Source organism: Staphylococcus petrasii, assembly GCF_002902565.1.
In the GTDB taxonomy this organism is placed as follows: Bacteria; Bacillota; Bacilli; order Staphylococcales; family Staphylococcaceae; genus Staphylococcus; species Staphylococcus petrasii.
Genome location: NZ_PPRC01000016.1, coordinates 1 through 87,215, shown reverse-complemented (window position 1 = coordinate 87,215; position 87,215 = coordinate 1). Strand labels below are relative to the sequence as shown.

Genomic DNA, 87,215 nt, shown 5'->3' with positions numbered 1-87,215 from the left:
ATTTACTTAATAATCTTAAAATATAAATAAGACTTAATTAATAGTTTGAAACTATATAGAATTCAACAAATGACGATAAAAAAAGACTATCAACTAAGCTTTCCACTTAATTGATAGTCTAAAAATAATATTTCGATTATTATCTTTCAACTTCTACCATTTCAAAGGCTTCGATAATGTCGCCTTCTTTGATATCGTTGAATTTCTCAATTGTAATACCACATTCATAGCCTTGTGCTACTTCTTTAGCATCGTCTTTGAAGCGTTTTAATGTGTCTAATTCACCCTCAAATAATACGATACCATCTCTGATAACACGTACGCCTGCGTTACGAGTGATTTTACCTTCAGTTACGTAACTACCTGCGATTGTACCAACTTTAGATACTTTGAATGTTTGACGTACTTCAGCTTGGCCGATTACTTGTTCTTCAAATTCAGGGTCTAATAAACCTTTCATAGCTGATTCGATTTCTTCGATAACGTTGTAAATGACACGGTGAAGACGCATATCTACATTTTCAGCTTCAGCAGCACGTTTAGCACCAGCATCAGGACGAACGTTAAATCCGATAATGATACCATTTGAAGCATTAGCTAATGTTACGTCTGATTCGTTGATAGCACCTACTGCAGTGTGAATGATACGTACGTTTACGCCTTCAACATCAATCTTCATTAATGAAGCGGCTAAGGCTTCTACTGAACCTTGAACGTCACCTTTAATAATTACGTTAAGATCTTTCATTTCACCTTGTTTCATTTGTTCAAATAAGTTATCTAATGAAACGTTTTTACTTTCTTGACGTTGTTGAATCACGCTTGCTTCACGACGTGCTTCACCGATACGACGCGCTTGTTTCTCATCTTTGAAAATAACGAAACGGTCACCGGCTAAAGGTACGTCATTAATACCTGTGATTTCAACTGGAGTTGATGGACCTGCAGTTTTAATTCTTTGACCAAGGTCATTTACCATAGCACGAATACGTCCATACGTATTACCTACTACGATTGAATCACCAACATTTAATGTACCGTTTTGTACAAGTAATGACGCTGCTGGACCACGTGATTTATCTAATTCTGCTTCAATTACTGTACCAACAGCTTGTTTATCAGGATTAGCTTTTAATTCTTGAACTTCAGCTACTAAACCGATCATTTCTAATAAGTCATCGATACCATCGCCACTTAATGCTGATAATTGAACAAAGATTGTGTCGCCGCCCCAATCTTCAGGAATTAAACCATATTCAGTTAATTCTTGCATAACGCGGTCTGGATTAGCAGTTGGTTTATCGATTTTGTTAACTGCAACGATTGTAGGTACATTCGCTTCTTTAGCGTGGTTAATCGCTTCAATTGTTTGAGGCATTACACCATCATCTGCTGCTACTACTAAGATAGTGATGTCAGTAACTTGAGCACCACGTGCACGCATTGTAGTGAAAGCTGCGTGTCCTGGAGTATCTAAGAAAGTAATTTTCTTACCAGCATTTTCAATTTGGTATGCACCGATATGTTGCGTAATACCACCAGCTTCGCCAGCAGTTACTTTTGTATGACGAATTGAATCAAGTAATGTTGTTTTACCGTGGTCAACGTGACCCATGATAGTTACAACAGCTGGTCTTTCAATTGCATCTGGATCGTCTTCTTCGTTATCAAAGTAAGTTGAAAGATCTTCTTCATTAACTACTACTTCTTTTTCAATTTCTACGCCATAGTCATCAGCAATTAATTCTAACGTTTCTTCATCTAGAGATTGGTTAATGTTCGCTACAATACCTAATAAGAATAATTTTTTAATGATGCCTGATGATTCAATATTTAATTTGTCCGCTAATTCACCAACAGTAATGCCTTCTTCATAAGTGATTTTTGATGGCATTTCTTTAGGTTCAGCTGCTGGTTTATTTTTATTTCCTTTATTATTGTTCTTGTTGTTCTTATTATTTTTGTTGTTTTTATTTTTATTATTGTTTTTGTTATTTTTATTGTTTTTAGGATTAGCGTTTCCTTTGTTATTTTGTTTCTTGTTATTGTTGTTACTTTGTTGTTTTTGGTGATTATTTTGAGTAGTTTGTTTATCATTATTAGCACTTTGTTGTGGTTTAAATTTCTTATCAAGCACTTTGATTTGATCGTCTTCTAGCGCTTGCATGTGATTAGATACTTCCACGTCCATTTTCTTTAACTCATCGATAATCTCTTTACTTTTCACGTTTAATTCTTTCGCATATTCATAAATTCTTTTTTTACTCATATAATCACTCCTTACAATATTCATCAATCATAGACTTAAGCTTTTTAGCAAACCCTGAGTCAGTGACTCCAACATTTACACGTTCTGCTTTGCCTAAAGATTGGCCTAATTCTGCTCTCGTACCGAAAATTCTAAATGGAACATGATATGTTTCACATTTGTTTTGTATGTTTTTTATAGAGTTTTCAGAAGCATCAGAAGCTAAAATAACCAATTTAACATTTTGTTTTTTAATTTCTGTTAATAATACAGATTCTCCTGCTTTAACTTTTCTAGCTCTCATAGCTAACCCTAAAAAATTAAATATTTTTTCTTTGGTCATTTAGGAATCTCTTCTCTATAAATTAATCTGATAATTTCTTTGTAGACTGGGTCTAATTTTTCAGGATTTTCATTAAAATATCTCTCAAGTACGCCTTTTTTTTGAGCTTCTTCTACACTTTTAACATCTTTTGAAACATATGCGCCTCTTCCTTGCTGTTTCCCTGTACCATCAGCAAATATCTCGCCTTCTTTATTAATAACAACGCGAATCATTTCTTTTTTAGGACGCATTTCATTAGTAATAATACATTTGCGCATTGGAATTTTTTTCTTCTTCATTATTAATTACTCACCCCAATTTTGTGCTTAAACGTCTTTATTTTCTTTCTCGTCTTCTGTTTGTTCTACATCTTCAAATGTTTCTTCTGTTTCTTCATTTTCAGAAGCTTCTTCTTCAGAAGGCTCATCAATTTCAGCTGCTAATTCAGCAGTTGTTAAATTAGATTCTTCTAAATTAACATCATCGATTTCTACATCTTCGTCGCCTGTCATAACGATTTCATCAGCTTGTTCTTCTGATTCAATAACAGGATAAATGCCAGCTTCACGTGCATCAGTTTCTGATTTAATATCAATCTTCCAACCAGTTAATTTAGCCGCTAAACGTGCGTTTTGACCTCTTTTACCGATAGCAAGAGATAATTGATAATCAGGTACAACTACAACTGTAGATTGGTTATCTTCATTAACAATTACTTCAAGTACTTGTGATGGGCTCAATGCATTACGCACGAACACTTTAGGATCTTCATTCCATTGAACGATGTCAATTTTTTCTCCGCCAAGTTCTTCAACTACAGCTTCAACACGTGCACCTTTAGCACCTACGCATGCACCTACTGCATCAATGTCAGGATTTTCAGAGTACACACTAATCTTAGAACGGTCTCCCGCTTCACGTGCTACTGATTTAACGATAACAGTTCCATCATAGATTTCAGGTACTTCTTGCTCAAATAAACGTTTAAGTAAACCTGGGTGGCTTCTAGATACATAAATTTGAGGGCCTTTAGTTGTTTGTTCAACTTTATTTACGTACACTTTAATGCGTTCGTTTGGAATATAACTTTCATTTGGACTTCTTTCAGCTTCAGATAACACAGCTTCAATACGTCCTAAATTAACGTAAACATAACGGTGGTCAACACGGTCAATGACACCTGTTAAAATGTCTTCTTCTTTATCGATGAATTCTTTATAAAGAATTTCTCTTTCAGCGTCTCTTAAACGTTGCATTACAGCTTGTTTAGCCGCTTGTGCACCTACACGACCGAAGTCTTTAGGAGTAACGTCTTCTTCATAGATGTCGCCGATTTCATAAGCAGGGTTTTTAACTAATGCTGTGCTTAAATCCACTTCATCACGGTCGTCAAATACTTCTTCTACGACTTCTTTACGTGCTATAACTTTGAAAGTACCTTCATCCATGTTTAATTCTACACGAACGTTTCTAGCACTATCATAGTTTTTCTTATATGCTGTAATTAATGCTGCTTCAATGGCATCAATTAAAACTTCTCTTGGGATTTTCTTTTCTTTCTCTAAATATTCAGTTGCTAATAATAACTCATTACTTGCCACAATTATTCCTCCTCATCACGTTAAATCATTACTGCGTGACGTGCTTTTGCAATTTTATTTCTTGGGATTTCGATATTTTTAGTTCTAGCTTTTTCTTTAACTTCCATCGTAATTGCATCATCAGTTACCTCTTTCAAGATACCTAACCACTCTTTATCTCCTTCAATTGGAGCATATAATGATACAAATACTGGTTTGTCGATTGCATTTTGATATTCTTTTTCTTTTTTAATTGGACGCTCAGCACCTGGAGACGCAACATCTAAATAATACATTTCAGATATTGGGTCTTTCTCATCCATGACTTCGCTTATCTTTTCAGAAGCAAGCGTACAATCATTTAAATCGACGCCACCTTCTTTATCGATAGAAATTCTTAAGAAATGATCTTTTCCTTCTTTAGCATACTCGATATCTACTAATTCAAAATTTAATTCGTCTAAAACAGGAGAAATGATAGTTTCTACTTCTTCAGTTATTTTACTCATACAGGCCTCCTTTTTTGGCAAATAGAAAAGAGCGGGTATATGCCCACTCTTTCTGCCTGAGTCTAATTTTTACACAGTGCAATTATATCACAAGTTCATTTATTAAACAAATTAAGCTATTTAAACTAAGCCTTGCTACATACTAGTTTAGTAATTACTAGCTACTTAGCTACGTTGCACATTTTAGATATCAAAAATAGATAACTGTGCTTTATCTGGTAAATCTGGTAATGAGCCTAAATCATCTAAATACTCAATGATTTTTTGTGATAAACCTGCTTTTTTATTTAAGTCTTCTTTTGATAAGAACGGTCCATCTTCACGTGCTTCTACGATACGTTTGGCTACGTTCTCACCCAAACCAGGAACAGCGACAAATGGTGGTATTAATGTATCGCCTTCAATGATAAAATCAAACGCTTGGCTTTTCTCTAAACTAATAGGTTGCATACGGAAACCTCTATGTGCCATTTCATTCATAATCTCTAATACAGTCAATACGTCTTTCTCTTTCTTACCTAAATCCATATAGCGAGAATACATGTCTTTAACAGTATTTTTTATGCTTTCTTTATCTTTAATCATTGTAATTAAATCAAAGTCTGATGCACGGATAGTGAAATAAGCAGCATAATAATATAAAGGATGATGAACTTTGAAATACGCGATACGTACAGCCATTAATACGTAAGCTGCAGCATGGGCTTTAGGGAACATGTACTTAATTTTAAGACATGAATCTAAATACCAATCTGGCACATTGTTTTCTTTCATAGCTTCAATCATTTCATCCGTTAAACCTTTACCTTTACGTACTGACTCCATTGTTTTAAAGGCCATAGATGGTTCTAAACCTGCATACATTAAATAAACCATGATATCGTCACGACAACCAATTACGCTTGATAAGTCACATATACCAGAACGAATTAGTTCTTGTGCGTTACCTAACCATACGTCTGTACCATGAGATAACCCTGAAATTTGAACAAGCTCTGAGAATGTCGTCGGCTTCGTATCTTCTAACATCTGACGAACAAATCCTGTACCAAATTCAGGCACGCCGAATGTTCCTGTTTTACATAAAATTTCTTCTTCAGTCACACCTAGTGATTCAGGACTACTAAAAATTTGCATTGTTTCTTTATCGTCGACTGGAATCGTCTTAGGATCTATCCCTGATAAATCTTGTAACATACGAATCATGGTTGGGTCATCGTGTCCAAGAATATCAAGTTTTAACACGTTGTCATGGATAGAATGGAAGTCAAAGTGTGTTGTCATCCATGACGCACTTTGGTCATCGGCTGGGAATTGAATAGGCGTAAAATCATAAATATCCATATAATCAGGTACTACGATAATACCGCCAGGGTGTTGACCAGTCGTACGTTTAACACCTGTACATCCTTTAACTAGACGATCCACTTCAGCTCCACGTTTATGAATACCTTGATCATTTAAATAACCTTTTACATAACCAAAGGCAGTCTTTTCAGCAACCGTACCGATTGTTCCAGCACGGAATACTTTATCTTCACCGAATAATACTTTCGTATAGTTATGCGCGTTAGGTTGATATTCACCACTAAAGTTCAAGTCAATATCGGGTACTTTATCCCCTTTAAATCCTAGGAACGTTTCGAACGGAATATCTTGTCCTTCTTTAATTAAATCTGCACCACATGTACCACATTTCTTATCAGGTAAATCGAAACCAGATCCTACTGACCCATCATCGAAGAACTCACTTGTCTTACAGTTCGGACAAATGTAATGCGGTGGCAATGGGTTAACTTCTGTAATTTCAGTCATTGTCGCTACGAAACTTGAACCTACAGAACCACGAGACCCTACAAGATAGCCATCGTCTAGTGATTTTTTAACTAAACGTTGAGAGATTAAATAGATTACAGAGAAACCATTCCCGATAATACTCGCTAATTCTTTTTCTAAACGGTCAATAACAATTTGCGGCAAATCTTCCCCATAAAGTTTTCGCGCGTTGGCATAACTTAATTCTCGTATTTCTTCATTAGCGCCTTCCATACGTGGCGTGAACAATTTATCTTTAATCGGAATAACTTTATCTATACGGTCTGCTAATTCATTCGTATTTTTAACAACGATTTCATAGGCTTTTTCTTCTCCTAAGAAATGAAATTCATCTAACATTTCATCTGTCGTTCTAAAATGAGCCTCCGGTAACGTTGAACGATTTAATGGATTACCCGGTTGAGAAGCAATCAAAATTTTACGCGCAATAGCGTCATGTTCGTATAAATAATGCGCATTACCAGTTGCTAGGACTGGAATACCTGTGCTCTCACCAGCTTTTAAGATACGATCATAAATTTCATATAACGTTTCGGTATCTCTAATTAACTCACGATCAATTAAATCTTGATAAAGTTTTGGCGGTTGCACTTCGATGAAATCATAGTACTTCGCGATTTTTTCAACTTCTGCTTGATCTCGTTGCATTACCGCAGTGAACAGTTCGCCCTCATCACAAGCTGTACCCACTAATATGCCTTCGCGATATTCATTTAATAATGAACGCGGAATTCGTGGTGTGCGGTAATAATATTTAACTAACGATGCACTTACAATTTTGAAGAGATTTTTAAGCCCTTCTTGCGTTTGCACAATTAAAGTGACATGCGTAGGACGCGCACGTTTATAAGCATCTTCATTAGTTAATTTTTTATTGATATCTTTATGGTTTGTAACGCCCAACTCTTTCATTTGTTGTACCATTTTTATGAAAATGTAGGCCGTTGCCTCAGTATCATAAATGGCTCTGTGGTGTTGTGTAAGTTCTACGCCATATTTTTTAGCTAAGAAGTTCAAACCATGTTTACCATATTCAGTATTGATTGTACGAGATAATTCAAGTGTATCAATAACACCATTTGTAGAAGGACCGAAACCAAGTCTTTCATATCCCGTATCAATAAAGCCCATATCGAATGAAGCATTATGTGCTACAAATATAGCGTCGCCAACCCATTCTTTAAATTCTGTCAGAACTTCTTCAATTTCTGGAGCATCTGTTAACATATCGTCTGTGATATGCGTTAAGTTAATAATCGTTTCAGATAACTTTTCATGCGGATTACTAAAACGTTCAAATTTATCGATGATTTCGCCGTCTTTTACTTTTACAGCGGCAAGTTCAATAATTTGGTCATATTGGTTAGATAACCCTGTCGTCTCAACGTCAAAGACCACATAAGTTGCTTCTTTTAAGTCTCTATCTGTCGGCTTATAAGCAATTGGTACACCATCATCTACTAGCATACCTTCCATACCGTAAATCATTTTAATGCCATTTTTCTCAGCAGCACTATGCGCTTCTGGGAATGCTTGAACTACATTATGGTCGGTTACGGCAATAGCTTTATGACCCCAATTGGCTGCTTGCGCGACATAAGAGCTAATATTAGGAATGCCATCCATTTGACTCATAGATGTGTGTAAATGGAATTCAACACGTTTCTCTTCAGCTTTATCTTGTTTAGGTGTCTTTTTAATTTCTTCAATATCAGACATCATCATCACTAAGTCACGTACAAATGTATCTTCTTCGATACGTCCTTGTGCACGCACCCATTTACCTACGCTTAATGCTTTAAAGTGATCTAAGTCATCTTTATTTTTTCTAGTAAACATTTTTAAAACTAGTGAATCTGTGTAGTCTGTCACTTTCAATTCTACGATGTGACGGCCACTTTTAAGTTCTTTCAGATTAATATCAAAGATAACCCCTTCAATAGCTACTTTAAACTCTTCTTCAACAATTGATTCGATTGGTTTAATATTCTCAACTTGAATTGGTTTACCAATTTGACATTTATCAACGCTACTTTCGTTATTATCTTGTTGCTTCGCTTTTTCAGCTTTAATTTTTTCCATTTTTTCAGTTGCTTCTCTTGCGCTTTTTTCATCTTCTTCTTGAATATGCGCCTCTAATGAAGCTAAGTCTTCGTCTGTATTTGACTCATCCGTTTCAAAGACAACTTTATCTATATCAAATCCACATTTTTGAAAAGCTTTAACCAAACTGCCATTACATACTTTGTCAAAATGATTTCTTTCAATATCGTTTGAAGTCATAATTTTTAAAACATTACCAGACATGATTAAGCGTTTCTGCTTTAATTGCCCTTTCACTTTAGGAGACAAAGCAGTATGTTCGATACAGTGACCAAAGTATTTGATCGCATGTTCATCTTGGTTACTCGTATTTTGTATCGTGAAATGCCAATCTACTTTTGCGATTTCTTTAAATTCTTCGGTGATTGCATTGGTAAAGATTAAATAATCTTCATGTGAAAGAAAGTATGGCAATGTAATTTGAAATTCCCATGTTCTATTTTTATTTGATACATCAACGCGCGTTAATTCCCCATTTTCAAGAATTTCTTGATCAAGTTGATTTGAAATTTTGATTTGGTCAGCAAGCACTCTAAATTTTTCTTGATTTGTCATTGCCACGACAGATAACCACCTTATTTCTTACTTAAATTCATCACTGTTTATAGTGTTCCTAACTACCCTACATTTACAAACTTGATATCTATTATACTACTTCAATTATCATTTTTCATTCGTACAGATTATTTCTTTATTTTTTGAAAATTAATTCTACATACATAATTAAAACGGTAAAAATGCCACAAACATTTTTACCGCTTTTAATGATACTTTTAAATAATTTTATAAGTTTTCATAAATTTTAGCTACGTGTGCTTCTAAATCATCAATATGCACATCTTCGCTTTCGCCAGTGTGGCGTACTTTTACTTCAACGATTCCTTCAGAAGCATTTTTACCTACAACAACACGAACAGGTAAACCAATTAAATCAGCGTCATTGAATTTAACACCTGCGCGTTCTTGGCGGTCATCATATAACACATCGTACTTACCTTGGAACTGTGCATATAATTGGTTAGCTAATTCAAGTTGTTCTTCTTTTTTAGGGTTAATAGTAATTAAATGTAAATCAAATGGTGTCACTGATTTAGGCCAGATAATACCATTTTCATCATTATTTTGTTCTACAATCGCACTTAGTGTTCTAGAAACACCGATACCATAGCAACCCATGATTAACGGTTGTGCTTTACCTTGATTATCTAAGAATGTTGCATTCATCGCTTCTGAATATTTAGTACCAAGTTTAAATACTTGTCCTACTTCAATACCTTCAGCGAACTTAGCTTCACCTGAACCATCGCTTAGTTGTTCACCTTCTAGAATGAAGCGGAAGTCTCCATATTCATCAATCTTGAAATCACGGTCAACATTTGCATTTACATAATGGTAGCCATCTTCATTTGCGCCTACCACGATGTTATTTAAATCTTTTACATAATTATCAGCATAGATTTTAATTTCTCTATCATGAATAGGACCTAATGAACCTGGGTTAGCACCTAATAAGTTAACTATTTCATCTTGAGACGCCATTTCAACATTATCAGTACCAAAGAATGATTTTACTTTCACATCGTTTAATTCGTGATGACCTCTTACTAAGAACATAATAAATTCGCCATCTACTTTGAAGATCATTGTTTTAACAATTTCATCTACTGGACGATTTAAGAAGTCAGCTAATTCTTGGGCAGTTTTAACGTTTGGTGTTTCAATTTTGCTTAATTCAGCGACGTCTGTATGTTTTTCATTAGGATGATAAACCACTTCTGCTTTTTCGATATTGGCTGCATAATCACTCTTTTCACTATAAACGATTGTGTCTTCACCAATTTTACTTAACGCCATAAATTCGTGTGTGTGGTTACCACCGATAGCACCTGAATCCGCTACAACTGGACGTGCATTGATTCCTACACGCTTAAATATACGGCTATAAGCGTTATACATATCTTGGTATGTTTGATCTAATGATTCTTCATCTGCATGGAAAGAATAAGCATCTTTCATAATGAATTCTCTACCACGTAATAATCCAAAGCGTGGACGTTTCTCATCACGGAATTTAGATTGAATTTGGAATAAAGTAATTGGTAAACGTTTATAAGATTTAAGTTCATCACGTACGATTGAAGTTACAACTTCTTCGTGTGTTGGTCCTAATGCAAATTCTCTACCATTACGATCTTTTAAACGCATTAACTCAGGGCCATACGCTCCCCAACGACCTGACTCTTCCCACAACTCAGCTTGTTGAAGTGCAGGCATTAAGATTTCAACTGCATCGACACTTTCCATTTCTTCACGAATAATTTTAGAAATATTATTTAATACGCGTGTTGCTAATGGTAAATAACTATAAATACCACTTGTACTTTGTTTGATTAATCCTGCTTTTAATAATAATTGATGACTTAAAGCTTCTGCTTCTGCAGGAACTTCTCGCATCGTTGGTATGAATACTTTTGATTGTTTCATATCATTCTCCTCCTAAATTATAAGAAATAGCGTTGTATATCGTTCCAAGTAACCAGTACCATAATAATTACTACAAATATTGCCCCAACAGCTATGATAGCTGTTTCTGCTTTTTTATTCACTGGTCTTCTGAAAATAGCTTCATAAATAACAAATAAAATTCTACCGCCATCAAGCGCTGGAATTGGTAATAAGTTCATTATACCTAAGTTTACACTTAATAATGCAGTGTAGAACGTAAGTGCGATGACACCTTGTTTCACCACTGAATCGACATTATGATATATACCCACTGGTCCATTAAGCATGTCAAATGTGAATCCACCTGTGAAGATACTTGCTATCATTGTACCTACTGCTTTGAAAATGACTGTACTTGCATTAACAAAGTTTTCAATACCAGCTGGAATAGGTTTAAACAATGAGTGCTCATTTTTAGGTTGGAAACCTAGCACATATTTTGTAACTGAGTTCATTTTTGTTTGCTTAATTACTTGTTTTTTAGGTGTAATGTCTAACGTTTTAACCTTACCATCACGTTCAACTTTTAACGTTGTCTTATGGTCTTTAATTTGATCGGCAGCTTTTTCAATATCTTCAAAATTATCTACCTTATGACTGCCTAATTGTAAAATTTTATCGCCTGTTTTTAAACCAGCTTGTTGTGCTGGATAGTTATCCGCCAATTGATTAACCGTAGTTGTAGGCGTTCCTTGATAATAAGCTAAACCGATAAATAACACGATAGCTAAAAGGAAGTTAAATAATGGCCCTGCAAATAATGTTAAAAATTTGGGTAGCGGCTTTTTATGAGCAAATTGGCGATTTCTTGGCGCAATTTGAATTAGACTACCATTTTCAACAAAATAAGCTTTCTTAGCGATATTAAAGTGATGTCTTTCATTATCATAAGACGTAATACCTTCTATAAATAAGTCGTCTTTAAAATCACATTGCTTTACTTCAATAGCTTCAATTTTTTGAAACTTATGTTGATCATCTAAAATAATATGTGTAATTTCATCTTGGTCATTTAATTTTATTTTTACATTCATACCTGGCTCAACGGGCGGTTCTTCAAGACCATCTCCAGCCATTCTTACATAGCCACCCACAGGTAATAAACGGATAGTATAAAGTGTTTCGTCTTTGCGGAAACTAAAAATTTTCGGTCCCATACCAATCGCAAATTCTGGACACATAATCCCTGCACGTTTAGCAAAGAACATATGACCATATTCATGTACCGTTACAAGCACGCCAAATACGATAATAAATGAGACAATAGTGACTAAATAACTCACTCGCTACACCTCAATTAATTAAATTTATCTACGTCTATTCAAGTTATAAGAATGTTGTAGATTATGTATGATTTTGCAGAATTTTTCAAGTAATATTATTACCTTTGAGAAAAGGAGTTAAGAATTACGTGATTGAATGCTTCTAATCAACAGTAAATTCAATAACTCCTCAATTATACCATTATTCATTTTTTAAAAATAAATATTACGTTAAATTCTTACTATATTTGTATTAATAATATGTTGAGTAAAGGTAACACAAACATAAAACTATCAAAACGGTCTAGTATACCGCCGTGTCCAGGTAAAATTCTGCCTGAATCTTTTACACCGAAGTGACGTTTAAATCCTGATTCCACTAAATCACCGAGTTGGCCAAACATACTTAAGATTATCGTTACAAGTAACAATAACCAAATATTTAAGTGGAAATCAACGAAAAATAGCATAACTAGTGGCACAATTAAACTACAAATTAACCCACCAATAAAACCTTCAATTGTTTTATTCGGGCTAATGACAGGCCATAATTTATGTTTGCCCATTAAACGACCAAATATATATGCGCCTGTATCAGTTAACCATACAACTAAAAATGCATATAGTATATAGTGCAAGCCATCTTCACGTGTAGCATAAAAATACATGAAGCCAATGCCTACATAAGCAACTGACATTAAACAAAATGCTGCATCCATAAAACTAAATCTATTTTTAGAAAGTACAGTATAACTTAATAATATAAAGCTCATTGCGATTAAACTTTTTAGCTGAACATCATTTACCCATTGGCCAGCATCTTGCGGTAGCATAATTATAATTAACGCTAACGCACTAAATATCCCTGGAATAGACAACAATTTAATCATATTCATATTCAACAGTTCTTTTAAGGCGATTAAAGCTAGCAGATAAGCAAATAACATTAAAATAGTTCCACCTTTTAACAAGATAGGTAGAAATATAATTAAAGCTATAATCGCGGTTAAAGTTCTAACTTTCATACGCTACTCCTTACTTAATCCTCCAAATCGTCTTTGACGAGATTGGTATATTTTTAAACATTTTTTAAATTCCTCAGCATCAAAATCTGGCCATAACTTCTCATTAAATATAAATTCACTATAAGAAGATTGCCAAATTAAAAAGTTACTAATGCGTTGTTCACCAGAAGTGCGAATTAATAATTCAGGATCTGGGTAGGGATGCGTCATTAAATGTTTCGATATCATTGTTTCGTCGATGTCATTACTATCCTGACCATTATTTTGAAGCTCATCATAAATTGATTTCATACTTTGAACAATTTCAGCTCGTCCACCATAATTAATGGCAAATATTAATTTCAAACCTGTATTATCTTTTGTTTTCGCTTTTGCATGTTCAATAGCATCAATTGTTGATTGAGGCACTGCCTCTAAAAACCCAATTGTTTCAATTTGGACATTTTTTTCTATTAATTCTGGTAGAAAAGTTTTTAAAAAATTAACAGGTAAATTCATGATATAATTAACTTCATTTTCAGGTCTAGACCAATTTTCCGTTGAAAAAGCGTATAAAGTTAAGTATTTAATACCTAAGTTGCTTGCTTCACGCGTTACTTTTTTTATTGTTTGCATACCTTCATAATGACCTTTAATTCTAGGCATTTTACGCTTTTTAGCCCAACGTCCATTTCCGTCCATGATAATCGCTACATGTTCAGGTAAATTATGTAAATCTAAATCATCGTTATGAGTGATTTTAGTCTTATTTCTTTGTATTAGCTTTTTAAACATGGTCTTTCCTCCGAGCCTGATCATCTCTGTTATATTATATTAGTTATTAAAGAAATCATCTATCATTTTATCATACTCGATAATGGCATTGAATAAGCAAATTAAAAAACTGTACCAAAGTCTGAATTGGCACAGTTTAGACTAAAATGATTATTGTACTATCATAATTAATAATACGGTAAATTCACAAAATATATGAATAATTAAACGTTATTAATATTCTAAATTATACAGACATGATATCTTTTTCTTTATCTTCTACTAATTGATCAATTTCTTTAATAGAATTATCAGTCGCTTTTTGAACATCTTCAGTTTGACTTCTTAAGTCATCTTCAGTAATATCGCCATTTTTTTCGTCTTTTTTCAATTGATCGTTAATGTCACGGCGAATGTTACGAATTGAAACTTTAGCATCTTCACCGATTTTTTTCACGTTTTTAACTAATTCTTTACGACGCTCTTCTGTTAAAGCTGGAACAGTGATACGAATTACTTCACCATCACTAGTTGGGTTAACACCTAAGTTAGCAGCGATGATTGCTTTTTCAATATCACCAACAGATGTTTTATCGTAAGGAGAGATAACTAATAAACGTGCTTCAGGCACATTAATGCTTGCTAATTGTTGTACAGGAGTTGGCGCACCATAATAGTCAACAGTTACACCATTTAATAAGTTAGAGTTAGCTCTACCTGCACTGATATTAGCTAATTCACGTGATAAGTTATCGATAGATTTTTTCATTCTAGCTTTAGTATCTTGGATAATGTCACTCATGTTTAACACCTCAAATTATTTAGTAATTAAAGTACCGATTTTTTCTCCCATTACTGCACGTTTAATATTTCCTTCTTCCATAATTGAGAAGACATTTAATGGAATATTATTATCCATACAGAATGAAGAAGCAGTTGAATCCATAACTTGTAATCCTTCTTGTAACATTTGGATATGAGTTAAGTGATCATATTTCACTGCATTTTTATCAACTTTAGGGTCAGCTGAATATACGCCATCTACATTATTTTTACCCATTAAAATAACATCAGCTTCAACCTCTGCTGCACGTAATGCTGCAGTAGTATCTGTAGAGAAGTATGGGTTACCAATGCCAGCCGCAAAAATAACCACACGTTTTTTCTCTAAGTGTCTGATAGCACGACGACGGATGTAAGGTTCTGCAACTTGTTTCATTTCAATTGAAGTTAATACGCGAGTGTCACAGTCTAATTGTTCAAGGCTATCTTGTAAAGCAAGTGCATTCATTACAGTTGCTAACATGCCCATATAATCAGCTGTACCACGGTCCATACCTAAATCGCTACCAGTTTTACCTCTCCAGATATTGCCGCCGCCAACAATTACAGCAATTTCACAATCCATTTTAGCTACTTCAGCTACTTGTTCAGCTACGCTTTTAATAATCATTGGATTAATTCCAAAGCCTTTATCTCCTGCAAGTGCCTCACCGCTAAGTTTTAAGACTACACGTTTATATTTAGAAGTTTGCGCCATTGTTTTTTCCTCTCTATTGTAAAAATATGTAATATATACAAGTAAAGAAGACACGAACGCGTCTTCTAAGATAAAGTAGAGACTTTATCTAATAGAAAAACTCAAAGGTGCCTTCTTTCTTGTTTAGTAATGTTGAAAGATTATTTCATTTGTCCTTTTACTTCGTCAGCAAAGTTTTCTTCACGTTTTTCCATACCTTCGCCTACTTCATAACGTACGAAGTCTACAAGTTTACCACCTTTAGATTTTAAGAAAGCTTCAACTGTTTGGTCTGGATCTTTAACGAAGTTTTGATCAACTGCACAAATTTCTTGAAGATATTTACGTAAACGTCCTTCAACCATTTTTTCAACGATGTTTTCAGGTTTACCTTCATTTAATGCTTGTTGTTTTAATACTTCTCTTTCGTGGCTGATTTCTTCTTCACTTACTTGATCAGATGAAACATATTTAGGGTTGATTGCTGCGATGTGCATAGCAACGTCTTTAGCTGCTTCTTCATCAGTTGTACCTTCAACAACAGTTAACACACCAATACGTCCACCCATGTGTAAGTATGCACCGAATGCATCGTTGTCAGATTTAGTTCTGATAGCAAAACGACGGATGCTTAATTTTTCACCGATAGTTGAGATAGCTTCTTTCATTCTTTCATCAACTGTTTGACCACTTGATAATTTAGTTTCTAATAAAGCTTCAACTGTTTCAGCTTTGCTTTCAAGAACTTGGTTAGCAATTTCTTTTACTAATTCTTGGAAACCTTCATTACGAGCAACGAAGTCTGTTTCAGAGTTGATTTCAACGATTGCAGCTTCATTACCTCTTACTTCAACGTGCACTAAACCTTCTGCTGCGATACGGTCAGCTTTTTTAGCTGCTTTAGCGATACCTTTTTCACGTAAGTAATCAATCGCTTTATCGATGTCACCATCAGTTTCAGTTAGCGCTTTTTTACAATCCATCATACCAGCGCCAGTTCTTTCACGTAATTCTTTTACAAGTTTTGCTGAAATTGCCATTAATTATTCCTCCAATATGTCTAATTGTAATAATAGATGATAATTAAATATTACCATTAAAGGCACTCTAATTTCCAATACTCTATTATTATTTAATGAATATTTTTTAAGTTGTTAAATGTTTTATATTTGAAAAAAGGGCGATAAGCATTACATCTTATCACCCATTTAAACTATATCTTAGTTTGATTCAACAGTAGTATTTTCTTCAGTTGATTCTGCTTCTTGAGATTGTTCTTTTTCATCTAAATCGATGTTTTGTTCTGCAGCTACTTCATCGTTAGAAATACCTTGTTGACCTTCTAAGACAGCGTCTGCCATTTTACCAGTTAATAATTTAACGGCACGGATAGCATCATCGTTCGCTGGGATAACGTAATCGATTTCATCAGGATCACAGTTAGTGTCAACAATACCAACGATTGGGATATTTAATTTACGTGCTTCAGCAATCGCGTTGCGCTCTTTACGAGGGTCAACTACGAATAATGCTTGAGGCATTGATTTCATATCACGAATACCGCCTAAGAATTTGATTAAACGGTCGTATTCTTTTTTAAGTTCAACAACTTCTTTTTTAGGTAATACTTCGAATAAACCGTCTTCTTCCATTTTTTCGATTTCAGAAATACGTTTAATACGTTTAGAAATTGTTTTGTAGTTAGTTAAAATTCCGCCTAACCATCTTTGGTTAACGTAGAATTGTCCAGCACGTTCAGCTTCAGCTTTAACTGATTCTTGTGCTTGTTTTTTAGTACCTACGAATAAGACTTTACCGCCATCTTCTGATACTTGTTTTAAGAAATTGTAAGCTTCTTCAACTTTTTTCACTGTTTTTTGTAAGTCAATGATATAGATACCATTTCTTTCAGTGAAGATATATTTTTTCATTTTTGGGTTCCAACGGCGTGTTTGGTGACCGAAGTGAACACCGGCTTCTAGTAATTGTTTCATTGAAATTACTGCCATTTTAAATTCCTCCTATTGGTTATTTACCTCCATAATAAACTAATGTAAAGACAATTCTTAGAATTGCACCCTTTGCATATACGTTTATCATGTGTGTATTGGCTTTATAGCCGTCAATAATAATACCATAATTTTTTTGCTAGTGCAACGACTGATTTAATATCATTTATTTTTTCTTGAAAATAAAAACGAGCCTTCAAGTCAACTTATCAATAAGATTAACTCCGCTCGTTTCTATTAACTATTTAAATTAAAAATGATTCACATCAATTATTTGTTACGTTCTAATTCATCTAAGAATTTTTCTTTTTTGACTTTAATGAATGTACCTTTCATTCCTAACGATCGAGATTCGATCACACCAGCACTTTCAAGTTTACGTAACGCGTTTACGATTACAGAACGCGTAATACCTACTCTATCAGCAACTTTAGATGCGATTAATAATCCTTCATTACCGCCTAATTCTTCAAAAATGTGTTCGATTGCTTCTTTTTCAGAATAAGAAAGTGAATTAATTGCCATTGTGATAGCTGCTTTATCACGTGCTTCTTTTTCCACTTCGTTGTGTTTTTCACGAAGGATTTCCATACCAATTACTGTGGCTGCATATTCGCCTAAAACTAAATCATTTTCATTGAAGTCGTCTTCTACACGTCCTAAAACTAATGTACCTAGACGTTCTCCACCACCTAAAATTGGGAAAACAGTAGTACGACTGTTAATGAAAGTATCTTTATCTTCAGGAGGGAAAACAGTTAATTCATTGTCAATTTTAATGTTAGATTCTGTTTGTTTAACATCCATTAATAGTTCAGTATATTCGCTTGGAATGTGTTTGCTTTCTAACATTTCACTGATTCTTTCACTTTTTAAAAGTTCATTTAAACTTGAACCTAAGATTTTTCCTCTACGTGACACGATAAACACGTTTGTCACTGTTACGTTACTAATTGTTTGGGCAACATCTTTAAAGTCTACAGCTATACCTTTATGTTTTTGTAATAACGTATTTAATTCTCTAGTTTTAGATAATAAGCTCATAAAATTTCTCCTTTATTTATATTATAAAATAAATGCACTTAAATCTTTATTAGTTGAAATAGATTTCAATTTATCATCAACATATTGAGGTGTTATATCTACAACCGCATTCGGCATATTTGGTGCTTCATACGATAAATCTTCTAACATTTTTTCTAAAATTGTGTGCAAGCGGCGTGCACCAATGTTGTCCGTATCTTGGTTAACTTGATACGCCATCTCTGCTAAACGAGTAATCGCTTCCTCAGAGAAGTTCACAGTCACATCTTCAGTTTTTAGTAAAGCTTCATATTGTTTAATAAGTGATAATTTAGGTTCAGTTAAAATTCTGAAGAAGTCATTTACTGTTAAGCTTTCAAGTTCCACTCTAATTGGGAAACGACCTTGTAATTCAGGAATTAAATCACTAGGTTTTGAAACATGGAACGCTCCAGCCCCTATAAATAGCATATGTTCAGTGTTTACGGTACCATATTTCGTTTGAATCATGCTACCTTCAAGGATTGGTAAAATATCACGTTGTACACCTTGTCTTGACACATCTTGACCACTATTAGAATTATTTGTCGCAACTTTATCGATTTCATCTATGAAGATGATTCCCATTTGTTCGGCTAATTCTAACGCTTCTTGATTAGCTGTTTCTTGGTCGATTAATTCATCAGCAAAGTCATCTATTAAAATCTTACGTGCCGTTTTCACTGGAACAACACGTTCAACTTTACGTTTAGGCATAAGTTGATTCATCATGTCTTGCATTTGTTGATTTTGGTTTGTACCTAACATGCCTAATGCGCCTGGATCTTGCTCAACTTTGATTCTAACTTTCTCTTCTTCAAGTTTACCATCTAAAAGTTGTTTTTTGATTTCAGAACGTTTCGTTTTAATTTCTTCAGTTGGTGCTTCTTCTTCCTCATCATCATTATTACCAAAGTTTGGAAGTGTGCCGCCTAAAAGTGATTCAAGTGGATTATTATTTTGTGATGCTTTTTTCTTCATACTAGGAACTAAAAGTTTTACTAATTTTTCATTAGCTTTTTCAGTAGCTTCATCTTTAACTAAAGCTTTCTTTTGATCCTTCACTAATCGTACTGCGACATCTACTAAGTCTCTTACCATACTCTCAACATCGCGACCTACATAACCTACTTCAGTAAATTTAGTAGCTTCCACTTTAATAAATGGTGCGCCTACAATTTTAGCCATTCGACGTGCGATTTCAGTTTTACCTACACCTGTTGGACCAATCATTAAAATGTTTTTAGGTGCGATTTCTTGTTTAGTTTCATCGTCAAGAAGGCTTCTTCTATATCTGTTTCTTAAAGCGATTGCTACTTTACGTTTCGCATCATCTTGGCCAACAATATATTCATCTAATTTAGATACGATATCTTTAGGTGTTAATTTTATACCGTTTGCATCCATTAATTATTACCTCCAACTAAATGTATGTCCATATCTATTCATTCCCATTATTTATTAAACTATTATAAAGTTTCCACGATAATATTATCGTTTGTAAATACACATATATCAGAGGCTACTTTTAAACTTTCATAAGCCATTTCTTTAGCAGACATGTGTGTAGCGTGACGTTTCAATGCTCTACCAGCACTTAATGCATAGTTACCACCAGAACCAATGGCGATTAAATCATCATCTGGTGCAATAACTTCTCCTGTACCACTAACTACTAATATTGCATCTTTATCCATAACAATAAGCATGGCTTCAAGTTGACGTAATTGCTTATCTCCTCGCCATTCTTGAGCTAATTCAACAGCTGCACGTTCCAAGTTACCACTAAATTGTTGTAATTTAGTTTCAAACTTTTCAAATAAAGTAAATGCATCAGCTACGCTTCCTGCAAATCCTGCTAATACTTTACCTTCATATAAACGTCTAACTTTACGGGCAGTTTGTTTCATGATGACTTGTTCACCAAGTGTAACTTGGCCATCTCCTGCCATCGCTGCTTCTCCATTATGTCTGACTGCATAAATAGTTGTAGCATGTAATGATGTCTTGCTCATTTATTTACTCTCCTTTTTCGCTCGAGGATGTGCGTTTAAATATACTTTGCGTAATTGTTGATTTGATACATGTGTGTACTTTCCAGTTGTAGAAAGATTTACATGGCCCAACAAAGATTGAACTGTTCGCAAATCTGCTCCTTGATTTAATAAGTGAGTAGCAAACGTATGTCTTAGCTTATGGGGATGGATTTCAGTTACTCCTGCAGTACGTTTAACTACATCATTGAGTACATATCGAATTCCCCTAACCGTAATTGGATCGCCATTCATATTCACTATTAAGTAGGGATGTGTTTTGTGTTGAACGGGTTTAAATTCATTTAAATATTGTTCAATGCTTTGTCGACAAAATTCTCCAAATGGAACAAAGCGTTCTTTATTACCTTTTCCCAGAACTTTAACGCCTGGTAATGACATATCTATATCAGTAAGTTTAATATTTACTAATTCTGAAACACGTATGCCTGTTGCATATAATAATTCCAAAATAACTCGATCTCTTAATCCTTTTTTAGAATCTTTAGCTACTGTTTTAAACAATGCCTCCATCTCTTCTTCGTAAAAGAATTGAGGTAGATATTGTTCTTTTTTAGGGTGAACTAATTGTACGAAAGGATTAATGATTGAATCATCTTGAGTCATCCAAAATTCATAAAATGTTCTTAACGTTGATATTTTTCTAGATACAGTCGTTCTTTTTAAATTTTGAGAATATAAAAAACTTAAATAATTTCTAGCGTCTTTATATTCAAACGTATTTAATTGTAACATTTCTTGATTTAGAAAGCGGTTAAATTGCTCTAAATCATCATGATATGATTTTAAGGTATGGTCGGAGAAATTTCTTTCAACTTTTAGCATATTTAAAAATGTTTTTTGGATTTCTTCCACTTAAAAATCCCCTCCATCATATGCATTGTAGCATATATTATGGAAGGGACTAAAATAATTAGCTATAGAATTCAAAATCTTTTGAGAATTGTTCAAAATATCGAAATAATAATTCTCAATTTTAATTTATATATAAATTAAAACTTATAGTGTCTTCTTATAGTTCTCAAGATATTCTAAAGCTCTGTTTGCTTGTGCTTCGTAACGTTCTTTTTTATCTTTAATACGTTTCTCTAATGAAGGAAGCAAGCCGAAATTAGCATTCATAGGTTGGAAGTTCTTTTCATTCTTAGCATGAGAAATATAATATGCCATACTACCTATCATTGTTTCTCTAGGGAAAATAACTTCGCCTTTATTTTGAAGTTTATGTGCTAAATTAATTCCAGCTACAAGCCCACTTGCTGCACTTTCAACATAACCTTCAACACCAGTCATTTGACCAGCAAATTGAATTCTTTTCTCATTAATTAACTCATATTTTTCATTTAAAACATCTGGTGAATTAATGAACGTGTTTCTGTGCATTACACCGTATCTTACGATATCAACATTTTCTAAGCCTGGAATTAATCGGATAACTTCTTTTTGCGCGCCCCATTTTAAATGCGTTTGGAAACCAACAATATTATAAAGTGTACCAGCCGCATCGTCTTGACGTAATTGTACAACTGCATATGGGCGTTTACCTGTTTTAGGATCTTCAAGACCAACTGGTTTCATAGGTCCGAATAATAATGTTTTACGACCACGTTCAGCCATTACTTCAAAAGGCATACAACCTTCGAAATATTTTTCTTTTTCAAATTCATTTGTTGGCGCAACTTCCGCTTCAAGCACTGCATCATAAAAACGGTTAAACTCTTCTTCTGTCATTGGACAGTTTAAGTATGCCGCTTCACCTTTATCATAACGTGATTTTAGATACACTTTATCCATATCAATTGAATCTTTTTCAATAATAGGCGCTGCAGCATCATAGAAATATAATTGGTCTTTGCCAGTAATTTCTACGATTTCTTTAGCTAAGTTCTCAGTAGTTAATGGTCCAGTAGCAATGATTGTATAGCCTTCTGGGATGCTATGAATTTCTTCATTTAATACAGTCACATTTGGATGATTTCTTAATGTGTCAGTGATGTATCCTGAAAAGTCATGTCTATCAACAGCTAAAGCGCCTCCTGCTGGTACTCTAGCTTTATCAGCAGCTGCAATGATTAATGAGTCTAAGCGTCTCATTTCTTCTTTTAATACACCTACGCCGTTTGTTAATGCATTACCTCTCAATGAGTTAGAACATACTAATTCAGCAAATTTATCAGTATGGTGCGCTGGTGTTTGTTTCACTGGACGCATTTCAATTAGGTTAACTTTAATTCCTCGTTGTGCTAATTGGTAAGCAGCTTCTGAACCAGCTAAACCTGCACCAACTACGTTAACGGTTTGACTCATATTGATCCTCCTTAAAATTTCTATTTCTGAACTTCTTCTTTATAGTCACAATTTGAACAAATAACTTGAGAGCTACGTCCTTTCTTATGTTCCATAAGATAGTGATTACATTTTGGACAATCACGCCCTACTGGTTTATCCCATGAAATAAAGTCGCACTCTGGATAATTTGAACAGCCGTAGAATAATCTATTTTTCTTAGATTTTCTTTCTACTACATCGCCATCTTTACATTTAGGGCAAGTAACGCCAATTGTTTTAACAATAGCTTTAGTATTTCTACAATCAGGGAAATTAGAACAAGCCATAAATTTACCGTAACGGCCCATTTTAATAACCATTGGCGAACCACAGACTTCGCAATCTTCTCCAGCTGGCTCGTCTTTGATTTCAACTTTTTCCATTTCCTCTTCAGCACGTTCAACATCTAATTTGAAACTGCCATAGAAATTATCAATTACTTTTCTCCAGCCAATATCACCTTCAGCAATTTTATCTAAAAGTGTTTCCATATTAACTGTAAATTCTACATCTATGATTTCTGGGAAGTAATCTCTAACTTGTTCATACACAATTTCACCTAATTCAGTAGGTACAAATCGTTTACTTTCAAGTTTTACATAATTTCTTTTTTGAATTGTATCAATTGTCGGTGCATACGTTGATGGTCTACCGATTTTCAATTCTTCTAATGTTTTAACTAGACGTGCTTCTGTATAACGTGGAGGTGGTTGTGTAAAGTGTTGTGATGGTTCAATCTGTGTTGCAGTAACTTTATCGCCTTCACTTAATTTTGGTAATTTGTTTTCTTTTTCATTTTCTTTATCGTCTTTAGCTTCAACATATAAAGTCATAAAGCCTTTAAATTTAATAGTTTGTCCATTAGCTCTAAACTTAATGTCATTTTGAGTGACGTCTAAAGCTACAGTATCTAAAATAGCTGGTGCCATTTGACTCGCTACAAAACGTTCCCAAATTAATTTATATAAACGATGTTGATCACGAGTTAAATACGCTTTCATTTCATCAGGCGTACGTAATGTACTTGTAGGACGAATTGCCTCATGGGCATCTTGGTCCCCTTGTTTGCCTTTAGCTGTACGACGAGAAACATACTCTTTTCCGTATTTATCTTCAATATAATTTTTCGCTTCGTCTTTAGCTGATTGAGAAATACGTGTAGAGTCTGTACGCATGTAAGTAATTAAACCAACTGTCCCTTGTCTTTTTAAATCAATACCTTCATACAATTGTTGCGCAAGCATCATCGTTTTACGTGCTTTAAAGTTTAATTTACGCGCCGCTTCTTGTTGAAGTGTTGAAGTTGTAAAAGGATTAGCTGGATTTCTTGTTTTTTCTTTTTTGTTTACATTCGTAATTTCAAATTCATCGCCATTAAGTTCAGCTGTGATTTTTTCTACATCTTTCTTAGTCTTTAATTTAAATGGTTTATTTTTATAATGTAAAAATTTCGCATTAAATTTTGATTTTTTATATCTAAATTCGCCTTCAATTGTCCAATATTCTTCAGGTTTGAAATTGCGAATTTTATTTTCTCTATCAATCACTAATCTTAATGCTACTGATTGCACACGTCCTGCTGATAAACCTTTTTTTACTTTCTTCCATAATACTGGAGAAATGTTATAACCTACTAATCTATCTAAAATACGACGCGCTTGTTGAGCATCTACTAAATCCATTTGAATATCACGTGGATGCTTAAAACTTTCTTTAACCGCGTCTTTTGTAATTTCATTAAATACTACTCTGTTTTCTTTTGTATCATCAAGTTCTAAAATTTTTGATAAATGCCAAGCAATCGCTTCACCTTCACGGTCGGGGTCACTCGCTAGGAAAACTTTTTTCGCTTTCTTAGCATGTTTTTTCAAATCTTTAACGACGGGACCTTTACCGCGAATAGTAATATATTTTGGTTCATAATTATCTTCTACATCGACACCCATTTGACTTCTTGGTAAGTCACGAACATGTCCCATAGAAGCAATAACTTTATATTTTTTACCTAAATATTTTTCAATGGTTTTAGCTTTTGCAGGCGACTCAACTATGACTAAATTATCTGCCAAAGTGAATTCCCCCTTGCTTTTTCAATTACTAAAGATAAATGATAAACGGTCGATTTTGATTTTGTCAATATTTAACTTTAATTAAATTCGTTTTTGATCACCATTTAAATTAGTTTCTATTAACATATAATATCAACTTATTTCGCAATATAAATTATCATTTATAACAATTTTAGCAATTTTTTAAAAATTGACCATACTTAATAATCATTCAATATATCTTGTGCTTCTGAAACTATCATTGCTCCTTCTTGAGCTCTTAACAAGTTTCCTTTTGTTAATGGGTTAAACATAGAGCCTGGTAATACATATACATTTCTATTTTGTTCAATCGCACAATCTATCGTGATTTGGCTACCGCTTTTAATACCTGCTTCAGTAATTAGAACCCCTTTTGATAAACCACTAATTAGACGATTACGTTGTGGAAAGTGATACCTTGTAATATTAACAAATGGTGGATATTCACTAATAACTAATCCTTTTTCTTCAATTATATATCGTAGTTTTTCAGTTTCTTTAGGATAGTGTTTTAAATGACCATGACCTAAAACCGCAATAGTAGGTAAATTAAACTTTAACGCGTAATGATGTGCTAAACTATCTGCACCTTTAGCTAGTCCTGAAACAATAGTAAGAGGTATATGAGTGAAGTTTGAGAAGAGATATTGCATGGCGTGAGAGGAATATTGAGTAGCGACACGTGAGCCAACAACGCCTAATGTATTAGTAGAAGATAGTAAATTGATATTTCCTTTATAAAATAAAATCAATGGATAATCATAAATTTGCTTGAGTAGCGGAGAATAAGAAGCATTAAATGAAGAAATAAATTTCATATGATGACTTGATAAATGATCTATAATTTCGTTGATGTTAACTTTAATAAATCGGTCTACAAGTTCTTTTTTAGTATAAAGATTTTCCCAAGTTCTTAAAGTATCTACTTGATCTCTGAATGAAAAACTTAAATAATCAGGATACAAGTTTAATAATTGATGGATCTGTTGTGTTGAATACCCAGCCCATCTAAGTTTCAATAAAACTATTTCGTTGTCTGACATGATGTTTTCTCCTTTGTAACTATTATAGTACAAATTATTCGTAAAAAAATTTCATTTGTAAGACAATTCGCTTTAAAAATTAAATCAAAATTTAATGAGTAAAACCTCGCCATTCCTTATGTAAACTAATCCTACTTTTCTCCTTAATAAAAAAGAGTAGAGATTTCTATTTCTTTCTTCTCTACATCAATTTTCTTTATTTCTTATACAGTTTATATAAAAATTTGTTAACAGGTTTAATAAAATCGCCTACATACTCTTCAACAAATGCATTAAAACCTTTTTTAAATTGTTGAACACCGTAATCTTCTGCGTTTTCACCGAATTCTCAGTTTTTCCATAGAAATTATAGCGTGGTATTCCTTTCTCTTTTGCAAAGAGAATCATGTCCCACTGTAATCGGTAAGCACCCATAAATTCATTATACTTAGGATTAGAGCCACTAGATAAGTAATACATTTCATGGTTATTGTAAATAAATAATGCTGCTGCTAAATCGAGTAACGTTCCGTCTGTTATGATTAACTGTTCGGTTTTGGCTACTTTTTTACATACACTTTCTAATTGTTGTGTTAATTGCTGATATTTGGTTTTATTCTTTTTCGAATTAGAGTTAGTTTCCAATGTTTTTTTCAATTCATTAATAGTAGCTTCTAACTCTACTATTTTATTCTTTAACAATCTTAAATATTTATTTAAATCAATATAAGCTAACTTTATACACGCTCTATCTCCATAAATTTCTAACATTTGCTTGAAATAAGGCTCTTCTTGAAAATGGAAACCATGTTTCTCTTCAGCCATATGAAATAATCGATAAAATCTATTTGTTTCATTAATAGTTAAAGTTTTAACTTCAACATCCATTTCTAACGTTTTTAAAATATTTCTTCTAGTTTGGTATGACATATCTTTTAAAATTTGTTGTTCAGTTTTGTCCTTCAAATCTAAAATAGAATGCCAACGTATTTGACTCATATCTGAATAGCCAGTAGTAAAACCTTGATGTTGATAACCTAAACGCTTCATTACTTTAAACCACTGTTTATTATTAAATCGTTCTATAATTTCTCCATCTGCAGTTCTTAAATGTTCTAAAACATAAGGATCCACTAATATATAAATTCCTCTACGTCTACGAACATATCGAGTTAAATTTTTAAAGAAAAAGTTGACTAGTTCTAAATTAGAATAGTCCATTACTGGTCCACGGTGTGTATAAAAATATTTAAAAACTTTCAATGCACGAGCATCAGTTAATAAGCATGCAGCTATTACTTTTCCAGCTTCTTTAACGCCTACTAAATGAACGCCTTTATTATGTTTAATTCGATATTGGTATAAATCTGTTGATTGAGTATAATGAGAAAAATGTTGTTCAACGTAGTCTTTAAACTCATCAGGGGTAAGTGAAGTAAATTTCATAGGTGTTTAACTCTCTTTCAATTAAATTGCTAAATTGTAAATTTTAATTATCTTTTAATATGTTGGATAGTTTGCTGGCTAGCCACTACAAACAATACAATAAAAAAATTATAATATATAAAATATATGATTTAAAGCCTGATTCCAACGCAAAAAAGCCTAGACTCCACCAATTTGGAATCTAGGCTATCAAATTTGAGATGATATCAAATTATTTTACTGTTAATAATTCTTCATAAATGCCAGCTTCTTTAGCTGCTTCGATTAAAGTTGTACCAATTTCTGAAGGTGTATCTGCAGTTTTAACACCACAATCGTTTAATGTTTTAATTTTTTCATCTGCAGTACCTTTACCACCAGAAATGATCGCACCAGCGTGGCCCATACGTTTACCTGGAGGAGCAGTTTGCCCACCAATGAAACCTACTACTGGTTTCTTCATGTTAGCTTTAATCCATTCAGCTGCTTCTTCTTCAGCTGTACCACCGATTTCACCGATCATTACAACTGCTTTAGTTTCTTCATCTTCATTGAATGCTTTAAGAACATCGATGAAGTTTGTACCGTTAACTGGGTCGCCACCGATACCTACAGCTGTAGTTTGACCAATGCCTTCTTCAGTTAATTGATGTACAGCTTCATAAGTTAATGTACCAGAACGTGAAACTACGCCTACATGACCTTTTTTATGGATATATCCAGGCATGATACCGATTTTACATTCATCAGCAGTGATAACACCTGGGCAGTTTGGTCCTACTAAACGTGTTTTTCTACCTTCTAAGTATCGTTTAACTTTGATCATGTCGATAACTGGAATATGTTCAGTAATACAAATAACCATATCTAAATCTGCATCAGCCGCTTCTAAAATAGAATCTGCAGCAAATGGTGCTGGAACATAAACAACTGATACATTTGCCCCTGTTTCTTCTTTAGCTTCTGCTACTGTATTGTATACTGGCACGCCTTCAACGACTTGTCCGCCTTTACCTGGTGTTACACCAGCAACGATTTGTGTGCCATAATCAAGCATTTGTTTTGTATGGAAAAGGGCAGTAGACCCTGTAATACCTTGTACCATTACTTTAGTATTCTTATCTATAAATACACTCATCTTAGTGTTCCCATCCTTTCCTTACGCTTCTTTAACAAGTTTAACAATTTTTTGTGCGCCTTCAGCCATTGTAGCTGCTGGTTCGATTGCTAATCCTGAATCGTTTAAGATTTGTTTACCACGTTCAACGTTAGTACCTTCTAAACGTACAACTAAAGGTAAAGTTAAATCTACTTCTTTAACTGCTGCTACGATACCTTCAGCGATAACGTCACATTTCATGATTCCACCAAAGATATTTACAAAGATACCTTTAACATTGTCATCACCTAAGATGATCTTGAATGCTTCAGTAACTTTTTCTTTAGTAGCACCGCCCCCAACGTCTAGGAAGTTAGCTGGATTTCCACCAAAATGATTAATTGTATCCATTGTGGCCATAGCTAAACCAGCACCGTTAACCATACAACCGATATCTCCATCTAATGCGATGTATGATAAGTCATATTTAGATGCTTCAATTTCTTTTGGATCTTCTTCTTCTAAATCACGTAATTCTTGAATATCTTTATGTCTAAATAAAGCATTGTCATCAAAGTTAAGTTTCGCATCTAAAGCTAAAACGTCACCGTCACCAGTTGTTACTAATGGGTTAATTTCAACGATAGAGCAATCTTTTTCTACAAATACATTGTATAAAGAAAGTAAGAATTTCGCTGCTTTATTAACTGATTCTTTAGGAATGTTAATATTGAAAGCAATACGACGTGCTTGGTAAGGTGATAAACCTACAACTGGGTCGATTGTTTCTTTAAAGATTTTTTCTGGTGTTTTAGCAGCTACTTCTTCAATTTCAGTACCGCCTTCTTCAGAAGCCATTAAAGTAATACGATCAGTTGCGCGGTCAATAACGAAACCTACATAATATTCTTTTTGAATATCGCAACCTTGTTCGATGTATAAACGTTTTACTTCTTTACCTTCTGGACCAGTTTGGTGTGTAACTAATTGTTTCCCTAATAATTCATTAGCGTAAGTTTCAACTTCAGATAGTGATTTAGCAATTTTAACACCACCTGCTTTACCTCTACCCCCAGCGTGGATTTGTGCTTTTACCACATAAACATCTGAGTCTAATTCTTTCGCCTTTTCTACTGCTTCTTCAGCAGTGAATGCAACGCGTCCTTCTGGAACTGCTACGCCCATAGAACGAAATATTTCTTTACCTTGATACTCGTGGATATTCATCTTCCATCCTCCTGTTTCTTAGGTTAAGTTCATTTTCAATTATAAAAAATGAAAGCGCTATTGTAAACTGAAACTGTTTCATTTTTTGCAATAAATTTAAAATTCAAATAATTACAACATAGATTTCACTGGTTCAAAGCTCTTGCGATGATATGGCGTAACGCCTAATTTATTTAATCCTTCAAGATGGGCTTTCGTGCCATAGCCCACATTTTTATCGAAATCATAACCAGGATATGCTTCAGCAATTTCTTTCATTAATGTATCTCGATATTCTTTAGCCATAATACTTGCAGCCGCTATCGATACGCTTTTAGCATCCCCTTTAATAATTGAAGTTTGAGGGACGGAATTATCTAAGGTCATCGCATCAATTAACAAGTGATCAGGCTGGTATTTTAATTGCGCAATGGCACGTTCCATTGCTACTTTTGTCGCATTATAAATATTTAATTGGTCGATTTCTTCTGCACTCGCTATGCCATATGCATAATCTACTACACCTTCTTTGAGTTGTTGATTTAGCAACTCGCGTTTGACAGCTGAGACTTTTTTCGAATCATCTAACCCTAAATATTGATGACCGGGATTAAGTATGACAGCGCAAGCCACTACAGGTCCTGCTAATGGCCCACGCCCTACTTCATCTATCCCACAAATTAATGCTTCAGGATGTCTTTCAAGCAATTCATTCTCATATTTATTCATAACTTGATAATGCTGAATGATTTCTTGCTCTTTTAAAAGTTGTTTGCGACGTTGAGCGATACTTTGTTGCACGCCTTTACGACTATCAGCATTTAGTTCATGATTATCTAATTCTTCAACATCTGTGATTGTGGCTAATAATTCTTTGACTTCTTTAATTGTTTGCGCCATCGTTTAACTCACTTTTCATTTCAGCATATAAGTCAAAGCAATATGTGCCGATTTTAGCATTACGAACATCGTTAATAATTAATTCAATAACCGCTTCATAATCTACTTCATTACCACGTTGTAATAGACCTCGACGGCGACCAATAGCATCGAACCATTCTAACATTTCAGCATCTTCAGGCACATCAATTTTATAATGCTGTTTGAATCCTTCTAAATCGTGTTTAATCAAGAATTCTAAACCATAAATCGCTACTTCGTCTAAATGCACGATACTATCTTTAATCGCACCCGTTAAACTTAATTTCTTACCTACTAATTCATCTTCGAATTTAGGCCAAAGGATCCCTGGTGTATCTAATAATTGTAATGATTGACCCACTTTAATCCATTGTTGTTGCTTAGTAACGCCAGGTTTATTTCCTGTTTGAGCGATATTCTTTCTAGCTAATTTATTAATAAGCGTTGATTTACCTACATTCGGAATACCTACAATCATGGCGCGAATTGCACGTGGTTTTAATCCTTTTGCTTTTTCTCTTTCAAACTTTTCTTTCGTCGCTTCAATAGCTGCTGTTTCAACGTTTTTTAAATTTTTCCCGTGCTTAGCATCAACCGCTACAGGATAATAGCCTTTATCTACAAAGAAGCGCTCCCATTTTTGCATTTCATTTAAATTAGCCATATCTTTTTTATTTAGAATAACCACTCTTGGTTTTTGCTTAATGACATCGTCGATCATTGGATTTCGTGAACTATATGGAATACGTGCATCTACTAATTCAAAGACCACGTCCACTTTTTTTAATTGTTCCGTAACCTCTCTTTTGGCTTTTGCCATATGGCCTGGATACCATTGAATTGGCATATTCATTCACCTTTCTTTCATTAATTTTATGTCGATTTCAACTTTTTGATTATACTTGAAAATTAAAACCTTCACCACTAATCATGTATGTTCTCTATCATTTTATCATTCGTATTTAATATGAGTGAACTATTAGAGGTTATATTACTTTATCAGCATGCTCAAATTACTTTATTCCTATCCACGAATAGCCTACAATTTAATTATGAAAATGATTTAAAATACGTTAGAGGTTAAATATGAAGAAATTTCTAATACATATATGCTTATTCTTAGCACTTGCTTTAATTGGCCATAGCTACATTATTTACCGCTTCATTCACGACGGTATTTTATTCACTGGTCCGAATGACGGTATGGAACAAATGGTTCCTATTCAAATGTATTTATTTGAGAAGTGGAGTCATGGCAATCTATTTTATGCTACGGATTTTGGTTTAGGTGGAGACTTTTTCACTGACTTAAGTTATTACTTCTCTACTAATTTATTATTTATTTTAAACGTTATTATTATATTAATATTAAAAACTTTTATAAACTTACATACTCAAGATTTAATGTTTTGGATGATTGATGCACTCATTATATCAATTATCAAAGCAGCCATTGCGCTATATTGTACCTATTTATATAGTAAATGGATTTCTAAAAATACATGGCTAAGTTTAATCATGGCCTTTCTATTCGTCATGTCACCTCTATACTATCGTTTTACCGTTTATTGGCCATTTTTTAGTGATGTTTTTATTTGGATGCCACTTCTACTATTGTCAATTGAACGTGTATTACAGAAGCGAAAGTTTGGCTTATTCATAGTGACTGTCACACTACTATTAATTAATAATTTCTATTTCGCTTATTATTTATGCTTAATAGGTGCAGGTTACATATTAATACGTATTATCTTTAGACATCCTAAAGATACGATTTCACGTGGAAAAGCCCTGTTATTGTTAGTTACTAGTGCATTATTAGCGCTTGGTAACAGTTTATTTATTTTCTTTCATGGCGCACAAAGTTTTTTAAACAATCGACGTATTCCTTTTTCAGGTGACGTTCCTGCTTTTGAAAAATTAGACATTAATACTAATGTATTCTTTGATAACTATCTTATTGTCATATTGTTTATTACAATCCAAGCTTTATTGTCGTTTAACTTATATAAACACTATTACTATCGACTGTTTGCGATACTCACATTCATTTTTATTATATGTAGTTTTATTCCATTTGTGGACCAAGTGTTTAATGGCTTTTCTGCACCACAAAAACGTTGGCACTTTATACTAGCGTTCAATTCAGCAATATTGATTGGTCTATTTCTAAAATATTATCGTACGTTAAATCTTAAAACTTACATAATACCTAATCTTATAGCTGAAATAGTTATTTTTAGTAGTGCCATTGTATATCATAAGTTCGTAGCTTGGTTAATACTTGTCCCACTAGTGTCACTCATTGGTTTAATTATTTTATTAGTAAAAGATACGTCTAATCGTATAAAGTTGAATTATATATATGGAATATCCATTATCTTATTAAGCATTGTAGTATCTATTGTATTTATAAATAATCAAATTTATTTTAAAGATCATCGAGATCGTGCCAATACTTTCTATGTAAATTCAAGTTTATATAGTTCAGATTTACAACGCGCGCTTGTCAGAGAAATGGTGAACGATAAGCAAGAAGATGAGCGTATAGATTGGCGCGTAAATGAGCAAGATAATACGCCGATGTATCAACATTTCAAGGGCTTAAGTCTTTATTCAAGTATCTTCCATCATAATATTCTTGATTTTTATTACGATGCCTTGAAGATTAATTTAGCTGAAGAATCATTGAGTCGCTATCAATCTATCAATGGTCGTCAAAATCTCGCAAGTTTATTCTCTATTCGTTATATAATGTTAAAAGAATATCAAGGTAATTTGCCTGAGCATTTTCAAAAATTAAAAACAAGCGGACAATACACAATATATGAAAATAAACTTAATCTTCCGTCAGTAAAAGTGACAAACAATATTTATAATAGCAAGAGCTTAACTACAGCAATAGATAGAGAACATGCGATGCTAGATGGCGTCATTATGGAAAACAAAGGGACTAAGTACACCGCTAAAGCGCCTGACTTACTTAATAAAGTAGACATGCAATCTCATAACATCAAGAAGCTAGGCAAACATAAATATAAAGTTGTGGGTGGCAAAGGCGGTACCATCACTTTACATCTCCCTGCTTCATTACGGGAAAAGTATGATGATTTCTATCTTACAATGATGATTAAACGCGGCAATCCAGATAGTAATTATACGGTTGCGGTAAATAATTATGCGAACCATCGTCTATTCAATAATTCAACGTACCGAACTGGTGTAGATACGCAACTTTACCGCACGCAACCTGATAAAAACGGTAATATTACTATCATGTTATCTCCAGATGGCGAATTTAATATGAAGTTACTCGATTTAAATGGAGAAAATTATGATACGCTTAAACAGGCTTATCGACATAAAGATCATGGTAATTACAAAGATATTAAAAATGGTGTGGAAGTCCATCTAGATAAACATCATAAAGGAATGGCTTCAATCAATATACCTTATCGCGATGGCATGCGCGCCTATGTGGATGGAGAGCGCGTTAACCCAGTAAAAGTAAATTACATGATGACAGGTGTGCCTGTAAATGCATCTGCTAAAACGATTACCATTAAGTATCAACCACCTTATTGGAATACAATGATATTCATTTCTTTAATTAGTATGATGATTAGCTTCATATTTGTAAGACTTAACAATTCAAAAAAGAGAAAGATGAGGAAATAAATTGATTAAGAAAGTTTGGACTAAACCATTATGGACATTTGGATTCATTTTTATCGTTGCTAATTTGGTGTCGTTAGCAATTTATTATCCATTTATACGCGATTATATTAGAGAGGGATTTGTGTTTAGTGGTTCTGGCGATGGTTTCAGACAAATGATGCCTTTTCAGCTCTATTTATATGAGCATTTTACTCAATTCAAAGGTTTTTATGACCAATCATTTGGTTTAGGGGGCGACTATGTTAAAGGGCTTGCTTATTATTACTCCCTTTCCCCTATTATGTGGGTTAATTTCATCTTTATTTGGCTTGGAGAGACTTTATTTAATTGGAATCCCCATGAAATTGATTTTTGGCCACTTAACCAATTGATTGTTGCATACATCAGAACAATTATTACATTTATCTGTGCATTCTATTGTTTTAGATGGTTAAAATTAAAACCCGTACCATTATTAATAGCGACTATCTCATATGGCGCTTCAACGCTCATACTATACTACAACTTTACTTGGTCGTTTTATGGCGATTTATTGATTTTCTTACCATTATCAATATGGGGAATGGAACGTTTCTTCCAACAACGAAAAATTGGCTTATTTATATTTTCAGTGGCGTTAACTTTATTTTCTAATTTTTACTTTAGCTATTATCAAGCCATCGTATTAGGCATATATTTCTTATTACGCCTAATTTTTACATATCGCTACGATATCGTTTCGCGTTGGCAAAAGTTTTATCTACTAGCTTGTGGCGCAATTTTAGCGTTACTTTCTAGTATTTTAGGTTTCTACACTGGCGTCTCATCATTTTTAAATAATGATAGACAGCAAAATAATGAATTTAACATTTCGTTATTTACTGATTTAACTCAAAATAAATATTACATATTCTCAAACGGTTTTTATATCACAGTGTCAATTATTGCACTAGTCGCATTATTATCGTTTAAATTATACAAACATGACTATTATCGTATTTTTGCGATTATTACTTGGTTTTTATTAATTGGTTCCCTTTCACAATACTTTGATAGTGCATTTAACGGTTTTTCATTACCACAACGTCGCTGGGTTTATTTCTTATCCTTCTCGACAAGTGTGTTGATTGCTTTATTTATCCAACATTTATCAGAATTATCGTTGAAACATTATTTATTTGCTGCGGTACCGGTCTTCATTTTCGGCATACTTAAATTAATCTTTGCTGAGGGCTATGTTCATTGGATGGTCGTACCTTTAGCATTAATGATTATACTTGCTTTCTTAATTTGGAAGAAAAAGTGGTTACATCACCCTACCATACTGGTAGCAATCGTTCTTATCTTCGTCGTACAACAAGTTGTTTTAACGCATGATTCAAGAGAGCGTACGATTGATCCGTATGCCACTACAATGAAGACAATTCATGATCCTAGTTATCATAACAATGCGCTTGCTAACAAGATTAACCATATTAATGACGCGAGTAACGATCCGTTCCATCGCATTGATTACATGTCGATGTACGCTTTAAATTCACCGTTTATTTATCATTATAATGGCATATCCCTATATTCCAGCATTTTCGATGGAAGTATCCTAAACTATTATGATAAATTAATGCAAATCAATATGCCGGTGGATAAGAATAGTACCTATCGTTATTTAGGTAACCGTGCGAATTTAGAAGCAATGTGGGACGTTCAAGACCGCTTCCGTCACCCTGATGATTTGAACATGCCTTATGGTTTTGAAAAGGCAGAGACAATCACTGAGGACAAAGATACATTACTTCATTCTAAAAATAAGATAGATTATCCAGCTGCACATGTTACTGATAAGATTTACAATGCCAGTGACCTTAAATCGCCTTTAGATCGTGAACAAGCCATGTTACAAGGTGTCGTGCTAGATGGTAACGCTAAAAAAGCAAACACATCATTCAAACGTAATGACAACTTACTTGATGAAGCGGAAGAATCATTAAATAATGCCACTTGGCAAAATAAAAATCATCTTAAAGTAACGAAAGATGGTGGTGGCGTAACTTTATCATTACCACAATCTGTTGCAGATAAATATAAAGATATGTATGTAGAAATGGATGTAGAATTATTGGCGCCTGATAAAGCACATGATGTAGGTGTGAATGAATATGTTCAAAATCGTAATGCTTTAAGCTATAAATATCGTCGCTTTGTTACACCAGTTACTATGAGAGTGAAATCATCTGATAAGTTAAATATTCACCTTTCAAAAGGAAATTATCGCTTATCTGTAAAAGGTATTTATGGTGAAAATTACGATACCTTAAAACATGCTTCAAAAGAGTTAGAGCCTGTGAAAGTAAAAGATAATAGAAATGGTTATACTATTACAAAATCTAAAGGTGCTTCAGGTTATGTTGTTTTACCAACTGTATATGCAGATGGTATGAAAGCAAAGGTTAACGGTAGAGACGTTAACGTTGAAAAAGCAAATGGCATCATGACTGCAATTCCAGTCAATAAAAATGATACACACATTCGTTTAACGTATACACCACCTCACTTATTTACGTTAATAGTATTAAGTGTAATTGGAATCATAGGTAGCGTAATATTTAGCCTATGGGTAAAACGTAAAGGCCAACAATCTTCAAAACATCATTAACACAAAAAAAGACTTCCAACCTGGCATAAAGCCATGAGTTGGAAGTCTTTTTTATTGAGGTATACGTTGTGACTAACCCATACCTTTGTAATATCTTCAGTATGCTGATTAACGAATTTCTTGGATTCTAGCAGCTTTACCACGTAAACTACGTAAGTAGTATAATTTAGCACGACGTACTTTACCGCGACGTTTAACTTCGATTTTTTCGATTTTTGGAGTGTGTAATGGGAATGTACGTTCCACACCTACACCTGAAGAAATTTTACGAACTGTGAAAGTTTCTGAAATTCCTCCACCACGGCGTTTGATTACAACACCTTCGAATACTTGGATACGTTCACGTGAACCTTCCACGATACGTACGTGTACACGTAAAGTGTCACCAGTACGGAAAGCTGGTAAGTCTGTGCGTAATTGTGATTTAGTTACTGCTTCGATTAACTTATGATTACTCATTTTTATACTCTCCTTCAACCTATGTTCTTGCCTCGACATTCATATAGCAGCGGATCATAGTGATTTTTAGTGTCTTTTCACACTTGATATATATTAGCATACAACTAATCGTTTTTCAATTGCTTTTTATAGCTTTCTAAAATTTCTTTATCCTCATCAGTAAGTGGATACTGTTCTAATAAATCAGGACGCTTGTTATAAGTACGAATTAATTTTTGTTCATGACGCCACTTTTCAATATTAGCATGATTACCAGACAATAATACATCCGGCACCGTCATATTTTTAAATTCTCTTGGACGCGTATATTGCGGAAATTCCAACAAACCGTCTGAGAACGAATCATCTTGATGAGATTGCTCATTACCTAGCACACCAGGAATTAGACGCACAATCGCATCCGTCATCGTCATCGCAGGTAACTCGCCTCCAGTTAAGACGTAATCACCCATTGAAATTTCGTCTGTAACCAGATGCTCACGAATACGTTCGTCATAGCCTTCATAATGTCCACAGATAAAGACAATATGTTTAGCTTCGCTAAGTTCTTGTGCTATTTCTTGTGAAAATGGACGCCCTTGAGGACACATTAATATCACACGTGTATGCTCATCACGTTGAATATCTTCCATAGCATTAAATACAGGTTCCGGCTTTAACACCATGCCTTGACCGCCACCAAATGGATAATCATCTACTTGGTTATGTTTATTGACAGCATAATCTCTAAAATTAATAGTATTCATATTAATAATATTTTTATCTTGCGCTCGTTTTAAAATAGAATGATTAAGCACACCATCGAACATTTCTGGAAATAATGTTAAATAATCAATCTTCATTAGTCTAACAATCCTTCCATTGGCGTAATTCGAATTGATTTATTTTCAACATCAACTTCTTTAACTACATCGGCAATATAAGGGATAAGATATTCTTTGTCACCTTTCACTACCCATACATCATTCGCACCTGTTTCGAAAATGTTAATTACTCGACCGATTGGTGTATCTTCTTCATCAAACACTGTACATCCAATGATGTCTGAATAATAAAACTCATTCTCTTGTAATTCTATATCTTCATGATCACGTTCTTGATATAAATAGTCTCCCTTATACTGTTCAACATCATTAATGTTATTTATACCTTCAAATTTAAGCATGTGAAAGCCTTTATGTACACGGTAAGAAGTAACGGTTAACGGTATTTCATTATTATTGTGTTTAACTATTAATGTCTCTCCTGGCTGAAAACGTGTTTCTGTAAAATCTGAATTGGATTTCACTTTCACTTCGCCTTTAATTCCGTGTGTGTTAACAATCTGTCCCACTTCAACTTCCATATTGCGCCCCTCCTAATACATTAAGTTCATTTCTTACATAGTATCATGATTTTTTATTAAATAAAAAGACGCCACGAAGGGCGCCTTTGGTAAGTTTTAAAATGTTAAAACTTTCGCTAATTATTTAGCTTTCTTTTGTTCGTCAAAAGTTTTTAAAATACCTTGTTTAGATAAGATATTGTGAACTGTATCAGTTGGTTTAGCACCGTCTTTTAACCATTTTAAAGCTAATTCTTCGTCGATTTTAACTTCTGGTGCGTTAACGCTAGCTGGGTTGTAAGTACCGATTTGTTCGATAATACGACCGTCACGTGGAGCACGTGCGTCAGCTACAACGATACGATAGAATGGATTTCTTTTTGAACCTAAACGAGTTAAACGAATTTTAACTGCCATATATAAAACTCTCCTTTAAATCTTTTACTTTTTATTTTCTACAAGAAATAATATTAACAGTTCAATCAAACTTTGTAAAGACTTTTTTCTTTACCAAATCTAGATTTATGAAATAAATCGTAGATTTGGTTATGGGAGTGAGATAGAATTCTTCTGAATTCGTCCCCCAACTTGCTTTGTTGGTAAACTTTCTTAGGAAAGTTTTTGTGTTGGGGCCCCGTCACCCCCGTACAGTTGATTAGGCGCTTGAAATATTTTATTTCAAGTCCAATCAACCACTGCGAATGAGCTTTAGCTCAGGCGAACCTTTATTTAATTTTTTCAAAAATATACATTTGATTACGTACTAGCTTTAGCTAGGGTGTTCCACTATTAGATTTATGAAATAAACCATGCCTTTCAACACAAAATATCGAATTCCTACTCATAAGGAATTCGATATTTTCATTACTATTAAAATGGTAAGTTCATGCCTTTAAGCATATTTTCCATTTGGCTACGTTTACCTTTTTTGCCTTTACGTCCGCCACCAGTGAATTGTTTCATCATTTTCTTCATATCATTAAATTGTTTCATTAGTCGGTTTACTTCTTGTAAAGAACGACCTGAACCTTTAGCAATACGTTTTTTACGTGAAACATTTAAACTTGCTGGGTTTTCTCTTTCACTTGGTGTCATTGATTGGATAATCGCTTTAATATGGTCGATTTGTTTATCGCTCATATTTAATTTATCGATACCTTTCATTTTATTCATACCAGGTATCATTTTCATAATGTCATCAAGTGGACCTAGGTTTTTAACTTGATCTAGTTGTTCTAAGAAATCATCCAATGTGAATGATGATTCACGCATTTTCTTTTCTAAGTCTTTTGCTTTTTCTTGGTCGACGTCTTGTTGAGCCTTTTCAATAAGACTTAAAACATCCCCCATACCAAGAATACGAGAAGCCATACGTTCCGGATGGAACAGTTCTAAACCATCCATCTTCTCACTCATACCGACAAATTTAATTGGTTTCTGAGTAACAGAACGAATTGATAGCGCAGCACCACCACGAGTGTCACCATCTAATTTAGTTAAAGTGACACCTGTCACATCTAATTGGTCATCGAATGATTGTGCAACGTTAACGGCATCTTGACCTGTCATTGCATCGACAACTAACATAATTTCATTTGGTTTAGAAATTTCTTTAACTTCTTGAAGTTCGTTCATTAACGCTTCATCGATGTGTAAACGACCAGCTGTATCGATGATGACGAAATCAAGGTGTTCTTCTTTCGCATAACTTAAGGCATTCTCAACAATTTGTTGTGGCTTAACTTGATCCCCTTCGCTATATACAGGCACATCAAGTTGTTTACCTACTGTTTGTAATTGGTTAATCGCTGCTGGACGATAAATATCGGCAGCTACTAACATAGGCTTTTTGTTATATTTTTTACGCATTAATAATGCTAATTTACCAGCAGTTGTCGTTTTACCGGCACCTTGTAAACCTACCATCATTACAACTGTTGGTGGCTTATTAGCCATAGTAATAGATGTATTTTCTCCACCCATTAGTTGTGTTAATTCATCTTGTACAATTTTTATGACTTGTTGACCTGGTGTTAAAGATTGCATTACGTCTGAACCTAAAGCACGATCAGATACAGTCTTAACGAAGTCTTTAACTACTTTAAAGTTAACATCGGCTTCAAGTAATGCGAGACGTACTTCACGCATCATTGTTTTAATATCCGCTTCTGTGACTTTACCTTTACCACGGATTTTTTGCATCGTGGCTTGCAAGCGATCGGATAATCCTTCAAATGCCATGTTAATTGCCCTCCTTTTTTGAAAATTATTCCAATTCTTCTAATTGAGTAATATAATGTTTTAATTTATCTGGATCATTTAACGTTTGTTTCATTTCTTCATAGATAGTACGGCGTTGTTCGAATTTTTCATATAAGTTGAGTTTAGCTTCATAATCTTCTACTAAATCGCCAGTTCTTCTTATATTATCATAAACTGCCTGTCTACTCACATTAAATGTCTCTGCAATTTCACTTAAAGAATAGTCCTTTAGGTAAAATAATTCAAGATAATTTCTTTGTTTTTCAGTAAGTAATGATTGATAGAAATCAAACAAATAATTCATTCGTAAGGTTTTAACTAAATCATTTTTCCCCATTCGAATGTTCCTCATTATCAAAATCTAATTCAGCAACTTCATCAGGAATGTCTTCATTTTGTTCAATCATATCTGCAAATAAGCCATATACGTAACTTTCTGGGTTAAATGGTTGTAAGTCGTCTAATTTCTCACCAAGACCTACGTATTTAACTGGAATATGAAGTTCATTTCTGATAGCAAGCACGATACCACCTTTAGCAGTACCATCTAATTTAGTTAATACGATACCAGAGACGTTCGTTACTTCTTTGAATGAACGCGCTTGTGATAATGCGTTTTGACCAGTTGTAGCGTCTAAACATAATAACGCTTCATGTGGAGCGTCTGGTACAGCACGGCTAATGACACGTTTCATTTTATCTAATTCTTGCATTAAATTAGATTTGTTTTGTAAACGTCCAGCTGTATCACAAATTAAAATATCGACACCTTTATTTTTCGCAGCATTAATTGCGTCATATACAACCGCTGCTGGGTCTGAACCTTCACTTTGCTTAACAACTTCTACACCGACACGGTCGCCCCAAACTTGTAATTGTTCAATAGCTCCGGCTCTGAATGTATCGCCTGCAGCAAGCATAACTTTTTTACCTTCCATTTTATATCTGTGTGCTAATTTACCGATTGTAGTTGTTTTACCTACACCGTTCACACCTACCATTAAAATGACATTAAGGCGTCCATCTTCAAGGTTCATAGCTTCAGAATTATCGTCTTCTTGGTGATAAATTTCTACAATTTTCTCAACGATAACTTCACGTAAATCTTCAGTTTCTTTAATGTTACGACGTTGAGCTTCTGTACGTAATTCGTCAGTTAATTGCATTACAGTGTTAAATCCAACGTCTGCAGTAATCAACATTTCTTCTAATGCTTCGAAGAAATCTTCGTCTACTGTTCTATAACGTGCGATTAAATTATTAAGTTGTTCTTGGAAGTTTTGACGTGATTTTTCAAGACCAGCTTTGAATTTCGCACCCATTTTTTGTGCTTCAATTTCTTCAAAGTCTTCAATTGAAATTAAGCCATCTTCATCAAAGTCTGCTTCACTTAACTTACGAGGTTTCTTCTTAGGGGCAGGCTCTGCCATGTCATCTTGTTGTGATGATGACTCACCCTCTACCTCTTCGCTTTCAGATAATTCTTGTTCAATATCCTCAGTAGATTTAGATGAAAACTTATCTTTTAATCGTTTAAAAAAACTCATCCTTGCTCCTCCTTCATGACCTCATCTATAGTATTTAAATTGACGCTTACTAATTTTGAAACCCCTGATTCTTGCATTGTGACACCGTATAAACGATCCGAATATTCCATTGTGCCTTTACGATGTGTAATAACAATAAATTGAGTTTGTACTGATAATTCTTTTAAAAATTGAGCATAACGAATGACGTTTGCTTCATCAAGTGCAGCCTCTACTTCATCTAGTATAACAAATGGCGCAGAACGAACTTTTAATATGGCGAATAATAACGCAATAGCACTTAGGGCACGTTCACCACCACTTAATAATGAGAGATGTTGTAGTTTTTTACCTGGAGGCTGAACAATAATATCTACCCCAGCTGATAAATAATCATCATCTGTCAACTCTAATTTAGCATGTCCGCCACCAAATAACGACTGAAACACTGTCGTAAAGTGCGATTGAACTTGTACGAATGTTTCTTTAAAACGACCTTTTACTTCTTGGTCCATTTCTTCAATAATTTGTTCAAGCGTTTGTTTTGCTTCTCTCAAATCATTACGTTGATCGTTTAAGAACGTATAGCGTTCATTAATTTCTTCATATTGTTCTATCGCATTAATGTTAACAGGACCTAATTCATCGATAGACATTTTAGTCAATTTAACTTTCTTACGTAATGTTTCAATAGGTGTATCATCTTGATATTCTTCTCTAGCACGTTCAACTGTTAATTGATATTTCTCATTTAAATGATCAATGGCGTGATTGATTAACACGTCTAATTTAGATTGTTGTGCTTTAATATCTTGATAAAAGCTTTCAATTGATAATAAGTCTTGATGACATTCTTGTAATTGATATTCATGAATTTCTACGTCTTCATTGACTGACAAACGTTGTTGTTTCAATTCTTCTAATTGTTGAGTTACTGATTCACGTAACGCTTGTTTTTCTTGAATATTGTTTTGTAATTTATCAAAAGCTTGTTGCCCCATCATTTCATCTGAATTAAACAATTCAATCTTTTCATTAACGTTTGTTAATTGTTGTTGAATATTGCTAATTTGTTTTTCAGCACGATCTAATGATGATTTTTGAGCATTTATACGTTCTTTAATTACGGCAAGGTCAGAACGTTTTTGGTTTAAGTGTTGCTGCATTTTTGAAGTTGATTCTTTATCTTCTTTAGATAGTTGTGTATAACGCTCAATATCTTTTTCAAGCTGTGTAAGTTGTGTTTGAATTTCAACTAATCGATTTTGTTTTTCTGTTAGCGTTAAACGGCTTGTCTCACTTTGGTAGCCATCATTTTTTTCAAATTCAAATTCTTCATGCTCATCTTTAATATGTGCTTCTTGTGTTTTCAAGCGATCTAAAGCTAACGCTTCATTATGTGATTGTTCCTTTAAGTCATTATAATGTTGATTTAACTCAATATATTTATCGCTTAAACTTTCAACTTTTTGTTTATGTGTTTGTAATTGATGTTCGAAGTCTTGAGTTTGCTCTTCATAGTTTTTCAACTGAGCACGCATCGTAGTCAGTTCATCTTTTTGAGATAAAATACTCTTTGTCTTACGAGCGCCACCGCCTGTCATTGAACCACCAGGGTTAACGATGTCGCCTTCTAATGTGACAATACGCGTTTTATATTGTATGGCTTTTGCAAGTTCATTAGCATTTTTCAAATTATCGACAACGATTGTTGTGCCTAAAAGATTATCAACAATAGCTTGATACTGTTTGCTTACTGAGACCGCTTCTGACGCAACATTAATGAAACCATTGGAATTTTGCGCTGTTCTTTTTATATCTGCTGAAAGCATGCGAGGTTTAATTACGTTTAATGGCAAGAACGTCGCTCTTCCTAGGCCTTTTTGTTTTAAGAATTGAATAGCTTGGCGTCCTTCTTTTTCAGTTTCAACAATGACATGTTGTAAAGAAGCACCTAATGCCGTTTCAATCGCTTGTGTTAGTTCTGAAGGCACTTGAATAACTTCTGCTACTGCACCGTGAATACCTTGTAGTGTATTGCCTTTTGCTTTTAACACATGTTTAACGCCATTAAAGAAATAAGAATATTCTTCCTCTTGCGTCTCTAAACTTTCAATTCGAGCTCTCATTTTATCAGTATAGCGATACGCTTGATACAGTTTATCTTCATACTCAGTCTGTAACTGTTTTGCATCTGAGAGCGCTTTTTCTTGCTGTTGAATTTGTTTTTCTACATCTTTGAATTGGTTTGAAATAGTTTGATGACGTTCTTCAGTAATTGAAATTTCTTTTTGTATTTCTTTCAATTGATTAAAAGCTTCAACCAATCGTGTGTCTAATCGTGATTTTTTAGCTTCATTTTCTTTAAGTGTATGTTCTAAGAAGCGAATATCATTGTTAACATCAGATTGCTCTGACATTAATTCATAATAATCATTTTTTATGGCTTCAAGTTTTTCTTCATGCTGTTCATCAGAAACATAAAGCTTAGATTCTAAGTCATGTATTTCTGCATTTAAGCCTTTTTGTTTATCTTTTAAAGAGACAAGTTGTTGTGTAATTTCCTCTTTTTCTTTTTCAGCATTACTTAATTCTTCATTTAGATTTTCAATTTCTTCTTCAAAACGTGCATTAGTTTCAGATTGATTGCGTTTTCTTTCTTCTAAGACATTAAGTTGACCAGTAAACTTCTCATATTCTTCTGTTGCTTTAATTAAGTCATAGTTGAGTCGTTCTACATCTGTATCTATTTGTTGGCGTTTCGCCTTTTGTTTTTGTAAATATTGTGTGATTTGAGCTTGTTTCGCTTCTTTGTCAGCTTGCTGACTTTTCAATTCATTCAATCTATTATCTAATTGTCGATTATCCTCTGAATACTGATCGATGTCATGTACAGTAACAATCACATCACTTTGTTTCATTTCTTTAGATAATTGTAAGTATTCTTTAGCTATCGATGCCTCAGCTTTAAGTGGCTCTACGCGTCCTTCTAAATCATATAATATATCTTCTACTCGAGATAAATTATCTTCAGTTTGGCCAAGTTTCTGTAATGACTCTGCTTTACGCTTTTTATATTTGAGTACACCCGCAGATTCTTCTAGAATTTGGCGTCTATCGATAGGTTTTGCATTTAAAATCTCGTCTACTCTTCCTTGAGAGATAATACTAAATGCTTCTTTTCCTAAACCAGAATCTAAAAATAGTTCAGTAATATCTCGTAAGCGTGCTCGATCGTTATTTAAATAATATTCACTTTCGCCACTGCGGTATAATCGGCGTGTCACAACGATATTATCAGCATCAATTTGTAATTGTCTGGTAGAGTTATCTAAATTAAGTTGTACTTCTGCATAGTTTTGAGCATTACGATGTTCTGCTCCTGAAAAGATAATATCTTCCATTTTAGAGCCACGAAGGGATTTAGCTGATTGTTCACCTAGTACCCATTTAATGGCATCTGTGATATTACTTTTCCCACTACCATTTGGTCCTACAATTGCCGTGACACCTTTATCGAATTGCACATTCGTGTGGTCAGCAAATGATTTGAAACCAATGGCATCAATTGATTTTAAATAAACCATTCTATTCTCCTTAATACATTCATACTCATTCTTGTTGATAAGGGACAATTATTAATATCATTCTATTTAGGCATCTAATTGTTTTAATTTAGTATAGGCACGTTCAGCTGCTTTTTGTTCGGATTCTTTTTTCGTTTTTCCTTGTCCCGTTGCGACTGCCTCATTTTCCAAAATAACTTCAGACGTAAATAGACGGTGATGTGCTGGGCCTTCTTCTTTAATAAGGCGATATGTCACATCTCCTCTATTTTGACTGTGCACAAATTCTTGGAATTGTGTTTTAAAATCTACCACACCTATTAATTCATTATCTTCAACATGTGGGAATATCACTTTCTCAGCAAATTGCCAAACGACTTCTAAGCCTTGGTCAAGATATAAGGCGCCTACAAATGCTTCAAACGCATCTGAAACGAGTGATGGACGTGTTCTTCCTCCCGTTTTTTCTTCACCTTTACCTAATAAAATTAACTGGTTTAAACCGATTTTATTTGCAAATATTACAAGTGAGGGCTCACATACAATTGTTGCACGCATTTTAGTTAAATTCCCTTCAGGTAAGTCAGGGTGTTTATCAAAAAGATAACGTGAAACCGTCAATTCTAATACCGCATCTCCTAAAAATTCTAAACGTTCATTGTGTTCTAAACGATCCATATTGAAATCATTTATAAAACTCGAGTGTGAAAATGCTTGTTGATATAATTCGATATTTGAATATTCAAATCCAAGCGATTTCATTTTTTCCGAAAATTGTTGTCGAAACTCATTTACCATTGCTATTTTCTTTGGATTTGTCACACTAGAACCTCCATTATATCTATTCTAAGATTGATTCTTATGAAAAAAATCTGAGCCATCCTGTAGACGACTCAGATGTAGGTTTTTTATTTTTCAAGACTATTGATATACTTAACAGCATCACCAACAGTGTTGATTTTTTCAGCTTCTTCATCTGGAATTTCAGTACCAAATTCATCTTCTAATTCCATTACTAATTCAGCGATATCAAGTGAGTCAGCGCCTAAATCATCTTTGAATGATGCATCTTCAGTTACTTTGTCAGCATCAACACCTAAACGGTCAACGATGATATCTTTTACTTTATCGAAGTTTTCCACGTCGATTCACCTCCTTTAAAAGTGTCTATCCATAGACTATTTTATTTTCCCATTTTAGTGGTTAAAATACAAGCATTTATTAGCATTGTAAAGATACTATTTACACTATGTGAAGTATAAATTTCTATACTAAAATACGCCCATATTTAACCTTACATGTACATACCGCCGTTAACGTGGATTGTTTGGCCAGTGATGTATTTAGCTCTTTCAGAGGCTAAGAATGCTACTGTATAAGCGATGTCTTTATCTTCACCAAAACGTGATAATGGAATTTGTTCTAACATTTGTGATTTTAAGTCATCGTTTAAAGCATTTGTCATATCTGAAACAATGAAACCAGGTGCTACAGCATTCACTGTAATACCACGTGATGCAAGTTCACGTGCACTTGATTTAGTTAAGCCTTCAATACCTGCTTTAGTTGCTACATAGTTTGCTTGGCCAGGGTTACCCATAGCACCTACAATACTTGATAAGTTGATAATAGCACCGCCACGTTGACGTAACATTTGTGGTGTAGCTTTTTGAATACAATTGAATGTACCTTTTAAGTTTGTATTAATTACGTCATCCCATTCTTGCTCTTTCATACGCATTAATAGGTTGTCACGCGTAATACCAGCGTTGTTTACAAGTACATCTAATGAACCAAATTGACTCACAACTTCCTTAATCATTGCTTTAACTTCATCGCCTTCAGCAACGTTTGCTTGAATCGCAAAGCTTTCTACGCCTTTTTCTTTAATTTCAGCTACTACTGCTTCTGCTTTTTCTTTATTACCTGCATAGTTTACAGCTACGTTAAAGCCATCTTCAGCTAATTGTAACGCAATACTACGGCCGATACCTCTTGAAGCACCAGTTACTAATGCATTCTTGTTAGTCATGTTGATTCCATCCTTTCACATCTTCTAGAGTTTGAATAGATGTTAATTTAACATCGCGATTAATTTTTTTAATTAAACCAGATAATACTTTGCCAGGTCCAATTTCGATAAAATGATCAACGCCTTGATCGATTAACCATTCTGTTGATTTAATAAATTGAACTGGTGAATATAATTGTTTCACCATATTTTGTTTGATTGTTTCAGCATCTGTTTCGCCTTTAGCGTTCACATTTTGCACGATAGGGAATTTAGCATCATGCCAATCAAATTGATTAATATAAGCTTCGAAGTCTTTTTCAATGACTTGCATCATTGATGAATGGAACGGTCCAGACACAGCTAAAGGTAATACACGTTTAGCGCCAAGTGACTTGCCTTCTTCCGCTAATTTATCAATTAATGTTTTATGACCAGATACAACAATTTGTCCAGGACAATTAATGTTTGCTGGTTCAATTAATTCATCTTCAGTAGATAAATCTTTACAGATTGTGTCCACTTCTTCATAACTTAAACCTAGTACCGCTGCCATACTGCCTACACCATTTGGAAACGCTTGTGCCATTAATTGACCACGTTTACGTACAATTTTAACCGCGTCTTCGAAGTTTAATACGCCAGCAGCTACTAAACTTGAATATTCACCTAAACTATGTCCCATTGTATAATCTGCATTTATATTTTCAAGTGCATTTAATAATGCTGCACTATGCGTTAACAATGCGGGTTGCGTATTTTCAGTTTCGCCTAATTTCCCTTCGCTATCAGTAAACATTGTTTCTAATAAGTCAAAATCTACTGCTTCTTGTGCTGAATTTAATATCTCTGTTGCTTTAGCATCTTCAGTGTATAAATCATTTGCCATTCCAACTTTTTGAGCACCTTGTCCAGGAAAAACAATCGCAATTTTACTCATCTTGATTACCTACCGTTTCTCTCATAATTTCAACAATCTTTTCATCTCCAGCAATTTTAGCTTGGCGAATTGCTGAGTAAAATGCACGGGCATTTGAACCACCGTGAGCTTTAACTACAGTACCATCTAAACCTAATAATACTGATCCGCCATACTCTGCATAGTCCATTTTCTTAGCAAACGTATCTAAATCTTTTTTCAATACGGCTGCAGCTAATTTATTTTTAAAGCTACCTAATAATGTTTCTTTCAACATTTTACCGATAGATTTCGCAGTACCTTCAATATTTTTTAATACCATGTTACCAGTGTAACCATCTGTTACGACAACATCTGTGTTACCTTCCATTAACGTTTTCGCTTCGATATTACCAGTGAAGTTAAAGCTACCATCTTCACTTAATAATTGATACGCTTTTTTCGTTAATGAATTACCTTTAGCTGGCTCAGTACCAATATTTAATAATGATAATTTTGGATTATTAAGGCCACGCACTTTTTTAGCATAAATATTTCCAAGTTGTGCGTATTGTAATAAATGTTCTGGTTTAGCATCCGCATTGGCACCTACATCTAAGAATGTAAAGCCTTTGCCATCAATCGTTGGTAATGTAACCACAAGGGCTGGACGTGCTACACCTTTAATACGACCTACGATGAATAATCCAGCAGACATTAATGCACCTGTGTTCCCTGCTGAAACACAACCATCTGCTTCGCCATTTTTAACCGCTTCAGCCATACGTACCATTGAACTATCTTTCTTACGTTTAATGGCTCTAACTGGTTCGTCTTCCATTTCAATTTTTTCAGAACAATGTCTGAATTCAATACGTTCATGATTGAGCGTATATTGTTTTTCATCACCAAAAAGAATAATTTCCAAATCTTTAAAATCATTAACCGCTTTTTCAACAGCCTCTAACACGATACCAGGGGCATCATCGCCACCCATCATATCTATAGCAATTTTAACCATTTGCTTCATCCTCGCTTATATAAAACATTTTAAACGTGCCTTGAAACACTAAAGTATCTTTAACATAAGAGTTAACTTTTATAAAATAATGATGCGTTGTTTGGTCAGTCACATGTGCTTCTGCTCTTACAGTATCATGTAACTTCACTTTTACAATAAATTTAATCGAACTTTCCTGTGTCAGAACTGTCGATTTATGTATCAATGCTACACATAACGAATTCGCTTGCGCAAATAACACATGACCACGTGCAATTTGAGTCTTCGCAAATACCGATTCTTCTGTTACTTCAATAATCGATTGCGCTGATTCATTAGGCGCAACTTGAATCAAGTCACCTATCACTTCATTAGCCTCTAATGCGCGAATCTGCTCATAATTTTGCTCAGCTACTAACTTAATACGCTTGCGCAACTCAGGAATATTAAGATACGTGCGATCTAACCTAATCGTTTGAATACTCACACCAAACATCTCACACAGCGCACTATCCGTCATAAAGGGGTTCAAATCAATTGCCTTTTGAATGGCTTGACGACGTTCGTCTTTCTTCATTTTCAAATAAAGTTCCCCCTCTACACATGAATTTAGTACCAAGTCTTAAACATTCCTCACATATCATAACACTTTCTATTTAAGAAGCTCAACAAATATCATCCTACCTTGCCCCCTTTTTCAGAAAAGGCAGAGGCAGATGATTAATCGAAGCTCATGTGTAGCAAATTCTCATCAATAAACGTACGCAAATGTTCATAAGCATCTGTGAAAAAGACACCCGATTGAATTAACTCAGCAGCTTCATCACGCGCTACTTCAAGCATACGATAATCTTCCACTATGTTGGCCACCATAAAGTCAGGTAAACCACTTTGTTTCACACCAAAGAAATCACCAGGACCGCGCATTTCTAAATCGCGCTCACTTAACTCAAACCCATCAGTCGTTTGCGTCATAATCGTCATACGCTCAATTCCCGTTTCAGTCTTAGGCGACGCGATTAATACACAGTAACTTTGATGTTCACTTCGACCTACACGTCCTCTTAATTGATGTAACGTTGATAAGCCGAAACGATCTGCATCATAAATCATCATAAATGTAGCATTAGGCACGTTAACCCCTACTTCTACAACTGTAGTAGAAACAAGAATATCTAGTTCATGTTCACTGAAGCGTGTCATGACATCATCTTTTTCATCTGCTGGCATTTTACCGTGAAGTAATCCTACACGGCCATTGCCATAATGTGCTTGTAGTGATTCATAAAGGGCCACAACGTTTTGCACATCTTCAAGGTGTTCAGAGCTTTCAATCAAAGGACAGATAACGTATGTTTGTCTTCCTTTTTGCAATTCAGAAGTCATTTGCGCTAACACTTGTTCATATTGTTCATGCTTCGCCCAATTGGTAATGATGGGTTTACGTCCTTTAGGTAATTGCTTAATTGAAGACACGTCCATTTCACCAAATACTGAAATAGCTAAAGTTCTAGGAATTGGCGTTGCGGTCATGAATAAGACGTTAGTCATTGCACCTTTTTCTCTTAACATCTGACGTTGATTTACTCCGAAGCGATGTTGTTCATCGGTGATTACTAATCCCACATTATTGAAAATAACATCATCTTGAATCAACGCATGTGTTCCAATCAAACAATCTATCGTACCATTTTCCAATTGTTCTAATAAGGCACGACGTTTTTTTCCTTTTACAGAACCCGTTAATAAAGCGACATTCATATAGTCTCCAAACAATTCCGTTAAACTATTGGCATGTTGTTCTGCTAGAATTTCGGTAGGTACCATAAGCGCAGATTGGTAACCAGCCGTTTTTAATGAATACATACAAATAGCTGCGACGACGGTTTTACCTGAACCTACATCCCCTTGTAATAGACGATGCATTCTTATCGGCGCTTTTAAGTCTCTAAATATTTCATTAACACTTGTTTTTTGAGCGTCAGTTAATTCAAATGGTAATGTATCAATAAATGCTTTTACTTTTTTGATATCGTAATTAACTTCAATTGCTTCATCAGACGTCTTTTCTATGCGATTAAGCCATTGCATTCTTAGCTCAAACATAAATAATTCTGTGAACGCATATGTTCTACGTGCGCGCATTAACTCGGTTCTATCTTTCGGCTGATGCATTGTTTTAATCGTATAATCTAACGTTTCTAATTTATATTTATGTCGTAAGTCATCCGTTAACCATTCATGAATAGTTACATCATTTAACGTTTGATGAATCATATCACGCATTTGCTTTTGCTTAATACCTTCTTTAATTCGATACACTGGCTCTAGCTTCACTTCTTCAGTATCTTGCGCTTGGGCATCAAAGAACATACGATTACCATTAATCTCTTGTTTCGCTCTATTCCATTTCCCTTTGACTGTTACTGTGCCATGCAATTCAATTTTCTTTTTCAAATATGGTTGATTGAAGAAGACGCATTTCACTGCAATATTATCTACCATAAGATGTACCGTTAACTTCGATTTATTTCTCCCGAAAAATGCCACAGTTGGTACTGAGTAAACTTGACCTACTACCGTTACAGTAGATTGATCTTCTGCCATATTTAAATCAACTATTGTATTATCATCGTATCTTGTCGGCAAATATAGTATTAAATCTTCGACAGTATGAATGTTTAATTCATGCAATAATGCCATTCTTTTAGGTCCAAGTCCTTTAATATTTTGAAGCGGATATGGACTCTCTATTAAATTGACTTTAGACATCGTTTTCTCACCTAATATTTATAATCTTATCTCTATTTTAACATGGTTTAACCGTATTAATGATAGTTAACGCTTTTTGAAAATGAGTAATAGTAAGGAGAGAGGAAATTAGATATTTATTTTTTTAGTTTACATAATTAAATTACAGTAGCAAAAATAAAACCTGTCTTTTTTTAGACAGGTTTCTTTAATTACTATTTAATTATTTGCTTACTTCACATGCCCATCCATCTTTATCTCTATCTAATGTTGGGCGATAAGCTGGATGATTTTTACTTACACCATTTGGATATGTTTGTCTCATAGCTGTACAATTTTTAAAATATTGTGGTGTAGTAGTTTTTGTAGTTTTATTTGTTTTATTTACTGGTGTACTAGGCTTTGTAGTTTTAGGTACTGCACTAGTCTTAGTTGTCGATTTAGTAGTTGATTTAGTTGATTGTGTACTCCAAATGTTTAACTTTTCAGCTTGAGCTCTAGATTGACTCGCATATAACGTTTGTACATAAGTATTATTTGGTGGGTAAACATAAGCTACTCTAGCTAAACCTTGTCTTACAATAGCATTGTTTACCATTTGACCATCTGCGTATACATAAGCTAAATATCTACCATATTTATCTGTACGTTGACCTTTATCAAACTGAACTTGGATGTTTCGTGCGTTCGCCATCATACGAGTAGTAAATTTACTTGCTTCTGGACCATACTTCTGAACAGGTTTGCGTGGATCTTTCGTTTCAGGTGAGTCAATTAGCAATAATCTGAATGTTGCTTTTTTACCTTTGTATAGTAATTGAACAGTATCGCCATCCACACCTCTAACAAATTTAGCTGGTTCTTTTTTTAGTGACGTTTGCGCATTAGCAATATGAGAATGATATGTATAACTAGTTCCTAAAGATAATGCTATTACGCTGACTAAAGTGATAATGAATGTTTTAATAATTAAACTTGAATTTTTCATCTCTATCCTCCTAAGTTTCATCAAATATATTTTATACTAATTTTAGAAAATATAAATATAAATTTTTGTAAATTTTTCTAGTATTTAAATTTTACACATTATTGAAACTTAAAAAGCGTAGGTCTGCTTAATTTTTTAAAAATAAAAAAGATGGCAGAGCAAATTTACTCTTACCATCTAAAACTTTTAAATTCTATTCAACTGAGAATAAATATTGATAAATAGGTTGGCCACCATCATGTTCTTCCACTTCAACATCTGGATATTCTGCTTCAACCCATTCAACTAATTGACTTGTCATATCTTCACTAGCTTCTTCACCAGCGATAACAGTTAAAATTTCGCTATCTTCATTTAATAATTCAGATAGTAGGCCTTTAATAGTTGTGAATTCATCAGCATTACTAGTAACAATCTTACTTTCTGCTAAGCCCATAAATTCATCTTTTTTAATTTCTACGCCGTCAATCTTAGTATCTCTCACTGCAAATGTGATTGAACCAGATTTCACTGTTTCAAGCGCAGTAGTCATGTGAGATTGGTTCTCTTCCAATGTAGATGATGCATCATATTGGAAAAGTGCAGCAATACCTTGAGGAATAGAAGTTGTTGGAATGACAACAGTATCTGCTTCAACTAATTCGGCAGCTTGATCACTCGACATTCTGATATTCTTATTATTAGGAAGAATAATCGCACGTTGACATTGAGATTGTTCAATGACTTTTACAATATCTTCAGTAGATGGATTCATTGTTTGCCCACCACTAATAATATGTGTTGCACCCATTGAAGTAAATAATTCTGAAATACCTTCACCCATAGAAATCGCAATAATAGCTATTTCTACTGTTTTAGGTGCTTCATCTTTAGCCGTATGTTGATTTTGTTGTTCTTTACGGATAACTTCACGATGTTGTTCACGCATATTTTCTACTTTTAATTTAATTAATTCACCATATTGTTGACCATAGTTAAACACTTCGCCTGGAGTTTCAGTATGTACGTGAACTTTAACGATTTCTTCATCATTGATAACAAGTAAAGAATCGCCAAATTGGCTCATGTCATTTCTAAATTCTTGTTCATCAAATTCTTTTTTATCTTTTCCAAAGCGGACCATCATTTCAGTGCAATAGCCATATTTAATATCTTCAGTATTAATTACACCATGGAAATCGTGTTCTTCATGAACTAAGTCATCTGTGTCTAATTTAGGTTTCTTAGCTTCAACTGTTTCACCTTTAAGCCCTTTTAAGAAACCTTCATAAACGCATAATAAACCTTTACCACCACTATCAACGACACCTACTTCTTTTAATACAGCTAATAAATTTGGTGTATTGTTTAGTGATTTTTCAGCTTCTGCAATTGTGTATTCCATTACTTCAACACAATCGTCTGTTTCTTCAGCTTTATTGATAGCCGCATTAGCTGCGTCTTTAGCAACTGTAAGGATAGTTCCTTCTACAGGCTTCATTACCGCTTTATAAGCAGTATCTACTCCAGCTTGGAAACTGCTTGCTAATTGTTGCGCATTGATTTGTTGCTCTTGTTCAATATTTTTACAAAAGCCTCTAAATAATTGAGATAAAATAACGCCTGAATTACCACGAGCGCCCATTAATAAACCTTTAGAAAATGTTTTACCTAGTTCACCAATACTATTTGATAAATTATTCTCAACTTCTTCACGCCCTGAAGTGATAGTTAAGTTCATATTTGTTCCTGTATCGCCATCTGGAACAGGATATACATTTAGGGAATCCACTAAATCTGCGTTATTAGATAAATTTTGTGCCCCTTGTATAATCATATCGGCAAATAATTTACCGTTAATTGTGCTAATCATCGTGCTTTGTCCTCCTATACCTTCTTGCCCTTGTGATTAAGTCGTACACCTTGTACAAAAATATTAATTGAATTTACTTTGACATTTAACGAATGTTCTAGTGTGTATTTAACAGATGATTGAATGTTATTAGCTACTTCAGAAATTTTTACACCATAGCTCACGATAATATACATATCGATATCAATCACGCCATTGTTTTCTTTAACAATAATACCTTTAGCATAATTTTCATGGCCTAAGATTTCAGCAATACCATCTCTAACTTGTTGTCTAGATGCCATACCTACTATTCCATAACTTTCAACTGCTTTACTGCCTACCACTGATGCGATTACTTCATTTGAAATATCTATTTTGCCATAGTCGTTTGAGATTTCAATAGTCATCTTCCTATTCCTCCTGAATTATGGTTAAAATGACGTTAACTTTAAAGAAACTACACTAAGATTATAGATAACTCTTTGAGTCGTTTATAATATGTATACCCTATCTATAATCAATATTTTATTTAAATAGTGAAAAACACTATTGGTTCATACTCAAATAATTTAATTATTTAAGATGTGTTACATAACTCCTCAGCTTACAATTATACCATAATTTGAGGATTTCAAAACATTTTAAGTTAAATTACATTTTATTTTATTGCTTTCAAATTTCATATATGGTATCTTATTAAAGTATATAAGTAGTCAAGTGTATTTATATTTATTAAAGGAGGTACTTTGATGGGTAAACAATGTTTCGTAACAGGTCGTAAAGCATCGACTGGTAACAATCGTTCACACGCTTTAAATGCGAACAAACGTAGATTTAATGCTAACCTTCAAAAAGTTAGAATTTTAGTTGACGGAAAACCTAAAAAAGTTTGGGTTTCTGCGCGTGCTTTAAAATCTGGTAAAGTTACTAGAGTTTAATAAATATAATGCACAAAAAATGCCTTCATATGTGGTGAAGGCATTTTTTTATGTCTAAATTTCTATTATGATGAATGTTATCGTTATAAATCTTTACTTCTCATTTGAAGTACTTGGCCATTTTCAACATTGATATGCGCAATTGGTTCTTCCACTTCATTAGAAATAGTTAGTGTTGAACCAATTTCTAAATGTTGATTTTGCAGATTATATTTAAATCCTTTTAACGTTAAAGTAACTTCTCCATTTACAGGAATAAAGGATACGTATTTGTATTCCGCAGACTTTGCAATCGTATGTATACCACTATTTAATAATTGAATTTCATTTTGCTGATCAACTACGACTAATTTGATTTGTTTGTCAGAATAAATAGGTTTCAGCAAAATTTGAAGCATCCCCATAAAGTGATCTAAACGGCCGCCAGTGGCTCCAAAAATATAAATTTCATTATAACCTCGTTGGACTGCTTCCTCGACACCAAGTGCTAAATCAGTATCATCTTTTTCAGCTTTAACTGGATGAATATCAAGCGTTTCTTTTAAGTGATTTCTTTCCTCATCTGTTACTGAATCGAAGTCTCCTACTGTGAATTTAGGAATAATTTGATGATTAGTAAGTATTAAAGTACCTCTATCGATGCCACCCCAGTGTACGTCTTGTGCATTATTAAATATATTTTGAGGTAAATGTCTGTCTCCACAAAGTAAATTGATTCTCATCTCAATCAACCTTTCAAACGTTGTGTAACCTTTTTATAATCATCTTGTTTAAAGAAATAAGATCCAGTTACAAACATAGTGGCACCATTCTCTGCACATAGTCCAATCGTTTCATCATTAATTCCACCATCAACTTCAATGTCGAAATGCAATTCTGATGATTCTCTTATATCACGTAATAATCTCACTTTAGTGGCACAAGCTTCTATAAATGATTGTCCACCGAATCCAGGGTTTACTGTCATAATTAATACGTAATCAACCATTTCTAAAATAGGCATCAATGCTTCTACTGGTGTACCAGGATTAATAACTACGCCAGCTTTTTTACCAGCATTTTTAATCATTTGTAATGCACGATGAATATGAGGCGTTGCTTCTACATGAATTGAAATCATATCAGCGCCGTGTTCAGCAAAAGTTTCAATATATTGTTCAGGATTCTCAATCATCAAATGTACGTCAATTGGAAGTTGAGTCGCACTACGCATGGCATCTAAAATAGGCAATCCGATAGAAATATTAGGCACAAATTGTCCATCCATTACATCGAAGTGTAGGCCATCTACTTGAGCTTCTTCTAATAAAGCAATTTCATTTTTTAAATTTAAAAAGTCTGCTGATAATAGCGAAGGATATATTCTTCTCATTAATATCTAACCTTTCTATTAGAAATTTCATTGAATAATTGAAGATAATGATCATAACGAAATTGTGGTAAATGACCTTCATCTAACTGTTGTTTTACATTACATTGAGGTTCTTTAATATGGTTACAATTTCTAAATTTACATTGTTCACCGTAGTTATCAATATCAATAAAATAATGTTTTAAATCATCTTTTTCAATATGATCAAAATCTAAAGCACTAAACCCGGGAGTATCAGCTATAAAGCCATTCTCTCTTTCAAACAATTCTACATGTCGTGTGGTATGTTTACCACGGTTAAGCGATTTCGATATGTCATTTGTTTCAAGATTTAGCTCAGGATTAAATGTATTGATAAATGTTGATTTACCTACACCAGATTGCCCACTTAAAACTACTAATCCGTTAGGCCATGAAGCAACGACATCGCTTTTATCAGAGTCCTTACCAACAAATTGAGTATTATAGCCAATAGATTGATAATTAGTTAATAATGATTCAATATGTTCAATTTGTGCTTCTGATGCTAAATCTTTCTTCGTAACTAATATACTTGGTGCTAAATCATAAGAATGTGCAATGACTAAGAATCGATCTAATAATTGCGTTGAAAAATCAGGTTCTACCGCACTCATCACTATAATTAAACCATCAATATTACTTACTGGCGGACGTTTTAAAGCGTTACGTCGATCATGTACATGATGAATATACCCTTCATCTATGTTTTGTATATCAAAATCTACAATATCACCCACGATAGGAGAAAACTTTTTCTTTCTAAATAACCCACGTGGTTTAGTATCATATAATTTCCCTTCTACATCTACTTGATAAACGCCACTTACTAATTTAATAATACGTCCAGTCTCCAAAATGACACCTCTTGTCTTATATTTATAATTACATATTATAGCAAAATGTGAATGAATATTCTAAGTTAGAGTAAAAAGAAGTTATGCATACTTAAGTTTACATAATTTATTTATAGTTAAAAATAAAAATAGTTATAAAAAAGCCTCAAAATGATTTCGATATAAATTCAAAATCACTTTGAGACTTTCAGCATCATTATTTTATTGAAACACTATTAATAATAAATGTCTTTATCTGCCACGACTTTACCATCTACTCTAATGGTATAGCCAGCTGATGTTCCTTTTTCAATTGCCAAAGGAATTGATATCGTTTTGTCATCAGTAATTGTGTAAGTTTGAATAGCGCTTGTACCACTATTATCTTTATCTCTCACATATACTTGAACTTTCTGACCTTTATCATCTTCTCCAGTGTATGGTATTGTGTACGTTTCATTATAGTTTTTTACATCCGCTGTATTTTTCGAATCATCACTTTTTTCTTGTGAATCGTTCTTTTTATTATCTTCTTTGTCTTTACTGTCCTTACTATCTTCTTTATCTACGTTATCTTTATTATCTTTCTTATCCTCTTTACCTTTAGAAACAGTAAAGTGGATAGTACTACCTTCCTCTACTTGTGTACTCTTAGGTGTTTGAGAAATAATTTTATCTTTTTTAATATCATCACTATATTCTTCTGATATTTCTACTTTTAATTTGTTTTTCTTTAATTCTTTTTTGGCAGTTTGATAATCTTCGTTTTCATAATTTTTAACATAGACTTTTTTTACACCTAAAGACTCAGTTAATACAATATGATGATCATTCACTTTCACATCACTATCTGGATTAACATTTTGACGAAGGATGCTACCTTTTGGCATTTGATTACTATATTCTTGTTCAATAGAAATATTATTTAGTTTTAATTCTTTTAATTTATTAATCGCATCATCTTTTTTCATACCGATAACATTTGGCATTTTTGCACGCTCAGGCCCTTTTGAAAGAATGATATCTACTTTATCATGCTGATTAATTCTTTCACCAGCTTTAGGGGTAGACTTCATAATTTTATTTTCAGGATAAGTATCGCTATATTCACGTGAAATTTTACCGATTTCTAAATGTGACTTACGGAGTATCTTTTCCGCTTCTTTTTCAGTTTTACCTGTTAAATCTGGCATTTCAGAGTATTTATCACCAAACATACCCATGGCTATAAATCCGAATAAACTTACTAAAAGAAAAAGTAAAATTAAAACTATAGCAAATTTCTTCTTTTTAGAACGTTTCTTACGAGGAGGCTCATATACATGGTTCTCGCTCGTTTGAAATTGATGCTCATTTACGATAGGAATTTGCATGGTTTGTGCAATATTTTTCTTAGCATCTTCTTCTTTTAACTTATCTTTAATTTCATTTTTATCAATAGGGACCGTTTTTTTCTCATCACTTTCAAGCGTATGTTTTTCTTCATTAATACGGCTTGAAACTAATACACTGCTTAAATCTTCCCTCATATCTCTTATACTTTGGTAACGATGTTCTGGATTTTTAGCAGTCGCCTTTAATACCACATTACTTAATGATTGAGGAACATCTTCCCTCTGATCAGTCACATTTGGAACAGATTCTTGAATATGCTTTATGGCAATACTTACAGCAGTTTCTCCACTAAATGGTGGATGACCAATTAGCATTTCATAAAGGACTATTCCAATTGAATAAATATCTGTAGTTTCATTAGTTGTTTCACCTTTTGCTTGTTCAGGTGATAAATATTGTACGGTACCTAGCACGTGGTTAGTTTGTGTCATAGAGGTTTCACTAAGTGCTTTAGCAATGCCGAAATCAAATATTTTTAATGTTTTGTTTTTATCGATTAAAATATTTTGAGGTTTAATATCTCTATGTACAATTCGCTTTTCATGGGCTTGTTGCACACCTTGTAAAATTTGTTCAATAAAATTAATTGCCGTATCAATACTTAGTGGTCCATGACTATGTATATATTCAGAAAGCGTAGGACCATCAATATATTCCATTATGAGAAAAAAACATTCTTCTTCTTCATCTACATCATAGACTTCAACGATATTATTATGAATCAATTGGGTCGCATTATTAACTTCTCTTTCAAAGCGACGCATCGTTTCGTCTTTTTCATTCTGCGAAATTGAAATTGCTTTAATAGCTACTTTTCGATGCAAAATAGTATCTTCAGCTAGATAAACAATACTCATTCCACCGCCACCAAGTTTATCTAAAACTTTATAGCGTTCACTAATCAACTTTCCTATCATACATTATCACCTTCAATAGAAGCTAATAGCACACTAATATTATCTTTAGAACGATGATATAACGCTAATTGAATTAACTGATTACCATGTTCTTCCAGTGATAATGGTTCACTTAAGGCTTCTAAAATACGCGCGTCCCTTACATAATCTGTAAGTCCATCTGAAGCTAGTAAAAGATAATCATAATAACTAAAGCGTTTAGTAAATATGTCAGGGTTCACACGTTTATCTGTGCCCATCACCTTAGTAATAATATTACGTTGAGGGTGAGTCCATGCTTCTTCTTCAGTAATTTGACCTGTCATCAACAAATGATTAACAAATGAATGATCGTGGGTAATTTGTTCAATCTCTCTTGTACTTACCACGTAAGCTCTGGAATCTCCAATATTAGCGACTACTAATTGTCTATCGAAGACAAGCGCACAGACACATGTTGTGCCCATGCCTCTATAGTCTTCATGACTTTGAGCATACTCAAATAGATCCCGATTTATATCTTTTAAAGTCAAACGCAACCAGTTTTCTGCTTGTTCGAACTCAATAAAATTTTCTTCTTCAAAGCGTTTTTGAAGTTCATAAGTAACAAACTGGCTTGCAATTTCTCCTGCTTTATGACCGCCCATTCCATCGCATAACACTAATAATTGTTGATGGGTTTGGTTATAAAAAATGCCTCCAGCATCTTCATTCTTGTCTCTATGTTGTCCAGTATCTGTGAAAAATTGTGCGTTTAACATTTTGATTACCTCGTTTCTACTTCTCGTTCCTTAGCTCTTAATTGTCCACATGCTGCATCAATATCGGCACCTTGTTCACGTCTAATCGTAGCATTAATGCCGAGTCTTTTTAATTCTTTTTCAAATTTAAAAATATCATCTTTAGGTGTCTTAACATAATTACGTTCTGGAACATGGTTAACAGGTATTAAATTCACATGGCAATTTAAATCTTTAATTAGATGCGCTAAATCACGTGCATGTTCTAATTGATCATTAACGCCTCCAAATAAACCATATTCAAAGGTAACACGGCGATTTGTTTTTTCTTGATAATATTTAATCGCCTCCATCAACTTATCTACATGATAAGCACGGTTAATAGGCATTAATTTAGAACGTATCTCATCTTTCGCAGCATGTAAACTTACTGCAAAGTTGATTTGAATATCTTCTTCTGCAAAATCATAAATACGTGGAATAATACCTGATGTTGAAACCGTGATATGACGCGCACCGATATTTAAACTATTATCGTCATTAACTATACGTAAAAAGTCCATCATTTCATCGTAGTTTTCAAATGGTTCACCAATTCCCATGATAACAATTTGAGAAACACGTTCGTTTGTAGCGTCCAACGCTTTTTGTACAGTTAATACTTGAGAAACAATTTCTCCCGCTTCTAAATTACGTTTTAACCCTCCTAATGTAGAGGCACAGAATGTACAACCAATACGACAACCTACTTGTGTCGTTACGCATACTGAATTACCGTAATCATGACGCATTAATACCGTTTCAATCGTATAACCATCTTGTAATTCAAATAAAAATTTAATCGTACCGTCTTTACTTTCTTGTTTTACTACGGTAGTCAACGTTGTCATAGCAAAGTTATCTTTTAACACTTGACGTAAATCTTTAGATAAATTTGTCATCTCATCAATGCTATTGACGCGTTTTTGATATAACCATTCAAAAATTTGTTTCGCTCTAAATTTCTGTTGGCCATGTTCAACTAGCCACTCTTGCATTTCATCAAATCTTAAAGAATAAATCGATTGTTTCTCGAAATCAGGCAAGAATTTATTTTTCTTCTTTTTTTCAGCAGTTATCATCTTAACTTTCCTTTCTTTTTATTTTAGTTATGAAAAATCCATCCGAATCAAAGTCTTGGGGTAAAATTTGTAACGTTTTAACTTGTTCTCCAGTTATTGGATGTGTGATAGGCTCAAATTCAAATTCTTTATTACGTTTTAAGAAAGTATAAATCACGTTCTCATTTTCAAGTTGCTCTATCGTACACGTTGAATAAATAAGTGTACCTCCAGGCTTTAAGTTACCTTTTACATTGTCTAATATCTCAAGTTGTAATTCAACTAGGTCATTAATACTTTGTTGAGATTGTACATATTTAATTTCAGGTTTATGTCTCAATACACCTAATCCGCTGCAAGGCGCATCTACTAAAATTTTGTCATACATACCTTTATAAGGTGTTGTAGCATCGTGATCAAATGTTGTTATATTCTTAAGTTGTAATTTTCTAATATTTTCTTTAATTAAGCCAATTTTATGCTTATGGACATCTGTCGCATCGACGTGACCATTTGGCGACAACAATTCTGCCATATGACATGCTTTACCGCCCGGTGCACTACATGTATCTAAAATTTCATCATTAGGTTTCACGTCCATGAAGTAGCCTACAAACATTGAACTCTTATCTTGAATTGAAATAAGTCCTTCTTTAAACGCTATCGACTCTACCACTGGTTTACCTTTTAAATGTAAACAGTATGGAATGATATTATCTATTTCAACTTCGTACCCTTCATCTTGTAAACGTGCTACCATTTTTTCAGGACTAATACGACTAGTATTAACTCTCACAGTATTCGCTGTTTGTTCGAGAAACGCGTTGGCGATTTTATGCGTTTGTTCAATGCCATGATGAGTGATCCAATGTTCGATAATCCATTTCGGTACACTATATTGAATAGACATACGTTGCTTTTCATTTTTAATAGTATCAATACTAGGTAAATCGCTTCTGAAAATCGTTCTTAAAATACCATTTACTATATTACCATTATGTGGGCCGCCACGACGTTTTGCGATATCTACGGCCTCATTAATAATGGCATGATTAGGCACTTTATCTAAGTAAATATATTGATATAAACTCATCCATAATAATTGTCTTACCCAGCCTTTTACTTTTGTTTTAATAAAAGGTTTCAAATAAAAATCTAATGTTAATTTACGTTTTATCGTGCCATAAACTAATTCTGTGAAAAGAGGTTTATCAATAGAAGATATTTCCTCATTAGACAGTATTTCGTTAATCTTTAAGTTACTATACGCATTATCATTTAATATATCTTGAATAGCTTGAAACGCTAGTTCTCTCACTGTTTGTGTCATACTAATGTTTTCCCAACTAGAGATTCTTGCACGCCACTTAAGTAATTACTTACTAACATACGTTTTTTCCCTGCTAATTGAATATCTGTTAATGCAACAGCATCATCTGAACCTGTCCCAACTATAATAGCTTTTTTAGTCGTTTCAATAATTTGGCCTGGTTCGCCTTTTTTACCTTCAATAATATGCGCAGCAAATAGTTTTAAGTTTGTGTCATCCATCTTAGTATAAGCTACTGGCCATGGCGATAATCCTCTAATGTGGTTATGAACATCTTGTGCTGATTTCGTCCAATCAATACGCTCATCTTCTCTGCTAATATTTGAAGCGAAGCTAGCCTTTGTATCGTCTTGAGGAATACTATCATTCGTTCCTTCAATAATTGATGGTAGTGTTTCTTTTAATAAATCGGCACCTAAGAAACTTAATTTGTCATGCATTGTTCCTACGTTATCATCTTGCTCAATATCAATCGCTTTTTGAGAAATAATATTACCAGCATCTAATTTTTTCACCATATACATAATAGTGATACCAGTTTGTTTCTCTCCATCAATAATCGCTTGATGAATTGGTGCACCACCGCGATATTTTGGCAATAGTGAGGCGTGAACATTGATAGCACCTTTTTTAGGTAAGCTTAATAAACTTTCAGGTAATAACTGACCAAATGCAGCAGTTACAATTAAATCTGGCTCAAGGCTCAATAATGTAGTCAGTTCTTCTGAATCTTTAAGTTTTTCAGGTTGATAAACAGGTATATCATGCGCTTGAGCTACCTTTTTAACTGGTGGTGGTGTTAACACGCGTTTACGTCCAACTGGTCTATCTGGTTGAGTAACGACTGCGATAACCTCATGCTCTGCTATTAACATTTCTAATACTTTTGTTGAAAAATCAGGTGTTCCCATAAAAATTACTTTACTCATTTTCAAAATACGCCTCCACTTCTTCTTCAGTTAATACTTTCTTAGCACGTTCGGTAAATAATATGCCATTTAATTGATCGACAATGTGTAAGATCATGCGTGCCACATCATCATAGGCAGTCAGTTCTATTTTATTTCCTTCTAAGTCATTACCTTCTACTGTAATCATTTTACTACGTTCTACTTCCGCATATACACCAGGTAGATTTACAGAACCTTCTAAGTCGGTAATTTTCTCCTCTGATTCAGATTTAATGATAGGATTTACAAGTTGTAATAAACCTTCCAATTCCATATCAATCATCGCTACTTGCTTACTAATCCCTATTTGAGGTGCACTCAATGCAGAGGCTTCTTCAGCATATAGTGTATCTTCTATATCTAATAGTAAATCTTTTAATACATCATCAAATTGTGTAACGGGTTGTGCTTTTTTAGTTAATACAGGATGCGTAGATTGGACTAATTTTTGTATCGCCATAATGTATGCTCCTCCTGAAAAAATTCATCATATAATTATAACTTAATTCAAATTGAATTGCGACCTTAGACTGAAATTAATACTAAATAGATTGTTATCAATTGCATTTAAATTTGATACGATTAAAATAGAAAGTGAGAAGGAATTAAATATAAAAAAGATTGGAGGTGTCATTAAAATGGAAGTAAATAAAATTATCTATATCGTTTTAGCGGTATTTTTAGGTAGCTTTGGTGTCCATAAGTTTTATGCTGGTAAAACTATGTCAGGCATTTTACATTTAGCTTTCTTCTGGACAGGCATTCCACATATCATCGCTATTATTAGTGCAATCTTAACATTATTCAGACCTGCCGATGAAAATGGTAACGTAGTAATGTAGAATATTTATAAAAAGTTACGCTACAGAACATCAACTCTGTAGCGTAACTTTTTTTCTTATTATATAGTAAACAAAACAATTGGTAGTATAAGTGCTATGATACTTAATGATGTTACGATAATAAAGCATATCTCATTCATATAACTTTTATGAATTTCTTCTTTAAATTGTAACGCCATGTTTTGAATGGTCCAATTTAAAATTTCGTAATTACTATCTATTGTTTCTTTTGAAATTTGATCAAGATGATTAAATCTTGAATCGACATGTTCTTTAAATTCCTCAAATGCTTTGGTGCCGACGTATTTTTCTTCAACCATAGCGGTCATCCTCCATTATTAAAATGCCAAGTGCTTACAGTGATGTGTGTGTTCTAGATGCTTTAATGACATCAAATAATTAATGGGTAAATTAAACATTGCGTTTTAGCGTCATTCTACGCTCTAATTTAAATTACATTTTACACCTTAAGACGTTTTTTATCTACCAGAAAAACTCGACAATTTATCACATCATTATTTGAGGATTAATATCAATTTTCAAGGATAATTTATCTTTCATATAAGCTTCATGATAATAATCATCTAAGTATTGCAATGCTTTAAGCAACTCTGGCTCACGTTTATATTTAACAAGAATTTGGAAACGATGTTCATTATTAATACGCGCTATAGCTGCAGGAGATGGCCCTAGCACTAAAGCTTTATCGGTTAAATGTTGTAACAATACTTGATGAACGTGTTTTGAAGCTTCCATCACTTTTTTCATATTTTTATGCGCAATAGTAAAATTAATTAAAAAGTAATATGGAGGATATTTTCCTATTTTTCGAAATTCCATTTCTTTTTGATAGAACGTTAGATAATCATTTTGTCGTACATCTTCAATAGCATAATGTGTTGGATTATATGTTTGAATAATAACTTTCCCTGGCTTTTCATGGCGTCCAGCTCGGCCTGACACTTGGGTTAATAATTGGTATGTTCGTTCACTTGCTCTGAAGTCAGGTAAATTTAACATAGTATCGGCATTGAGTACGCCTACCAATGTAATATTAGGATAATCTAAGCCCTTCGCAATCATTTGCGTGCCTAACAAAATATCGCCTTTACCTTTTTCAAAATCAGTAAGCAATTTCTCATGAGCACCTTTACGCGATGTCGTATCTACGTCCATACGAATAATACGTGCTTCTTCAAATTCCTGTTGCAAAATTTCTTCTACACGCTGTGTTCCTGTACCTACTTGGCGAATATGAGGGCTCTCACAGTTAGGACATATATTAGGCGGTGTTTCTTGATAACCACAATAATGACACTTTAACTGATCCGTTGTTTTATGGTAGGTAAGCGAAATATCGCAATGAGGACATTGAGGAACATAACCACAATCCCGACATAACATAAATGACGCATATCCACGGCGATTTAAAAATAATACGATTTGTTCATTTTTATTCAAACGATCTTGTATCGCTTCTCGTAATTCATTTGAGAACATAGAACGGTTACCTGAACTTAATTCTTCTCGCATATCAATAATATCAATTGAAGGTAATGCTTGTTGGTTCACCCTAGTAGGCAATGTTAGAAGTTGATATACATCCTTTTCAGCACGCGCATAAGATTCAAGACTTGGCGTTGCACTTCCTAACACTAATGGACAGTGATGATAACGACTACGCCATTCAGCAATATCACGCGCATGGTATCGTGGATAATCTTCTTGTTTGTAGGTTGATTCATGCTCTTCATCAATAATAATAATGCCTAAATTTTTAAAAGGCGCGAAAATACTTGAACGCGCGCCTACACTTACTTGCGCTCTACCGTCTCTAATTTTTTGCCATTCATCATAACGTTCCCCATTTGATAAACCTGAATGAAGCACGGCAACATCATCACCAAAACGACGTTTGAAACGTAAAACCATTTGTGGCGTTAAGGCAATTTCAGGTACTAACATCATGGCTTGTTGCCCTTTATTAAGTACTTCTTCAATAGTTTGTAAGTAGACTTCCGTCTTTCCTGAACCCGTGACACCATGTAGTAAGAAAGTACGTTGTCGCTCTTCGTCAATAGTTGCTTTAATTTGTTGAAAAGCCTCTTCTTGTTCTTGCGTTAATGTGCGTTTGTCTTCTCTTTCAAAAATACGGTCTGCAAATGGATCACGTTCTACTTCAGCATCATATTTTTCAATAAATCCTTTTTTGACAAGACTATCAATACTAGATTTTGAAAATCCCATTTCTTCTAAATCTTTAAGAAAAACCGTCTTATGTTGTTCATCTAACAAGAAAGCATACACATCGTATTGCTTCATAGATTTTTCAAGCAATGCTAGGACTTCATCAGGATTATAGTCATCAAGAATACGAACCGCTCTTTGCATTTTTTTACTAGTGTTTTGAGATAACAATGTTACTTCTTGAACGATGCCTTCTTTGAGTAAATTATTTAGCACCGGCAAGTGGTTATTTTTTTGCGCATCTTTATATTTATAATGCCCTTTTGAATCAAAATATTTTAAAAGGTCTTCTTCCATGTCATTATGTTTTACAACTTCAAACACTTTTGTATATTTTGCCTTAATTGCGCTAGGTAACATTGCTTCAAGGACAGAAATACTTTTAGACACATGAGAATAACTGAGCCATTCACTTAATTGTATTAATTCAGGCGTTAATTCTGGACGTATGTCTTGAACTTCTTTAATTTCTTTTAGCTTTTGAAGGTCGATATCTTCACTTGGTTGGGACTGAATATCCATAACATAGCCTTGAATTGTTCGAGGCCCAAATGGAACGATAACTCTAACACCAACTTGTATAAACTCTTCTAAATTTTTAGGTACGAGATAGTCAAACTTAAAATCTACACTTTTGGAAGGTACATCTACAATGACCTTTGCAATCATTATTGCCACCTAGTTTCTAATTCATCTAAAATTTGTTGAGCTAATTGCACTTTTTTTCCTTTCTTTATATTGTGCGTCTCACCATTTTTAAAATGCATCGTTAATTCATTATCATCAGATTTGAAACCAATGGATTGGTCTCCTACATTATTTGAAATAATAACATCTGCATTTTTGCGTTTTAATTTATCTTGTGCGTATTGTTCAATATTTTGTGTTTCTGCAGCAAATCCCACTAAATATTGATGTGTTTTATGTTCACCTAAGTATTTTAATATATCTTTAGTACGCTTAAATGTGACTGATAAATCCCCTTCTTGCTTCTTCATCTTATGATCTAGCACTTGAGTAGGCGTATAATCTGACACTGCCGCTGCTTTCACTACAATATCTTGTTCGTCATAGCGTTGTGTTACTGCTTGGAACATTTCTTCTGCGCTTTCAATATGAATAACCTCTACCCCAGTTGGATCTTCTAATTGAGTAGGACCAGTAACTAATGTTACATGCGCGCCACGATCACGTAAGGCTTGGGCAATTGCAAATCCCATCTTTCCAGAAGAACGATTTGAAACAAAACGGACTGGGTCAATTACTTCTACTGTAGGTCCCGCTGTAACTAGTGCATGCTTACCAGTGAAGCTACTATGTTGAATGTGTTGTTGTTGTTTAAAATAATCGTTAAGAACACTTACAATTTGTAACGGTTCTTCCATTCTTCCTTTTGCCACATAACCGCACGCTAAGAAACCATCACCAGGCTCAATAAAGTGATAGCCATCTGATTTAAGCACCTCAATATTACGCTGCGTACGAGGATTCTCATACATATGCACATTCATCGCTGGCGCTATAAATTTAGGTGTTTCAGTAGCTAACAACGTAGACGTGACCATATCATCTGCAATGCCTACGCTCAATTTAGCAATAATATTGGCAGTAGCTGGTGCTACTATAATTGCATCAGCCCAATCTCCTAGTGCCACATGTTGAATTTCTTGTGGATTCTCTTCTTTAAAAGTACTCGTGTACACTGGATTTCTACCAATAGCTTGAAACGCTAAGGGCGTTACGAATTCTTGAGCATGGTCTGTAAGCATAACTCTTACATCGTAACCTGCTTGCGTTAACTTACTTGTTAAATCAATTGCTTTATAAGCTGCAATACCACCTGTTACGGCGAGTAGAATGTGTTTCATAATCGGCTTTCTCCCTTACTTTTTTCGATTATTAAATAGGTTTTTACATTAAATTAATTATACACAAATCAGTCGAATAATTAAAAACACACACCCTAGCAAAATGAATGGCTCATTTAATGTAAGGTGTGCGAATCTTTTTATTATAGTCTCATAAATTAATACTAACTTGTGAATTTTAAAATTATTTAAACGTTAAACTTATGCGTAAAAATCATCTGGATATTCAGGTTCAATTTTACCATTAGCAATTTCTTCTAATGCTTGGCCAACTGGTTTAGCTGAATGATAACCATTTAATAAAGCTGTTTCTGGTTTCTCATCTAATTCACGTGCACGCTTAGCTGCAGTCGTAGCAATTAAGTATTTTGAATTAATTTTTGATTGTAACTGATTTAAAGGTGGGTTTAACATTATTTTTTTGCCTCCAATAACATTTTTCTATATATAGCTTCTACGCGTTCTCTTTTTAAATGCTCCGCTTCAACAATCGATTGAATACGTTGTTTGGCTAACTCTACTTCATCATTAACGACAACATAGTCGTAAAGATTCATCATTTCCACTTCTTTACGTGCTTCATTGACTCTGCTTTGGATTTTTTCATCAGATTCAGTGCCTCGCCCAACTAAACGCTCTCTCAAATGGTCTAAGCTTGGCGGTGCAAGGAAGATAAATAATGCGTCAGGAAATTTCTTTCTTACTTGTTTAGCACCTTCTACTTCAATCTCTAAAAATACGTCATGACCAGCTTCCATAGTATCTTTAACATATTGAACAGGTGTTCCATAATAATTTCCTACATACTCGGCATATTCAATAAATTGATCTTCCTGAATTAACGCTTCGAATTCTTCTTTCGTTTTAAAAAAGTAATCTACACCATCGACTTCTCCTTCGCGCATGTCACGTGTAGTCATTGAGATAGAGTACTTATATGATGTAGTTGGATCGTCAAATATTTCTTTACGAACAGTTCCTTTGCCTACTCCTGAAGGACCTGAAAGAACGATTAGTAATCCTTTTTCATTATCCATGCCTTACGACCTCTCTAAGCTATTCTTCTATTATTTAAATATAATATCACATTGAGGAATGAATTGTATAGAGTCCGAACGACAAACTTAAATCATGACGCTATGATTTTGCCATGTTACAATATAATGAATGAAAAAATTGAAGGTGGAAATTAATTATGGCATACGATGGCTTATTTACTAAAAAAATGGTAGACTCACTACAATTTCTAGTTTCTGGTAGAATTCATAAAATTAATCAACCAGAAAATGACACAATAATTATGATTGTTCGACAAAATCGTAAAAACCATCATTTACTATTATCAATACATCCAAGCTTTTCAAGAATGCACTTAACTAATAAAAAATACGATAATCCATTTGAACCACCTATGTTCGCACGTGTCTTCCGTAAACATTTAGAAGGTGGCATTGTGAAAGCAATACGTCAAATTGGGAATGACCGTCGTGTAGAAATTGACGTCGAAAGTAAAGATGAAATTGGAGATACGATTTATCGTACTGTTATTCTTGAAATAATGGGTAAACACAGTAACCTTATTTTAGTAGATGATAATTATAAAATTATTGAAGGATTTAAACATTTAACACCTAATACTAACCAATATCGTACAGTAATGCCTGGCTTCCAATATGAAGCCCCTCCTACGCAAAATAAAATCAATCCATTTGAAATGGATGGTCAAGAAGCGTTAAAACATATTGATTTTAATAGTGGTAAAATTGCGAAACAATTATTAACTACATTTGAAGGGTTTAGTCCTTTAATTACAAATGAAATTGTCGATCGTTATCAATTTATGACTTCTGACACATTACCTAAAGCATTTGATGAAGTAATGGAACAAACACGCCAGGAACCTGTACCCATTTTCCATAAAAATCATGAGACAGGTAAAGAAGATTTCTACTTTATGAAACTTAAACAATTCCAAGATGATGCCGTGATATATGATTCATTACATGAATTGTTAGATCGTTTCTATGATGCGCGTGGTGAACGAGAAAGAGTAAAACAACGTGCAAATGATTTAGTGCGCTTTGTTCAACAGCAACTTCAAAAGCAACAACATAAGTTAAACAAATTGATTGAGGAATATGAAGGTGCGAAAGATAAAGATACGCAACAATTATACGGGGAGCTCATTACGGCAAATATTTACCGTATTAAACAAGGTGATGAGTCTGTCACTGCGCTGAATTATTATACTAATGAAGAAGTGACGATTCCTTTAAATCCAACGAAGTCTCCTTCTGTAAATGCGCAATATTATTACAAGCAGTATAACCGTATGAAAACACGTGAACGAGAACTTGATCATCAGATTAAATTAACGCGTGAAAATATTGATTACTTCGCTAATATTGAACAACAACTAGAACATATTACAGTAAATGAGATCGATGATATTAGAGATGAATTAGCTGAACAAGGCTTTATGAAGCAACGTAAAAATGTTAAGAAGAAGAAAAATGAAAAGATTCAACTTCAAACGTATCTTTCAACCGATGGAGATACGATATTAGTTGGTAAAAATAATAAGCAAAATGATTATTTAACTAATCGTAAAGCGCAGAAATCTCATATTTGGTTCCATACGAAAGATATTCCAGGATCACATGTGGTGATTTTAAATAATGCGCCTAGTGAGCAAACGATTAAAGAAGCAGCAATGATAGCGGGTTACTTCTCTAAAGCAGGTAATTCTGGACAAATACCAGTGGATTATACTGAAATTCGAAATGTTCATAAACCTTCAGGTGCGAAACCAGGTTTTGTCACATATGATAATCAAAAAACACTTTTTGCTACGCCTGATTACGATAAAATTCAAAGTATGAAACAAAAATAATAAAAATGCCATCACTTCAAACTATTAAAAGTGATGGCATTTTACTATTTATCAATTGAATATTTTATTTTTCTGGTAGTGCAAGTTGGAAGCTTACGCCAAATTTATCTTGTACCCAAGCGAATTCTCTAAATGGTGGCATTGCTGTTTTAGGCATTAAAATAGCGCCTTCTTTTTTCAATCCGCTAAATAAGCGTTCCATTTCCATCGCATTATCTACAGTGATATATAGTGAAATTGATGGATTCATAGGTAGCTCTTCACCGTTATCAGCATCAATAGCCATAAATACTTGACCATTCAATGTGAAAATAGAATGTTGCACGGTACCTGGCACGCCTGGACCTTCTTCGCCATATTTCACCATAGTTAGAATTTCACTATTTTCAAATAAGCTTGTATATAAATTAATCGCTTCTTCAGCTTGATTATTAAACATTAAAAATGTTGTTATTTTAGGTATTTCCATGATAATCCCCCTACGTTTTTCTTTATGTTCTCATTATTATTTTAAACTATTCATTAACAATTTAACAAAATTTCCATTCCAACCAGATACTTTCTAAAACTTAATTTTTTGACTTATTTTGTATTATCGTTACAATTAAGTAAAGTTAAATTGGAGGCTTTTCACAATGATGCATTTTCTTATTCCCCTATTATCTATGTTTATTGTGTTATTAATAGGCTGGGTTTTAATTAAAATTTTTATTCGTTAATATTATGAGTTGGATACATTTAAACGCCATGAGAGGACGCGCTCAGTGGCGTTATTTTCTTTTATAAAAAAATGGTACATATACGACTATGTCTGATTACAAACAATTGTCGTAATATGTACCATTTTGTCTTTTAAATTTCGCCTTTTTGGCGTAACTTTTCTTTTGCTTTTTTGAAAAAGTCAATTGTATGTTCGAAAGCTTCCATGTTTGTGGTTTTACTTTCATTCTTGATGCTTTCGATACTTTCATCAATCGTTAGTGTATGGTCTGGGGTTTTAAAATTATGTTCACTATATAAAAAATCATTTACATGTTTCATCTTAGTATAAAAATGATTTTTCTCTTTTTCAGTAGTCACTATCCACTACCCCCTTTAGACATAGCTTATTATAAGTTGTCTCTCCAATCAACTAATGTTTGAATATCTTCTTCAGAAATTTGACCTTCTTCACGAGCTACTTCGATCAATTCATTATAGTTACTTAATGTATAGAAAGGTACACCAATATCTTTAAACATTTTGTCTGCTTTAGCTAAACCATATGTGAAAATAGCTACTACACCTACTACTTCAGCGCCTGCTTCTTGTAAAGCTTCTACTGCTGTAATTGATGATCCACCTGTTGAAATTAAATCTTCCACTACTACTACTTTTTTACCTTTACTTTGAGCACCTTCGATTTGATTTTGTTTACCATGACTTTTACTTTTAGAACGTACATAGTTCATTGGTAAATTTAATTTTTCAGAGATATAAGCGGCATGAGGAATACCAGCTGTTGCAGTACCTGAAACAATCTCAACGCCATCAAATTTATCAGTGATTAATTGGCTTAAGCCATCGCGAATTGCTTCACGCACTTCAGGATAACCTAATGTCACACGGTTATCGCAATAGATAGGTGATTTAATACCAGAACTCCACGTATATAAATCGTTTGGTGATAATGTAACTGCTTCAATATCTAATAATGATTTCGCAATGTTTTTTGCCATATTAACCTAACCAACTTTCTTTAATATTTTTATAACTTTCTACTGGATTTTGACTTTGCGTAATTGGACGTCCAACTACAATATGTGTTGCCCCTAATTGTTTAGCATCTTCTGGTGTAGTAATCCTTTTTTGATCATTAACCGCTGCCCCTTGTGGTCTGATCCCTGGTGTTACTTTTAAAAAGTCTGAACCTAACTCATTTGTTAATAATTCCGCTTCTAGTGGTGAACATACCACACCATCGAGTCCAGCTTTCTGTGTTAATTTCGCATAATTCAATACGGCTTCTTCAATTGTCGTTTGAATATTTTGTTCATTATGCAACATTTCTTCAGTAGTAGAAGTTAATTGAGTTACCGCTATAATCTTTGTATCTTTACTATATTTACGTAAACCGCGTACAGCTGCTTCCATCATTTGTGTACCCCCAGCAGCATGCACATTAACTAAATCTACATCAAGTTTACCTAAGCCTTCCATTGCTTTTTCCACTGTATTAGGAATATCATGCAATTTAAGGTCTAGAAAGATATCATGTCCACGTGATTTAATCGTTTTAATTAAATCTGGCCCTGCTTGGTAAAATAATTCCATACCAATCTTCACAAACAGTGGTTCATCAAATTGATCAAGAAATGTGTTTACTTTATCTGCAGATTCGAAATCTAAAGCGATAATTGGTAAATCTTTCATTTAAAAGCTCCTTTTGAAAATGAACGACGAGAGCAGTGTAAGCTCAATGACTTATTCTACTCTGTCGTTCTTATCTTATTGATTATTTACATATTTCTCATTGTGAATGTCATGCTTTCAATAACATTTGTTAATGCGCTTGCTGTATCTAATGAAGTTAAGCAAGGTACACCGTTTTCTACAGTAGTACGACGGATTTGGAAACCATCTCTTTCTACTTCTTTACCTTTTGTCATTGTATTAATCACAATTTGTACTTCTCCGTTTTGAATACGTGTTAGTAAATCATCTTCTCCACCGATTTTACCTACGACTTCAACTGGGATGTGATGTTCTTTTAATTTTTCAGCTGTACCTTCTGTTGCTAAGATTTTATAGCCTACTTCATTTAAGCGATGTGCTATTTTTACGATTTCTTCTTTATCTTTATCGCTAACTGTCATTAATACAGTACCGTGATCTTTAACTTCAACCCCACTACCAGTTAAGCCTTTATATAAAGCTTTTTCTAATGTCATGTCTTTACCCATAACTTCACCGGTAGATTTCATTTCAGGTCCAAGCGTTACGTCTACATTTTTCAACTTATTAAAGCTGAATACTGGTGCTTTAACATATACGCCTTCTGAGTATGGTTGAACTCCTTGTTTATAACCTAAATCTTTCAACTTAGTACCCATAATCGCTTGCATCGCTAATTGAGCCATTTGAATATCAGTGATTTTACTTAAGAATGGCACTGTACGGCTGGCACGTGGGTTCACTTCTAATACATAAACACCATCATGTGCGATAACAAATTGGATATTAATTAAACCAATGATGTTTAAACCTTTGGCCAATTTGATTGTGTAATCTTCTAGCGTATCGATATCTTCTTGGCTTAATGTTTGTGGTGGATACACTGCGATTGAGTCACCACTATGCACACCAGCACGTTCGATATGTTCCATGATACCAGGGATGATCACTGTTTCACCGTCTGAAATCGCGTCTACTTCGATTTCTTTACCTGTTAAATATCTATCCACTAATACCGGATGTTCTGGACTTGCTTTAACCGCTTGTTCCATATAGTTTTCTAATTCAGCATCGCTATTTACGATTTCCATTGCACGTCCGCCTAAAACATATGATGGGCGAACTACAACTGGATAGCCAATTTCGCGGGCATTTTCAAGCGCTTCCTTAGGAGAAGTTGCTGTCTTACCTTTAGGTTGTGGCACATCGATCTTACGTAATAATGCTTCGAACTCTTTTCTATCTTCTGCACGGTTTAAGTCTTCTAATGTCGTACCTAAGATTTGAACACCATGTTTCGCTAACTTATCAGCTAAGTTAATCGCTGTTTGACCACCGAATTGCACAACCACACCTTTAGGTTGTTCTAAATTAATGATGTTCATTACATCTTCTTCAGTTAATGGTTCGAAGTATAATTTATCTGAAATTGAAAAGTCTGTTGAAACTGTTTCAGGGTTATTATTCACGATAATTGCTTCGTATCCAGCATTTTGGATAGCCCATACAGCATGTACAGTAGCATAGTCAAATTCTACCCCTTGGCCGATACGGATTGGACCTGAACCAAGTACTAAGATTTTTTCTTTATCTGTAACAATTGATTCATTTTCAGTTTCATACGTACCGTAATAATATGGTGTAGTAGATTCGAATTCTGCTGCACATGTATCTACCATTTTATATACTGGCTTGATATTGTTGTCTTGGCGTAATTGATATACTTCTTCTTCTGTCATACCAAAGCGGTGAGCGATAACTTTATCACTGAAGCCATAGTCTTTAGCATATTTAAGGTATTCTAAATCGCCAGGATGTTTTTTTAATTCATGTTCAATGTTAATGATATTTTGGAATTTATTTAAGAAGAAATAATCGATTTGAGTCATGTTATGAATTTCTTCTAATGTTGTACCACGACGAATGGCTTCACCGATGAAGAATAAGCGTTCATCATCTTGATGACCAATACGTTCTTTAATATAGTCTAAGTCGAAACTTTCACCGTTTGGTAAACCTAAATGATGTACACCGTATTCTAATGAACGGATGGCTTTCAATAACGATTCTTCATATGTACGTCCAATAGCCATAACTTCACCGGTAGCTTTCATTTGCGTACCCAGTTCTCGTTCACCTTTTTCAAATTTATCAAATGGGAAACGAGGAATCTTAGAAATAACGTAGTCTAACGCTGGTTCGAAGGCAGCATAAGATGTACCAGTTACTGGATTTAACATTTCATCTAACGTTAATCCTACTGCGATTTTAGCCGCTAGTTTAGCGATTGGATAACCAGTTGCTTTAGACGCAAGTGCTGATGAACGTGATACACGTGGGTTTACTTCGATAATGTAGTAATTTAAAGAGTGTGGATCTAAAGCTAATTGAACGTTACATCCACCTTCAATTCCTAAAGCTCTGATGACTTTAAGTGATACATCACGTAACATTTGATATTCAACATCAGATAGCGTTTGGCTTGGTGCCACTACAATTGAGTCACCAGTATGGATACCGACTGGGTCGATGTTTTCCATATTACATACTACAATCGCGTTATCATTTTTATCACGCATTACTTCGTATTCGATTTCTTTATAACCTGCGATTGATTTTTCAATTAAACATTGTGTAGCAGGACTATAATGTAAACCATTACTTACTACTTCTTTCAACTCTTCATCGTTGTGACAGATACCGCCACCAGTACCACCCATAGTGAATGCTGGGCGTACAATTAATGGGTAACCTACTTGTTCTTTGAAAGCAAAAGCTTGTTCTACCGTATTTACGATATCACTTTCAGGTACAGGAACATCTAAGTCATTCATTAATGATCTAAACAATTCTCTGTCTTCTGCTTGTTGAATTGATTCAAGTTCAGTACCTAATAGTTTTACATTATTTGCTTCTAATACACCGCTATCATGTAATTGAATCGCCATGTTTAAACCAGTTTGACCACCTAGTGTTGGTAGCAATGCATCAGGTTGTTCTTTACGGATAATACGAGCAATAAAATCATGTGTTAACGGTTCGATATAAACTTTATCTGCAATTTCTTTATCTGTCATAATTGTTGCAGGATTCGAGTTAACTAAGATAACACGGTATCCTTCTTCTTTAAGCGCTAAACACGCTTGTGTACCTGCATAATCAAATTCTGCAGCTTGTCCTATTATGATTGGACCTGATCCAATTACTAGAATGGTTTGAATATCGTCACGTTTAGGCATTTACTGTTTGCTCCTTTTCTTTAAATTCTTTCATCATCGTCATAAATTCATCGAATAAATAATTTGAATCACTTGGGCCTGGTCTTGCTTCTGGGTGATATTGTACTGAGAACGCAGGTAATGTTTTGTGTCTTAAACCTTCTACTGTGCCATCATTTAATGCGATATGCGTAACTTCTAAATCTGTATTCGCTAATGAGTCTTTATCAATCGCATAACCATGGTTTTGGCTAGTAATATCTACTTTACCTGTACGTAAGTCTTTAACCGGATGGTTCGCACCTCGGTGACCAAATTTCATCTTGAATGATGTAGCACCTTGAGATAATGCGAATAATTGATGTCCTAAGCAAATACCGAAGAATGGAATTTTACCTAAGATACCGTTAATCATATCTAATGCCACATCTACTTCATCTGGATCCCCAGGGCCGTTTGATAACATTACACCGTCTGGAGACATCGCTAAGATTTCTTCTGCTGATGTATCGTATGGTACAACAGTTACGTTACAACCTCTTGAATTTAATTCACGCACAATGTTTTGTTTCTTACCAAAGTCTAATAATACAACGCTTAAGTCTGAACCTGTTGAAACATATGGTGTTTTAGTTGAAACTGTAGTCACTTCATCGCGAGGTAACTCTGCAGTTTTTAAGTTTTCAATTAATTGTTCAATTTCTTCTTTATTATCAGTGAATCCAGCTTTTAATACACCATGTTGTCTGATTTTACGTGTAATACTGCGTGTATCAACGCCTGAAATTCCTGGAATCTTGTATTGTTCAAGTACTTCATGTAATGTTTTTTGTTTTCTAAAATTACTTGGGTGAGTACTTGCTTCTTTCACTACTACACCATTTAATGTAGGTGTTAATGATTCGAAATCATCTCTATTAATCCCGTAATTTCCAATTAATGGGTAGGTAAAGGTCACGATTTGACCAGTATAAGATGGGTCAGAAATTGTTTCTTGGTAACCTGTCATTGCAGTGTTGAACACAATTTCACCGATAGATAATTCATCTGATCCTAATTTATAGCCTTCATAAAATGTCCCATCTTCTAATACAAGATAACGTCGTTCAAGCATCTTACTTATCCTCCTTAAATTTAACTTCGCCTTCAACCATTGTTAATACTGGATTACCATATACTTTGTATCCAATGAATGGTGTGTTATCCGCTTTAGATAAGAAATCTTCGCCTCTGATTTCGCGTTCCTCATCTAAGTTAATGATTGTTAAGTCAGCAAAGCTTCCTTCTTCTAATCTGCCATACGGTAAATCAAATGTTTCAGCAGGTTTAATTGTTAAATAATCCACTAATTGTTGAAGTGTCCAGTCTCCATTTTTCACAAAGTGTGTGTATAATAATGGGAATGCTGTTTCACTACCCACAATACCGAATGGTGCTTTCGTCATCGGTTGTGCTTTCTCCTCTTTAGCATGAGGCGCATGGTCTGTTGCGATACAATCGATCGTACCATCTAATAAGCCTTCTAATAATGCTTCTCTGTCTTCTTTGCTTCTTAAAGGTGGATTCATTTTGAAAATGGCGTCATCCCCTGGCACATCATCTTCTGTTAATAATAAGTGATGTGGTGTTACTTCTGCAGTAACATGAATGCCTGCTGCTTTAGCGTCACGGATTGCTCTAACACTTTCTTTAGTAGAAACGTGACATACATGGTAATGACAATCTGCAGCTTCTGCTAATAATACGTCTCTAGCAATTTGTACTGCTTCACAAATATTAGGGATACCAGGAATGCCTAATTCTTCACTACGTTTACCTTGATGCATCGCACCACCGTAGATTAAACTGTTATCTTCACAGTGTGCTACCACAGCTTTATTCACTTTAGCAGCTTGTTGCATTGCTTCATACATCATAGCGGCTTCTTGTACACCTACACCATCATCAGTGAAAGCGAAAGCGCCCTCTTTAGCTAAAGCTTCAAAATCTACATGTTCTTTACCTGCTTCACGTACTGTAATTGAAGCATATGGTAATACACGTACTTGAGCATTTTCTTTAATAAGTTCATTTAAACGGCCCATGTTTTCAACTGAATCTGGTACAGGACGCGTATTAGGCATAGGACATACTGTAGTGAAACCACCACGAGCTGCCGCTTTTGTACCTGTTTCAATTGTTTCTTTATGTTCGCCGCCTGGTTCACGTAAATGTACGTGTACGTCTACAAATCCAGGTGCCACGAATTGGCCTTGTGCATCAATTACTTCAACATCGTCGTTTACTTCAATTGAGTTGCTAATTTCTTTGATGTGTTGTCCATCAATTAATATTGAAACTTGTTTCAGTTCACCGTTATCTAAAATTTGAGCGTTTTTGATTAATTTCATTATTTACTCCCCTTTTCCTGATAATAGTTTATTGATAACTGCCATTCTTAAATACATGCCGTTAGTCATTTGTTTAAAGATACGTGCTTTAGGTGCTTCAACTAATTCTGAGTCAATTTCCACACCTCTGTTAACTGGTGCTGGATGCATTACAATAGCATTATCTTTTAATTTGTCATAACGTTCTGTCGTTAAACCATATTTCTCATGGTATTCATTCGCTTCAAAATTCGCTTCACCTGTTATACCGTGTCTTTCATGTTGCACACGTAATAACATCACTATATCTACTTGATCAATCACGTCATCAATTTGAACATATGGCGCATCGAGTGTGTCATCCACCCACTCATCTGGACTTGAGAACATCACTTCTGCACCTAACGCTGTTAAGCTAGTGTAATTACTTCTAGCTACACGTGAGTTTTTAATGTCACCACAAATTAATACTTTTAAACCTTCAAATGAACCATATTCTTCATAAATTGTCATGATGTCTAATAAGCTTTGTGTGGGGTGCTGACCACTTCCGTCTCCCGCATTCGCAATCGGAATGTTAAGGTTCTCTAATTCTTCGTAATATGCATTTTGTGAATGTCTAATAACTAATAAGTCCACGCCGATGCTTTCTAACGTTTTACATGTATCGTAAAGTGATTCGCCTTTTTGTACAGAAGAAGTACTTGTTTCAAAGTTAACTTCTTTCAAGCCAAGTTTTTGTTCTGCAACTTCGAAACTACATTTTGTACGTGTAGAATTTTCAAAGAATAAGTTTGATACGAACTGACCTTCGTATTGTGGTAATGCTTGTTCTCCTGATTTATAAGCGATAGCTGTTTGAATTAAATCGTAAATGTCCTCGTTTGATAAGTGTTCCATAGATAATAAGTTTTTCATAAAGCGCCTCCTGATAAATAATCTATTTAAATTAGTGTTTTGGTTCTTCTTTTTCTTTTGGCAAAATTAAATTTAAGATAATACCTGAAAGTGCTGCTAATGCCATACCTTCAATTTGAAGATTAATGCCAAGTCCTTTTAAGTTGATAAGTAAGTTACCAATACCAACTACTAAGACAACTGACGCGATAACTAAGTTACGGTTGCTCGAGAAATCAATGTTACTTTCAACTAACATTCTTAAACCACTTGCGGCGATAATACCGAAGAGTAAGATGGAAACGCCACCCATGACTGGTGTAGGTATTGATGAAACAAGGGCTGAGAATTTACCGATAAACGAAAGCACAATCGCAATGACTGCTGCGCCTCCAATGACATAAATACTGTAAATTCTTGTGATGGCTAACACGCCGATGTTCTCACCATATGTTGTACTTGGTGGTCCACCGATGATACTTGCGAACATTGTTGATACCCCGTCACCAATGATTGAGCGGTGTAGACCTGGATCTTCAAAGAAGTTACGTCCTACGATTTTGTTAATAACCATTTGGTGTCCAATGTGTTCACTTACCGTTACAAACACGATTGGTAACATTACCAAGATTAATCCTATGTGTATAGATGGAACATAATCTTTAAACGGTAAGTAGATGTGTGGGAAATCAATCCAGCTTGCTTTTGCGATAGGTGCGAAATTAACAATTCCCATAAAGATAGCTACAATGTAACCTACTATAATACCGATAAGCACTGGGATAAGTGATAAGAAACCTTTAGAGAAACCTTGTACGATAATCGTTACTAATAATGTGATTAAGGCAACGACTAAGTAACTTAAGTTGTAGCCTTTCATCTCACCTGAGTTCTCAAACATCGCCATGTTTACTGCTGTAGGCGCTAAACTCAAGCCGATAACCATAATAACTGGCCCTACTACTACTGGTGGTAACAAATGCATTAACCAACCTGTACCACTGATTTTGATTAAAATACCAATGATGATGTACATCACACCACTAGCAAATAAAGCGACTAACATATCACCTAAGCTATGTGTGCTTAATCCTGTGATGATAGGCGTAATAAATGCAAAGCTTGAACCAAGATACGCTGGAATTTTCGCTTTTGTTATTAGGATGTAAAGTAACGTTCCTATTCCTGAAGCTAGCAATGCCGCCGAGATTGGCAAACCTGTTAGGAACGGTACTAATACCGTTGAACCAAACATGGCAAATAAATGTTGTAAACTAAGTAATGCCCATTGCGAAGGTTTCGGTTTATCTTTCACATCTAACACCGGTTTGACGGTGCGTTCAAACATTTGATCATTTTCCATCTTTTTTTCTTCCTTTCTATAAAAAAAGTCTCTTTACATTGTGGATGTAAAGAGACTAAAAAAATTGTACTCGTCATAATAGATAATATGGATTGGAACGTAATTATCTATTAAGTACGTGATAAAGTATTTAATTGCAGTGAGTATAAGGATAATTTGATTTACTATTTTATATTATCGATTTACATACTCACCATTAAATACTTCACCTTTTTCAGTCTCTCGTACTGATTTAAAAGGTCTTTATTCAATTACTACTGCGTTACGTGAATCCTTTTCATCTAAATAAACTGAAACGGCTTCATTTTTAGCAGTTGGAATATTTTTTCCTACAAAATCTGCTCTAATTGGCAATTCACGGTGCCCTCGATCAACGAGTGCCGCTAAGCCAATCTTATTTGGTCGAGAATGTAATAGTATTGCATCTAATGAAGCTCTGACTGTACGTCCCGTGTAAAGGACATCGTCGATAATGATGACAACTTTATCTGTGATATCCGCATCAATATCGATAGCTTCTTTAGTAATTTGTTTATTTGCGATTTCGATATCATCTCTGAAATGCGTAATGTCAATCGTACCGGTTGGAACGCTTTTTTGCTCAATTTGGTTAATTTTATTTTGAATGCGTCGTGCTAAGAATTCGCCTCTTGTTTTAATTCCGAGTAATACAAGGTTTTCAGTACCTTTATTGTATTCAAGAATTTCATGCGCAATGCGTGTGACTGTTCTTTGAATTGCAGCATCATCCATAATGATACGTTCTGACATTATCTCACCTCTTAAAATATAAAAACCCTCATGCCTTTAATCAAAGACACGAGGGTTTATTTATATACAAACATGTAATACTTACGTGATTACATATTAAAAGTTCCACTTAATAAAACATACCGACCTAATATCGATGCTATGTTTTAATTTAGTATATAATTATTCTCTCTGTCTTTGAAGCCTCTCTGGACTTTCACTTAAAGACATAACGTTTTCTTATTTGAACTGTTATTAGCTTAATGCTTTTTTGAAAATAAGTCAATGCAAAATTTAAAAAAGATACATTTTTAAACTGAAAAAATTTCAAAAACATAGTTCTTAGATAGACAGCCACTCACTTAAGTTGCTAAGCTTTCCAGGGGTGCCGTCTCAGCCTGTAGTCTTCGACTGGCACTGCTCCCCTAGGAGTCTACGCAACTACGTTTCGTTATCTATCTTAGAACGCCTTACACAAGTGCACTTGCACTTGTGTTCAATATAAAAAAACGCCAAGAGTCGCGCAACAACACTCGTAGTTCATCTCTAGAATTTCTTACCTAAGTGCTTTAGCACTTAGGTTCATCAAAACACTGTTCCTTCGGGAGTCACACAACGTCATTCGTTATTCATCTTAGAACTACTTACATTCATTAATATTCATATCAGAACAAAAAGCTCCCAAGCGAAATAAAATCATAATAATTAAAAAAAGACAATTTCTATATTATTGCAATAGAAATTGTCTCTTGTACTTATTCAAGAACTTTAAGTCCAAGTCTTTTCAATATTATGCTTCTCTTAAGCGAATTTCTTCTAATAAATCTTTAAATTCTTGTGGTAAGTCGGCTTGGCGTTCAATGTATTCATGTGTCACTGGATGTTCGAAACCAATGACACCTGCATGTAATGCTTGACCACCGATATCAAGTGTTTTTCTAGGACCATATTTAGGGTCGCCAACTAATGGGAAACCTATATATTTCATATGCACACGAATTTGGTGTGTACGTCCTGTTTCTAACTGACATTCAATTAATGTGTAATCATTAAAATGCTCTAATACATTAAAATGTGTTACAGCATCTTTACCATTATCGACTACATCCATAGATTGGCGATCTTTTTCATTACGACCAATAGGTGCATCAATTGTGCCATAATCATGTGGAATATTGCCATGAACTAACGCTGTATATTTACGTTTAACTGTTTTATCCATAAGTTGTTCCACTAGTCCACGATGGGCAATATCATTTTTTGCAACCATTAATAAACCTGACGTATCTTTATCAATTCGGTGTACAATACCTGGACGAATTTCTCCATTAATACCTGATAAATCTTTGATTTGAAACATTAATCCATTAACTAACGTGCCTGTATAATGACCTGGTGATGGATGAACTACCATGCCTTTAGGTTTATATACAATAGCTACATCTTCATCTTCATAATAGATATCTAAGTTTAAATTCTCAGGTTGTATATCCGCTTCAACGACTTCTTTTTCAGTCACAACTATATCATCATTCATTTTAACTTTATAATTTGATTTAACGACTTTGCCATTAACTGTCACAAGTTCTTCTTTAATCCAATCTTGAATTTGGCTTCGAGACCATTCTCCATTGAAATCAGAAAGTAATTTATCAATTCGTTGCCCAACGAGTTCATTATTATCTATCTTATACTCATATGTTTCCAAATTATAACCTCCTATCCTTTTGATGTCGCATCTTTGATTAAAGCAATGATGACTAATAATACGCCAATAGTTAAACTTGAATCCGCTACGTTAAATATTGGAAAAGCGTAACCAAAAATATTTGTATCAATAAAGTCTACTACCTCACCATTAAATAAACGATCAATAAAGTTACCTAATGCCCCAGCAAATAATAAACTAATCGCTACTTGCATAAATAAATTATACTTTGCTTCTTTAATATAAAATAATACGAGCACCACTAAAATAATAAGCGTAATAATGTAAAAGAATCCCATCTTACCACTTAAAATCCCCCATGCTGCACCATTATTTCTATGAGACGTTATATTTAAGAAATTGGGAATTACTTCATAAGAATCACCAATATTCATCGTCGTCGCGATTATGCGTTTCGTTAATTGGTCAATAACTAAAATAGCAATCGCTATTATAAGTGAAATACCAATATAATATTTCTTTTTCATTCACGTGCCTCCATTCACACCTCAATGCTTTGACAACACTCTACATTATAGCTTAATAGACTTTATAAAAAAAGCTACAGTTACAATCTCAAATGATTTAAATTTTTATCATCAATTACGCTTTAGCATTATTTTTAGGATGAATGTAATTATAATCTTTTACTTCATAAGTACCAATGTGTCTTGTTGTTACTTCATAAGGTTTTTTATAGTTCATATCAGATACCGTAAGTGAACCATTATCATTTACTTTTTCCACATAAGCGACATGACCATGATCCCCTTCAGAGGTTTGTAATATTGAACCAGGTTTTGGATGTTCATCTACTTTGTAACCTTCATCTTCAGCTTTAGATGCCCACTCCTTAGCATCGCCCCATTCATTATTAATCATATTCCCGTTTTGGCGAATACGGTCGAAGGCATAATACGTACACTGTCCTTTAACATAAGTATTAAATTTCATTGGATTGCTTTGCCAAAAGTGAATAGTCGGTTCTGTCATATCTTGATTATCTACACCATCATAAAGCGCGCCACCTGTTAAAAGTGCGCTTCCAACTACTATTATTAATAAGAATTTTTTCATTTTATCACACTACTTCTATCGAATTAATTTGGAATAAGAAATCATTAGGATTTTTAATTTTAAATAAGTGATTTGAGAATATAAAATATAAGCAATAAGTAGAATTATTCTCATCATTTTTAAACTAGATAATTATGAGTGAGTTGCATGATGGTATCATTGGAC

General features: G+C 34.0%; 75 protein-coding genes and 1 pseudogene. 5 read left to right on the top strand and 71 right to left on the bottom strand.

Going from position 1 to position 87,215, the window contains the following annotated elements; all coding sequences use genetic code 11:
* Positions 1-139: 139 nt before the first annotated feature.
* From infB to ylqF, 26 genes and pseudogenes are all read right to left on the bottom strand, one after another.
* Positions 140-2,269 (bottom strand): translation initiation factor IF-2, encoded by a 2,130-nt coding sequence (infB, locus tag CD127_RS03785; RefSeq protein ID WP_103365818.1) that lies wholly within the window; start codon positions 2,267-2,269, stop codon positions 140-142.
* A gap of 4 nt (positions 2,270-2,273) precedes the next feature.
* Positions 2,274-2,591 (bottom strand): YlxQ family RNA-binding protein, encoded by a 318-nt coding sequence (locus tag CD127_RS03780; RefSeq protein ID WP_103296961.1) that lies wholly within the window; start codon positions 2,589-2,591, stop codon positions 2,274-2,276.
* Positions 2,588-2,872, bottom strand: coding sequence for an RNase P modulator RnpM (gene rnpM / locus CD127_RS03775; protein WP_103296959.1), 285 nt, complete (start codon positions 2,870-2,872; stop codon positions 2,588-2,590). The genes CD127_RS03780 and rnpM overlap by 4 nt, the downstream gene beginning before the upstream one ends.
* Before the next feature lie 27 nt (positions 2,873-2,899).
* Positions 2,900-4,174: a transcription termination factor NusA gene (gene nusA, locus CD127_RS03770; protein ID WP_103365817.1), complete on the bottom strand. Its 1,275-nt coding sequence runs from the start codon at positions 4,172-4,174 to the stop codon at positions 2,900-2,902.
* A 20-nt stretch (positions 4,175-4,194) separates the two neighbouring features.
* Positions 4,195-4,662 (bottom strand): ribosome maturation factor RimP, encoded by a 468-nt coding sequence (gene rimP, locus CD127_RS03765; protein WP_103296955.1) that lies wholly within the window; start codon positions 4,660-4,662, stop codon positions 4,195-4,197.
* 183 nt (positions 4,663-4,845) lie between these two features.
* Positions 4,846-9,156, bottom strand: coding sequence for a PolC-type DNA polymerase III (locus tag CD127_RS03760; RefSeq protein WP_103296965.1), 4,311 nt, complete (start codon positions 9,154-9,156; stop codon positions 4,846-4,848).
* 228 nt (positions 9,157-9,384) lie between these two features.
* A complete protein-coding gene (locus CD127_RS03755) occupies positions 9,385-11,085 on the bottom strand; it encodes a proline--tRNA ligase (protein ID WP_103365816.1) in 1,701 nt (566 codons plus the stop codon).
* A 17-nt stretch (positions 11,086-11,102) separates the two neighbouring features.
* On the bottom strand, positions 11,103-12,389 hold the full coding sequence (gene rseP, locus CD127_RS03750; RefSeq protein WP_103365815.1) for an RIP metalloprotease RseP: 1,287 nt from the start codon (positions 12,387-12,389) through the stop codon (positions 11,103-11,105).
* A 221-nt stretch (positions 12,390-12,610) separates the two neighbouring features.
* Positions 12,611-13,393, bottom strand: coding sequence for a phosphatidate cytidylyltransferase (locus tag CD127_RS03745; RefSeq protein WP_103296950.1), 783 nt, complete (start codon positions 13,391-13,393; stop codon positions 12,611-12,613).
* 3 nt (positions 13,394-13,396) lie between these two features.
* Positions 13,397-14,167 carry an isoprenyl transferase gene (locus CD127_RS03740; RefSeq protein WP_103296949.1) on the bottom strand — a complete coding sequence of 257 codons (771 nt, stop codon included), beginning with the start codon at positions 14,165-14,167 and terminating at the stop codon, positions 13,397-13,399.
* Positions 14,168-14,393: 226 nt separating this feature from the next.
* Positions 14,394-14,948, bottom strand: coding sequence for a ribosome recycling factor (frr, locus tag CD127_RS03735; RefSeq protein WP_103296947.1), 555 nt, complete (start codon positions 14,946-14,948; stop codon positions 14,394-14,396).
* 15 nt (positions 14,949-14,963) lie between these two features.
* The gene (gene pyrH / locus CD127_RS03730; protein ID WP_103296946.1) at positions 14,964-15,686 is read right to left on the bottom strand and encodes a UMP kinase; all 723 of its coding nucleotides are present in this window, start codon (positions 15,684-15,686) and stop codon (positions 14,964-14,966) included.
* Positions 15,687-15,826: 140 nt separating this feature from the next.
* Positions 15,827-16,705, bottom strand: coding sequence for a translation elongation factor Ts (gene tsf, locus CD127_RS03725; protein WP_103365814.1), 879 nt, complete (start codon positions 16,703-16,705; stop codon positions 15,827-15,829).
* Positions 16,706-16,885: 180 nt separating this feature from the next.
* Positions 16,886-17,674, bottom strand: coding sequence for a 30S ribosomal protein S2 (gene rpsB, locus CD127_RS03720; protein WP_103296943.1), 789 nt, complete (start codon positions 17,672-17,674; stop codon positions 16,886-16,888).
* Between the two features lie 270 nt (positions 17,675-17,944).
* Positions 17,945-18,718, bottom strand: coding sequence for a GTP-sensing pleiotropic transcriptional regulator CodY (gene codY / locus CD127_RS03715; RefSeq protein WP_103296942.1), 774 nt, complete (start codon positions 18,716-18,718; stop codon positions 17,945-17,947).
* Positions 18,719-18,739: 21 nt separating this feature from the next.
* Positions 18,740-20,143 (bottom strand): ATP-dependent protease ATPase subunit HslU, encoded by a 1,404-nt coding sequence (gene hslU / locus CD127_RS03710; RefSeq protein ID WP_103296940.1) that lies wholly within the window; start codon positions 20,141-20,143, stop codon positions 18,740-18,742.
* A gap of 62 nt (positions 20,144-20,205) precedes the next feature.
* Entirely contained in the window at positions 20,206-20,751 is a 546-nt protein-coding gene (gene hslV / locus CD127_RS03705) for an ATP-dependent protease subunit HslV (protein ID WP_103296939.1), read from the bottom strand.
* Positions 20,752-21,645 (bottom strand): tyrosine recombinase XerC, encoded by an 894-nt coding sequence (xerC, locus tag CD127_RS03700; protein ID WP_103365813.1) that lies wholly within the window; start codon positions 21,643-21,645, stop codon positions 20,752-20,754. It abuts the gene before it with no gap.
* Positions 21,646-21,789: 144 nt separating this feature from the next.
* Positions 21,790-23,097, bottom strand: a complete 1,308-nt coding sequence (gene trmFO, locus CD127_RS03695; RefSeq protein ID WP_103298958.1) for an FADH(2)-oxidizing methylenetetrahydrofolate--tRNA-(uracil(54)-C(5))-methyltransferase TrmFO — start codon at positions 23,095-23,097, stop codon at positions 21,790-21,792.
* 20 nt (positions 23,098-23,117) lie between these two features.
* Positions 23,118-25,187, bottom strand: coding sequence for a type I DNA topoisomerase (gene topA / locus CD127_RS03690; RefSeq protein ID WP_103365812.1), 2,070 nt, complete (start codon positions 25,185-25,187; stop codon positions 23,118-23,120).
* Positions 25,188-25,387: 200 nt separating this feature from the next.
* Positions 25,388-26,251 carry a DNA-processing protein DprA gene (gene dprA / locus CD127_RS03685; RefSeq protein WP_103365811.1) on the bottom strand — a complete coding sequence of 288 codons (864 nt, stop codon included), beginning with the start codon at positions 26,249-26,251 and terminating at the stop codon, positions 25,388-25,390.
* A 196-nt stretch (positions 26,252-26,447) separates the two neighbouring features.
* A pseudogene (locus CD127_RS03680) lies at positions 26,448-27,676 on the bottom strand (aminoacyltransferase).
* Between the two features lie 211 nt (positions 27,677-27,887).
* Positions 27,888-28,793 carry a succinate--CoA ligase subunit alpha gene (gene sucD / locus CD127_RS03675; RefSeq protein WP_103297855.1) on the bottom strand — a complete coding sequence of 302 codons (906 nt, stop codon included), beginning with the start codon at positions 28,791-28,793 and terminating at the stop codon, positions 27,888-27,890.
* Positions 28,794-28,814: 21 nt separating this feature from the next.
* Positions 28,815-29,981 (bottom strand): ADP-forming succinate--CoA ligase subunit beta, encoded by a 1,167-nt coding sequence (gene sucC / locus CD127_RS03670; RefSeq protein WP_103297856.1) that lies wholly within the window; start codon positions 29,979-29,981, stop codon positions 28,815-28,817.
* Positions 29,982-30,092: 111 nt separating this feature from the next.
* On the bottom strand, positions 30,093-30,860 hold the full coding sequence (locus CD127_RS03665) for a ribonuclease HII (RefSeq protein WP_103365810.1): 768 nt from the start codon (positions 30,858-30,860) through the stop codon (positions 30,093-30,095).
* Complete coding sequence (gene ylqF / locus CD127_RS03660; RefSeq protein WP_103297858.1) at positions 30,844-31,728, bottom strand: ribosome biogenesis GTPase YlqF; 885 nt, start codon at positions 31,726-31,728, stop codon at positions 30,844-30,846. The genes CD127_RS03665 and ylqF overlap by 17 nt, the downstream gene beginning before the upstream one ends.
* A gap of 239 nt (positions 31,729-31,967) precedes the next feature.
* Here ylqF and CD127_RS03655 point away from each other — a divergent pair, with 239 nt between their 5' ends.
* Both CD127_RS03655 and CD127_RS03650 read left to right on the top strand, forming a co-directional pair.
* Positions 31,968-34,559 (top strand): YfhO family protein, encoded by a 2,592-nt coding sequence (locus CD127_RS03655; protein ID WP_103365809.1) that lies wholly within the window; start codon positions 31,968-31,970, stop codon positions 34,557-34,559.
* A gap of 1 nt (position 34,560) precedes the next feature.
* On the top strand, positions 34,561-37,191 hold the full coding sequence (locus CD127_RS03650) for a YfhO family protein (RefSeq protein WP_103365808.1): 2,631 nt from the start codon (positions 34,561-34,563) through the stop codon (positions 37,189-37,191).
* A 108-nt stretch (positions 37,192-37,299) separates the two neighbouring features.
* Here CD127_RS03650 and rplS read toward each other — a convergent pair whose 3' ends face one another.
* From rplS to CD127_RS03560, 18 genes are all read right to left on the bottom strand, one after another.
* Positions 37,300-37,650, bottom strand: a complete 351-nt coding sequence (rplS, locus tag CD127_RS03645; protein WP_103297861.1) for a 50S ribosomal protein L19 — start codon at positions 37,648-37,650, stop codon at positions 37,300-37,302.
* 104 nt (positions 37,651-37,754) lie between these two features.
* A complete protein-coding gene (gene trmD / locus CD127_RS03640) occupies positions 37,755-38,492 on the bottom strand; it encodes a tRNA (guanosine(37)-N1)-methyltransferase TrmD (RefSeq protein WP_103365807.1) in 738 nt (245 codons plus the stop codon).
* Complete coding sequence (rimM, locus tag CD127_RS03635) at positions 38,492-38,995, bottom strand: ribosome maturation factor RimM (RefSeq protein ID WP_103365806.1); 504 nt, start codon at positions 38,993-38,995, stop codon at positions 38,492-38,494. Before rimM ends, trmD begins: the two co-directional genes overlap by 1 nt.
* 120 nt (positions 38,996-39,115) lie before the next feature.
* The gene (gene rpsP, locus CD127_RS03630) at positions 39,116-39,391 is read right to left on the bottom strand and encodes a 30S ribosomal protein S16 (RefSeq protein ID WP_103297864.1); all 276 of its coding nucleotides are present in this window, start codon (positions 39,389-39,391) and stop codon (positions 39,116-39,118) included.
* Between the two features lie 453 nt (positions 39,392-39,844).
* A complete protein-coding gene (ffh, locus tag CD127_RS03625) occupies positions 39,845-41,215 on the bottom strand; it encodes a signal recognition particle protein (RefSeq protein WP_103297865.1) in 1,371 nt (456 codons plus the stop codon).
* A 25-nt stretch (positions 41,216-41,240) separates the two neighbouring features.
* Entirely contained in the window at positions 41,241-41,573 is a 333-nt protein-coding gene (locus CD127_RS03620) for a putative DNA-binding protein (RefSeq protein ID WP_103297866.1), read from the bottom strand.
* Positions 41,560-42,783, bottom strand: coding sequence for a signal recognition particle-docking protein FtsY (ftsY, locus tag CD127_RS03615; RefSeq protein ID WP_103297867.1), 1,224 nt, complete (start codon positions 42,781-42,783; stop codon positions 41,560-41,562). The genes CD127_RS03620 and ftsY overlap by 14 nt, the downstream gene beginning before the upstream one ends.
* The gene (gene smc, locus CD127_RS03610) at positions 42,780-46,349 is read right to left on the bottom strand and encodes a chromosome segregation protein SMC (RefSeq protein WP_103365805.1); all 3,570 of its coding nucleotides are present in this window, start codon (positions 46,347-46,349) and stop codon (positions 42,780-42,782) included. The genes ftsY and smc overlap by 4 nt, the downstream gene beginning before the upstream one ends.
* Positions 46,350-46,415: 66 nt before the next feature.
* Entirely contained in the window at positions 46,416-47,126 is a 711-nt protein-coding gene (gene rnc, locus CD127_RS03605) for a ribonuclease III (RefSeq protein ID WP_221270256.1), read from the bottom strand.
* A 110-nt stretch (positions 47,127-47,236) separates the two neighbouring features.
* A complete protein-coding gene (locus tag CD127_RS03600; protein ID WP_001830184.1) occupies positions 47,237-47,470 on the bottom strand; it encodes an acyl carrier protein in 234 nt (77 codons plus the stop codon).
* Positions 47,471-47,622: 152 nt separating this feature from the next.
* Complete coding sequence (gene fabG / locus CD127_RS03595) at positions 47,623-48,360, bottom strand: 3-oxoacyl-[acyl-carrier-protein] reductase (protein ID WP_103297870.1); 738 nt, start codon at positions 48,358-48,360, stop codon at positions 47,623-47,625.
* Positions 48,353-49,279, bottom strand: a complete 927-nt coding sequence (gene fabD / locus CD127_RS03590; protein WP_103365803.1) for an ACP S-malonyltransferase — start codon at positions 49,277-49,279, stop codon at positions 48,353-48,355. The genes fabG and fabD overlap by 8 nt, the downstream gene beginning before the upstream one ends.
* A complete protein-coding gene (plsX, locus tag CD127_RS03585; RefSeq protein ID WP_103329593.1) occupies positions 49,272-50,258 on the bottom strand; it encodes a phosphate acyltransferase PlsX in 987 nt (328 codons plus the stop codon). The genes fabD and plsX overlap by 8 nt, the downstream gene beginning before the upstream one ends.
* Positions 50,251-50,820 carry a transcription factor FapR gene (gene fapR / locus CD127_RS03580; protein WP_103365802.1) on the bottom strand — a complete coding sequence of 190 codons (570 nt, stop codon included), beginning with the start codon at positions 50,818-50,820 and terminating at the stop codon, positions 50,251-50,253. Before fapR ends, plsX begins: the two co-directional genes overlap by 8 nt.
* A 137-nt stretch (positions 50,821-50,957) precedes the next feature.
* Positions 50,958-53,009 (bottom strand): ATP-dependent DNA helicase RecG, encoded by a 2,052-nt coding sequence (recG, locus tag CD127_RS03575; protein ID WP_103365801.1) that lies wholly within the window; start codon positions 53,007-53,009, stop codon positions 50,958-50,960.
* Positions 53,010-53,211: 202 nt separating this feature from the next.
* The gene (locus CD127_RS03570) at positions 53,212-53,976 is read right to left on the bottom strand and encodes a thermonuclease family protein (protein ID WP_235851308.1); all 765 of its coding nucleotides are present in this window, start codon (positions 53,974-53,976) and stop codon (positions 53,212-53,214) included.
* A 193-nt stretch (positions 53,977-54,169) separates the two neighbouring features.
* Positions 54,170-55,828, bottom strand: a complete 1,659-nt coding sequence (fakA, locus tag CD127_RS03565; RefSeq protein WP_103365799.1) for a fatty acid kinase catalytic subunit FakA — start codon at positions 55,826-55,828, stop codon at positions 54,170-54,172.
* 14 nt (positions 55,829-55,842) lie between these two features.
* Positions 55,843-56,217, bottom strand: coding sequence for an Asp23/Gls24 family envelope stress response protein (locus CD127_RS03560; RefSeq protein WP_103365798.1), 375 nt, complete (start codon positions 56,215-56,217; stop codon positions 55,843-55,845).
* 342 nt (positions 56,218-56,559) lie between these two features.
* Here CD127_RS03560 and rpmB point away from each other — a divergent pair, with 342 nt between their 5' ends.
* Positions 56,560-56,748: a 50S ribosomal protein L28 gene (gene rpmB / locus CD127_RS03555; RefSeq protein WP_103297877.1), complete on the top strand. Its 189-nt coding sequence runs from the start codon at positions 56,560-56,562 to the stop codon at positions 56,746-56,748.
* A gap of 83 nt (positions 56,749-56,831) precedes the next feature.
* Here the strand turns inward: rpmB and CD127_RS03550 are convergent, their stop codons facing one another.
* The 9 genes from CD127_RS03550 to CD127_RS03510 all read right to left on the bottom strand — a co-directional run bounded on the left by CD127_RS03550 (position 56,832) and on the right by CD127_RS03510 (position 65,845).
* Positions 56,832-57,470 carry a thiamine diphosphokinase gene (locus tag CD127_RS03550; RefSeq protein WP_103365797.1) on the bottom strand — a complete coding sequence of 213 codons (639 nt, stop codon included), beginning with the start codon at positions 57,468-57,470 and terminating at the stop codon, positions 56,832-56,834.
* Positions 57,471-57,475: 5 nt separating this feature from the next.
* Positions 57,476-58,120, bottom strand: coding sequence for a ribulose-phosphate 3-epimerase (rpe, locus tag CD127_RS03545; protein WP_103365796.1), 645 nt, complete (start codon positions 58,118-58,120; stop codon positions 57,476-57,478).
* Positions 58,120-58,995, bottom strand: a complete 876-nt coding sequence (gene rsgA, locus CD127_RS03540) for a ribosome small subunit-dependent GTPase A (protein ID WP_103365795.1) — start codon at positions 58,993-58,995, stop codon at positions 58,120-58,122. The genes rpe and rsgA overlap by 1 nt, the downstream gene beginning before the upstream one ends.
* Before the next feature lie 215 nt (positions 58,996-59,210).
* Complete coding sequence (gene pknB, locus CD127_RS03535) at positions 59,211-61,286, bottom strand: Stk1 family PASTA domain-containing Ser/Thr kinase (RefSeq protein ID WP_103365794.1); 2,076 nt, start codon at positions 61,284-61,286, stop codon at positions 59,211-59,213.
* Positions 61,283-62,026, bottom strand: a complete 744-nt coding sequence (locus CD127_RS03530) for a Stp1/IreP family PP2C-type Ser/Thr phosphatase (protein ID WP_103297882.1) — start codon at positions 62,024-62,026, stop codon at positions 61,283-61,285. Before CD127_RS03530 ends, pknB begins: the two co-directional genes overlap by 4 nt.
* Positions 62,027-62,031: 5 nt before the next feature.
* Positions 62,032-63,126 carry a dual-specificity RNA methyltransferase RlmN gene (gene rlmN / locus CD127_RS03525; RefSeq protein WP_103297883.1) on the bottom strand — a complete coding sequence of 365 codons (1,095 nt, stop codon included), beginning with the start codon at positions 63,124-63,126 and terminating at the stop codon, positions 62,032-62,034.
* Between the two features lies 1 nt (position 63,127).
* Positions 63,128-64,435: a 16S rRNA (cytosine(967)-C(5))-methyltransferase RsmB gene (gene rsmB, locus CD127_RS03520; protein ID WP_103365793.1), complete on the bottom strand. Its 1,308-nt coding sequence runs from the start codon at positions 64,433-64,435 to the stop codon at positions 63,128-63,130.
* Complete coding sequence (gene fmt, locus CD127_RS03515; RefSeq protein WP_103365819.1) at positions 64,432-65,364, bottom strand: methionyl-tRNA formyltransferase; 933 nt, start codon at positions 65,362-65,364, stop codon at positions 64,432-64,434. The genes rsmB and fmt overlap by 4 nt, the downstream gene beginning before the upstream one ends.
* Positions 65,357-65,845, bottom strand: a complete 489-nt coding sequence (locus CD127_RS03510; RefSeq protein WP_103365792.1) for a peptide deformylase — start codon at positions 65,843-65,845, stop codon at positions 65,357-65,359. Before CD127_RS03510 ends, fmt begins: the two co-directional genes overlap by 8 nt.
* Positions 65,846-66,023: 178 nt before the next feature.
* On the opposite strand from CD127_RS03510, the gene CD127_RS03505 reads away from it, so the two are divergent.
* Positions 66,024-66,227 (top strand): TM2 domain-containing protein, encoded by a 204-nt coding sequence (locus CD127_RS03505; protein ID WP_103297886.1) that lies wholly within the window; start codon positions 66,024-66,026, stop codon positions 66,225-66,227.
* 59 nt (positions 66,228-66,286) lie between these two features.
* On the opposite strand, the gene CD127_RS03500 is transcribed toward CD127_RS03505, so the two are convergent.
* From CD127_RS03500 to gmk, 5 genes are all read right to left on the bottom strand, one after another.
* Positions 66,287-66,547: a hypothetical protein gene (locus CD127_RS03500; protein WP_103365791.1), complete on the bottom strand. Its 261-nt coding sequence runs from the start codon at positions 66,545-66,547 to the stop codon at positions 66,287-66,289.
* A gap of 187 nt (positions 66,548-66,734) precedes the next feature.
* Positions 66,735-69,143 (bottom strand): primosomal protein N', encoded by a 2,409-nt coding sequence (gene priA / locus CD127_RS03495; RefSeq protein ID WP_103365790.1) that lies wholly within the window; start codon positions 69,141-69,143, stop codon positions 66,735-66,737.
* Positions 69,143-70,342 (bottom strand): bifunctional phosphopantothenoylcysteine decarboxylase/phosphopantothenate--cysteine ligase CoaBC, encoded by a 1,200-nt coding sequence (gene coaBC / locus CD127_RS03490; protein WP_103365789.1) that lies wholly within the window; start codon positions 70,340-70,342, stop codon positions 69,143-69,145. The genes priA and coaBC overlap by 1 nt, the downstream gene beginning before the upstream one ends.
* Positions 70,343-70,543: 201 nt before the next feature.
* On the bottom strand, positions 70,544-70,756 hold the full coding sequence (gene rpoZ, locus CD127_RS03485; RefSeq protein ID WP_103297890.1) for a DNA-directed RNA polymerase subunit omega: 213 nt from the start codon (positions 70,754-70,756) through the stop codon (positions 70,544-70,546).
* Positions 70,756-71,379 carry a guanylate kinase gene (gene gmk, locus CD127_RS03480; RefSeq protein WP_103297891.1) on the bottom strand — a complete coding sequence of 208 codons (624 nt, stop codon included), beginning with the start codon at positions 71,377-71,379 and terminating at the stop codon, positions 70,756-70,758. The genes rpoZ and gmk overlap by 1 nt, the downstream gene beginning before the upstream one ends.
* 158 nt (positions 71,380-71,537) lie before the next feature.
* Here gmk and CD127_RS03475 point away from each other — a divergent pair, with 158 nt between their 5' ends.
* Complete coding sequence (locus CD127_RS03475) at positions 71,538-73,235, top strand: Rqc2 family fibronectin-binding protein (RefSeq protein ID WP_103365788.1); 1,698 nt, start codon at positions 71,538-71,540, stop codon at positions 73,233-73,235.
* Between the two features lie 64 nt (positions 73,236-73,299).
* On the opposite strand, the gene CD127_RS03470 is transcribed toward CD127_RS03475, so the two are convergent.
* The 13 genes from CD127_RS03470 to CD127_RS03410 form a co-directional block, all read right to left on the bottom strand.
* Entirely contained in the window at positions 73,300-73,704 is a 405-nt protein-coding gene (locus CD127_RS03470; protein WP_103297893.1) for a VOC family protein, read from the bottom strand.
* Positions 73,705-74,087: 383 nt separating this feature from the next.
* Entirely contained in the window at positions 74,088-74,315 is a 228-nt protein-coding gene (locus tag CD127_RS03465) for a hypothetical protein (RefSeq protein WP_103365787.1), read from the bottom strand.
* A gap of 29 nt (positions 74,316-74,344) precedes the next feature.
* Positions 74,345-74,953, bottom strand: coding sequence for an orotate phosphoribosyltransferase (gene pyrE, locus CD127_RS03460; protein WP_103297895.1), 609 nt, complete (start codon positions 74,951-74,953; stop codon positions 74,345-74,347).
* Between the two features lies 1 nt (position 74,954).
* Positions 74,955-75,647, bottom strand: a complete 693-nt coding sequence (gene pyrF / locus CD127_RS03455; protein ID WP_103297896.1) for an orotidine-5'-phosphate decarboxylase — start codon at positions 75,645-75,647, stop codon at positions 74,955-74,957.
* 86 nt (positions 75,648-75,733) lie between these two features.
* The gene (gene carB / locus CD127_RS03450; protein WP_103365786.1) at positions 75,734-78,907 is read right to left on the bottom strand and encodes a carbamoyl-phosphate synthase large subunit; all 3,174 of its coding nucleotides are present in this window, start codon (positions 78,905-78,907) and stop codon (positions 75,734-75,736) included.
* Positions 78,900-80,000, bottom strand: a complete 1,101-nt coding sequence (locus CD127_RS03445; protein ID WP_103365785.1) for a carbamoyl phosphate synthase small subunit — start codon at positions 79,998-80,000, stop codon at positions 78,900-78,902. The genes carB and CD127_RS03445 overlap by 8 nt, the downstream gene beginning before the upstream one ends.
* Before the next feature lies 1 nt (position 80,001).
* Positions 80,002-81,276 carry a dihydroorotase gene (locus tag CD127_RS03440; protein ID WP_103365784.1) on the bottom strand — a complete coding sequence of 425 codons (1,275 nt, stop codon included), beginning with the start codon at positions 81,274-81,276 and terminating at the stop codon, positions 80,002-80,004.
* Between the two features lie 3 nt (positions 81,277-81,279).
* Positions 81,280-82,173, bottom strand: coding sequence for an aspartate carbamoyltransferase catalytic subunit (locus tag CD127_RS03435; RefSeq protein ID WP_103297900.1), 894 nt, complete (start codon positions 82,171-82,173; stop codon positions 81,280-81,282).
* 31 nt (positions 82,174-82,204) lie between these two features.
* Positions 82,205-83,515 carry a uracil-xanthine permease family protein gene (locus tag CD127_RS03430; RefSeq protein ID WP_103365783.1) on the bottom strand — a complete coding sequence of 437 codons (1,311 nt, stop codon included), beginning with the start codon at positions 83,513-83,515 and terminating at the stop codon, positions 82,205-82,207.
* Between the two features lie 243 nt (positions 83,516-83,758).
* Positions 83,759-84,286, bottom strand: coding sequence for a bifunctional pyr operon transcriptional regulator/uracil phosphoribosyltransferase PyrR (pyrR, locus tag CD127_RS03425; protein WP_103297902.1), 528 nt, complete (start codon positions 84,284-84,286; stop codon positions 83,759-83,761).
* A gap of 769 nt (positions 84,287-85,055) precedes the next feature.
* Positions 85,056-85,973 carry an RluA family pseudouridine synthase gene (locus tag CD127_RS03420; protein WP_103365782.1) on the bottom strand — a complete coding sequence of 306 codons (918 nt, stop codon included), beginning with the start codon at positions 85,971-85,973 and terminating at the stop codon, positions 85,056-85,058.
* A gap of 11 nt (positions 85,974-85,984) precedes the next feature.
* Positions 85,985-86,461 (bottom strand): signal peptidase II, encoded by a 477-nt coding sequence (gene lspA, locus CD127_RS03415; RefSeq protein ID WP_103297904.1) that lies wholly within the window; start codon positions 86,459-86,461, stop codon positions 85,985-85,987.
* Positions 86,462-86,576: 115 nt separating this feature from the next.
* Positions 86,577-87,050, bottom strand: coding sequence for a CHAP domain-containing protein (locus CD127_RS03410; protein ID WP_103365781.1), 474 nt, complete (start codon positions 87,048-87,050; stop codon positions 86,577-86,579).
* Positions 87,051-87,215: the final 165 nt, after the last annotated feature.

Coding starts and splice junctions, on each gene's coding strand:
- CD127_RS03655 (WP_103365809.1), top strand. CDS start 31,968: ATGAAGAAATTTCTAATACATATATGCTTATTCTTAGCACTTGCTTTA.
- pyrF (WP_103297896.1), bottom strand. CDS start 75,647: ATGAAAGATTTACCAATTATCGCTTTAGATTTCGAATCTGCAGATAAA.
- CD127_RS03780 (WP_103296961.1), bottom strand. CDS start 2,591: ATGACCAAAGAAAAAATATTTAATTTTTTAGGGTTAGCTATGAGAGCT.
- pyrR (WP_103297902.1), bottom strand. CDS start 84,286: ATGTCAGAACGTATCATTATGGATGATGCTGCAATTCAAAGAACAGTC.
- dprA (WP_103365811.1), bottom strand. CDS start 26,251: ATGTCAGACAACGAAATAGTTTTATTGAAACTTAGATGGGCTGGGTAT.
- rplS (WP_103297861.1), bottom strand. CDS start 37,650: ATGAGTAATCATAAGTTAATCGAAGCAGTAACTAAATCACAATTACGC.
- ffh (WP_103297865.1), bottom strand. CDS start 41,215: ATGGCATTTGAAGGATTATCCGATCGCTTGCAAGCCACGATGCAAAAA.
- pknB (WP_103365794.1), bottom strand. CDS start 61,286: ATGATAGGAAAGTTGATTAGTGAACGCTATAAAGTTTTAGATAAACTT.
- rpe (WP_103365796.1), bottom strand. CDS start 58,120: ATGAGAAGAATATATCCTTCGCTATTATCAGCAGACTTTTTAAATTTA.
- CD127_RS03740 (WP_103296949.1), bottom strand. CDS start 14,167: ATGTTTAAAAAGCTAATACAAAGAAATAAGACTAAAATCACTCATAAC.
- gmk (WP_103297891.1), bottom strand. CDS start 71,379: ATGGATAATGAAAAAGGATTACTAATCGTTCTTTCAGGTCCTTCAGGA.
- CD127_RS03760 (WP_103296965.1), bottom strand. CDS start 9,156: ATGACAAATCAAGAAAAATTTAGAGTGCTTGCTGACCAAATCAAAATT.
- lspA (WP_103297904.1), bottom strand. CDS start 86,461: ATGAAAAAGAAATATTATATTGGTATTTCACTTATAATAGCGATTGCT.
- rimP (WP_103296955.1), bottom strand. CDS start 4,662: ATGAGTAAAATAACTGAAGAAGTAGAAACTATCATTTCTCCTGTTTTA.
- CD127_RS03560 (WP_103365798.1), bottom strand. CDS start 56,217: ATGACTATTGAAATCTCAAACGACTATGGCAAAATAGATATTTCAAAT.
- recG (WP_103365801.1), bottom strand. CDS start 53,009: ATGTCTAAAGTCAATTTAATAGAGAGTCCATATCCGCTTCAAAATATT.
- rpsB (WP_103296943.1), bottom strand. CDS start 17,674: ATGGCAGTAATTTCAATGAAACAATTACTAGAAGCCGGTGTTCACTTC.
- tsf (WP_103365814.1), bottom strand. CDS start 16,705: ATGGCAATTTCAGCAAAACTTGTAAAAGAATTACGTGAAAGAACTGGC.
- CD127_RS03440 (WP_103365784.1), bottom strand. CDS start 81,276: ATGAAATTAATCAAAAACGCTCAAATTTTAGATAACGGTGAACTGAAA.
- rnc (WP_221270256.1), bottom strand. CDS start 47,126: ATGGTAAATGAGTTTCGACAACAATTTTCGGAAAAAATGAAATCGCTT.
- CD127_RS03550 (WP_103365797.1), bottom strand. CDS start 57,470: ATGAGAATCAATTTACTTTGTGGAGACAGACATTTACCTCAAAATATA.
- plsX (WP_103329593.1), bottom strand. CDS start 50,258: ATGGTTAAAATTGCTATAGATATGATGGGTGGCGATGATGCCCCTGGT.
- CD127_RS03620 (WP_103297866.1), bottom strand. CDS start 41,573: ATGGGGAAAAATGATTTAGTTAAAACCTTACGAATGAATTATTTGTTT.
- codY (WP_103296942.1), bottom strand. CDS start 18,718: ATGAGCTTATTATCTAAAACTAGAGAATTAAATACGTTATTACAAAAA.
- priA (WP_103365790.1), bottom strand. CDS start 69,143: ATGATTGCAAAGGTCATTGTAGATGTACCTTCCAAAAGTGTAGATTTT.
- CD127_RS03570 (WP_235851308.1), bottom strand. CDS start 53,976: ATGAAAAATTCAAGTTTAATTATTAAAACATTCATTATCACTTTAGTC.
- CD127_RS03665 (WP_103365810.1), bottom strand. CDS start 30,860: ATGGCGCAAACAATTAAAGAAGTCAAAGAATTATTAGCCACAATCACA.
- rpsP (WP_103297864.1), bottom strand. CDS start 39,391: ATGGCAGTTAAAATTCGTTTAACTCGTTTAGGTTCAAAAAGAAATCCA.
- CD127_RS03755 (WP_103365816.1), bottom strand. CDS start 11,085: ATGAAACAATCAAAAGTATTCATACCAACGATGCGAGAAGTTCCTGCA.
- CD127_RS03475 (WP_103365788.1), top strand. CDS start 71,538: ATGGCATACGATGGCTTATTTACTAAAAAAATGGTAGACTCACTACAA.
- CD127_RS03530 (WP_103297882.1), bottom strand. CDS start 62,026: ATGTTAAACGCACAATTTTTCACAGATACTGGACAACATAGAGACAAG.
- rimM (WP_103365806.1), bottom strand. CDS start 38,995: ATGGAAGTTGAAGTGGGACAGATTGTTAACACACACGGAATTAAAGGC.
- hslV (WP_103296939.1), bottom strand. CDS start 20,751: ATGAGCAAGACATCATTACATGCTACAACTATTTATGCAGTCAGACAT.
- coaBC (WP_103365789.1), bottom strand. CDS start 70,342: ATGAAACACATTCTACTCGCCGTAACAGGTGGTATTGCAGCTTATAAA.
- carB (WP_103365786.1), bottom strand. CDS start 78,907: ATGCCTAAACGTGACGATATTCAAACCATTCTAGTAATTGGATCAGGT.
- fakA (WP_103365799.1), bottom strand. CDS start 55,828: ATGATTAGCACAATTAACGGTAAATTATTTGCCGATATGATTATACAA.
- frr (WP_103296947.1), bottom strand. CDS start 14,948: ATGAGTGACATTATCCAAGATACTAAAGCTAGAATGAAAAAATCTATC.
- rpoZ (WP_103297890.1), bottom strand. CDS start 70,756: ATGTTAAACCCACCTTTAAATCAGTTACAATCAAAAATTAATTCAAAA.
- smc (WP_103365805.1), bottom strand. CDS start 46,349: ATGGTTTATTTAAAATCAATTGATGCCATTGGTTTCAAATCATTTGCT.
- sucD (WP_103297855.1), bottom strand. CDS start 28,793: ATGAGTGTATTTATAGATAAGAATACTAAAGTAATGGTACAAGGTATT.
- CD127_RS03410 (WP_103365781.1), bottom strand. CDS start 87,050: ATGAAAAAATTCTTATTAATAATAGTAGTTGGAAGCGCACTTTTAACA.
- CD127_RS03745 (WP_103296950.1), bottom strand. CDS start 13,393: ATGAAAGTTAGAACTTTAACCGCGATTATAGCTTTAATTATATTTCTA.
- CD127_RS03510 (WP_103365792.1), bottom strand. CDS start 65,845: ATGGCGATACAAAAATTAGTCCAATCTACGCATCCTGTATTAACTAAA.
- rlmN (WP_103297883.1), bottom strand. CDS start 63,126: ATGATAACTGCTGAAAAAAAGAAGAAAAATAAATTCTTGCCTGATTTC.
- hslU (WP_103296940.1), bottom strand. CDS start 20,143: ATGGATGCAAACGGTATAAAATTAACACCTAAAGATATCGTATCTAAA.
- fmt (WP_103365819.1), bottom strand. CDS start 65,364: ATGAGTAAAGTAATTTTTATGGGAACACCTGATTTTTCAACAAAAGTA.
- rsmB (WP_103365793.1), bottom strand. CDS start 64,435: ATGACACAAACAGTGAGAGAACTAGCGTTTCAAGCTATTCAAGATATA.
- trmD (WP_103365807.1), bottom strand. CDS start 38,492: ATGAAGATTGATTATTTAACATTATTTCCAGAAATGTTCGATGGTGTG.
- CD127_RS03430 (WP_103365783.1), bottom strand. CDS start 83,515: ATGGAAAATGATCAAATGTTTGAACGCACCGTCAAACCGGTGTTAGAT.
- sucC (WP_103297856.1), bottom strand. CDS start 29,981: ATGAATATCCACGAGTATCAAGGTAAAGAAATATTTCGTTCTATGGGC.
- ylqF (WP_103297858.1), bottom strand. CDS start 31,728: ATGCCAATTCAATGGTATCCAGGCCATATGGCAAAAGCCAAAAGAGAG.
- CD127_RS03470 (WP_103297893.1), bottom strand. CDS start 73,704: ATGGAAATACCTAAAATAACAACATTTTTAATGTTTAATAATCAAGCT.
- CD127_RS03505 (WP_103297886.1), top strand. CDS start 66,024: ATGGAAGTAAATAAAATTATCTATATCGTTTTAGCGGTATTTTTAGGT.
- rnpM (WP_103296959.1), bottom strand. CDS start 2,872: ATGAAGAAGAAAAAAATTCCAATGCGCAAATGTATTATTACTAATGAA.
- CD127_RS03435 (WP_103297900.1), bottom strand. CDS start 82,173: ATGAAAAACTTATTATCTATGGAACACTTATCAAACGAGGACATTTAC.
- infB (WP_103365818.1), bottom strand. CDS start 2,269: ATGAGTAAAAAAAGAATTTATGAATATGCGAAAGAATTAAACGTGAAA.
- fabG (WP_103297870.1), bottom strand. CDS start 48,360: ATGACTAACAAGAATGCATTAGTAACTGGTGCTTCAAGAGGTATCGGC.
- pyrH (WP_103296946.1), bottom strand. CDS start 15,686: ATGGCGCAAACTTCTAAATATAAACGTGTAGTCTTAAAACTTAGCGGT.
- CD127_RS03500 (WP_103365791.1), bottom strand. CDS start 66,547: ATGGTTGAAGAAAAATACGTCGGCACCAAAGCATTTGAGGAATTTAAA.
- fabD (WP_103365803.1), bottom strand. CDS start 49,279: ATGAGTAAAATTGCGATTGTTTTTCCTGGACAAGGTGCTCAAAAAGTT.
- ftsY (WP_103297867.1), bottom strand. CDS start 42,783: ATGAGTTTTTTTAAACGATTAAAAGATAAGTTTTCATCTAAATCTACT.
- pyrE (WP_103297895.1), bottom strand. CDS start 74,953: ATGGCAAAAAACATTGCGAAATCATTATTAGATATTGAAGCAGTTACA.
- rpmB (WP_103297877.1), top strand. CDS start 56,560: ATGGGTAAACAATGTTTCGTAACAGGTCGTAAAGCATCGACTGGTAAC.
- CD127_RS03445 (WP_103365785.1), bottom strand. CDS start 80,000: ATGCTTGAACGACGTTATCTTGTATTAGAAGATGGGACATTTTATGAA.
- trmFO (WP_103298958.1), bottom strand. CDS start 23,097: ATGAGTCAAACCGTTAACGTAGTTGGTGCAGGTTTAGCTGGTTCAGAA.